Annotated in this window: 103 protein-coding genes and 2 tRNA genes (2 of these 105 cut by a window edge); 48 read left to right on the top strand and 57 right to left on the bottom strand. The window is 71.5% G+C overall.

Annotation, left to right across the window (positions count from 1 at the left end):
* The 12 genes from AMY39116_RS0303740 to AMY39116_RS0303685 all read right to left on the bottom strand — a co-directional run.
* Positions 1–767: the 5' portion of a DUF4328 domain-containing protein gene (locus AMY39116_RS0303740; RefSeq protein WP_020416370.1), read on the bottom strand. Its footprint begins 106 nt before the window's first position; only the first 767 of its 873 coding nucleotides appear in the window; its start codon is at positions 765–767; its stop codon lies beyond the left edge, outside the window.
* A 53-nt stretch (positions 768–820) separates the two neighbouring features.
* A complete protein-coding gene (locus AMY39116_RS0303735) occupies positions 821–1,171 on the bottom strand; it encodes a rhodanese-like domain-containing protein (RefSeq protein ID WP_020416369.1) in 351 nt (116 codons plus the stop codon).
* Positions 1,172–1,259: 88 nt separating this feature from the next.
* A complete protein-coding gene (locus tag AMY39116_RS0303730) occupies positions 1,260–2,870 on the bottom strand; it encodes a cation acetate symporter (RefSeq protein ID WP_020416368.1) in 1,611 nt (536 codons plus the stop codon).
* Positions 2,867–3,217, bottom strand: coding sequence for a DUF485 domain-containing protein (locus AMY39116_RS0303725; RefSeq protein ID WP_020416367.1), 351 nt, complete (start codon positions 3,215–3,217; stop codon positions 2,867–2,869). The genes AMY39116_RS0303730 and AMY39116_RS0303725 overlap by 4 nt, the downstream gene beginning before the upstream one ends.
* Positions 3,218–3,467: 250 nt before the next feature.
* Positions 3,468–5,249, bottom strand: a complete 1,782-nt coding sequence (locus tag AMY39116_RS0303720) for a cation acetate symporter (protein ID WP_020416366.1) — start codon at positions 5,247–5,249, stop codon at positions 3,468–3,470.
* Between the two features lie 43 nt (positions 5,250–5,292).
* Positions 5,293–5,790: a hypothetical protein gene (locus AMY39116_RS0303715; RefSeq protein WP_020416365.1), complete on the bottom strand. Its 498-nt coding sequence runs from the start codon at positions 5,788–5,790 to the stop codon at positions 5,293–5,295.
* Positions 5,787–6,611, bottom strand: coding sequence for a LytTR family DNA-binding domain-containing protein (locus tag AMY39116_RS0303710; RefSeq protein ID WP_051079479.1), 825 nt, complete (start codon positions 6,609–6,611; stop codon positions 5,787–5,789). Before AMY39116_RS0303710 ends, AMY39116_RS0303715 begins: the two co-directional genes overlap by 4 nt.
* A 49-nt stretch (positions 6,612–6,660) precedes the next feature.
* Positions 6,661–7,512, bottom strand: coding sequence for a S49 family peptidase (locus tag AMY39116_RS0303705; RefSeq protein WP_020416364.1), 852 nt, complete (start codon positions 7,510–7,512; stop codon positions 6,661–6,663).
* Positions 7,509–8,792: a sensor histidine kinase gene (locus AMY39116_RS0303700; RefSeq protein ID WP_027935603.1), complete on the bottom strand. Its 1,284-nt coding sequence runs from the start codon at positions 8,790–8,792 to the stop codon at positions 7,509–7,511. The genes AMY39116_RS0303705 and AMY39116_RS0303700 overlap by 4 nt, the downstream gene beginning before the upstream one ends.
* A gap of 78 nt (positions 8,793–8,870) precedes the next feature.
* Positions 8,871–9,722 carry an Fpg/Nei family DNA glycosylase gene (locus AMY39116_RS0303695; RefSeq protein WP_020416362.1) on the bottom strand — a complete coding sequence of 284 codons (852 nt, stop codon included), beginning with the start codon at positions 9,720–9,722 and terminating at the stop codon, positions 8,871–8,873.
* A 2-nt stretch (positions 9,723–9,724) separates the two neighbouring features.
* Positions 9,725–10,165: a hypothetical protein gene (locus AMY39116_RS0303690; protein ID WP_020416361.1), complete on the bottom strand. Its 441-nt coding sequence runs from the start codon at positions 10,163–10,165 to the stop codon at positions 9,725–9,727.
* A gap of 85 nt (positions 10,166–10,250) precedes the next feature.
* Positions 10,251–11,687, bottom strand: coding sequence for a sigma-70 family RNA polymerase sigma factor (locus AMY39116_RS0303685; RefSeq protein WP_020416360.1), 1,437 nt, complete (start codon positions 11,685–11,687; stop codon positions 10,251–10,253).
* A gap of 229 nt (positions 11,688–11,916) precedes the next feature.
* On the opposite strand from AMY39116_RS0303685, the gene AMY39116_RS0303680 reads away from it, so the two are divergent.
* Positions 11,917–11,989 (top strand) — tRNA-Gly (locus AMY39116_RS0303680).
* 402 nt (positions 11,990–12,391) lie between these two features.
* Positions 12,392–13,783, top strand: coding sequence for an alkaline phosphatase family protein (locus tag AMY39116_RS0303675; protein ID WP_235716048.1), 1,392 nt, complete (start codon positions 12,392–12,394; stop codon positions 13,781–13,783).
* 43 nt (positions 13,784–13,826) lie between these two features.
* Here AMY39116_RS0303675 and AMY39116_RS0303670 read toward each other — a convergent pair whose 3' ends face one another.
* From AMY39116_RS0303670 to AMY39116_RS0303645, 6 genes are all read right to left on the bottom strand, one after another.
* On the bottom strand, positions 13,827–16,154 hold the full coding sequence (locus AMY39116_RS0303670; RefSeq protein ID WP_235716047.1) for an oxidoreductase: 2,328 nt from the start codon (positions 16,152–16,154) through the stop codon (positions 13,827–13,829).
* A 79-nt stretch (positions 16,155–16,233) separates the two neighbouring features.
* Entirely contained in the window at positions 16,234–17,487 is a 1,254-nt protein-coding gene (locus AMY39116_RS42155; RefSeq protein ID WP_020416357.1) for a hypothetical protein, read from the bottom strand.
* Between the two features lie 72 nt (positions 17,488–17,559).
* On the bottom strand, positions 17,560–18,318 hold the full coding sequence (locus AMY39116_RS0303660) for an amino acid ABC transporter ATP-binding protein (RefSeq protein ID WP_020416356.1): 759 nt from the start codon (positions 18,316–18,318) through the stop codon (positions 17,560–17,562).
* Positions 18,315–19,124 carry an amino acid ABC transporter permease gene (locus tag AMY39116_RS0303655; RefSeq protein WP_020416355.1) on the bottom strand — a complete coding sequence of 270 codons (810 nt, stop codon included), beginning with the start codon at positions 19,122–19,124 and terminating at the stop codon, positions 18,315–18,317. Before AMY39116_RS0303655 ends, AMY39116_RS0303660 begins: the two co-directional genes overlap by 4 nt.
* Positions 19,125–19,154: 30 nt before the next feature.
* Positions 19,155–19,976, bottom strand: a complete 822-nt coding sequence (locus AMY39116_RS0303650; RefSeq protein WP_020416354.1) for a transporter substrate-binding domain-containing protein — start codon at positions 19,974–19,976, stop codon at positions 19,155–19,157.
* A gap of 393 nt (positions 19,977–20,369) precedes the next feature.
* Positions 20,370–21,797, bottom strand: a complete 1,428-nt coding sequence (locus tag AMY39116_RS0303645; protein ID WP_020416353.1) for a M20/M25/M40 family metallo-hydrolase — start codon at positions 21,795–21,797, stop codon at positions 20,370–20,372.
* 154 nt (positions 21,798–21,951) lie between these two features.
* On the opposite strand from AMY39116_RS0303645, the gene AMY39116_RS0303640 reads away from it, so the two are divergent.
* The 14 genes from AMY39116_RS0303640 to AMY39116_RS44580 all read left to right on the top strand — a co-directional run bounded on the left by AMY39116_RS0303640 (position 21,952) and on the right by AMY39116_RS44580 (position 38,085).
* A complete protein-coding gene (locus tag AMY39116_RS0303640; RefSeq protein ID WP_020416352.1) occupies positions 21,952–22,743 on the top strand; it encodes an ATP-binding cassette domain-containing protein in 792 nt (263 codons plus the stop codon).
* Positions 22,731–23,555, top strand: coding sequence for an ABC transporter ATP-binding protein (locus AMY39116_RS0303635; protein ID WP_020416351.1), 825 nt, complete (start codon positions 22,731–22,733; stop codon positions 23,553–23,555). The genes AMY39116_RS0303640 and AMY39116_RS0303635 overlap by 13 nt, the downstream gene beginning before the upstream one ends.
* Positions 23,552–25,363 carry a long-chain fatty acid--CoA ligase gene (locus AMY39116_RS0303630; protein WP_020416350.1) on the top strand — a complete coding sequence of 604 codons (1,812 nt, stop codon included), beginning with the start codon at positions 23,552–23,554 and terminating at the stop codon, positions 25,361–25,363. The genes AMY39116_RS0303635 and AMY39116_RS0303630 overlap by 4 nt, the downstream gene beginning before the upstream one ends.
* A complete protein-coding gene (locus tag AMY39116_RS0303625; protein ID WP_020416349.1) occupies positions 25,360–26,256 on the top strand; it encodes a branched-chain amino acid ABC transporter permease in 897 nt (298 codons plus the stop codon). The genes AMY39116_RS0303630 and AMY39116_RS0303625 overlap by 4 nt, the downstream gene beginning before the upstream one ends.
* A complete protein-coding gene (locus AMY39116_RS0303620; RefSeq protein ID WP_020416348.1) occupies positions 26,256–27,353 on the top strand; it encodes a branched-chain amino acid ABC transporter permease in 1,098 nt (365 codons plus the stop codon). Before AMY39116_RS0303625 ends, AMY39116_RS0303620 begins: the two co-directional genes overlap by 1 nt.
* 14 nt (positions 27,354–27,367) lie before the next feature.
* The gene (locus AMY39116_RS0303615) at positions 27,368–28,642 is read left to right on the top strand and encodes an ABC transporter substrate-binding protein (protein WP_020416347.1); all 1,275 of its coding nucleotides are present in this window, start codon (positions 27,368–27,370) and stop codon (positions 28,640–28,642) included.
* 357 nt (positions 28,643–28,999) lie between these two features.
* Positions 29,000–30,208: a pyruvate dehydrogenase (acetyl-transferring) E1 component subunit alpha gene (gene pdhA, locus AMY39116_RS0303610; RefSeq protein WP_027935599.1), complete on the top strand. Its 1,209-nt coding sequence runs from the start codon at positions 29,000–29,002 to the stop codon at positions 30,206–30,208.
* Positions 30,208–31,236, top strand: coding sequence for an alpha-ketoacid dehydrogenase subunit beta (locus AMY39116_RS0303605; protein WP_020416345.1), 1,029 nt, complete (start codon positions 30,208–30,210; stop codon positions 31,234–31,236). The genes pdhA and AMY39116_RS0303605 overlap by 1 nt, the downstream gene beginning before the upstream one ends.
* 6 nt (positions 31,237–31,242) lie before the next feature.
* On the top strand, positions 31,243–32,577 hold the full coding sequence (locus AMY39116_RS0303600) for a dihydrolipoamide acetyltransferase family protein (RefSeq protein ID WP_020416344.1): 1,335 nt from the start codon (positions 31,243–31,245) through the stop codon (positions 32,575–32,577).
* Between the two features lie 113 nt (positions 32,578–32,690).
* On the top strand, positions 32,691–33,239 hold the full coding sequence (locus AMY39116_RS0303595) for a TetR/AcrR family transcriptional regulator (protein WP_020416343.1): 549 nt from the start codon (positions 32,691–32,693) through the stop codon (positions 33,237–33,239).
* A complete protein-coding gene (locus AMY39116_RS0303590) occupies positions 33,239–35,194 on the top strand; it encodes an ABC transporter ATP-binding protein (protein WP_020416342.1) in 1,956 nt (651 codons plus the stop codon). Before AMY39116_RS0303595 ends, AMY39116_RS0303590 begins: the two co-directional genes overlap by 1 nt.
* 56 nt (positions 35,195–35,250) lie before the next feature.
* Positions 35,251–35,694, top strand: a complete 444-nt coding sequence (locus AMY39116_RS0303585) for a hypothetical protein (RefSeq protein WP_020416341.1) — start codon at positions 35,251–35,253, stop codon at positions 35,692–35,694.
* Positions 35,691–36,209 carry a hypothetical protein gene (locus tag AMY39116_RS0303580; protein ID WP_020416340.1) on the top strand — a complete coding sequence of 173 codons (519 nt, stop codon included), beginning with the start codon at positions 35,691–35,693 and terminating at the stop codon, positions 36,207–36,209. Before AMY39116_RS0303585 ends, AMY39116_RS0303580 begins: the two co-directional genes overlap by 4 nt.
* 97 nt (positions 36,210–36,306) lie before the next feature.
* On the top strand, positions 36,307–38,085 hold the full coding sequence (locus AMY39116_RS44580) for a hypothetical protein (protein WP_020416339.1): 1,779 nt from the start codon (positions 36,307–36,309) through the stop codon (positions 38,083–38,085).
* Here the strand turns inward: AMY39116_RS44580 and AMY39116_RS0303570 are convergent.
* Positions 38,082–39,716: a hypothetical protein gene (locus AMY39116_RS0303570; RefSeq protein WP_020416338.1), complete on the bottom strand. Its 1,635-nt coding sequence runs from the start codon at positions 39,714–39,716 to the stop codon at positions 38,082–38,084. The genes AMY39116_RS44580 and AMY39116_RS0303570 overlap by 4 nt on opposite strands.
* A gap of 173 nt (positions 39,717–39,889) precedes the next feature.
* On the opposite strand from AMY39116_RS0303570, the gene AMY39116_RS0303565 reads away from it, so the two are divergent.
* Genes AMY39116_RS0303565 through AMY39116_RS0303545 form a run of 5 tightly spaced genes read left to right on the top strand, consistent with a single transcriptional unit; the run spans position 39,890 to position 47,298 of the window.
* On the top strand, positions 39,890–41,065 hold the full coding sequence (locus tag AMY39116_RS0303565; protein WP_020416337.1) for a hypothetical protein: 1,176 nt from the start codon (positions 39,890–39,892) through the stop codon (positions 41,063–41,065).
* A 2-nt stretch (positions 41,066–41,067) separates the two neighbouring features.
* Positions 41,068–43,131, top strand: a complete 2,064-nt coding sequence (locus tag AMY39116_RS0303560; RefSeq protein ID WP_020416336.1) for a class I SAM-dependent methyltransferase — start codon at positions 41,068–41,070, stop codon at positions 43,129–43,131.
* A complete protein-coding gene (locus AMY39116_RS0303555; RefSeq protein WP_027935598.1) occupies positions 43,128–45,011 on the top strand; it encodes a glycosyltransferase family 4 protein in 1,884 nt (627 codons plus the stop codon). Before AMY39116_RS0303560 ends, AMY39116_RS0303555 begins: the two co-directional genes overlap by 4 nt.
* On the top strand, positions 45,008–45,496 hold the full coding sequence (locus AMY39116_RS0303550; protein ID WP_020416335.1) for a hypothetical protein: 489 nt from the start codon (positions 45,008–45,010) through the stop codon (positions 45,494–45,496). Before AMY39116_RS0303555 ends, AMY39116_RS0303550 begins: the two co-directional genes overlap by 4 nt.
* Complete coding sequence (locus AMY39116_RS0303545) at positions 45,493–47,298, top strand: glycosyltransferase (protein WP_020416334.1); 1,806 nt, start codon at positions 45,493–45,495, stop codon at positions 47,296–47,298. The genes AMY39116_RS0303550 and AMY39116_RS0303545 overlap by 4 nt, the downstream gene beginning before the upstream one ends.
* 148 nt (positions 47,299–47,446) lie before the next feature.
* Here the strand turns inward: AMY39116_RS0303545 and AMY39116_RS0303535 are convergent, their stop codons facing one another.
* The 6 genes from AMY39116_RS0303535 to AMY39116_RS0303510 all read right to left on the bottom strand — a co-directional run bounded on the left by AMY39116_RS0303535 (position 47,447) and on the right by AMY39116_RS0303510 (position 55,393).
* Positions 47,447–48,115, bottom strand: a complete 669-nt coding sequence (locus tag AMY39116_RS0303535) for a response regulator transcription factor (protein WP_020416332.1) — start codon at positions 48,113–48,115, stop codon at positions 47,447–47,449.
* Positions 48,112–49,188: a sensor histidine kinase gene (locus tag AMY39116_RS0303530; RefSeq protein ID WP_020416331.1), complete on the bottom strand. Its 1,077-nt coding sequence runs from the start codon at positions 49,186–49,188 to the stop codon at positions 48,112–48,114. The genes AMY39116_RS0303535 and AMY39116_RS0303530 overlap by 4 nt, the downstream gene beginning before the upstream one ends.
* Positions 49,189–49,302: 114 nt before the next feature.
* Positions 49,303–49,800 (bottom strand): hypothetical protein, encoded by a 498-nt coding sequence (locus tag AMY39116_RS0303525; RefSeq protein ID WP_020416330.1) that lies wholly within the window; start codon positions 49,798–49,800, stop codon positions 49,303–49,305.
* The gene (locus AMY39116_RS0303520) at positions 49,787–50,089 is read right to left on the bottom strand and encodes a S1 RNA-binding domain protein (protein WP_020416329.1); all 303 of its coding nucleotides are present in this window, start codon (positions 50,087–50,089) and stop codon (positions 49,787–49,789) included. The genes AMY39116_RS0303525 and AMY39116_RS0303520 overlap by 14 nt, the downstream gene beginning before the upstream one ends.
* Entirely contained in the window at positions 50,086–54,501 is a 4,416-nt protein-coding gene (locus AMY39116_RS42145) for an RHS repeat-associated core domain-containing protein (protein ID WP_051123473.1), read from the bottom strand. Before AMY39116_RS42145 ends, AMY39116_RS0303520 begins: the two co-directional genes overlap by 4 nt.
* Before the next feature lie 58 nt (positions 54,502–54,559).
* A complete protein-coding gene (locus AMY39116_RS0303510) occupies positions 54,560–55,393 on the bottom strand; it encodes a helix-turn-helix transcriptional regulator (RefSeq protein WP_020416328.1) in 834 nt (277 codons plus the stop codon).
* A 100-nt stretch (positions 55,394–55,493) separates the two neighbouring features.
* On the opposite strand from AMY39116_RS0303510, the gene AMY39116_RS0303505 reads away from it, so the two are divergent.
* From AMY39116_RS0303505 to AMY39116_RS0303495, 3 genes are read left to right on the top strand one after another with little or no spacing between them, the layout of a single operon-like run.
* Positions 55,494–56,906, top strand: a complete 1,413-nt coding sequence (locus AMY39116_RS0303505) for an MFS transporter (protein WP_020416327.1) — start codon at positions 55,494–55,496, stop codon at positions 56,904–56,906.
* A gap of 52 nt (positions 56,907–56,958) precedes the next feature.
* Positions 56,959–57,483, top strand: a complete 525-nt coding sequence (locus AMY39116_RS0303500) for an RNA polymerase sigma factor (RefSeq protein ID WP_020416326.1) — start codon at positions 56,959–56,961, stop codon at positions 57,481–57,483.
* Positions 57,476–58,345: a VOC family protein gene (locus AMY39116_RS0303495; RefSeq protein ID WP_020416325.1), complete on the top strand. Its 870-nt coding sequence runs from the start codon at positions 57,476–57,478 to the stop codon at positions 58,343–58,345. The genes AMY39116_RS0303500 and AMY39116_RS0303495 overlap by 8 nt, the downstream gene beginning before the upstream one ends.
* A 154-nt stretch (positions 58,346–58,499) precedes the next feature.
* Here the strand turns inward: AMY39116_RS0303495 and AMY39116_RS0303490 are convergent, their stop codons facing one another.
* A complete protein-coding gene (locus AMY39116_RS0303490) occupies positions 58,500–59,822 on the bottom strand; it encodes a UDP-glucose/GDP-mannose dehydrogenase family protein (RefSeq protein ID WP_084506006.1) in 1,323 nt (440 codons plus the stop codon).
* 158 nt (positions 59,823–59,980) lie between these two features.
* Here AMY39116_RS0303490 and AMY39116_RS0303485 point away from each other — a divergent pair, with 158 nt between their 5' ends.
* Positions 59,981–60,739 (top strand): SDR family NAD(P)-dependent oxidoreductase, encoded by a 759-nt coding sequence (locus AMY39116_RS0303485; RefSeq protein ID WP_020416323.1) that lies wholly within the window; start codon positions 59,981–59,983, stop codon positions 60,737–60,739.
* Here the strand turns inward: AMY39116_RS0303485 and AMY39116_RS0303480 are convergent.
* Positions 60,736–61,875, bottom strand: a complete 1,140-nt coding sequence (locus AMY39116_RS0303480; protein WP_020416322.1) for an erythromycin esterase family protein — start codon at positions 61,873–61,875, stop codon at positions 60,736–60,738. The genes AMY39116_RS0303485 and AMY39116_RS0303480 overlap by 4 nt on opposite strands.
* An 81-nt stretch (positions 61,876–61,956) precedes the next feature.
* Here AMY39116_RS0303480 and AMY39116_RS0303475 point away from each other — a divergent pair, with 81 nt between their 5' ends.
* Entirely contained in the window at positions 61,957–62,661 is a 705-nt protein-coding gene (locus tag AMY39116_RS0303475; RefSeq protein WP_020416321.1) for a TioE family transcriptional regulator, read from the top strand.
* A gap of 648 nt (positions 62,662–63,309) precedes the next feature.
* On the opposite strand, the gene AMY39116_RS0303470 is transcribed toward AMY39116_RS0303475, so the two are convergent.
* Positions 63,310–64,944 carry a TM0106 family RecB-like putative nuclease gene (locus AMY39116_RS0303470; protein WP_020416320.1) on the bottom strand — a complete coding sequence of 545 codons (1,635 nt, stop codon included), beginning with the start codon at positions 64,942–64,944 and terminating at the stop codon, positions 63,310–63,312.
* A 103-nt stretch (positions 64,945–65,047) separates the two neighbouring features.
* On the opposite strand from AMY39116_RS0303470, the gene AMY39116_RS0303465 reads away from it, so the two are divergent.
* Positions 65,048–65,512, top strand: coding sequence for a DUF6474 family protein (locus AMY39116_RS0303465; protein WP_020416319.1), 465 nt, complete (start codon positions 65,048–65,050; stop codon positions 65,510–65,512).
* Here the strand turns inward: AMY39116_RS0303465 and AMY39116_RS0303460 are convergent, their stop codons facing one another.
* From AMY39116_RS0303460 to AMY39116_RS0303445, 4 genes are read right to left on the bottom strand one after another with little or no spacing between them, the layout of a single operon-like run.
* On the bottom strand, positions 65,513–66,472 hold the full coding sequence (locus tag AMY39116_RS0303460; protein WP_020416318.1) for a glycine betaine ABC transporter substrate-binding protein: 960 nt from the start codon (positions 66,470–66,472) through the stop codon (positions 65,513–65,515). It abuts the gene before it with no gap.
* The gene (locus tag AMY39116_RS0303455; RefSeq protein WP_020416317.1) at positions 66,469–67,245 is read right to left on the bottom strand and encodes an ABC transporter permease; all 777 of its coding nucleotides are present in this window, start codon (positions 67,243–67,245) and stop codon (positions 66,469–66,471) included. The genes AMY39116_RS0303460 and AMY39116_RS0303455 overlap by 4 nt, the downstream gene beginning before the upstream one ends.
* Entirely contained in the window at positions 67,242–68,387 is a 1,146-nt protein-coding gene (locus AMY39116_RS0303450; RefSeq protein ID WP_020416316.1) for an ATP-binding cassette domain-containing protein, read from the bottom strand. Before AMY39116_RS0303450 ends, AMY39116_RS0303455 begins: the two co-directional genes overlap by 4 nt.
* Before the next feature lie 37 nt (positions 68,388–68,424).
* Positions 68,425–69,072, bottom strand: coding sequence for an ABC transporter permease (locus AMY39116_RS0303445; protein ID WP_020416315.1), 648 nt, complete (start codon positions 69,070–69,072; stop codon positions 68,425–68,427).
* Positions 69,073–69,260: 188 nt separating this feature from the next.
* Here AMY39116_RS0303445 and AMY39116_RS0303440 point away from each other — a divergent pair, with 188 nt between their 5' ends.
* Genes AMY39116_RS0303440 through AMY39116_RS0303425 form a run of 4 tightly spaced genes read left to right on the top strand, consistent with a single transcriptional unit; the run spans position 69,261 to position 72,130 of the window.
* Positions 69,261–69,815, top strand: coding sequence for a hypothetical protein (locus AMY39116_RS0303440; RefSeq protein WP_369794288.1), 555 nt, complete (start codon positions 69,261–69,263; stop codon positions 69,813–69,815).
* 25 nt (positions 69,816–69,840) lie between these two features.
* On the top strand, positions 69,841–70,575 hold the full coding sequence (locus AMY39116_RS0303435) for a YcnI family protein (RefSeq protein WP_020416313.1): 735 nt from the start codon (positions 69,841–69,843) through the stop codon (positions 70,573–70,575).
* Positions 70,575–71,108, top strand: coding sequence for a copper resistance CopC family protein (locus tag AMY39116_RS0303430; RefSeq protein WP_020416312.1), 534 nt, complete (start codon positions 70,575–70,577; stop codon positions 71,106–71,108). Before AMY39116_RS0303435 ends, AMY39116_RS0303430 begins: the two co-directional genes overlap by 1 nt.
* A complete protein-coding gene (locus AMY39116_RS0303425) occupies positions 71,105–72,130 on the top strand; it encodes a copper resistance D family protein (protein ID WP_020416311.1) in 1,026 nt (341 codons plus the stop codon). Before AMY39116_RS0303430 ends, AMY39116_RS0303425 begins: the two co-directional genes overlap by 4 nt.
* Positions 72,131–72,285: 155 nt before the next feature.
* Here the strand turns inward: AMY39116_RS0303425 and AMY39116_RS0303420 are convergent, their stop codons facing one another.
* Together AMY39116_RS0303420 and AMY39116_RS0303415 are read right to left on the bottom strand one after the other, a co-directional pair.
* On the bottom strand, positions 72,286–73,194 hold the full coding sequence (locus AMY39116_RS0303420; protein ID WP_020416310.1) for a phosphotransferase family protein: 909 nt from the start codon (positions 73,192–73,194) through the stop codon (positions 72,286–72,288).
* A gap of 4 nt (positions 73,195–73,198) precedes the next feature.
* Entirely contained in the window at positions 73,199–74,581 is a 1,383-nt protein-coding gene (locus AMY39116_RS0303415) for a helix-turn-helix transcriptional regulator (RefSeq protein WP_020416309.1), read from the bottom strand.
* Positions 74,582–74,865: 284 nt separating this feature from the next.
* On the opposite strand from AMY39116_RS0303415, the gene AMY39116_RS0303410 reads away from it, so the two are divergent.
* Both AMY39116_RS0303410 and AMY39116_RS0303405 read left to right on the top strand, forming a co-directional pair.
* Positions 74,866–75,192 (top strand): hypothetical protein, encoded by a 327-nt coding sequence (locus tag AMY39116_RS0303410; RefSeq protein WP_020416308.1) that lies wholly within the window; start codon positions 74,866–74,868, stop codon positions 75,190–75,192.
* A gap of 13 nt (positions 75,193–75,205) precedes the next feature.
* Positions 75,206–75,604, top strand: coding sequence for a hypothetical protein (locus AMY39116_RS0303405; RefSeq protein ID WP_020416307.1), 399 nt, complete (start codon positions 75,206–75,208; stop codon positions 75,602–75,604).
* Positions 75,605–75,853: 249 nt separating this feature from the next.
* Here AMY39116_RS0303405 and AMY39116_RS0303400 read toward each other — a convergent pair whose 3' ends face one another.
* Both AMY39116_RS0303400 and AMY39116_RS0303395 read right to left on the bottom strand, forming a co-directional pair.
* Positions 75,854–77,101: an MFS transporter gene (locus tag AMY39116_RS0303400; RefSeq protein ID WP_020416306.1), complete on the bottom strand. Its 1,248-nt coding sequence runs from the start codon at positions 77,099–77,101 to the stop codon at positions 75,854–75,856.
* The gene (locus tag AMY39116_RS0303395) at positions 77,098–78,372 is read right to left on the bottom strand and encodes a GH1 family beta-glucosidase (RefSeq protein WP_020416305.1); all 1,275 of its coding nucleotides are present in this window, start codon (positions 78,370–78,372) and stop codon (positions 77,098–77,100) included. The genes AMY39116_RS0303400 and AMY39116_RS0303395 overlap by 4 nt, the downstream gene beginning before the upstream one ends.
* Before the next feature lie 121 nt (positions 78,373–78,493).
* Here AMY39116_RS0303395 and AMY39116_RS0303390 point away from each other — a divergent pair, with 121 nt between their 5' ends.
* Positions 78,494–79,120, top strand: a complete 627-nt coding sequence (locus AMY39116_RS0303390; RefSeq protein ID WP_020416304.1) for a TetR/AcrR family transcriptional regulator — start codon at positions 78,494–78,496, stop codon at positions 79,118–79,120.
* 1 nt (position 79,121) lies between these two features.
* Here the strand turns inward: AMY39116_RS0303390 and AMY39116_RS0303385 are convergent, their stop codons facing one another.
* Positions 79,122–80,030: an SDR family oxidoreductase gene (locus tag AMY39116_RS0303385; protein ID WP_020416303.1), complete on the bottom strand. Its 909-nt coding sequence runs from the start codon at positions 80,028–80,030 to the stop codon at positions 79,122–79,124.
* Between the two features lie 84 nt (positions 80,031–80,114).
* Here AMY39116_RS0303385 and AMY39116_RS0303380 point away from each other — a divergent pair, with 84 nt between their 5' ends.
* A complete protein-coding gene (locus AMY39116_RS0303380) occupies positions 80,115–80,687 on the top strand; it encodes a TetR/AcrR family transcriptional regulator (protein ID WP_020416302.1) in 573 nt (190 codons plus the stop codon).
* A gap of 32 nt (positions 80,688–80,719) precedes the next feature.
* Here the strand turns inward: AMY39116_RS0303380 and AMY39116_RS0303375 are convergent, their stop codons facing one another.
* A complete protein-coding gene (locus tag AMY39116_RS0303375) occupies positions 80,720–81,907 on the bottom strand; it encodes an amino acid deaminase/aldolase (RefSeq protein WP_020416301.1) in 1,188 nt (395 codons plus the stop codon).
* Positions 81,908–81,992: 85 nt separating this feature from the next.
* Here AMY39116_RS0303375 and AMY39116_RS0303370 point away from each other — a divergent pair, with 85 nt between their 5' ends.
* Positions 81,993–83,300, top strand: coding sequence for a D-arabinono-1,4-lactone oxidase (locus AMY39116_RS0303370; RefSeq protein WP_020416300.1), 1,308 nt, complete (start codon positions 81,993–81,995; stop codon positions 83,298–83,300).
* Positions 83,301–83,308: 8 nt separating this feature from the next.
* On the opposite strand, the gene AMY39116_RS0303365 is transcribed toward AMY39116_RS0303370, so the two are convergent.
* From AMY39116_RS0303365 to AMY39116_RS46550, 4 genes are all read right to left on the bottom strand, one after another.
* The gene (locus tag AMY39116_RS0303365) at positions 83,309–84,649 is read right to left on the bottom strand and encodes an ADP-ribosylglycohydrolase family protein (RefSeq protein ID WP_027935594.1); all 1,341 of its coding nucleotides are present in this window, start codon (positions 84,647–84,649) and stop codon (positions 83,309–83,311) included.
* The gene (locus tag AMY39116_RS0303360; RefSeq protein ID WP_020416299.1) at positions 84,650–85,300 is read right to left on the bottom strand and encodes an SDR family oxidoreductase; all 651 of its coding nucleotides are present in this window, start codon (positions 85,298–85,300) and stop codon (positions 84,650–84,652) included.
* Between the two features lie 21 nt (positions 85,301–85,321).
* Complete coding sequence (locus tag AMY39116_RS0303355; RefSeq protein WP_027935593.1) at positions 85,322–85,957, bottom strand: hypothetical protein; 636 nt, start codon at positions 85,955–85,957, stop codon at positions 85,322–85,324.
* 277 nt (positions 85,958–86,234) lie between these two features.
* Positions 86,235–87,980 carry a serine/threonine-protein kinase gene (locus AMY39116_RS46550; RefSeq protein WP_051123472.1) on the bottom strand — a complete coding sequence of 582 codons (1,746 nt, stop codon included), beginning with the start codon at positions 87,978–87,980 and terminating at the stop codon, positions 86,235–86,237.
* Between the two features lie 98 nt (positions 87,981–88,078).
* Here AMY39116_RS46550 and AMY39116_RS0303345 point away from each other — a divergent pair, with 98 nt between their 5' ends.
* Positions 88,079–89,149, top strand: coding sequence for a CoA ester lyase (locus AMY39116_RS0303345; RefSeq protein WP_020416297.1), 1,071 nt, complete (start codon positions 88,079–88,081; stop codon positions 89,147–89,149).
* The gene (locus tag AMY39116_RS0303340; RefSeq protein ID WP_039791160.1) at positions 89,146–90,015 is read left to right on the top strand and encodes a CoA ester lyase; all 870 of its coding nucleotides are present in this window, start codon (positions 89,146–89,148) and stop codon (positions 90,013–90,015) included. Before AMY39116_RS0303345 ends, AMY39116_RS0303340 begins: the two co-directional genes overlap by 4 nt.
* A 503-nt stretch (positions 90,016–90,518) precedes the next feature.
* On the opposite strand, the gene AMY39116_RS0303335 is transcribed toward AMY39116_RS0303340, so the two are convergent.
* The 9 genes from AMY39116_RS0303335 to AMY39116_RS0303295 are packed head-to-tail and all read right to left on the bottom strand — an operon-like array spanning position 90,519 to position 100,623.
* Entirely contained in the window at positions 90,519–92,234 is a 1,716-nt protein-coding gene (locus AMY39116_RS0303335) for a hypothetical protein (RefSeq protein WP_020416295.1), read from the bottom strand.
* Positions 92,235–92,264: 30 nt separating this feature from the next.
* Complete coding sequence (locus AMY39116_RS0303330; protein ID WP_020416294.1) at positions 92,265–93,641, bottom strand: amidase; 1,377 nt, start codon at positions 93,639–93,641, stop codon at positions 92,265–92,267.
* Positions 93,642–93,651: 10 nt separating this feature from the next.
* Positions 93,652–94,416: an SDR family NAD(P)-dependent oxidoreductase gene (locus tag AMY39116_RS0303325; RefSeq protein ID WP_020416293.1), complete on the bottom strand. Its 765-nt coding sequence runs from the start codon at positions 94,414–94,416 to the stop codon at positions 93,652–93,654.
* Positions 94,413–95,852, bottom strand: coding sequence for an aldehyde dehydrogenase family protein (locus AMY39116_RS0303320; RefSeq protein WP_020416292.1), 1,440 nt, complete (start codon positions 95,850–95,852; stop codon positions 94,413–94,415). The genes AMY39116_RS0303325 and AMY39116_RS0303320 overlap by 4 nt, the downstream gene beginning before the upstream one ends.
* Complete coding sequence (locus AMY39116_RS0303315; RefSeq protein WP_020416291.1) at positions 95,852–96,616, bottom strand: ABC transporter ATP-binding protein; 765 nt, start codon at positions 96,614–96,616, stop codon at positions 95,852–95,854. The genes AMY39116_RS0303320 and AMY39116_RS0303315 overlap by 1 nt, the downstream gene beginning before the upstream one ends.
* Positions 96,613–97,383, bottom strand: coding sequence for an ABC transporter ATP-binding protein (locus AMY39116_RS0303310; protein WP_020416290.1), 771 nt, complete (start codon positions 97,381–97,383; stop codon positions 96,613–96,615). The genes AMY39116_RS0303315 and AMY39116_RS0303310 overlap by 4 nt, the downstream gene beginning before the upstream one ends.
* A complete protein-coding gene (locus AMY39116_RS0303305; protein WP_020416289.1) occupies positions 97,380–98,198 on the bottom strand; it encodes an ABC transporter permease in 819 nt (272 codons plus the stop codon). Before AMY39116_RS0303305 ends, AMY39116_RS0303310 begins: the two co-directional genes overlap by 4 nt.
* The gene (locus tag AMY39116_RS0303300; RefSeq protein ID WP_020416288.1) at positions 98,195–99,142 is read right to left on the bottom strand and encodes an ABC transporter permease; all 948 of its coding nucleotides are present in this window, start codon (positions 99,140–99,142) and stop codon (positions 98,195–98,197) included. Before AMY39116_RS0303300 ends, AMY39116_RS0303305 begins: the two co-directional genes overlap by 4 nt.
* Positions 99,142–100,623, bottom strand: coding sequence for an ABC transporter substrate-binding protein (locus AMY39116_RS0303295; protein ID WP_027935592.1), 1,482 nt, complete (start codon positions 100,621–100,623; stop codon positions 99,142–99,144). The genes AMY39116_RS0303300 and AMY39116_RS0303295 overlap by 1 nt, the downstream gene beginning before the upstream one ends.
* A 74-nt stretch (positions 100,624–100,697) precedes the next feature.
* On the opposite strand from AMY39116_RS0303295, the gene AMY39116_RS0303290 reads away from it, so the two are divergent.
* A complete protein-coding gene (locus tag AMY39116_RS0303290) occupies positions 100,698–101,438 on the top strand; it encodes a FadR/GntR family transcriptional regulator (protein ID WP_020416286.1) in 741 nt (246 codons plus the stop codon).
* A gap of 44 nt (positions 101,439–101,482) precedes the next feature.
* Complete coding sequence (locus AMY39116_RS0303285) at positions 101,483–102,334, top strand: class I SAM-dependent methyltransferase (protein WP_020416285.1); 852 nt, start codon at positions 101,483–101,485, stop codon at positions 102,332–102,334.
* Here AMY39116_RS0303285 and AMY39116_RS0303280 read toward each other — a convergent pair.
* On the bottom strand, positions 102,331–102,819 hold the full coding sequence (locus AMY39116_RS0303280) for an SRPBCC domain-containing protein (protein WP_020416284.1): 489 nt from the start codon (positions 102,817–102,819) through the stop codon (positions 102,331–102,333). The two genes, AMY39116_RS0303285 and AMY39116_RS0303280, sit on opposite strands and share 4 nt — an antisense overlap.
* Complete coding sequence (locus AMY39116_RS0303275; protein WP_020416283.1) at positions 102,816–103,154, bottom strand: helix-turn-helix domain-containing protein; 339 nt, start codon at positions 103,152–103,154, stop codon at positions 102,816–102,818. Before AMY39116_RS0303275 ends, AMY39116_RS0303280 begins: the two co-directional genes overlap by 4 nt.
* A gap of 85 nt (positions 103,155–103,239) precedes the next feature.
* Here AMY39116_RS0303275 and AMY39116_RS0303270 point away from each other — a divergent pair, with 85 nt between their 5' ends.
* Positions 103,240–104,262 carry a patatin-like phospholipase family protein gene (locus AMY39116_RS0303270; protein WP_027935591.1) on the top strand — a complete coding sequence of 341 codons (1,023 nt, stop codon included), beginning with the start codon at positions 103,240–103,242 and terminating at the stop codon, positions 104,260–104,262.
* On the opposite strand, the gene AMY39116_RS0303265 is transcribed toward AMY39116_RS0303270, so the two are convergent.
* Positions 104,259–105,482 (bottom strand): macrolide family glycosyltransferase, encoded by a 1,224-nt coding sequence (locus AMY39116_RS0303265; protein WP_369794293.1) that lies wholly within the window; start codon positions 105,480–105,482, stop codon positions 104,259–104,261. The two genes, AMY39116_RS0303270 and AMY39116_RS0303265, sit on opposite strands and share 4 nt — an antisense overlap.
* 27 nt (positions 105,483–105,509) lie before the next feature.
* On the opposite strand from AMY39116_RS0303265, the gene AMY39116_RS0303260 reads away from it, so the two are divergent.
* On the top strand, positions 105,510–105,932 hold the full coding sequence (locus tag AMY39116_RS0303260) for a PPOX class F420-dependent oxidoreductase (RefSeq protein WP_020416280.1): 423 nt from the start codon (positions 105,510–105,512) through the stop codon (positions 105,930–105,932).
* On the opposite strand, the gene AMY39116_RS0303255 is transcribed toward AMY39116_RS0303260, so the two are convergent.
* Positions 105,917–106,966 carry a PLP-dependent aspartate aminotransferase family protein gene (locus AMY39116_RS0303255; RefSeq protein WP_020416279.1) on the bottom strand — a complete coding sequence of 350 codons (1,050 nt, stop codon included), beginning with the start codon at positions 106,964–106,966 and terminating at the stop codon, positions 105,917–105,919. The two genes, AMY39116_RS0303260 and AMY39116_RS0303255, sit on opposite strands and share 16 nt — an antisense overlap.
* 85 nt (positions 106,967–107,051) lie before the next feature.
* On the opposite strand from AMY39116_RS0303255, the gene AMY39116_RS0303250 reads away from it, so the two are divergent.
* Positions 107,052–107,426 carry an FKBP-type peptidyl-prolyl cis-trans isomerase gene (locus tag AMY39116_RS0303250; RefSeq protein WP_020416278.1) on the top strand — a complete coding sequence of 125 codons (375 nt, stop codon included), beginning with the start codon at positions 107,052–107,054 and terminating at the stop codon, positions 107,424–107,426.
* Here the strand turns inward: AMY39116_RS0303250 and AMY39116_RS0303245 are convergent.
* Positions 107,419–108,300: a LysR family transcriptional regulator gene (locus AMY39116_RS0303245; protein ID WP_020416277.1), complete on the bottom strand. Its 882-nt coding sequence runs from the start codon at positions 108,298–108,300 to the stop codon at positions 107,419–107,421. The genes AMY39116_RS0303250 and AMY39116_RS0303245 overlap by 8 nt on opposite strands.
* 73 nt (positions 108,301–108,373) lie before the next feature.
* Here AMY39116_RS0303245 and AMY39116_RS0303240 point away from each other — a divergent pair, with 73 nt between their 5' ends.
* Entirely contained in the window at positions 108,374–109,273 is a 900-nt protein-coding gene (locus AMY39116_RS0303240) for a serine/threonine dehydratase (protein WP_020416276.1), read from the top strand.
* 279 nt (positions 109,274–109,552) lie between these two features.
* Here the strand turns inward: AMY39116_RS0303240 and AMY39116_RS0303230 are convergent.
* Positions 109,553–109,635: transfer RNA gene (locus AMY39116_RS0303230), tRNA-Leu, on the bottom strand.
* Positions 109,636–109,767: 132 nt separating this feature from the next.
* Here AMY39116_RS0303230 and AMY39116_RS0303225 point away from each other — a divergent pair.
* From AMY39116_RS0303225 to AMY39116_RS0303210, 4 genes are all read left to right on the top strand, one after another.
* Positions 109,768–110,979 carry a DUF3662 and FHA domain-containing protein gene (locus tag AMY39116_RS0303225; protein WP_027935589.1) on the top strand — a complete coding sequence of 404 codons (1,212 nt, stop codon included), beginning with the start codon at positions 109,768–109,770 and terminating at the stop codon, positions 110,977–110,979.
* 124 nt (positions 110,980–111,103) lie between these two features.
* The gene (locus tag AMY39116_RS0303220) at positions 111,104–111,571 is read left to right on the top strand and encodes an FHA domain-containing protein (protein ID WP_026153666.1); all 468 of its coding nucleotides are present in this window, start codon (positions 111,104–111,106) and stop codon (positions 111,569–111,571) included.
* Positions 111,568–112,893 carry a PP2C family serine/threonine-protein phosphatase gene (locus AMY39116_RS0303215; RefSeq protein WP_020416272.1) on the top strand — a complete coding sequence of 442 codons (1,326 nt, stop codon included), beginning with the start codon at positions 111,568–111,570 and terminating at the stop codon, positions 112,891–112,893. Before AMY39116_RS0303220 ends, AMY39116_RS0303215 begins: the two co-directional genes overlap by 4 nt.
* Positions 112,893–112,907 carry the beginning of an FtsW/RodA/SpoVE family cell cycle protein gene (locus AMY39116_RS0303210; RefSeq protein WP_020416271.1) on the top strand. The gene runs 1,482 nt beyond the window's last position, so 15 of the gene's 1,497 nt are visible here — the first part of the coding sequence; its start codon is at positions 112,893–112,895; its stop codon lies off the right edge, out of view. Before AMY39116_RS0303215 ends, AMY39116_RS0303210 begins: the two co-directional genes overlap by 1 nt.

Here is a 112,907-nt window from a genome sequence, read left to right as displayed (position 1 = left end):
AGCAGCGTCGTCAGGCGGTACACCAGCACCGCGGTCAGTCCGGCCAGCACGGCGGCCGCGGTGTTCAGCAGGCCGGTCAGCAGCACGCCGTCCGCCATCGCCTGCACGCCGTCCTTGAAGCGCCACCCGATGACCAGCACCATCAGCACCTCGTTGACCACCCAGGCCGCCCACCAGGCCAGCACCAGCCGCGACGGGCGGGGGCGGCGGTCCGGCTCGCGGCCGAGCACCAGGTGCTCCAGTTCGGCGAGGATGGAGCCCGCCATCACCAGGTTCACCCCCGGCACCAGCACCCCGGCGACCACCTCGCGCGTCGAGCGGGCCGGTTCCTGTCCGGCGGCTTCCGCGGCGGCACTGCGGGCGACCAGCAGCCACCACAGCGTCGCGGCGACGGCGATCAGCCCGAACACCACGGTCAGCAGCGACGCGATGATCTCCAGCGCGTCGGAGAACGCCACGGTCGCCGCGTGCAGGGCCGTCGACCGGCTCATCACCAGCAGCGCGTAACGCCAGAACTCGGCACCCGCCGCGACCGCGGCCAGCCCGGCGAGGAACCACAGGATCGTCACGGCATTGCGGTGCAGCACCCGCACACGCTCGACCGGGCTCGGATAGCCGGACGGGGTGCCGGGCACCGCCGTCGGCACCCGCCACGCCAGGTGCGGAAAACCCCAGCGCGGCGGCACGTGGTACGACGGCGGGCCGTCGTAGCGCTCGGCCGGGCGCGCCGGCCGGGGACGGATCGCACCCGGTGGAGGGTTCGCCACCCAGCTGACACGCGGTCGGGGGCGGTACGGCCTCGGGGTCGGGTGCATGGGACCTACAGGACCTCGGGCGGGCCGTCGTGCTCGCCGACGACCGGGCGGCCCTCGGTCTCCCAGGACTTCATGCCGCCCGCCACGTTGATCGCGTCCCAGCCGCTCGCGTTGAGCCACGCCGCGGCCCGCGCGGAGCGGCCGCCGGTGCGGCACACCACGTAGAGCGGCTGGTCGTCGGGCAGCTGGGCCAGTTCGTCGGTGCGCGCGGGCAGCTCGCCGAGCGGGATGTGGACCGCGCCGGGGGCGTGGCCGGCATCCCACTCGTCCTGTTCGCGCACGTCCAGCAACACCAGCCCGTCCGCGGGCAGTTCGGAGACGGACGCGGTCGGAATGTCACCTGGTTGCACGTTCACATACTGGCACGCGCACCCATCAACTGCACGTGAGCCCGAAAAAGGGCCACCCCCGTCGCGGGAGTGGCCCTTTCCGCCGTCCGTCAGGTCAGTGCGCGGTGGCCTTCTCGGCGTGTGCGCCGGTCAGCGCGCGCACCTCCATCTCGGCGTACTTCTTCTCGTTGCGCTCCTTCGACAGGACCGTGCCGAGGAAGCCCAGCAGGAACGACGCCGGGATGGACACCAGGCCGGGGTTCTCCAGCGGGAACCAGTGGAAGTCCACACCCTTGATCATCGGCTTCGACCCGCCGGACACCGCCGGCGAGAAGACGATCAGCACGATGCAGATGATCAGGCCGCCGTACATGCTCCACAGCGCGCCCTGGGTGTTGAACCGCTTCCAGAACAGCGAGTACAGCAGGGTCGGCAGGTTCGCCGAGGCCGCCACCGCGAACGCCAGCGCGACCAAGAAGGCCACGTTCTGGTTCTTCGCCAGGATGCCGCCGACGATCGCGAGCGCGCCGATCACCAGCGCGGTGATCCGGGCGACCCGCACCTCGACCTGCTTGCTGTCGACCTGGCCCTTCTTGATCACGTTGGCGTACACGTCGTGCGCGAACGACGCCGACGCGGTGATCGTCAGGCCGGCCACCACGGCGAGGATGGTCGCGAAGGCCACCGCGGAGATGAACCCGAGCAGGATCGGCCCGCCCAGTTCGAGCGCGAGCAGCGGCGCCGCCGAGTTGGTCGTGCCCGGCGCCGAGTTGATCGTCTGCGGGCCCACGAGCGCACCGGCGCCGTAGCCCAGCACCAGGGTGAACAGGTAGAAGATGCCGATCAGGACGATCGCCCAGACGACCGACTTCCGCGCGTCCTTCGCGGTGGGCACCGTGTAGAAGCGCATCAGCACGTGCGGCAGGCCCGCGGTGCCCAGCACCAGCGCGATGCCCAGCGACAGGAAGTCCAGCTTGCTGGTCTCGGTCTTGCCGTACTGCTTGCCCGGGTTGAGCAGGGCGTCACCGGTCGCGCCGCCGCGTTCGACCGCACCCTGCAGCAGGTTCGACAGGTTGAAGCCGAACTTGCCCAGCACCCACAGCGTCATCGCCAGCGCGCCGAGGATCAGCAGGACGGCCTTGATGATCTGTACCCAGGTGGTGCCCTTCATGCCGCCGATGAGCACGTAGACGATCATCAGGATGCCGACGATCGCGATGACGGCGTTCTGGCCCCAGTCGCTCTTGATGCCGAGGAGCAGGTTGACCAGGCCGCCGGCACCCGCCATCTGCGCGAGCAGGTAGAAGAACGACACCGCGAGGGTGGACACCGCCGCCGCGGCCCGGATCGGCCGCTGCCGCATCCGGAACGCGACCACGTCGCCGAGCGTGAACTTGCCGGTGTTGCGCAGCAGCTCGGCGACCAGGAGCAGCGCGACCAGCCACGCGACGAGGAACCCGATGGAGTAGAGGAACCCGTCGTAGCCGTTGACCGCGATCGCGCCCGCGATGCCGAGGAACGACGCCGCGGACAGGTAGTCGCCCGAGATCGCGATGCCGTTCTGCGGACCGGTGAACGAGCGGCCCGCCGCGTAGTAGTCGGAGGCGGTCTTCGTGTTGCGGCTGGCGCGGAACACGATCACGAGGGTGATCGCGACGAAGATCGCGAAGATGATGATGTTCAGCGTCGGGTTGCTGCCTTCGACGCCCTGCGCCAGGTTCCTCACTGCGCGTCTCCTTCGATCTCACCGCGGATCTTGTCGGCGATCGGGTCCAGCTTGCGGTTCGCGTACCGCACGTAGAGCCCGGTGATGAGGAACGTCGACACGAACTGCAGCAGGCCGATGAGCAGGCCGACGTTGAAGTTGCCGATCAGCTTCGTCGACATGAAGCCGTGGGCGTAGTCGGCGAGCAGGACGTAGACGAGGTACCAGACGAGGAAGAGGACGGTCATCGGGAAGACGAAGGTCCGCAACCTCTTGCGGAGCTCGGCGAACTCGGGGCTCGCCTGCACCTTCTGCCAGTTGTCACCCGGACCCGTCTCGTCGACGAGGTCCTGGTCGCTGGTGCTCACGGGACAACCTCCCTGTGCATGGTCTCAACCTCTTCCGGTCGTGTGATGCGGGTAGATCTTGCCGCGAAACGTGAGTCTTGTTGTTAATCCTTTCGAGTGAATGATCTTACGGAGAGTTGACGATCTTTCGCCGGTTAGACGTAGGAATGTCCATTTCGCGAATCACCAAACGGGCATGATTTGCCGAAATGTCAACCGACGGTAAACGAAACCGCCAATGGAGTGAACGTCGCCCGGGTGAGAACCGGGGTCACTTGCGGTGTCGGCCGCGTCCCATCCGGGTACGCTCTTCGGCCTGCCCGAACCGCGCGACCGCCCGATCGCGCATGAACCCGAGCCGGTCCGGGGCGTGCAGCCGCAGCATCACGGCGTTCACGTCGGCCGGCTTGCCGTTCGGCGTGGCCAGGCTGACCAGGATCGTCACCGCGAACGCCACCGGCACCGTGATCAACGCGGGCTGGTCGGCGAACCACGGCGCCCAGCCCCCGGTGAACCGGCTGACCAGGTCCACCACCAGCGCACCGAGCACCAGCCCGCCGCCGATGATCATGCCCGCCATCGCGCCCGGCCAGGTCAGGCCGCGCCACCACACGCCGAGCAGCAGCAACGGCGAGAACGTCGACGCGGCCAGCGCGAACGACATCCCGACGCTCAGCGACAGGTCGTTCGGCCGCAGGAGCAGCGCCAGCGCCAGCGGCACCAGCGCGACCACACCCGCGGCGATCCGGAAGTCCAGCACCCGGCCCTTCGACAGGTCCGTCGACACCACGCCCGCCAGGCTCACCAGCAACCCCGACGACGTGGACAGGAACGCCGCGAACGCCCCGGCCAGCACGACCGCGCCCAGCACCTGCCCGGCCACCCCCGGCACCATCGCCGACGGCAGCCGCAGCACCGCGGCGTCCGTCTGGCCCGTCACCAGCAGCTCCGGCACGTACATCCGGGACAGCGCCCCGAGGATCGTCGGGAACAGGTAGAACAGCCCGAGCAGCAACAGGACGTGCACCGTGGTCCGGCGCGCCGCCCGGCCGTCCGGGTTGGTGTAGAAGCGGACCAGCACGTGCGGCAGGCCCATCGTGCCGAGGAACGTCGCGAAGATCAGCGAATACGTCTGCAGCAGGTCCCGCACGCCCTCGGAACCGGGGTGCAGCCAGTCGGAGTTGGTGACCTCCGCGTCGCTCACCGTCGGGACCGGGGTGCCCGCCGCGAACCACACGCGGGTGCCCTGCGGCAGCTCCTGCGTCGAGCCCTGCACCCAGATCTCGTCGTGCGGCGCCGGGTCGCCCGGGTGCTCGATCACGACCTGCGTCAGCGTGCCGACCTCGAAGGCGACGTCGGTGCGGATGTCCACAGTGGTCTGCGCGGCGAACACCGGCGGCGCGGGCGACCCCAGCGAACCGGTTGGCCCCGGCTTGCCGCCTGCCAGGAACACCGCGCACAGCACGAACGCGGGCAGCGCGATCGCGAACAGCTTCAGCCAGTACTGGAACGCCTGCACCACGGTGATCGCGCGCATGCCGCCGGCCATCACGTTCACGCCGACCAGCACGGTGACCGTCACCGCGCCGACCCAGCCCGGCACGTTCAGCACGGTCGTCAGCGCCAGCCCGGCGCCCTGCAGCTGCGGGACCAGGTAGAGGATCCCGATGAACACCACGAACGCGGTGCCGCACCGGCGCAGCGCGACCGACTCCAGACGCGCCTCCAGGAAGTCCGGCAGCGTGTAGGCGCCCGAGCGGCGCAGCGGCGCGGCGACGAACAGCATCAGCGCCAGGTAGCCGGCGGTGAAGCCGATCGGGAACCACAACCCGTCGGCGCCGTCCTTCAGGATGATCCCGGCGATGCCGAGGAACGACGCGGCGGAGAGGTACTCACCGGAGATGGCGGCGGCGTTGCGGCGCGACCGCACCGTGCGGCGTGCGACCAGGAAGTCGTGCGTGGTGTTGGCGAACCGGGACGAGCGGTGACCCAGGTAGAAGGTCAGCACGGCGACGGTCGCGATGCCGCTCAGCGCCCACGGGTTCAGCTGCACGATCCGGATTGTCCCCTGCCCCGGCTCCGGCTCCGCGGGCCGGTCACGACTCGATCATGTCCACGAAGTCCCGCTCGTGCCGCTCGGCCAGCCGGTTGTAGGTCAGGCCCGCGAGCAGCAGCAACGGGAACGGCAACAGCCCCAGCAGCAACCACGCCAGCGGCACGCCGACCACACGCAGCGCGGCGAACCCCGGCCACAGGTAGAAGGCCAGCGGCAGCGCGCCGAGCAGCACCAGCACCAGCGCGCTCAACCCGAGCGCGGTGCGCAGCTGGTGCTTGACCAGGTCGCGGATCAACAGCTCGCCCCAGCTGGTCTGCTGCTCCAGCTCCAGGCGCGCGCGCAGCGTCGGCGTCGTCTTGCGGGAACGCGGATCCGCCAGCACCACCCGCTGCCGCTTCGGCGGTTTCGCCGGCTCCGGCGGCGCCTCGGGCGGCGGCGCGGGCGGGATCGGCTCCACCGACGCCGGCTGGTAGTTCTTGCCCAGCGTCGGGTCCGGCTCACGCACCCCGTCCGCGCGACGGTGGAAGTCCTCGGTCATCGACCACCCGTGAGTCGGTCCTTGAGCTCACGGGTGTGCCGCCGGGAGACCGGGAGCAGCTTCTCCTCGTTGCCGATCACGACCTGGTAGCCGCCCTGCCCCATGCGCAGCTCGGTGATCAGGTTCAACGCGACCAGGAACGACCGGTGGATCCGCACGAACCCGGCCTTCTCCCAGCGCTCCTCGAGCTGGGTCAGTGGGATGCGGACCAGGTGGCTGTTGCCGTCCTTGGTGAACAGGCGGGCGTAGTCGCCCTGCGCCTCGACCCAGCGCACCGACGAGCGCGGCACGAGCTTCGTGGTCCCGGCGAGCTCGACCGGGATCACCTCGTCGTCGTCCGGCGCGGCGGGCGCGGCCGCGCCCGGCCCTGGCGGGGCCACCGTCTTCAGCTTCTCCAGCACCCGCTCGACCGCCCGGTCCAGCCGGTGCTGGTTGCACGGCTTGAGCAGGTAGTCCACCGCGCCCAGGTCGAACGCGTTGACGGCCTCGTGCGCGTGCCCGGTGACGAACACCAGCACCGGCGCGGGGCTCATCGCGGAGAACACGCGCGCCATCTCCATGCCGGACAGGCCGGGCATCTGGAGGTCGGCGAACACCGCGTCGATCGGCGGCAGGCCCCGCTCCTTGCGCTCACGCACCTCCGGGTCCTCCGAGGCCAGCACGCGCAGCGCCTCGGAGGCGTCGACCGCGGTGAACACGCGACCGATGTGCGGGTTGCCCCGCAGCGTGTCGACCAGCAGGTTCAACCCGTGTGGCTCGTCGTCCACGGCAAGGACGAGCAGTCTTCTGGTGTCTTGTTGCGCACTCACAGTGACTCGCATCCTGCCTACTGCAGGTTGTGATGTCCATACCGCGAGCGGGCGAGCGCTTTCAAATCCCGTAGCGTGACCAAGCAACTCGCTGTGCGACCGCGTCCAGGAGCGCCTGGGCGGCTGCCGGCGCGCCGATGCCGAGCCGGGCCAGCAGCGGCTTCTTCGGCTCGGCGATCGTGATCTCGGCGTCCGGCCAGCGCTGCTCGACGACCTCCCGCAGGTTGCCGATGCCGTCGACCAGGCCCAGCTCGACGGCCTTCGCGCCGAGCCAGACGTCACCGGTGAACAGCTCCTCGGTGTCGGCGAGCCGGTCGCCGCGGCGTTCCTTCACCCACTCCACGAACATCTCGTGCAACTGTGCGTGCATCTTCTTCAGCCACTCGACGTCCTCCGGCTTCTCCGGGGCGAACGGGTCGAGCCGCTTCTTGTTCTCACCCGCGGTGTGCACGCGCCGCTCGATGCCGAAGCGCTCCAGCAGACCGGTGAACCCGAACCCGCCGCTGATCACGCCGATGGAGCCGACCATCGACGTGCGGTGCGCGTAGATCTCGTCCGCCGCGCACGCCAGCCAGTAACCACCGGAGGCCGCGACGTCCTCGCAGAACGCGATCACCGGCACACCCGGCTTCTTCGCGGCGAGCTGGCGGATCCGCTCCGCGACCAGCCCGGACTGGGTCGGCGCGCCGCCCGGCGAGTTGATCTGCAACGCGACCGCCTTGAGCCGGTCGTGGTCGAACGCGCGGGTCAGCGCGGACTCGACGGCCGCGAGGTTGATGGTGCCGCGCGCGAGCGGCGAGGGCGTCGGCGTGATCACCCCGTGCAGCTTGACGACGGCCACCACGTCCTTGCGGTCGCCCCGGTCGCCGATGCGCGAAATCCTGCTGCTCAGCCTGTCCGTCACGCTGGTCATGGCGCCAGGTTACGGACTCCGTCCGGTTTGTGCAGACGGCCGTTGCGGGCGGGCTCCGGCGGGGCTTCCGCGTAGTCCGGCAGGTCGGTGCGCACGCCGGGCGCGAACTTCGGCACCCGCAGCGTCACCTTCATCCCGGCGCCCGGCGCGGTCTCGACCATCAGCGCGTACTCGTCGCCGAACAGCTGCCGCATGCGCGCGTTGATGTTGCCCAGCCCGACGTGCGCGCCGGTGCGGTGCGAGTTGCGCAGGTCGGCCAGCCGCGCCGGGTCCATGCCGATGCCGTCGTCCTCGACGCTGATCAGCGCCTCGGTGCCGTAGTCGGAGGCGGTGACGGTGACCATGCCGCCGGTCGGCTTGTTCGCCAGGCCGTGCTGCACCGCGTTCTCCACGAGCGGCTGGATGATCAGGAACGGCACCACGACCGACAGCACCTCGGGCGCGATCTTCAGCCGCACCTCGAGGCGGCCGCCGAACCAGGCCCGTTCGATCGTCAGGTAGCGGTCGATGTTGCGCAGCTCGTCGGCGAGCGTGGTGAACATGCCGGAGGTGCGGAACGAGTAGCGCGTGAAGTCGGCGAACTCCTGCAGCAGCTCGCGCGCCTCCTCCGGGTCGGTCCGGATGAGCGCGGAGATCGTGTTGAGCGCGTTGTAGATGAAGTGCGGCGAGATCTGCGCGCGCAGCGCCTTGATCTCGGCCTGCTGCAACTGGTGCTTGGACTCCTCAAAGCGGGCCAGCTCGAACTGGGTGGTGACGAACTGCGCGACCGCGTCGGCCATCTGGATCAGGCGCTTGCCGGAGCTGCGGCCCACCACGATGAGCGCCGCCTCGACCTCGTCCTCGACGAGCAGCGGCACGATCACCGCGGTCTTCATCTTGCAGGTGCCGCGGTGGTCGCACGGGACGTCGTCGTGCGAGACGACCTCACGACGGGCCTTGCGGATGGACATCATCACGGCGCTGCTGAGGTCGAGGTAGTGGTCGTTGGCCTCGCCGTCCCAGGACACCAGGGTGCCCTCGTTGTCGGTGATGCCGACGGCGACGCACTTGAGCAGTTCGAGCAGCTGCGAGGTGATCCGGTCGGCGCTGGCCTGGTCGAAGCCCTCGCGGAGGTCCGGTGTCGCGCGGGACATGTGGTAGACGGCTTCGAGAACCGCGTCCTCGATCGAGCTGCTCGGCTTGCGGGTCCGCGCCAGCACGACGATCAGGACGATCAGCAGCACACCCGACACGCTCCACGGGATGATTTGCGAGATCGGCAGACCGGACACGGCGTCAATGCTCTGCGCTCGTGACGCAAGGTGCAAGCTCTTCAGCGCACTTTCTGTGCTGACTTCGCCACCCTGCGGGGTGAGGCGCTACTTGAGCAGGCGCGACAGGCGACGGTCCGCGAGCGGCTTGCCGCCCGTCTGGCAGGTCGGGCAGTACTGGAAGGACTTGTCGGCGAAGGAAACCTCACGCACCGTGTCCCCGCACACCGGGCAGGGCAGCCCGGTCCGCGCGTGCACCCGGAGGCCGGACCGCTTCTCGCCCTTGAGGCGAGCCGCGTCCTGGCCCACCGAGCGCTCCACCGCGCTCGTCAGGATCTGGTGCACCGCCTCGGCGAGCCGGTCCAGCGCGTCGTCGGACAGCTTGCCCGCGGTCGCGAACGGGGACAGCCGCGCGGCGTGCAGGATCTCGTCCGAGTAGGCGTTGCCGATGCCGGCGATCAGCGACTGGTCGGTCAGCGCCCACTTGAGCCGCTCGGTCCGCCCTGCCAGCAGCTCGGCCAGCGAATCCCGGTGCAGCGACAGGGCGTCCGGGCCGAGCCGGGCGATGCTGGGCACCTCCTGCGGGTCCCGCACCACCCACACCGCGAGGCCCTTCTTCGTGCCCGCCTCGGTCAGGTCGAAGCCGCGGTCTCCGAAGTGGACGCGCAGCGCGATCGGGCCCTTGCCCGGTTTCGGCGGCGCCGGCGAGAGGTTGTCCGCCCACCGCAGCCAGCCGGCGCGCGCCAGGTGCACCACGAGGTGCAGGCCGTCGCAGTCGAGGTCGAGGTGCTTGCCGAACCGGCCCGCCCCCGTCACCTCGCGCCCGTGCAGGTCGGTGTAGGGCGGGTCGAACGTCTTCAACACCGCCAGCGACGCCACGTCGACGCGGCTGACCAGCCGCCCCACCGCGTGCTCACGCAGGTGGTACGCCAGCGCTTCGACCTCGGGCAACTCCGGCATCGCTACTCCATCGGCCGCAGCGGGCCCTCGAAGTCCGGGCCCGCCTCCCGCTGGATGGTCTTCGCGAGCCTGGTCAGCTCGCTGCGCACGCGGAACATGCCGGAGATGATCCCGACCCAGCGCTCGGGCGGCGGCTCGCCGGTGACGCCGCCGTCGGTCTCCGCGACGACCGTCCACGGCCGGTTCAGCACCCACCGCAGCGGGAAGAACACCGCGATCAGCAGCAGGCCGTAGATCACCCACGGCGGCACCACGACGGTGTCGGGCAGCCAGGCGACGAGGATGACGGCCAGCAGCACGCACACGGCGAGCATCGCGATGCCCGAGGTGTAGCTGCCGGAGATGTCCCGCTCGAAGTCCTCGGCGGTTGCCGGGCGGCGCCATTCCATCTGCGCCCGGACGACCCACTCGCGGCCGTCGCCTCCCCGCACCACGCGGTTCATCTTTCGCTGCCTCCCGCCACGGTCGTTCGCCCGTCCAACCGTAGCGTGGCCGCGGCCCGCCGCGCGAGACGCGGACGGAGATCGACTACTCGGATGACCCCCGGCCGGAGTGCCCGTGATCCCGGTCCCGCCACAGCCACCACGGCGCGGACCACGACGGCGGCCCGTGCGACTCGGCCTGCGTCGGCTTGTCCTTGTCCCGGCCCCAGCCCTTGCCCGGCTTGTCCCGGGTCGGCGAGTCCTCGCTCTCGTACGGCGTGGCGTCCGTGGTCGGCAGGTCGTCGCGCGCACTGCCGCGGGACGACGACTGCGTCGGCTCGACCTGGTCCGACCGCTCGCCACCGGTGCTCGAACCGTCGGTCTGCGGCTGCTGCCGCGCGGGCGGCCCGGCCGGCTCGATCGGCTTCACGGGCGGCTGCGACTTCTCCACGACCGTGCTCGGCAACGGCGCGCCGGGGTAGGGCAGCGTCACCTCGTCGGGCGCGATCAGCACCTGCGGCGGCGAACTCAGCCGCGACTCCGGCTCCGCGATCCGCAACTCGACCCCGCCCTGCTCGGGCAGGCCGATCGGCTGCGAATCGTCGACCATCGCCGGGCCCACCGCGAACCCGACCACACCCGCGGCCGTGGTCGACGCCAGCGCCACGCCGATCTTCAGCTTCGACACCAGCACGGTCTTCAGGGTGGTCAGCACACCCGACGTCGCACCGCCACTGGCGGCCGTGCCCGCGGCGACGGCGGTGGCCGGCACCAGCAACGCCACCGCCCCGGCGTGCGCCCGCAGCGACGAGCAGACGTCCCGCAGCTCCGCGTGCATCGCCCGGCAGGACGCGCACCCCAGCAGGTGACCGCGGATCCGCCGCGCCTCGGCACCGGTGACGCTGCCCGCGGTATAGCCGCCGAGCTTCTCGATCACCCCTCGGCAGCTGACGTCGGAAATCCGGTTCATCGCCAGGTGCGCCTGCAGGTACGCGGCACGCAGGCCCTGCCGGGCCCGCCGCGCCAGCGCCGCCGTCGCGTTCGCGCTCAACCCGAAGTGCGGAGCCACCACCGCCGGCTGCTCACCCTCGACCTCGGTCTGCCACAACACGGTCCGCCAGCGCTCCGGCAGACTCGTGAAAGCGGTGGTGATCAAGCTGTGCTCCGCGGTGCGGGCGTGCGCATCGGCGCCGGCCCCCGCGCGGTGCGTCAGCTCGTCGTCGGTGACCGGCACATCGCGGCGCGCGCCGTGCCACTCCCACGACACCCGGCGCGCCACCGTCAGCAAGTACGCGCGGATGTGCTCCTTCGGGCCGTTCCCGCGGCGCAACGCCTGCAACACGCGGAAGAACGTCTCGGCGGTGATGTCCTCCGCCTCGGACGAATCGGCGGCCAGACTGCGGGCCAGCCTGCGGACGGCGGAAGCGTGCAGCTCGAACAACTCGCGGAACGCGGCATCCTCACCGGAACGCAGCCTGCTCAACAGAGCCTGCTCGTCCTCCGATGCCATGCGCTGTTCCGGCACCGCCGCGTCGTCCGTCATGCGGCCAGCCACCTCCTCCCCCGCGGGACTAACCCGTTCGGTTGAATGGAGACACCATACGGAGCGAAACGCTCGCCGTCACCCCTTGTACTCCCGGAGTGACCGAGTTCCCTCCGACAGGGCGACGCACACCTCGCAGCCACCCAAGATCACCCCAAAATGGCCACCCCGTCAACCCGGCGAATCGCGCCCGTATAGACTGTCCATCGCACCGGTTGACCCGGGGCACGCGGACGTAGCGCAGCTGGTAGCGCATCACCTTGCCAAGGTGAGGGTCGCGGGTTCGAATCCCGTCGTCCGCTCGTAGCTGGCCGACCCCTGCTCGCGCTTTGCGCTTCGCCGGGGCTACTCGCCATTGCATTGGGGGTCGACCCCCAAACCCCCGCCAGGAGGGCTACGCCCCCTGGACCCCCTCCCGGCGCCGGATCGTGCGGATCTCGCCAGTGCCGTCCCCTGAACCCCTTCCCGGCGCCGGATCGGTGCGGTCGTCGCCTTCGCGTGGTTTGAGCTGCGGTTTTTCTTGTTTGTCGGGGTCTTTGTTGGTTTTTTGCCAGTGTTCGGCTGCCGTTCCCAAGATTCACCTGATCGTGTGGCCGCGTGGGGTCAGGGTGGGTGGGGTTTCTCGTCCACTGGAGGTTTTCTTGTCTGGAGTCACTCGGCGGCGGGTCTTGGGGGCTGGGGCTGCGGCGGCGGCCTCGGCGTTGATGCCGCCCAACGTGCAACGGGCGCTGGCCCAGGAAGCGCCGAAACGCGGATCCCTGCGGGACATCGAGCACGTCGTCCTGCTCATGCAGGAGAACCGCTCGTTCGACCACTACTTCGGCACCCTCTCCGGCGTCCGCGGGTTCGACGACCCGGACGCGGTGCGGCTGCCGTCCGGACGGTCGGTGTTCTACCAGCCCGACGCGCAGAACCCGGCGGGCTACGCGCTGCCGTTCCACCTCGACACCCACGCGACCAACGCCCAGAAGATCCCGTCCACCTCACACGCCTGGCAGGTCCAGCACGACTCGCTCAACGGCGGCAAGATGGACAACTGGCTGCCTGCCCACCGCAAGGCCGACGGCAAGAACGGGCCCTACGTCATGGGCTACCACACCCGCGCCGACCTGCCCTTCCAGTTCGCCCTCGCCGAGGCGTTCACCATCTGCGACAGCTACTTCTGCTCCGTGCTCGGCCCCACCTGGCCCAACCGCATGATGTGGATGACCGGCACCATCGACCCCGACGGCGAACACGGCGGGCCGATCCTCGACAACAAGGCCCCGGCTGGCGGCTACACCTGGAAGACCTACGCCGAACGGCTCACCGAAGCCGGCATCAGCTGGAAGGTCTACGAACAGGACGACACCTACGGCTGCAACATGCTGGAGAACTTCGCGGCCTTCAAAAACGCCGCGCCGGACTCCGAACTCGCCGTCAACGGCCTCACCCACCGGCCCGAAGGCCAGTTCGAGTACGACGCGCGCAACGACAAACTGCCGACCGTCTCCTGGATCATCACCACCAGCACCCAGTCCGAGCACCCCGACTACACACCGGCCGACGGCGCCGCGTTCGTCGCCAGCAAGATCGACGCCATCGCAGCCAACCCGGACGTGTGGGCCAAGACCGTGTTCATCCTCAGCTACGACGAGAACGACGGCCTCTTCGACCACGTCGTCCCGCCCATCCCGCCCGCGGGCACCCCCGGCGAGTTCGTCACCGGCACCTCACCCGGCGGCACCAAGGGCAACGGGCTGTGGATCGGCGGCGGCTTCCGCGTGCCGTGCATCATCGTGTCGCCGTGGACCGCGGGCGGCTGGGTGTGCAGCGAGAACTTCGACCACACCTCCCAGCTGCGGCTCCTCGAACGCGTCACCGGCGTCGCGGAACCCAACATCTCCGCGTGGCGGCGGTCCACCTTCGGCGACCTCACCTCCGCGTTCCGGTTCCACGAGGGCGGGACGAAACCGCCGACGCTGCCGGACACCAGCGGGCCGCTGACGCTGTCCCGGTACGAAGCGGCGAACCTGCCCGCCCCGGCGATGCCGCCGACGGTCAGCGAACCGCCCACCCAGGAGAAGGGCCACCGGCCCCGGCTGCCCCGCCACTGAACTCTGCCACTGAACCCGGGCCTGGGGGCCGCTCCGGCGGCCCTCAGGTCTCCCGGCGGATCATGCGGCCGGCGCCGGCCGCGACGGTCGTCGCCAGTACCCAGCCCATCGCGGTGAACCCGTTCGACACCCACTTGTCCAGGTCGTGCATGTACCAGCGGCCCTTGTTGCCGAAGTCGACGATCGGCACCAGCAGGTCCAGCGTGTACAGCACCGGGTTCCACTCCAGGCCCGTCTCCTGCTGGTCGACCGCACACCGCGGGCCGCTCACCATGTACCGCACCGGGTCGTTCACACACGAGTCGGTGCCCGTGCCGAAGTAGACGCTGCCCGCGGCCAGCAGCGCGATCAGCCAGGCCAGCGCCCGCACCGGGCGGTAGCCGTAACCGACCATCCACCGCTGCAGCCAGCTCCACAACCGCACACCCGGGCCGAGCACCCGGTAGCCCTGGGCGAGCGCCTCGTAGCGGTACTGCTGCTTCTTGAACAGCACCGTCGACGCGTGCTCCTCGTTGCCGCTGTTGCGCAGCATCGCGGCGAGCTGGTCGTAGGGGCCCGGCCGGTACCCGGCCATCGCGGTGCGCAGCCGCTCGATGCGGTCCCGCACCGCGGCGTCGTCCTTCATGTCGATCGGGCGCTTGAGGACGTCGTAGCGGAAGTCCTCCAGCTCGATGCCGCCCTCGGCCTGCCAGAAGTTGTCGTTGTCCTCCAGCGTCTGGCAGTGCGCGTGCCGCAGCACGATGCTGCCGGTGGCGGGCTCGGCGAAGTTGAGCAGGAACTCGTCCGCCCCCACGTCGCTGGCGTCCAGCGCGATCGCGTGCTTGTTGTACGAGCCCAGCACCGCGCCGGTGAAGTCGATGCGGCGGCCCGCGGTGGCGCCGTCCATGTTTACGCCGCCCTCGGCGTGGAACGGCTGCTCGCCGGCGCTGGTGAGCGTGATGTCGCGGCCCACCTTCACCGTGCGCAGGTCCACCGAGAAGCTGGTCCGGTTGCGCACCGCCGGCTTGGTGACGTCGGTGCCGTAGAGGTAGACGCTGCCGCCGACCTCGACGCCTTGCAGCCGCAGCGTGCCCTCGATGGTCGCCTCGTGCAGGTGGAAGTTGCCCGCCACTGTCATCCGGCGGGCGGACAGGACGTCGCGTTCCGCGTGCCGCAGGCGCACCCGCCCGGCGAGCAGGTTCCCGCGGACCGTCACGTCGGCCATCCGCAGCTGTCCGGACGGGATCTCCAGGCCGGTCGCCTCCAGATCGCTGCTGATCTGCGAGCCGTCCAGGTGCAGCGCGCGGTCGTAGTACGGCTCGACCGAACCGCGCGGCACCGTGATGCGCGCGCGGGCCAGGCGCAGGGTGCCGCCGATCTTCGCGTTGATCATGCGCAGCGTGCCGACCGCGGACAGCCCGTCGGACAGCTCGACGTTGCCGTCCACCTGCCACCGGTCGCCGACCAGCGCCGGCCACGGGTCGACGTACGGGTCGCTCGACTTCCACGCCTCGACGACGATCCGGCCCTGCTGCTCGCTCTGCAGCTCGGCGGCGCGCAGCACGATGTCGCCGTTGACGCGCATGCTCGGCAGGTGCAGCACACCGTGCGCGGAGAACGGCTGCCGCGTGCTGGCCGCGCCGTAGTTGTCGACCTCGCACAGCAGGCTGCCGCCGATGTGCGCGCCGTTCCCGTCGAGCGCGAAGCCGTCCGGGTTGCGCAGCTTGGCGCCGGAGAAGTTCACGTTGCCGCCGGTGCGCATGCCGGGGAGCCGGACCTCGCCCTCGGTCTGCATGCGGTAGGCCAGCAAGGCGCCGGCGATGATCAGCCGGTCGGCCTGGATCGCGCGGCCCTGCGGGTAGTCGACCGCCGTGCGGGTGAGGACGACCGACCCTTCGACGACGGCGTCGGTCAGGTTGATCGCGGCGTCCGGCACGCCGCGCTCGCGGGTGTCGCCGCGCTGCACCGCGGTCTCGCCGTCGTCGCTGCCCGGCAGGACCTGCACGACGCAGCGGATGAGGCGGACGTCGTTGCGGCTGCGCAGGTTGCGGGCCTTGAGCCCGGGCAGCCAGCAGCGCCGGAAGACCAGCCCGAGGATCTTGGCCTCGCGCACGTCCGGCGGGTGCTCGAAGCGACAGTTCTCGAAGCGGAACAGGCAGTCCAGGTCCGCCCCGCGCAGGTCGAGCCGGCCGGTGATGTAAGCGTTTTCCACGGCGACGATCGGGGCGTTGCTGGTCTGCTTGCGCCAGCGCAGCAGGCCGCCGCTGCCGGGCTCCAGCAACGGTCTGAGCAGCTCCTCCGCGGCGAGGTGGTAACGCCGGTCCGGCACTCCGCGGAAGGGATCCAGGGCAGGCAACTCCCGCTCCGCCTGACCCGGCTGGCCTACCGGCATCCGTGAATCCCCCTCCTTCACCCGCCTGCCCACAAGGCTCCGACGAACAGGCGACGCCGCGGGTTCCCGGGCCGGTGCGCTAGAAGCCTATCGCCACCTTGATGGCCGCGGCAGCAACTCCGGTGCCGATCGCGGTGGCCGCTCCGAGGGCCCACTTGCCCGCCCGCTGCAGACGGCTCAGGGTCTCCGGGCCGTCGCCGCGCTCGGCCGCCTCCGCGGCCGCACCGATCTCGGCCACGACGGCGTCGTGCTCGCGCGTCGTCGCCTGGCGCTTCAGCTCCAACCGGAGGATCTCCAGTTCACCGGCCAGCCGCGGAAGATCCAGGCGGTCACCTTCGCCCTGCCAGACCTGCTGGAACGTCATGTCCTTCGCGCGCGCGTTCCGGCCCACGGCGCCCGTCTGGCCGGAGACCTCGTACTTGTCGCCCATCACAACCTCCATCGCGGTCTCGCGGGTCGTCGAGTCGTAGTCCCCCTCGAGATCGACGAGGAAGGACGCGTAGCGGTCGACCGCGTCCTGGTCGGTCAACTCCAGGAAGTCCTGCTCGAAGAGCTCGAACTCGGTGGCGAGGACTCCGGGCAGCTCCTCCGTCCCGCGCACCAGCCGAGGCTGGTACTCGTCGGGGATCGCCGGGTGGTGACGGTAGCCGGGATCGGCGGTCAGTTCGATCGTCGGCACGCCCGCGGCCGTCGCGAAGCCGGTCAGGTGATCCCGGGGCTGCCCGCTGGACGCGAAGGTGACCAGCACGGAAGCGGACCGGATCTCGTCGAACGGCCGCCACGGCGGTGCGTCGGTCCGCTGGTCCAGGACGCCCACCTCGTACTCCGCGTACTGCGCTATCCAGCGCGCGGTCGCCTCGACCAACGGTTCCGGAGCGGACTGGACGATGAGGCAGGAACGGCGGCGGCCGAGCGGCACGTAACCCCCGGGCGGTGTCGAGGCCAGGTAGGCCTTGAAGAACCTCAACGCCTGGCGGTGCGCCGGGGCCTGGCGCAGGAACGACCGGTAGGAGAACCGTTGCTGCGGAACGTGCGGCGATACCACGTCGTTCGGCAGGGTGTCCTCGATGAAGACGAGCACCGGGAACCCGGCCCGCATCGCCAGCGCGAGTTCGAACAGGATGTGCGGCGACGTGCCGTCCTCGCGGCGGCTCAGCACGGCGATCATCCCGTCACTGGCGTTGAGATGGCGCTGCAGCTTCGCGCCGTTCACCGAGTCCGATGGCGGATCGAGGCTGGGCACCAGACCTTCGCTGCGCATCAGACGGCCGAAGTAGTCCACGATGCGCGCGTCCCGCTCGCGGTAGCTGTGCGCGAAGTACAACACCGGCATCCGGGCACCCTCCCCGCGACGATCGCCCACCTGGCTCGGACGATCGTCGCGGACGAGGGGGGTCCCGCGCTACTACTCGTCGACGTGGGCCGGGTTCAGCACGCGCGACAGGAACGTCTGCGTGCGCTCGTGCTGCGGGTCCGCGATCACCTGGGACGGCGGCCCCTGCTCGACCACTACGCCACCGTCCATGAACAGCACCACGTCGGCCACCTCACGCGCGAACTGCATCTCGTGGGTGACCACCAGCATCGTCATGCCGTCGCGGGCGAGCTGGCGCATCACGGCGAGCACGTCGCCGACCAGCTCCGGGTCCAGGGCGGACGTCGGCTCGTCGAACAGCATCACGTCCGGGTCCATGGACAACGCGCGCGCGATCGCGACGCGCTGCTGCTGGCCGCCGGAGAGCTGCGTGGGCAGCGAGCGCTCCTTGCCGGTCAGCCCGACCTTGCGCAGGTTCTCCATCGCGATCCGCTCGGCCTCGGCCTTGTCCCGCTTGAGGACCTTGCGCTGCGCGATGGTGAGGTTGTCCAGCACCGACAGGTGGCTGAACAGGTTGAACGACTGGAACACCATGCCGATGCCCCGCCGCGCGCGGTCGATGTCGATGTCCGGGTCGGTGATCTCGAACCCGTTCACCACGACCGAGCCCTCGTTGGGCTCCTCCAGCAGGTTCACGCAGCGCAGCAGCGTCGACTTGCCCGAGCCGGACGGCCCGATGATGCAGACCACCTGCCCGCGCCGCACCTCCAGGTCGATGCCCTTGAGCACCTCCAGCCTGCCGAACGCCTTGTGCAGTCCGGACACCTGGACGATCACGTCGCCGGTCACGCTTCGACCTCCAGTCCGCGCTGGCTCTTGCGCCCGGTGCGCCGCTCCAGGTACCGGGACAGGTAGCCCAGTGGGATCGTGATGATCAGGTAGCACAGCCCGGCGAGCAGGATCGGCGTCAGCGACCCGGTCGCGTTCAGGCCCTCGCGGCCGAACTTCGTCAGCTCGTACTCGTCGCGGGCCAGGCCCAGCAGGTAGATCAGCGACGAGTCCTTGGTGAGCAGGATCAGCTCGTTGGTCAGCGGCGGCAGGATGATGCGGAACGCCTGCGGGATGACGATCGAGATCATCGCCCGCCCCTGGGACATGCCCAGCGACCGCGCCGCCTCCCGCTGACCCGCCGGCACCGCCTGGATGCCGGCCCGGATCGTCTCCGCGATGTAGGCGGAGCCGACCAGGCCGAGCGACAGCATCACGGTCGAGTAGATGTCGAACTTCAACCCGAACGCCAGCGGCGCACCGAAGCCCAGCGTGATGAACACCAGCAGCGCCGGGACCCCGCGGAAGAACTCGATGTAGACGGTCGCGATCCAGCGGTACGGCCCGACCGGCGACAGCTTCATCAGGGCCAGCACCAGACCGACGGCCAGCCCGAACGCGAACCCGAGCGCGGTGTAGACGATGGTGTTGACCAGCGCCGTCGTGATGACACCGGGGAACTGCGCGCGGGCCGCGTCGACGTTGAAGAACGCGCGCTGGATCTCGCCCCAGTCGGCCACGAACGCCGCGACCAGGATGACGATCACCAGCAGCGCGTACTGCGCGCCCCGGAACAGCTGGGCGCGTTTACGGCGAGACATCGCCACGGTGGAACTCCTCGCAGAAGTGGCTTCCGGTTACTTGCTTTCCGGCAGCTTGTTGAACCACTTCTGGTAGATGGCGTCGTAGCGGCCGTCCGCCTTGGCGGCGTTGATGACCTCGTTGACCTTCGCGAGCAGCGCGCCGTTGCCCTTGCGCACGGCGACGCCGTACTGGTCACCGGTCTTGAACTCGGTCGTCACCTCGACGTCCGGGTTGGTCTTGAGGAACTCGTAGTGCACCGAGTTGTCGTTGATGCCCGCGTCGACCTGGCCGGTCTTGACCGCGGTCTGCTCCAGCGCGAGGTCCTCGAACTGGACGATCTCGTAGCCGTACTGGGCCTTGTTCGCCTCGGCGTAGTCCTCACCGGTGGTGCCGAGCTGGACGCCGAGCTTCTTGCCGCGCAGCTTCTCCAGGCTGTCGATGCCGGAGCCCTTCTTGACCAGCAGCGCCTGGTTGGCGTCGAAGTAGCCGACCGAGAAGTCCATCACGGCCTGCCGCTCCGGGGTGATCGTCATGGCCGCGGCGGCGACGTCGCACTGGCCGGTGTTGAGCGACTCGCCCGACTCGATGCCCTCGAACGGGGTGTCGAAGATCTTCTGCTGCACCCCGAGGTTCTGCGCGACCATGTCCACGAGGTCCACGTCGAACCCGACGGTCTTGTCACCCTCGGTGAACTGGAACGGCGCGTACGGCAGGTGTGTGCACGTGGTGAGGAAGCCGGTCTCCTTGAGGCTGATCTCACCGCCGGCCTGGGTGTCGCCGCCGGTGTTGACCTCCTGCGCGCAGGCCGTCGCGGTCGCCGCGATGGCGAGCGTGGCCGACAGAACAAGCGCATTGCGTAACGATCGACGCGACACGGTTTACTCCTAGTAGGTCATACTTATCGAGTGCACGCATCCTGCCACTTGTTGACGGTCACGCACAGCATCGAGTGGTTACGGCCGCATTTCGGGTCTACCCGGTAACCAGTCGGTAACACGCGGGTGACCCTGCGTGGCCCGGAGCACAGGCCGGCTGTGGCCGAAACCGCGGCGCCAACGTCGTCACGGTGGCGGCCGCTGCTGTTCATCAAGCGAGTGGCGGGCCGGCGGCTCGCACCGTGGCCTGCTGCGCGACCGACCCACCTACCGCTTCACCGCGGCGCCCGCCGCCAGCGTGTTCGTCCTCGGGGACTGGGGGGCTGTCGGGTGGGCGGCTCCCGGCGCCGGACCAGCAGTCGTCCCTGCTGGTGGTCGGCGCCGGGGTCGCGATCAGCCGCGGGCGTGGGCGTCCAGCATGTGCGCCACCGCCTCGGTGAGCCGCTTCGCCTGGGCCAGGTGCAGCCACTCGTCGGGGACGTGGGCGTTCGAGTCGGGCCCCAGCGCGCCCGTCACCAGGAACTGCGCCTCCGGGTACTTCTCGCCCAGCAGGCCCATGAACGGGATCGACCCGCCGAGCCCGACGCTGCGCCACGGCGCTCCGAAGACCTCGTCGCTGACCCGCTCCAGCGCCGAAGCCAGCCACGGCGACGGGTCGGGCGCGTTCCAGCCGTTCGCGGACTCCAAACCGGACAGTTCGACCACCGCGCCGTAGGGCACGTCCGTGGTCAGCGCCTTCTCCACCGCGTTCAGCGCCGCCGCCGCGTCGGCCGTCGGCGGGAGGCGGAAGCTCAGCGCCAGCGTCGTGTGGTCGCGCAGGACGTTGCCGGCGTTCGCCGGCTCCGGAAAGCCCTCGGCGCCGATCACCGACAGCGTGGGCCGCCACGACTGGTTCAGCAGCAGCTCCAGCTCGTCGTCCGACACCGGGCGCATCCCGGGCATCAGCGGGAACGAACCACTGATCGCACCGGGGGCCACCGCGACCGTCGCGGCCGCCTCTTCACGGCGGTTGGCCGGGATGTCGACGTTCAGCTCCGCCAGCTTGATCTCGCCCGTCTCGGCGTCCTCGATGCGGTCCAGCAGCTGCCGCAGCACCCGGAACGAGCTCGGCACCACGCCGCTGGCCAGCCCGGAGTGCGCCGCCGCCTGGAGCACCCGCACCGTGACGTGCACCTGCGTCATCCCGCGCAGGCTCGTCGTCAGCCACAGCCGCTCGTAGTCGTTGCCGCCGGAGTCCAGGCACACCACGAAACTCACGCGGCCCAGCCGCTCGGACAGGTGCTCCAGGTACCGCGGCAGGTCGGGGCTGCCCGACTCCTCGCCGGTCTCCAGCAGGATCACCGATCGCGCGTGGGCGCCGCCTGCCGCGTGCACGGCTTCCAGCGCGGCCGTCGCCGCGTAGCCGGCGTACCCGTCGTCCGCCGAGCCGCGGCCGTACAGCCTGCCGTCGCGGACCACCGGGGTCCACGGGCCGAGCCCCTCCGCCCAGCCGCCGACCGGGGGCTGCTTGTCGAGGTGGCCGTAGAGCAGCACGGTGCCGCGGTCCTCCGCGCCGGGCGTCGCCGGGACGTCGACGAGCAGCACCGGGCTGCATCCGTCGAGCCGCACCACGTCGAGCGTCGCGCCGGGCAGACCGCGCCCGGCGATCCAGTTCTGCACGTGCCGCACCGCGGCGTCGAGGTGCCCGTTGCCGGCCCAGTCGGGGTCGAAGGCCTGCGACAGGGCGGGGATCTCCACCAGGCCGGACAGGCTCGTCAGCACCTCGCCGTCCCAGAGGCGCTGCACGGTTTCACGCACGGTCGTCTGCTCCACCCGGGCCATTCTGCCAGCCATCGCCAGGTCACAGTTCGGCTCCGCATTGGCCTCCACCCGTGACCGCTAGCCACCTTCCGTATTCAATGTGATCTCAATCACCCACATTGGGGACAAAACGCCCGGTTCGACGAGGAACGGAGGGCACGCCTTGTCACCACCCGTGCTGGCGGTGAACAACCTCGAAGTGGTGTACGACGACGTGGTGCTGGTCCTCCGGGGCCTCAGCCTGGAGGTCCCCGACGGCGCGATCGTCACGCTGCTGGGCGCGAACGGAGCGGGCAAGACGACCCTGCTGCGGGCGATCACCGGCCTGCTCGTGCCACACCGCGGCAAGATCACCAAGGGCACGGTCCGCTTCCGCGACGAGGACATCACCGGCGCCGACCCAGCCGTCGTGGTGCGCAAGGGCATCGCGCAGGTGATGGAGGGCAGGCGGATCTTCGCCGAGATCACCGTCGACGAGAACCTGCGCACCGGCGCCTACACCCGCCGCTCCCGCACCGAGGTCCGCGAGTCTTACGCCAGGGTGATGGACCTGTTCCCGGTACTGAAAGAGCGCCGCCGCTCGATCGCCGGTTACCTCTCCGGCGGCGAGCAGCAGATGCTCGCGATCGGCCGCGCGCTCATGGCGTCGCCGAAGCTCCTGCTGCTCGACGAGCCCTCGCTCGGTCTCGCGCCCAAGCTGGTCGAGCAGGTGCGGGACATCATCGTCGAGATCAACGGCCAGGGCACCAGCGTCCTGCTGGTCGAGCAGAACGCCGTGATGGCGCTGTCGATCGCCGGGTCCGGCTACGTCGTCGAAACCGGGAAGGTCGTCAAGGACGGCCCCGCCGCCGAACTCCTCGCCGACGAGGACATCCGCGAGTTCTACCTCGGCGCCGCCCAGCACGAGGAGCGGCGCAGCTTCGCCGAAGTCAAGAGCTACCGGAGGAAGAAGCGATGGAGCGCGTGACCACCAGCGACCCCGCACCCGCCCGGGAGGACGAAGCCGACACCGATCGACCGATCCTCGAAGTCCGCGACCTGACACTGCGGTTCGGCGGGGTCACGGCGCTGGACGGCGTCAGCTTCGAGGTCGGCCGCGGCGAGCTGTTCGCCGTGATCGGCCCGAACGGCGCGGGCAAGACGTCGATTTTCAACTGCCTCAACGGGGTCTACCGCCCGCAGGAGGGCAGCATCACGCTCGACGGCCAACGGCTGGTCGGCCGCGCGCCCGCCGCCATCGCCGCGATGGGCGTCGCGCGCACGTTCCAGAACCTCGGCCTGTTCGAGCACCTCACGCTCATCGAGAACCTGATGCTCGGCCGCCACCACCTGATGCGCACCGGGTTCGGCACCGGGATGCTCTGGTGGGGCCGCGCGAAGCGGGAGGAGGTCCGGCACCGCGCGGCCGTCGAGGAGATCGTCGAACTGCTCGAACTCGAGCCGTACCGCCGGATGCCCGCCGGGATGCTCCCCTACGGCGTCGCGAAACGCGCCGAGCTGGGCCGCGCGCTGGCGATGGAACCGTCGCTGCTGCTGCTCGACGAGCCGGTCGCCGGCATGAACCTGGAGGAGACCGAGGACACCGCGCGCTACCTGGTCGAGGTCCGGCGGGAGCTGGGCCTGGCGATGATCCTCGTCGAGCACGACATGCGCCTGGTCATGGATCTCGCCGACCGGGTGCTCGCCCTGGACTTCGGCGTCGCGATCGCCACCGGCAAGCCGTCGGAGATCCAGAACCACCCCGCTGTCATCGAGGCCTACCTGGGCGGTGCGCGATGAGCACGGCACTGGCCGCTCCCCCGGACGTGCGGACGCTGCCCGCGCGCTTGCTGGAACACGCCCGCACGCTGGGCGACAAGACCGCGATGCGGGAGAAGCACCGCGGCCGCTGGCGCGAGTGGACCTGGTCCGCCTACGCCGAGCGGGTCGCCAACGTCGCCGCCGGCCTGCGCGAACTCGGCGTCGAGCCGGGCGACCGGGTGGCGATCCACGCCGAGAACCGGCCCGAGTGGGTGGTCGCCGACCTGGCCGTGCAGGGCATCGGCGCGATCAGCATGGGCGTCTACCCGACCTCGCCCGAGACCGAGGTCGAGTACCTGCTGTCGCACTCCGGCGCGAAGGTGCTGATCGCCGAGGACGAGGAGCAGCTGGACAAGGCGCTCGCGGTGCGCGGCAGACTGCCCGACCTGCGGCGTCTGGTGGTGATGGACCCGCGCGGGGTGCGCGTGGAGGCGCTGCCCGACCTGATGACGTTCGAGCAGCTGGAACGCCCGCGGGACAACGCGTTGCGCGACTACCAGGAGTCGGTGTCCCGGCTCGACCCGGACGCCACCGCCATCCTCGTCTACACCTCCGGCACCACCGGACCGCCCAAGGGCGCGATGATCTCGCACGCCAACCTCGTCGCGGCCGGGCGCACCTTCATCGACGCGCTCGGCGGCGGCCCGGACGACGAGGTGCTGTCCTACCTGCCGCTGTGCCACATCGCCGAGCGGCTGACCTCGGTGATCGACTCGGTGTGGGCGGGTTCGGTGGTCAACTTCGGCGAGGGCGGCCCGTCCTTCCTCAACGACCTGCGCGACGTGCAGCCGACGGTGTTCCTCGGCGTGCCGCGAGTGTGGGAGAAGATGCTGGCGGGCACCGAGATCCGGATGGCCGACGCCTCGCGGCTCAAGCGCGGTCTCTACCGGTTCTGGCTCAAGCAGGGCCGCCGGATCGCGCCCCGCCGCATGACCGGGCGGCTGTCCGCGGGCGACCGGTTCCGGCTGTGGCTCGCGGAGTTCCTCGTTTTCCGCGCCCTGCGGGAGAAACTCGGACTGGTCCGGGTCCGCACCGCGTTGTCCGGCGCCGCGCCGATCGCGCCGCAGGTGCTGGAATACCTGTGGGCCATCGGGGTTCCGGTGCGCGAGGGCTACGGCCAGACCGAGAACACCGCGCTGGCCACGCTCACCCCGGACGGCGACGTGCGGCTCGGCGCGGTCGGCAGACCGCTGCCCGGCGTGGAGGTCCGCATCGCCGAGGACGGCGAGATCCTCACCCGCTCGGCCGGGGTGTTCCAGGGCTACTTCCGCAACCCGGAGGCCACCGCGGCGGCGGTGGACGCGGACGGCTGGCTGCACACCGGCGACGTCGGCGAGATCGACGCCGACGGGTTCCTGCGAATCACCGACCGCAAGAAGGACATCATCATCACCGCGGGCGGCAAGAACATCTCGCCGTCGGAGATCGAGAACCGGCTGAAGGTCTCGCCGTTCGTGCGCGAGGCGATCGTGATCGGGGACCGCCGCAAGTACCTCACCGCGTTGATCGGGATCGAGGCGGAGACGGTCGGCAACTGGGCGACCCGCCGCGGCCTCGCGTACACGACCTACGCCGACCTGTCGGCCAAACCCGAGGTGGTGGCGCTGATCCAGCAGGTGGTCGACGAGACCAACCGGGAGTTCTCGCAGGTCGAGCAGATCAAGCGGTTCTCGTTGATCGGCAAGGAACTCGACCACGAGGCCGGCGAGCTGACCGCGACGCAGAAGGTCAAGCGACGGGCCATCGAGCTGCGGTTCGAGCACGAGATCGAGGCGATGTACCGGTGACGACGTTCCTGCAGAACTGCTTCGCCGGACTCGCCCTCGGGTCCACCTACGCCCTGGTGGCGCTGGGTTTCGTGGTCATCTACAAATCGACGGGGGTGATCAACTTCGCGCAGGGCGGGCTGCTCGCGCTCGGCGCCTACCTCGGGTTCACCTTCGCCAACAACCTGGCGATCGCCTTCGGTGTGGCGATCCTGCTGGCGTGCGCGTCGGCGGCCCTGGTGGGCGCCGGGTTCGAGCGGATCGTGTTGCGGCGCATGGTCGGGCAGCCCCCGTTCGCGGTCATCATGATCACCATCGGCCTGCTGTTCGTGCTGGAGCCGCTGATCACGGCGATCTGGGGCTTCGACAACCTGCAGGTCGAGAACCCGTGGAACATCCAGACCGTCGAAGCAGGCGGGATCGTCTTCGGCGTGCGGGACCTGTGGACGATCGGGCTGACCGCGGCGGTCGTCGTCGGGTTCTTCCTGTTCTTCCGCTTCACCTCGCTCGGCCTGGCGATGCGGGCCACCGCGTTCGACCCGGAAGCGGCGCTGGCGCAGGGGATCAGCGCACGCCGGGTGTACGCGGTCTCGTGGGCCATCGCGTCGGCGCTGGCCGCGCTCGCCGGGATCACCATGGCGGCCGGGCCGGGCGGGCTCTCCCCGTCGATCGGGTTCATCGCGCTCGCGGCGTTCCCGGCGATGATCCTCGGCGGCCTCGACTCGCCCGCGGGCGCGGTGCTCGGCGGCATCGTGATCGGGCTCGCCGAGGCGCTCACCCGCGGCTACCAGGACCAGTTGTTCTCCTGGGCGGGCGACAACGTGTCGATCATCGTGCCCTACCTGCTGATGATCGTGATCCTGCTGATCCGGCCGTACGGCCTGCTGGGAACCAAGGACGTACGGAGGATCTGATGCCCAAGCCGCACCGCAACCTCGTCCGGGACTACGCCCAGGACCTGCGCCTGTTCGGCTCGCCGATGTCGAAGTTCGGGCTGGCGCTGATGATCGCGGCGTTCCTGGTGCTGCCGACGGTGCTGCAGGACGACTTCTGGCTGTCCGTGCTGATCTACGCCGGCATCACCGCGGTCGGCGCGATCGGCCTCAACCTGCTCACCGGATACTGCGGGCAAATCTCGCTCGGGCACGCGTTCTTCATCGGCGCGGGCGCGTACGTGACGGCCAAGGTCGGCGGCGACTTCGGCCTGCCGTTCCCGCTGTGGCTGCTCGCGGCCGCCGGGATCGGCGCGTTGCTGGGCGGGCTGATCGGGCCGTTCACGCTGCGGCTGCGCGGCCACTACCTGGCGATCGTCACGCTCGGGCTGGTGTTCGTCGGCGAGCACCTGTGGCGCAACCTCGACGACTTCACCGGCGGCAACTCCGGCACCTCGGTCAACGCCGACGTCGCGATCGGGCCGGTGAACTTCGCCGACCTGTCGATCTTCGGCGAGAGCTACTCGCGCAACCAGGGCTGGTTCTGGCTGGTCTGGGCGCTGGTCGGGCTGGTGGCGCTGCTGGTGAAGAACCTGGCCCGCACCCGCCCCGGCCGCGCGCTGCAGGCGGTGCGGGACCGCGACCAGGCCGCCGAGGTGATCGGCGTGCGGGCGGGCCGGTACAAGATCGGCGCGTTCATGATCTCCAGCGCGATCGCGTCCGTGGCGGGCGCGCTGTTCGGGTCCTACCAGCAGTTCGTCAGCCCCGACGAGTGGAACCTACTGCTGTCCATCCAGTACATCGCGGTGATCATCGTCGGCGGTCTCGGCACGATCTTCGGATCGGTGCTCGGGGCGCTGTTCGTCGGCGCGCTGCCCGCGTTGATCGACCGCTACAGCGACGTCATTCCCGGCGTCCAGACGAGCGTGGGCGATTCGGGGTTCATCAGTGTGTTCGCCCTCAACCAGGCCATCTTCGGGTTGCTGATCGTGCTGTTCCTGGTGCTCGAACCACGCGGGCTCGCGGGCATCTGGCTGCGCGTCAAGACCTATTTCAAGGCCTGGCCGTTTTCCTACTAGTCCTGGAGGCGTCCATGAAGAGAACGCGGATCGCGGCGGCACTGGCCGCGGCGACGCTCGTGCTCGCCGCGTGCGGCGGCGCGGGCGACGACGAAGGCGGTGGCGGCGGGCAGGCCGGCAACCCCGGCGCCACCACCGGCTTCGACGGCACCACGATCAAGCTCGGCGTGCTGTCCCCGCTGTCCGGGCCGGTCGCGGTCATCGGGCAGCCGCTGACCTCGGGCAACAAGGTCTGGTTCGACGCGCTCAACGCCCGCGGCGGCATCGCGGGCAAGTACAAGGTCGAGCTGGTCCAGGAGGACACCCAGTACCGGCCGGAAGTGGCGGTGCAGCAGTACAACAAGGTCAAGGGCGACGTCGTCGCATTCACCCAGCTGCTGGGCACGCCGTCGACGCTGGCCGTGCTGCCGCAGCTGCGCGCGGACAAGATGCTCGCCGCGCCCGCTTCGCTGGACGCGCTGTGGGTGCGTGAGGAGAACCTGCTGCCGGTCGGCGGCCCGTACCAGGTGCAGTCGATCAACGCCATGGACCACTACCTCACCGAGGGCGGCGGCACCAAGGACTCCAGGATCTGCACGATGGTCCAGGACGACGTCTACGGCGAGGCGGGCCAGGCCGGGATCGACTTCGCGGCGAAGAGCTACGGCTTCACCGTGGCGAACACGCAGCGCTTCAAGTCGGGCACGGAGAACTACGCCGGGCAGATCGGCGCGCTCGCCGGCGCGGGCTGCCAGATGGTGTTCCTGACCGCGACCCCGACGGACGCTGCCAAGATCTGGGGCACCGCGGCGCAGGCCCGGTTCGCGCCGAAGTGGTACGGGCAGTCGCCGAGCTACACGTCGGCGTTCGCCAAGTCCGCGATCGCGCCGTACCTGCAGCAGTACGTCACGATCGTCGCCGAGGGCACCGAGTGGGGCGACAACTCCGTGCCCGGCATGGCCGACATGGTCAACCGGAAGAACCAGTTCGCGCCGCAGCAGGAGCCGGACTACTACTTCGCGTTCGGCTACAACCAGGCCCGCGCGATGACCGCGGTGCTGGAGAAGGCCGTCGAGCTGGGCGACCTGTCCCGCGACGGCATCCTCAAGGCGTCCAGCGAGCTGGGCACGGTGTCCTTCGACGGCCTGACCGGCGACTACAAGTACGGCCCGGCCGACACCCGCAACCCGCCGCGGTCGAGCACGCTGTTCAAGGTCGACCCGTCGAAGCCGTTCGGGCTCGCCACCCTCAAGTACAACTTCAGTTCACAGGCGGCACAGCAGTACCAGTTCACCAAGGCCAACCTGTAACCGGGTGGCGTGACGCAGGTCACCAGCACCACCGAGACGGGCCACCTCCCGAGCGCTCTCCGCGACGGAGGTGGCCCGTCCGTCACTTCCGGGCAGGTGAGCGCGCGCCTCCAGGGCCGACTATCGGTGGGTCGTCGGTCGGGCTTCCGAGCGTTTGCCCAGCTCAGGGCGGACTTCCACAGCAACAAATCAGGCGCGGACCTGCACTCGCGGGGCTGGTTCGTGTCAGGATGTTCCCCGTAAGCCGTCACGGCCGACGGCTGCCGAGCGCTTCGGATCCGAACCGTCGGTGGCCGCCGGTCAGCCATCAGCGGCCGCCACAAGCGGCCTCGTGGCAGGACACCGAGGAGAACGCGCATGCCGTCCCCCGAACAGTGGACGCACCCGGAGCCCGGCGAAGGACCGGCCGCACAGGCCGCACAACCATCGCGGGAGCAGGTGATCGCCGGTTTGCGAAACACGGACGCTGGTGGCGCTGAGGTGACTCAGCTGCTCACCCCCGAAGGCGAGCGGATCGCTTCGCCGCAGTTCGACCGCTACATCTCCGACATCGACCCGGAAGCGCTGCGCGGGCTCTACCGCGACATGGTGCTGGTCCGCCGGGCCGACCGGGAAGCCAACGCCATGCAGCGCCAGGGCCAGCTCGGCATCTGGGTCCCGCTGCTCGGCCAGGAAGCCGCGCAGGTCGGCTCCGGCCGCGCGCTCAAGCCGCAGGACATGGCCTTCCCCAGCTACCGGGAACACGGCGTGGCCTACACCCGCGGCGTCGACTTCAAGGAACTGCTGGGCATCTTCCGGTGCACCGACCACGGTGGCTGGGACTTCCAGGCCCACGGCTTCCACCCGTACACCATCGTGATCGGCAACCAGGTCCTCAACGCCGCCGGATACGCGATGGGCCAGAAGTTCGAGGGCAAGGTCGGCGACGACGACGGCGAGGCCACGATCGTCTACTTCGGCGACGGCGCCACCTCGCAGGGCGACGTGCACGAGGGCTTCGTGTGGGCCGCGGTGTACGACGCGCCGCTGGTGTTCTTCTGCCAGAACAACCAGTGGGCGATCTCCGAGCCGACCGAGCGCCAGTCGCGCCTGCCGCTGTACCAGCGCGCGCGTGGGTACGGGTTCCCCGGCATCCGCGTCGACGGCAACGACGTGCTGGCCTGCCTCGCGGTGACCCGGTGGGCGCTCGAAGAGTGCCGCCACGGCAACGGCCCGGTGCTGATCGAGGCGTTCACCTACCGGATGGACGCCCACACCACCACCGACGACCCGACCCGCTACCGGCTCTCCGACGAGCTCGAGGTGTGGAAGCACAAGGACCCCATCGAGCGCGTGCGGGTGCACCTGGCGCGCAGCGGGTTCGCCGACCAGGCGTGGTTCGAGCAGATCCAGGCCGAGGCCGACGCGTTCGCCGCGGACCTGCGCGAGTTCTGCTTCAACATGCCCGAACCGCCGCCGGAACGCGTGTTCGCCAACGTCTACGCCGAACCGTCGCCCGTGCTCGACGCGCAGCGCGACGAGTACCTGTCCTACCTCGCCGGTTTCGTGGAAGCGGGTGAGCGCTGATGGCCGCCCCCGTCAAGTCCCCTGTGGACGGTGCCGTGCCCGCGGTGCAGAAGCTGACCATCGGCAAGGCCCTGAACCTGGGCCTGCGTGCCGCGATGGAGGCCGACGACAAGGTCATCGTCCTCGGTGAGGACGTCGGCAAGCTCGGCGGCGTCTTCCGCATCACCGACGGGCTGCAGAAGGACTTCGGCGAGCAGCGCGTGCTGGACACGCCGCTGGCCGAGTCCGGCATCATCGGCACCGCGGTCGGCCTCGCCGTGCGCGGGTTCCGGCCGGTGTGTGAGATCCAGTTCGAGGGCTTCATCTTCCCCGGCTTCGACCAGATCTCTTCGCAGCTGGCGAAGCTGCACTACCGCACGCAGGGCAAGGTCAAGGTCCCGGTGGTCGTGCGGGTGCCCTTCGGCGGCGGGATCGGCGCGGTCGAGCACCACTCCGAGTCGCCGGAGTCGCTGTTCGCGCACATTCCCGGGCTGAAGGTCGTGTCGTGCTCCAACCCGGCCGACGCATACTGGATGATCCAGCAGGCCATCGACTGCGACGACCCGGTGCTGTTCTTCGAGCCGAAGCGGCTCTACCACAACGGGCAGCTCAAGTCCGAAGTGGACACCAGCACGCCGCCGGGGCCGCTGTTCGCCTCGCGGGTGGTGCGCCAGGGCACCGACTGCACGCTGGTCGCCTACGGGCCGTCGGTCAAGGTGTGCCTGGATGCTGCCGAGGCCGCGGCGGAAGAGGGCCGGTCGCTGGAGGTCATCGACCTGCGCACGATCTCGCCGCTCGACCTCGCGCCGGTGTTCGAGTCGGTGCGCCGCACGGGGCGTCTGGTCGCGGTCAGCGAGGCGTCGTCGGAATCGTCGATCACCTCGGAGATCGCCGCGCGCGTGCAGCAGGAGTGCTTCTACTCGCTGGAGGCGCCGGTGCTGCGGGCCACCGGGTTCGACACCCCGTACCCGCCGTCCAAGCTCGAGGAGCACTTCCTCCCCGACCTGGACCGGGTGCTGCACACCGTCGACCGCGCGATGGGCTGGTGAGGCGGGGTGCCCGAGTACAAGCAGTTCCTGCTCGCCGACACCGCCGAAGGCCTGACCGAAGCCGAGATCCTGAACGTCCGGGTGCAGCCCGGCGACGAGGTGGCGGTCAACCAGATCGTCGTCGAGGTGGAGACCGCGAAGGCCGCCGTCGAGCTGCCCATCCCGTGGGCCGGTGTGATCACCGAGGTCCTGGCCGAGCCCGGCGCGACCGTCGAGGTCGGGGCGCCGCTGCTGACCGTCGACGTCGACCCGGCCGGGTCGTCCGCCGCTCCGGCACAGGCGGTGAACGGCTCGTCCGCGCCGGCGCCTGCCGCCGCCGAGGAGGAGATGAAGCCGCTGGTCGGCTACGGCTCGAAGACGACCGAGGCGCGGCGCCGGCCGCGCCGGGCCGCTCCGTCCGCCGCGCCGCCTGCCGCACCGCCTGCCGCTCCGGCTGCTCCGGCTGCTCCAGCGCCGGCTCCCGCGGCGGCGCGGGGTGGCTACGTGCCGCTGGCCAAGCCGCCGGTGCGCAAGCTCGCCAAGGACCTCGGTGTCGATTTGTCGACCCTGACCGGGTCGGCGGACGGTGGGATCATCACGCGCGAGGACGTCGAGCGGGCGGTCCGTCCGGCTGCTCCCGCTGCGCCTCAGACCGTGGCCGGGTCGCGTGAGCGGCGGGTGCCGGTCAAGGGCGTCCGCAAGGCGACCGCGCAGGCGATGGTGTCCAGCGCGTTCACCGCGCCGCACGTCACCGAGTTCCTGACCATCGACGTCACGCCGATGATGGAACTGCGCGAGCGGCTGAAGAAGCACCCGGACTTCGCCGGGGTGAAGCTGACCCCGCTGGCCTTCGCGGCCAAGGCCGTGTGCATGGCCGTGAAGCGGACGCCGGACGTCAACGCCACCTGGGACGAGGCGGCCGGCGAGATCGTCTACAAGGACTACGTGCACCTGGGCATCGCCGCGGCGACGCCCCGCGGGCTCGTGGTGCCGAAGATCCGGGACGCGGACGCCATGTCGCTGCCCGAGCTGGCGCGGGCGCTGGACCAGCTGACCACGACCGCGCGCGAGGGCAAGACCCCGCCCGCGGACATGGTCAACGGGACGATCACCATCACCAACGTCGGGGTGTTCGGGGTCGACACCGGCACGCCGATCATCAACCCGGGCGAGGCCGCGATCCTGGCGTTCGGCGCGATCAAGGACGCGCCGTGGGTGGTGGACGGGCAGCTCGCCGTGCGGAAGGTGCTGCAGCTGTCGCTGAGCTTCGACCACCGGCTGGTCGACGGGCAGCAGGGCTCGCAGTTCCTCGCCGACGTCGGCGCGCTGCTGGCCGATCCGGCCATGGCGATCACGTACTGACGGTTCGGGGCCGCGTTCCGGCGCGGCCCCGTTCCGTTACCCGCTTGACGGAGTGAGCGCTCACTCCGCACACTGGTGCCATGACCGCTCCTCCCCGCCGGCGCGCGCCCGGCATGAGCGCCGAAGACCGGCGCCGGATGATCGTGCAGGCCGTGCTGCCGCTGGTCGTCGAGCACGGCGCCGCCGTGACGACCGCCCAGATCGCGCGCGCCGCCGGGATCGGCGAGGGCACGATCTTCCGCGCCTTCAAGGACAAGGACGAACTGCTCGACGCGTGCGTCGCCGAGGCGCTCAAACCGGACAGCGCGCTGGCGGTGATCGCCGAGATCCCGCTCGACCAGCCACTGGCGGACCGGCTCACCGAAGCCGCGGAGGCCTTGTCGGCCCACCTGGAGCGGATGGGCGCGCTGATGGGCGCGTTGCACTCCTCCGGCAGGCTCAAGCGCGGCGAGTTCAAGCAGGGCAGGCGGGGCGAGTCGTTCCGCGCGATGCGCGAGTCGCTCGCCGATCTGTTCACCGACGAGGACGCGTTGCGGCTGCCTGCGGACAAGCTGGCGGCGACCTTCCTGTCGCTGCTGCTCGCCCGGCGCCGCGACGACCAGGGCGGGCTCGCCACGGCGGAGCTGATCGACGTGTTCCTGCACGGGGCGGTGGCGGCGTGATGCACGGTGGTGGCCCGTCGATCAGCTTGCGGCGGCAGATGCGGCGGCGCAGCAGTTCGGTCGCCGAGAGCGGCCTGACCGGCCCGGTCGACATCCCGGACCCGGCGCGGGCGGACGAGCCGAAGGACCTGCGGTCCCGGCTGGCCCGGTTGCGGCAGGCGACGAGCGGGACGGTGCGCGGGTTGCCGCGGGTGTTCCGGCTGGCCTGGCAGGCGAGCCCGCTCACCACCGTCCTGATCGCACTGTCCACTGTGGTGAGCGGCTTGATGCCGACGCTGACCGCGTACGTGGCGAAGCTGCTGCTGGACGCGGTGGTCGCGGCGGTGCAGGGGCACGGGACGACCACGCGGATCGTCGAGCTGGCCGCGCTGGAGTTCGGCGTGTTCACGATGACCGCGATCAGCACGGCGCTGACGAACGCGGCGCAGCAGCTGCTGCAGGAGCGGATGACGCTGACCATCCGGCACCGCGTGATGGACCACGCGAGCAGGCTGGACCTGCAGTTCTTCGAGGATTCGGAGTCCTACGACCAGCTGCGGCAGGCGTCGCAGGAGGCGCCGCAGCGGCCGGTGTCGATGCTGACCTCGGCGCTGGGGCTGGGGCGCACCGCGATCACGTTCGGCAGCATGGTGGTGCTGCTGGTGTCGGTGAGCCCGCTGCTGGCGGTCGTCGCGCTGCTCGCACCGGTGCCCGCGTTCATCTCGCAGTCGAAGTACGGGTCGCGGGCGTTCGTGCTGTCGCTGTGGATGTCGCCGATCCGGCGGCGGATGGACTACCTGAACTCGCTGGTCACGACCGATACCTACGCCAAGGAGACCAAGCTGTTCGGGCTCGGGCCGTACCTGGTGGACCGGTTCCGGCGGCTCGGGCAGAACTACTACGCGCGTGAGCGGAAGCTGACGACGCGGCGCAACTTCGTGGGGACGGCGTGGAGCCTGTTGTCCACTTTGGCCGGTTCCGGGATCGCGCTGTACATCGCGCTGGAGGCGGTGGCCGGGCGGCTGACGATCGGGGACCTGGCGTTGTACACGGCGGCCGCGGCGGCGGTGCAGACGTCGGTGCAGGGGTTGTTCAGCGGGTTCTCCGGAATGTACGAGAACAACCTGTACCTGGACACGCTGTACGACTTCCTGGGGACCACGCCGCGGATCACGGCGCCCGCGGTGGCGAAGCCGCTGCCCGAGCCGGTGCGGGGGCACATCGAGTTCGAGAACGTGTCGTTCAGCTACCCGGGCGCCGGGGAGAAGGCGCTGGACGGCGTGTCGTTCGAGATCCGGCCCGGGGAGACGGTGGCGGTCGTCGGGCGGAACGGGGCGGGCAAGTCGACGCTGATCAAGCTGTTGTGCCGGCTGTACGACCCGACCGGGGGCCGGATCCTGCTGGACGGGGTGGACCTGCGGGAGTTCGACCCGGACGAGCTGCGGTCCCGGATTTCGGCGATGTTCCAGGACTACGTGACGTACCAGGGCACGGCGGCGGAGAACATCGGGCTCGGGCAGCTGGGCGCCCTGGACGACCGGCCGCGGATCGAGGACGCGGCGGAGCGGGCCGGGGTCGCTTCGCGGATTTCCCGGCTGCCGCGGGGTTTCGACAGCCCGCTGGGCCGGTGGTTCGACCAGGGGGTGTCGCTGTCCGGCGGGGAGTGGCAGAAGATTGCGCTGGCGAGGGCCTTCATGCGGGACGCGCCGGTGCTGATCCTGGACGAGCCGACATCGGCGCTGGACGCCGCGGCGGAGCATGATTTGTTCGCGAGGCTGCGCGCGCTGTCCGAGGGCCGGACGACGCTGTACATCTCGCACCGGTTCTCGACGGTGCGGCAGGCGGAGAAGATCCTGCTGCTCGACCGGGGCCGCCTGGCGGAGGAAGGAACGCACGAGGAGCTGATGTCCCAGGGCGGCGACTACGCGTCACTGTTCACCCTGCAAGCGGCGGCGTACCTGGAGGAGGCGGCGTAGTCGCTGGCAGCTGGGCAGCCCGGGCGATATCGTGCTGGCCGAGCGAGGGAGGGCTCATGAGCGACAACTCCGGCGACGTGGCCACCCAGGTGGCCAACGTCTTCGGCGGCGAGCAACAACTGAACACGATGAACACCGACGCGAAGCGCATGCTGGCGGACGCGCAAGCCGGCCGGTGGGCGGTGGACGAGGAGACGGGCACACACCTGCGCCGCGCCATCGAGCAGATGAAGGAACGCCTGGACGGTATCCGGCCGAGGATCTACCTGCTCCAGCAAGCGCCCAAATTCGGCAACGACGACTACGCCAAAAAGGCATCCGCCCACTTCCTGACCGCAATGGATTCGGACGACCAGTCGCTCGTCCAGGTTTTCACGGCTGCCGTCGACTTGCTGACCACTCTCCAGCAGGCGGTCGAAATCGCGATCAGCAAGTACCAGGTTGCCGACGACGCGGTGAGCGAGACTCTCAGCACCTTCAAGGACCAGGAACCCCGGTGAGCACAAAGTTCCGCACCATCAACGCTGTGGCCGGCTTCGTGTGCTTCGCGGCCGCGGCGGCAGGATGCACCAGCACCGTGGCCGGCACAGCGTCACCCGCGCCCACGACCGCACCGACAGCGAGCGCGGACGTGTTCAACGGGCTGAACGCTTGCCGGCTCCTGGATCAGCTCAACGCAGGCCAGGGGTTCAACCCGGGGGAAAACAAGAGCGCGCGGAACCAGTGCGTCGCGGTGAAGCCGGGTTGGGGATCGTTCGCGTTGGCCCTGGATCCCGAACAGGGACTCAGTGAATTCGCGACGGCCAACACCGGTGTGGTGAATTCCTCGATCAACGGCCGAAGGGCGATGCAGGCGCAGACCACAACCGGCGGTTGCGCTATCGCACTCGAGGTGACCGAGCACGCACGGGTGTTGGTCATAGCCACGCTGTCCGATACCGCCGACGGCATTCGAGCGTGCCCGGACGCACGGACGTTCGCCGACAAGGTGGAGCCGCTGCTGCCGGCGGGGTAGGCAGGGCAGATCGGACACATCCGCACCCATCGAACCGGTGATCGCGCTATCTTCTCGGTGACGTCCACCGTGCGCAAGTTGACCGAGGAGCCCCGGGATGAGTTGGCAGGACGAGCTGCGCCGTTTGGACGCCGAGCTCGCCAACGGGACCATCACCCAGCACCAGCACCGCAAGATGCGGGACGAGCTGCTCGCCGCCGCGTCGGGCAACGTGGCGCCGGCGTCCGTCGCCTCGCCGCGGGGGCGGGTTGACGGGGCGCCTCAGTGGCAGAGTGCGAATCCGGCCGGTTCGGGGTTCGCTCCACAGCCGGGGCAGGCGCCGTGGCCGCAGACGCCGCAGGGGTGGCCTCAGGAGGGCGCGCCGCAGGGCGGGGGGCCGCAGGGTTTCGCGCCGCAGGGGTGGCCGCAGGGGCAGGTGCCCCCGGGCGAGTACGGGCAGCAGCCGGTGGGTGGGGTGCCGCAGGGGCCCGCCGGGGTGCCGGGGCAGCCGCAGGCTCCGGGTGCGCCGGGGCAGCAGGTGGGGATTCAGCCTCAGGTGGGGCAGGCGCCTGCTGGAGTCGGGCAGCCGCAGGACGGGTACGGGCAGGTTCAGACCGGCGCGACGGGGCAAGCTCCGGCGGGGCAGCCGCAGGCTGGTCCGGCTCAGGTCGAGGCGGGTCAGGTCGGGCAGGGTCAGGGCGGCCAGGTTGAGCCGGGCGCCCAACCGCAGCCCGGGCAAGGCCAGCCCCAGGGTGGGGGCAGCCAGACGGAGCAGGAGCAGCCGCAGGCCGGCCAGCCGCAGGCTGAAGCCGGGCACGCGCAGGTCGCGCAGGGGCAGCCGCACAGCGGCCAGTCTCAGGCTGGGCAGCCGGGCGGGCAGCCGCAGGCTGGGCAGCAGCAAGGCGGCCAGAGCCAGCCGCAGGGCCAGCAGGCCGACCAACCGCAGGGCCAGCAGCAGAATCAGCCGCAAGCCGGCCAATCCCAGAGCCAACCGCAGGGTGAGCAGGCTCCCGAGGTGGGCAGTGCGCTCGCCACGGAGGAAGGGCCCACCCAGAGCATCTCGGCGCAGCTGCTCGCCACCAAGAAGCCCACGAGCGCCCCCAGCCCGGCCGACGAGCGGGCCACCGATTCGATGCGCTTCCCCTCCATCGAGGACGCTCCGACGGTCGTCACGAATCCGGTGCCTCCGCCTGCCCGGCCGTTGCCCAGCATGTCCCCGCCGCCGCCGCTGCACGGGCCCGGTCAGCAGCTTCCCTTCGACGCCGCGCCCGTGTTGCAGGCGCCGCCGAAGCGCAAGCCCACCTGGTTGTTCATCACCCTCGGCGTCGTCGTCGTGCTCGCGATGGTCGCGGCCGGTGTGTGGTTCCTGCGCGGCGACAACACCACCACGACCGCCCAGCCGACCACCTCCGCCGTCAGCTCGCCGGAGGCCGTCGAGGCGCGGTTGCCGACCCTGCCGGGCACCCCGAGCACCAACAACGGCACCCTGACCGTCGAGCAGGGCATCGACCTCAAGCTGTACTCCCGCGAGGAAGGCCAGCTTTTTAAGGACAACGGCGCGAACCAGGTCATCTTCCGCGGCTCCTCCCAGGGCCCGCAGGGCTACCTCGTCCTGGTCGTCCCCGCCAGCTCGCCCGCCGCCGCGGCCTCGATCACCCGCGGCCTCTACGAGCACTCCCTCACCGCCGGCCTGCAGACCGTCCCGTCCGGGTCGACCGACGCGAAGGCCGTCACCGGCAGCAACTCGGCAGGCCAGATGAGCGGCACGTGGTACACCTCCGGCAGCTACGCCGTCGCGATCTGGGTGTCCCAGGGCCTCGACGGCGACCCGAACTCGCTGGCCGAACGCCTCGCCCAGACCAAGACCTCCCTGGCCACGGCCCTCCCGCCGAACTAGGGCACCTGGCCGGGCCGCAGCACGTCACCACACCGCCCGGTCACCGCCGCCGCGCGCGAGGCTTCCACGCGTGGCACGGTGACCCGCGCGTACGCCCGCAGGTTCACCAGGTCGTCGCCGTCGAGCGCGTCCAGTCGCACCCAGTCGCCGTTCTTGCCCGTCCGGTCCAGCACCACCGCCGCGTACTCGACCGCCAGGCGCCCGTCCGACGTCAGCCCCGTCAGGTCGGTCCACGGCACGTGCGTGTGGATGAACGTGGGCTTGACCTCGTCGAACACGTAGTCCCGCAACCCCTGGAAGTCCCCCGTGGACACCAGGTCCGCGATGCGCGCGTCCGCCAGCCCCACCGAGTCCACCACCCGCAACCGGCTGGTCAACGCCGTCCCGCCGACGTCCGGCAGCAGCACCGACCCCTGCCGCAAGCCGATCGTGTCCGCGTACCCGTTGAACAACCGCCCGTACCGGTCCGCGATCTGGCACAGCGGCACCACCGGGCCGCTCGCGAACCCGCGCCCCGAGTCCGCCAGCGCGGGCGCGCTCGGCACCGCCGCGGCCACCAGCACGACCGCCAGCACCGCCCGCCACCGCACCGACAGCGCCCGCATCACCTCGACCACCGCCAGCGCCGCGACCAGCGCCGCCAACGTCCAAAACGGAGTCGCGAACCGGAACTCGCCGCCCGGCTCCGGGTTGAGCACGCAGTACGCCGCCAGCGCGAGCACCATTGGCACCAGCCACGCCACCAACGGCCGCCGCAACGCCGGGACCAGCCAGAACGCCAGCCCCACAGTCACCAGCCCGGCCAGCACCACCGGCCAGCCGAGGTACTCCACCGGCTCCACCACCCGCCCGGCGTTCGACCACGCCGGCGGCTGCTGGTTCTTCGCCACCGCCGTGTTCGGCACCCACCGCCCGAACTCCGCGTGCCGCCACAACAGGTACGCGCCGTACGGCACCGCGAACGCCAGCACCGACACCCCCGCCGGGAGCAGCGTCCGCCACCGCCGCGCGAACACCAGCGCCACCACCGGGTACGCGACCAGGAAGATCGCCCCGTCCGGCCTGGTCAGCGCCGCCACCACCGCCAGCAGACCGGCGGCGAGACCGACCCGCACGGCAGCCACCCGCCCGTCCGCCACCGCGCCGAACAACAGCGCCGCCAGCCAAGCCACCGCCAGCGCGTACAGCGGGTTCTCCAAACCGGACAGCGACCAGATCACGAACGACGGGATCGCGGCCAGCAACCCGCCCGCGAACAACGTCACCAGCCACGCCCACCGCGTGACACGGCTCACCGCGAAGTGGCACGCGGCGAGAACACCGGCGCAGCACAGCAATCCGAGCGCTTTCGGGAACAGGACGTAGTCGGGCACACCGAAGATCGCGCCGGTGTCGAAGAGGCGCAGCACCTTCCCCAGTACCAGCAGGACGAGCCAGGCCGGGTTCGAGAACCCCTCGACGGGTTCGGCACCCGGCTGGAGCACCGGCCCCGCGCCGTCGACGAGGTCCCGCGCGTAGGCGAAGGTGATCGCCGCGTCGTCGTTGATCCAGTTGCCGTAGGACCAGCCGTGCAGGCCGATGAGCGCGGTTCCCCCGGCGACCGCGGCCACGGCGGGCCAGCGTGCCGCCATTTCGCCCCCTCCTCGTCACACCCTAACCAGAACAAGGTCACGAAATGACCCTCACCGGCGATGAGCAGGGTAGGCGTGCACAATGTGCGTCGTCACCGTAGCGCTATCCGGCGGACGCGTTCCGCCTCGTCCAGAGCAGATTAGGGGGCTACCGGGTGTCCTGGCAGGAGGAGTTGCGCAAGCTGGACGAAGAGCTTGCCTCGGGACGTCTCTCCGCGGACGACTACCGCGTCCGCCGGGACCAGGTGCTCTCGTCCGCGGTGTCCTACAGCGACAGCGCGTCCCAGCCACAGCAGCCGGCGCCGCAGCAGCAGGACAACTCCGCGGATTCGACGCAGGTGATCGCGCCGATCAGCCCGCCGCAGGGCACGCCGCAGCCGCCCCAGCAGCAGCCGCAGAACTTCTCCGCGGAGCCGACACAGGCCGTCTCGCCGAACTGGCAGGCCAGGCCGCCGGTGGACCCGGAGCGCACCCAGTACGTCGCCAACCCGCCCGCGCCGCAGTCGCCGCCCGCGGGCTTCCCGGCCTCCCCGCCCGCCGGGTTCCCCCAGTCCGGCCCGCAGCCGGTGCAGCAGCCGTGGAACGCGCCGGAGTCCGACGCGAGCCCGCCGTGGGGCGGCTCCGACTTCCCGCCGATCAGCCCGGTCGCGCAGGGTCCGGAGGCCTTCGACGACAAGCCGGCCAAGGGCAAGGGCAAGGCCGTCTGGATCTCCGTCGCGGTCGTCGTGGTGCTGGTCGCCGCGGGCCTGACGATCTTCCTGACGACCTCCGGCGGTGACGACACCCAGGCCGGCACCACGACCACGCAGGCGCCGCCCACCTCGAGCGCCGCCAGCAACTCGCCCAACCAGGCGCTGCTGGACAAGATCCCGCCGACCGAGGGCACCGCGGACGGCCAGAGCGGGCTGCTGCCGGTCAACCGGCTGGTCGACCTGGGGATCATGGATGAGGGCGAGGCCACGCTGCTGAGCAGCCGCTCGGTGCAGGAGGTCGCCTGGCGCGGTTCGCAGCGCCAGCCGGACGCCAGCGGTCCCGGCAACGAGAAGATCTCGGTGACGGTCATCCCGCTGGACAGCTCCGCCACCGCGACCGCGCTCGCCGGCCAGCTGCGCCAGTACTACGTGCGCAACGGCCTGGTGCTGATCAGCGACCAGCTGCCGAACATCCCGCCGCAGGTGGTGTTCCACAAGCTCGTCGCCTCGCCGATCGTGTACCGGGCCACCTGGGTGTCGGGCGAGAACCTGATCCGCGTCAACGTGACGCAGGGCGACCTGGCCGACGAGGCCGCGTTGTCGGGCGCCTACCAGCGGACCGTCCGCTCGATGTTGCTGCCCTATCCGGTGGGCTGATCGTGAGCGACCTGGTCGCCGAGATCATCCGCAACGCCGCCGACCACACCGCGCTGTCCGACGAGCTGCACTTCGCGGCGCTGGCGCCCGGCGAGCGGGACCAGCTCGACCACGGCCGGGCCAACGCGCTGCGGGCGCTCCGGTTGCCGCCGGACGCGCACGTGCTCGAAGTGGGCGCGGGCCACGGCGCGGTGACGCGGTACCTCGGCGAGCGGGTGGCGCGGGTCGACGCCGTCGAGCCCGACCACGCGGAGGCCGTCCGGGCCCGCACCGCCGATCTGCCCGGCGTGCGCGTGCTGGACGAGGTCCCCGGCGAGCGGTACGACCTGGTCGTCGCGTCCGACGTCGAGCACGCGGACCTGTTGAAGCCCGGCGGGGTGCTGTGCCTGGCGGTGCCGAACCGGCTCGGCGTGGGCAGGCCGGGCGGGCAGTCCCGCCGCCACTGGGAGCGGCGGCTGGCCGAGGCCGGGCTGACCGTCCACAAGGTCCTCGGCTGCCTCCCCGGTCACCGGATCACCCGTGCCGTGATCACCGCCGAACTGCTCGACCGGCACCCGCGGCTGGCGGTGGAGCTGTCCGGCCGCGACGAGCGATGGGCCGAGATGGTCGAGGGCGGTCTCGGCCTGGACACCGTGGACGGCCTGCTGTTCCTCGCCTCGGCAGGCGAACCCGCCGCCCGGCTGTGGCCGGACGGCCTGCTCGCCACCTACTTCAACACCGACCGCGCGGCCCGCTGGTGCACCCGCGCGGACGTGGTCGGCGACGAGATCCGCCGCACTCCCCTGCTGCCGCAGGAACCGGGGCCGGTCGCGGTGCGCGAGTGGACGGACGTCGTGGTCGACGCCCCGACGCTGCCCGAGGTGCTGGCCGAACAGCCGTGGCGGGCCGCGGAGCTGCTGACCGCGTGGGCGGACCTGGTGCGGGCGAACCCGTCGTGGGACCTGATCCCGTCGAACGTGCTGGTCAGCGACCCGCCGCGGGCGATCGACCTGGAGTGGGAGCGCGCCGGAACGACTGCCGGCGAGGTGATCGACCGGGGCCTGCTGCTGCTCGCGGACGAACTCGCCCGCGCGGGCTGGGCGGGCGCCGCGCCCGGCACGACGGTGCGGGACCTGGCCGCCTGGCTCGGTGTCCTGCTCGACCGCCCGACGGCGTTCGTCGACGCGGCCGCCGAGCGGGAGGCGGAGTTCCAGGCCATCCGGCGCTGCGGCGTCACCTCCGGTCCCGGTCTGGACCACGAGCGGGACGCGATGCGACTGGCCTGGCGCCGCCGTCTCGCCGAGGAGACCACGCGGCACACCCCGGCCCCGACCGAACTGGACGCGCAGGTCGCCCGAACCATGGCCCGCGTCGACCGGATCATCGCCTCCGGCGACTCGATGTTCCGCGGCAACACCGAGCACTACTTCGCGGTGGCCGGGCAGGCGCTGCGGGCGTGCCTGCACGGACTGCAGGCCGCCGGCCGTCCCGCGCCGCGGCGGGTGCTCGACTTCGGCTGCGGCTACGGCCGGGTGCTGCGCACGTTCCGGGCCGCCTTCCCGGACGCCGAACTCGTCGCCTCCGACATCGAACTGGACGGCGTGGAGCACTGCGTGCGGTTCTTCGGCGCGATCGGGCTGCCCGCGTCGGTGCGCATCGAGGAGATCCCGCAGGTCAGCGACATCGACCTGATCTGGTCCGGTTCGGTGCTGACCCACCTGGACATCGCGGCGTGGGACGCGCTGCTGGGCTACTTCGAGCGCGCGCTCGCGCCGGGCGGGGTCGCGGTGGTCACCACGCACGGCCGCCGTGTCGCGTGGCGGATGGCCAACGGCGGCGAATACGGCCTGACGGCCGCGGACCACGCCCGGGTGCTGGCGGACTACCGTGACCACGGGTTCGGCTACGCCGACTACCCCGGCCAGCCCGGGTACGGCATCTCGCTGAGCACGCCGGAGTGGGTGACCGGGCACGTCCTCACCCCGCGGCTGCGCCTTGCCGGGTACGTCGAGGCGGGCTGGGACGGCCACCAGGACGTGCTGATCCTGGTCAAGGACGCCGAAGAGACGTTGAAGGCGGGACGATGAACGCAACGGCCGGGTTGGTGCGGCCGGGACGGCCGGTGGGGCACCTGTTCGAGCTGCGCGGGTGGGTCACCGCGGGCGAGACCGTGACCGTCCACATCGGAGGGTCCGAGGCGGAGGTGCGGCGCCACGACACGGGCACCGAACCGCCGGGCACGACCGGTCTGCTGATCCGCACGAAAGACCCGGTGCCGACCGGCAGGCACGAGGTCGTCGTCCGCGCCGCGAACGGCGACGCGCTGACCGGCGCCGTGGTCGAGGTCGGTCGCTTCGGCGACGAGGAACCGCTGCGGCTGTACGAGATCGACACCCCGAAGCACGGCGACAACCCGCAGGGCGATGTCGTGTTCGTGCGTGGCTGGGTGCTGCTCGATTCGCGTGCGCCGTCGCTGGTCGAGGTCCTGGTGGACGGCGGTGAACCGGTCCGCGCCCGCACCCGCCTGCCGCGGCCGGACGTGGCCGACCACCTGCCGGACTTCCCGGACGCCGGGGTCAGCGGGTTCGAGGCGCGGGTGCCGGTCGACCTGCCCGCCGGGGAGGACCGCGCGTTGTCGGTGCGGGTCCGCGTCCGCGGCGAGCTGTCCGGCGAGTGGACCTCCGAGGCGCGCGAGGTGGTGCTGTCCAACCCCGCCGCCGAGGACGCCGACGTCGCGCTGGCCGCCCGGCTCGCCGACCGCACGCGGAAGGCGCTGGCGCGGCCGCGTGGCGGCACGGATCCGCGGCACGTGCTGGTGTTCACGCACAGCCTCGCGGTCGGCGGCGGGCAGTTGTGGTTGCAGGAGCTGCTGGACCGGCTCGCGACCCGGCACGGCTGGCGCATCACGGTCGTCACCCAGCTCGACGGCGAACTGCGCGCGGACTGCGAAGGGCACGGCATCGACGTGCACCTCACCTCGCCGTACCGGGTGCACGACGTCGCCTCCTACGAAGGGCACATCGCCGAGCTCGCCCAGTTCGCGCGTGGCACCGACGCCTCGGTCGCGCTGGTCAACACGCTCGGCGCGTTCCCCGGCGCGGACGCGGCGATCCGGGCCGGGCTGCCGACCGCGTGGGTGCTGCACGAGAGCTTCGACCTCAACGACTTCTCGTACCAGAACTGGGGTCCGGCCGGCCTGCTGCCGCCGGTGCGCGAGCGCTGGGTGAGCACGCTGGGCGAGGCCGACCGGCTGCTGTTCGTCGCCGACGCCACGCGCGAGATGTTCCTGCCGTTCTCGTCCCCGGCGCGCTGCCGCACGATCCGCTACGGCACGCCGATGGTCGCCTACGGCGGCCAGGTGTCCGAACGCGACCGTCGAGCGGCGCGGCGGAAACTCGGCATCCCCGAGGACACCACGCTGCTGCTCAACGTCGGCGTGCTGGAGCCGCGCAAGGGACAGGGCCTGCTGATCAGCGCGATGGACCGGGTCCGGCGGGCGCACCCGGGGATCCGGCTGAGCATCGTCGGCCACCACCCGTCGCCGTACGGGCTCGCGCTGGCCGAGTTCACCGAGCGGACCGGACTGCGGGACTGGGTCGACCTGGTGCCGATCCAGCGCGCCCCGGCGCCGTGGTTCGAGGCGGCGGACCTGTTCGTGAACAGCTCCGACGTGGAGTCGCTGCCGCGCTCGATCCTGGAGGCCGTGTGCTGCGGCCTGCCGGTCGTGGCCAGCGACGTGTTCGGCGCGCGGGAGATGATCGCCGACGGGCACAGCGGCTGGCTGTTCGAGCCCAACGACGCGGACGCGCTCACCGTCGCGCTGCTGCGTGCCCTGGACACCCCGGCGGACCGGCGGCGCGCGATCGCCGCGAACGCCTACGAAAAGCTGCACGGCTGGCTGGACCCGGCGGGCTACGCCGCCGAGTACGCCGACGTGCTCACCGAGCTGGTGAAGGAGCGGGGATGACCGACGAGCTGCCAGGTGCGGTGCGCGCCGAGCTGACCCGGTTGCGGGCCGAGCGGGTCGCGTTCACCGAGGAGCGCGAGCGGTTGCGCACCGAACTGCGCGAGTCGGAACTGCAGATCCGCGAGCTGACCAAGCACCGCGACCAGCTGGTGAAGCAGGTGGAGAAGCTCGCCGGCGTCGCCGAACGCGCCGAGCAGGCCGACGCGCTGGCGCGGGACGTGCTGGTCGCCCGCGCCGAACGCGATTCGCTGCGCGCCGAGCTGGCCGAGACCCGCGGCGAACGCGACCGGCTGCGGCTGCGGCTGCTGGACGCGGAGCTGCAGCTGTCCGGCGCGGCGCCTGCCGAGGCGCCGCTCACCGAGAGCGGAACGCTCGCCGCCGAGCAGCGGGCCGCCGAGCTGGCGCGGGAACTGGACGCGACGCGGGCGACGGTGAGCTGGCGGGTCACCGCGCCGCTGCGGGCCGTGCGGCGGCGGACTTCATGACCGCGCAGCTCTGCTTCGTGTCCGCGACCGGCGGCTCCGGGTTCATGGCGGAGCTGCTGGAGGTGGTCGCCGATTCGGTGCGGCGAGCCGGGTTCCACGCGACCACCGCGACCGGCCGCTACCCGGACGCGGACGCCGACACGGTCTACGTCGTGGTGCCGCACGAGTACTTCGTGGTGACCCCGGAGGCCGACCAGCCGACCGAGGAGCAGCGGCGCCGCACCATCGCCTTCTGCGTCGAGCACCCGGGCACGGCGACCTTCGAGCGCAGCGCGGCCTTGCTGCCGGGGCTGGCAGGCGCGGTGGACATCAACCACGACTCGACCGCCGAACTGCGCCGCCGCGGCATCCCGGTCGAGCACTTCCAGCTGGGGTACTCGCCGCTGTGGGACGCGTGGGGCGGCGACCCGGACAGCGCCCGCGAGATCGACGTGACCTACCTCGGCACCGCGGAACGGCGCCGGTCCAAGCTGCTCGCGTCCTACGCCGGCGACCTCGCCGACCTGCGGGTCCGGCTGCTCACCCCGCCGCACGAGCCGATGGGCCCGCGGCGGGTCGACTTCCTGCCCGGCGAGGCGAAGTTCGCGCACCTGGCGAACTCGCGGTTCCTGCTCAACCTGCACCGCGAGCGGTCGCGGGCGCTGGAGTGGGTGCGGGTGCTGGAGGCGCTGTGCAACGGCTGCGTGGTGCTGACCGAGCCGTCCACTGACCTCGCGCCGCTGGTGTCCGGCACGCACCTGGTCGTGACGCGGCCGGAGTCGCTCGGCGCGGCGGCCGCGGCGCTGGCCGCGGACCCGCAGCGGGAACGCGACCTGCGGCTGGCGGGGTACGAGTTCGTGCGCACCGCGCTGGACCCGCTGGCCTCGGCGAAAACGCTCGTCGAACTGGCTGAACGGGTGCTGACCGCCTCGCCCGGGGTGCCCGCGAGCGCCCCGCTCGCCGAGACCACAGCCGTCGAGGAGCCGCGGCCGCTGGCTATCGACACCCCCTCCTGGGACGTGCGGTTCGCCGGCACCCGGTCGCTGGGGGCGCCGGCCGAGAACCCGCCGCTCGCCACGCGCATGGGCCAGCAGACCGTGGACGCGCGCCGCACGTCCGGCGTGGAGTGGCTGCCCTCGGCGGTGCCCACGGTGTTCCCGGACGCCGACCGGGCCGAGGTGGACGTGCTGCTGGTCCGCCGCCCCGGCGAACCGGATCCGGACCCGCTGGTCCGCGACCTGCTCGCCGGCACCGTGCTGCCGCGCCGGATCCTCGTCGGCGAGGACGGTGTCGCGCCGCGGCCCCGCCCCCGGCCAGCCGACCTGCTGCGGCACGAGCTGCCGCTGGGCCGCGGGTACACGCGCAACCGGCTGCTGGAGCGCTCGTCCGCGCCGTGGCTGCTGGTGCTCGACGGCGGGCTGCGGGCCTCGCGCCGGCTGCTGGAACGGCTGGTCGCCGCCTCCGCCGACGTCGACGTCGTGCACTGCCCGGTCGCCGACCCGGTCGAAGGACTGGTCGCCGCGCTGCCCCCGGAGGAGCGGCGGCTGGCGGAGCTGCCCTACCTGGGTAGTGGGTACCTGGTGCGCCGCGAACTGGCCGAGTCGTTCGGCGGCTGGACCGAGGACCCGCTGGCCGACGGCCTGGAGGACCACGTCTTCTGGCGGCGGCTGGCCACCCGCGGTGTGCCGACCGCGCTGGTCCAGCAGGTCCTGCTGAGCCGGTTGCGGCCCGATCCGGCGCCCCGCCCGGTGGACCTCGATCCGCACCGCGTCTGGTCGCTGACGCGCATCCTCGCAGGTGAGCCGGTCACCCCCAACGGGTGACTTCGGCGTGTCACGCAACCTCCTCCCACTCCCGCGCGCCTACCGAGCAGAGCATCGGGCACGGGAAGGAGGCGCGGATGTGGATCCAGATCGGCCTCGTCGGCCTGATCGCCGTGGTGTTCCTGGTGCGGCTGGTGGCCGTGCTGCGTCACCGTGAGCCGCGCGGCGTGACCAAGCCGGACTCGTAGGCGAGCACGACGAGCTGGGCGCGGTCCCGCGCGCCGAGTTTCGTCATGATGCGGCTGACGTGCGTGCGCGCGGTGGCCGTGGAGATCACCAGCTGGGCGGCGATCTCGTCGTTGGACAGACCGCCCGCGACCAGCGCCAGCACCTCGCGTTCGCGGTCGGTGATCCGCTGCACCGCGGCCGTGTCGATGCGCCGGTTCTCCGGGCGGCCGACGAACTCGCTGATCAGCCGCCGGGTGACGGTCGGCGCGAGCAGGGCCTCGCCGGAGGCGACCACGCGCAGCGCGCGGAGCAGCTCGACCGGGTCGGTGTCCTTCAGCAGGAACCCGCTGGCGCCGGAACGCAGGGCCTGGAACACGTACTCGTCGACGTCGAAGGTGGTCAGGACCAGGACCTTCACCTCGGCCAGGTCCGGGTCGCCGGTGATCTCGCGGGTGGCGGTGAGGCCGTCGACGCCGGGCATGCGGATGTCCATGACGACCACGTCCGGCCGGTGTTCCCGCGCCAGGGCAAGCGCTTGCGCGCCGTCCGCGGCCTCGCCGCAGACCTCGAACCCGTCCTCGGTCTCCAGCAGCACGCGGAACCCGGCGCGCACCAGCGCCTGGTCGTCGGCGAGCACGACCCGGATCATGTCTCCTCCAGGGGTAGTTCCGCGCGGACCTCGAAACCGCCGTCGACCACGCGGGCCTCGGCTTTGCCGCCGAGCGCGGCGGCGCGTTCCTGCATGCCCCGCAGGCCATTGCCGACGGTGGGGGTTTCCGCACCGCGGCCGTCGTCCCGCACCACGAGCCGGAACTGTCCGTCGCGGCGGGCGAAGCGGATGTCGACGGTGCGGGGCTGGTTGGCGTGCCGGACGACGTTGGTGAGCGACTCCTGCAGGATGCGGTAGGCCGCGCCGTCGACCGGGGCGGGCAGCTCGCCGGGCGAGCCGTGGACGCGGACGGTCAGGCCGGTCGCGCGGGTGTGGTCGAGCAGTTCGCCGAGCTGTTTCAGGCTGGGCGCGGGCCCGAGGCCCTGGCCGGAGCGCAGCACGGCGACGGTGGCGCGCAGGTCGGCGAGCGCGGTCGCGCTGGCCTCCTTGATCGCCTGCAACGCGGCGACGGCCTGGTCCGGCCGCCGGTCCGCGACGTGCACCGCGACACCGGCCTGGACGTTGATCATGGCGAGGCTGTGGGCGACGACGTCGTGCACCTCGCGGGCGATGCGGAGCCGCTCCTGCTCGGCGAGCCGGGACTGCCGTTCGGCGGCCTCCTGCTCGGCGGCGAGCCTGGCCGCGACGCGGTTGCGGACGGCGGTGCCGATGCCGAGGACGGCGACCAGCCAGACGACGAACAACCCGGCGCGGGCGTCGAGCACGAGTTCACCGCCGCGGGCGAAGTAGACGACCAGCCCGGCCAGGATGACGGCCGACCCGGCGATGCCCGCGACGAGCGGCCCGCGGGCGCGGGTGAGCACGAACAGCGCGATGGTCGGCACCACGACCGCGGGCCCGCCCGGGTGGTCCGTGCTGTAGTAGGCCCAGGTCAGCGCGGCGGTGACGACGAAGACCGGCAACGGCACCCGCCGCACGGCGAACAACGGCAACGCGGCCGCGGTGAGCCACAGGTAGCCGGACAGGTCGAGCGGATGCTGCTGCGCCCGGCCCGCCACGGTGGTCGTCACGAGGACGAACCCCAGCGGGACGAGGGTGAGCACCACGTCCACGAGAGCCGGCCACCGGCGGGGGTCACGCACGCCCCCGAAGCTACGGCAGACGGCCGCCCCGCGCGTCCGTCGAAGAGCGGCTCTTGGATTACGACTCGGGCGGTACGCGCGAGGTCAGGGCAGGCGCGGCAGCACCGCGCGCCACTCCTCCAGCTCCCGGCGCAGCTCCTCGCTCGCCACCCGGTCGCTCAGCTCGACCGCGGGCACGACGACGTTGCGGACCCGGCGCAGCGTGCGCATCTTGCCGACGTCCTCGGCGCGCAGGGACCACTCCACCGCCGCCGCCTCGGCCGGGGTCATCCCGGCCAGGGCCAGGCACGCGGCCGCCACGTCGTCGGGCCGCAGCCCGGCGGCGACCGGGTCGTCGAGGTTGCGGGCAAGGTTGGCTTCCCGCGGCCGGACTTCCCGATCCGCGAGGGCGCCCGTCTCCCGGGCGACCTCGAGCGCCGCCACCGCGAGACGAGCCCACGACTCACGGCTTTCGCCGGGGGTGGTGGCGTAGAGGGTCGCGGTCTGGATGAGACCGAGCCAGTTGCCGCCGCCCTCGGTCGCGCGCAAGCGGGCGCGCTGCTCCTCGGGTGGCAGGCGCCGCAGCTCGTCAGGAACGGTCACTCCCGGTCTTCTCCCACACGGGCGGCCCCACGCGGACCTGGATCTGCCGGTTGCGGTCCCGGTGGTCGGCGATCGTGCCGTGCACCGGTTCGCCGACCGCAGGCCACTTCGAATGGTCGAACACGTCTTCGCCGCCGGGCCGGTAGCTGATGGCGTCGATCAACGCGGGCACCTCCCCGGGCAGGGTCACGATCATGCCGAACGGCAGGTGCTCCGCGACCACGGCCTCCACCACCGAGCCGATCGGGAAGCGTTCCTTCGCGGCCGCCCATTCCGCGTCGTTCATCATCGATGCCACTTTCTCGGGTACTGGTTGAGTTCTTCCACACGAGACGCGGGAATCTCGACTTCGGTCAGCGGCCCTCCCTGGTACGGCTGTTCGAACCGGGCGAACCGATCCGCGTACTCCGAAGCCGGGACCTGGATCTCGATGACCCCCTCACCGTAGTGGCCCGCATAGGTGTCCGCGAGCTCGCGATCACGCGCGAAGAACGCTCCCGCCTCCCACGGTCCCGTCCCCCCGTAATCGTCCGCGCGGTAGCCGTGCTCGTACTGCTGCTGCCCGAGGCCGCGCTGCGGCGCCTTGTAGAGCGGCACGTACTCGTCTTCGCCGTCGGGCGTGTCCGGGCCGCATCCGTCCGCGGCCGTGAGCCCCAGCGGGTCGATCCAGCTGACCGGGTTGGGGACGTAGGCCTGCGGGTTGAACCCGCCCTCGAGCCCGAGTGGATCGTTGCTCGCGAAGCGCCCCGACTCCGGGTCGTAGTAACGCTGGAAGTTGTAGTGCAGACCGGTTTCGGGGTCGAAGTACTGACCGGCGAACCTCAGCGGTGTCCCGGCCCGGTTCTCCAGGCGCGCCAGTGCCTTGCCCCACAGCGTCCGGCGCCCCTGCCATACGACGGCGCCGGACCCGTCGACGAGTTCGGTCGGCGTTCCGGCCAGGTCGGTGACGATCGCGTAGAAGGCGCGGTCGAACCACTGCTGCGAACCGTCCCCGCGGAACACGCGCTCGACCTGAGCCAGGGGACGCCGTCCGCTCGGCTCGTGCTCCCAGGAGATCGCGGTGGCATCACTGCTGATCTGCTCGACGAGCACGGACCCGTCCCAGAAGAAGTCCGTGCGTTCCGCGACCGTGACCCCGTCCGCGGCGAGGCGCAGCTTCGCGATGCGGCGCCCGAGCGCGTCGTAGAGGTAGCGCCACCGCGTGCCGTCCGGCGTGACCACCGAGGTCAGCCGGTCCTCGGAGTTCCAGGTGTAGTGCCAGGTGTCGGGTTTCGCCGACAGCCGCTTCTTCTGCCGCAACGTGATCCGGCCCTGACGGTCGTAGCCGTACCGCACGCGACCCGCCGAGACCACGAGCGCGCCCTGGTAGTCGCGCCGTCCCTGGCCGTCCGTGTCGGTGTCCGGCCACTCCGCGGTCCGGATGTTGCCCGCCGGATCGTAGGAGTACCGCTCGTAGCCGTCCGGACTGCCGACCTGTTCCACCCGGCCGTTCGCGTCGAGCTCATAGCGCCGGACTCCGGCGATGTCGTCCTCGATCGCGTTCACGACACCATCGGGCCGGTAGTGGTAGCGGCGTTCGTAGAGGTGCCGCATGGTTCCGTTCGCCCGGTCGGCGACGCCGGCCACGGTCTGCGAACCCAGCCGGTGCGTGGGCGTCCACGTCTGCGCCAGCGCCGTTCCACTGTCGAGCAACCGCTCGATCTCCCGGCCCGCGGCATCGAACCCGAAGGTGAACGTCCGCCCGCCGGTACGCAGTGAAGCGGGCCGGTGGCTCGAGCCGTAGTCCCAGAAACTCTCCGTGCCCGAGGGTGTGCGACGGTACGTCCGGCGGCCCAGAGCGTCGTAGGCGAAAACGGTGGAACGGCCGTTGATCGTCTCGGCGAGCACCCGGCCCGCCGCGTCCCGTTCGAAACGAACGTCGGCATCCGCGTTGCGAGCGCGGACAAGCCGCCCCGCCGGGTCGTATTCGAACGTCGCGACACCGTCACGGGACCTGCGCTCGACGACGTTGCCGAGGGCGTCGCGCACGAAGACCGTGGTCTCGCCCGCACCGTTGGTCCGGGACACCAGCTGCCCCGCCGCGTCGCGCTCGTAGGAGATGGCGCGACCGGTGAAGTCCGTCTCGGCGATCAGGCGGCCGGCCGCGTCGTACTCGTACCGCCATTCGTCGCCGAGCGGGTCGCGAACCGCGCGGAGCTTCATCTCACTGTCGTAGACGAAGTCGAACCGGGCACCGTCCGGGCCCGTCTGCGAGGCGAAGAAGTCGAAGTGCGTCATCTCGACGCGTGTCACGTTGCCGTTCGCGTCGACCCGCTCGACCTCGTTGCCCTCGCCGTCGTACCTCCAGTGCTCGGTTGTGCCGTCCGGCAACGTGCGGGACAACAGCTTGCCCTCGACCGTCCAGCGGAGGTGCGTCTCGCCGCCGACCGGGTCCTGGACGAGGATCACCCGGCCGAACTGGTCCCGCCGGTAACGCGTCACGCCGCCGTCGGGGTCCGTCAGGGCGGTGAGCAGGCCTGCGGAGTCGGTCTCACGGCGGACCACGTTGCCGAAGTGGTCGGTGATCGTCGCAAGGTGCCCCGACTCGTTGTAGCCGTACCGGGTCACCGCGCCCGTCGGATCCACGACGAGCGTGCGGTTGCCCGCATCGTCGTACTCGTACCGCCACACCGACCCGTCGGGGTCGACCGCGGTCGCGGGCAGGCCCTGTGCGTTGTACTCGATCAGCGCCCGCGTACCGTCCGGGCGCGTCACCTCGGTGAGGCTGCCCCGGTCGTCGTACCGGTAGCGGGTGGTGCGGCCCAGCTGGTCGGTGTGCGCGAGCAGCCGGTGGTAACGGTCCCAGTCGAACCGCGTCTCGTGGCCCAGCGGGTCGATCTCCCGCACCAGCTGGTTGAACTCGTTGAAGTGGTACCGCCGGACGTGGCCCAGCGAGTTGGTCTCGGTCGTCACCCGGTTCTCGAGGTCGTACTCGAGCGTGCCGGCGAGCGCGTCGCCCGAGCCCTCCGTGCGGACGCAGCGACCGCGGTGGTCGTAGGTGTAGGCGTACCACTCGCCGTTGCGGTCGTCCCAGCGGATGATCCGGCCGGCCTGGTCGTAGGCGAAGCGCAGCGGACGGCCGGACGAGTTGACGACCTCTACGAGGTTGCCACCGTCGTAGCCGTACCGCACCAGGGAAATCCCGCCGGACGGCGGATCGTGCAGGCTGAGTTCCGTGACGCGCCCATCGGAGGTCCGGACGTCGACCCGATACCCACCGGAGTGCCGGACCGCGACGGGCATCCCGGAGGGGTCACGGTCGAAGTCGATCCGGTCGGTGCGTTCCTCGATCGCGGTGAGTTCCGCGGTACCACCCCGAGCGGGCGCGAACCGCAGCACGCGGCCGCTCTGCGGCTGGCGGATCGTGTACCCGCCATCGGCCGCCCGCGCCAACGGCCATCGGGCGCCCGCCTCCGCGAAGACCTCGCCCTCCGCGGGCGGGTGCGGATACACGAGGATCACCCCGTCGGGACCGGCGTAGCACACACCGCGCTCGTCCAGCTCCAATCGTTGGTCCAATGTGGACGCCCAGGACGGGCCGAAGAGGCGGCCGGAGCGGTAGGACGACACGTGGACGCGCTGCAGCACCAGCGGGAGCAGGCCGGGGAGCTGGACGTCCTTCTGCACCAGGTACATCTCGCCGGTCGCCATGTCGATCGGCTCGCGGCGGCCGCACCGCCCGACCGGTTCCTGGGAACGGAGGTCGGGATCTTCGGCGTCCCGCCGGAGCGCGCTCCCGGAACCGTCGCCGGGGCGGCTGGCGCCTGGCGTGCCCGGGGTGCCGTCGACGCCGTCCGGGCTGTTCGGTGTGTCCGGGCTCGTGGGGCCGTCGAGGTCCGGCGTGTCGACCTTCCCGCCGCCGCCGTGCGCGGCCGACGGGGTGGTGCCCTCACCGCCCAGCTTGCGGCCCAGCTTGCTCAACTGCTGAATGATCTCGTCCAGCTTGCCGATCACCCGGCTGATCCGCGGCGACACGTTCCCGATCGTCTTGACCAGCTTCCGGATGAAATCCGCGATCCGCGTCACCGCCGACGAGATCGCCGCCGTGGCCTGCGCGGCGATCAACGGCGTCGCGAAACCCAACGTGCACGCCGCCTCCAGCGCCCACGTGATCAGCTTCCCCACCAGCTCGGCCACGATGTCGCGCACCATCTCGCGCACGAACCCCACCACCGTGCCCATGATCATCACACCGGAGGAAATCCCCTCCGCCAGCGACGCCGCCCCCGCCAGCGCCTCCGCCTGCGCCGCCCCGTTCTCCCGATAGGTGTCCGCCCCCTGACCGGTCCACCCCGCCGTGCCGCCGTCGACCTCGTTCTTGAGGTCACCCGCGACGGCACCGACCTCCCTGGCCACGTTCGCCCACGTGTCGGAAAACGACTGGATCACCGGCGGATCCCTCGCCAGCCAATCCAGCGCCTCCTTCAACGGCCGCACATGCTCGATCAGCCACGCCACCCCGTACTGCGCCAACGTGCCCAGCGGATCGATCACCATCGACAGGACCTCGAGACCCGTGCCCAGCGCCCCCAACCCGCCCTCGACCCACGACCCGTCCTTGATCCCGTTGGACAGGTCCCGCGCCGACTCCAGGATCCCGATCCCCGTCACCCCGGTCGTCGTCGACACCGGCGCCGCGACCAGCGGGTTGCCCTCGGTCATCCGTCCCCCAATCTGCCCGGGGTACGACGCAACCAGCCCCTGGGCCGGTTCCGCAAGATCAGCGGGCGACGAGTTTCGCGGCCGTCTCGCTGTCGGCGGGGGTGTAGGTCGTCAGGCGGACCTCGGAGCGGCGGCCGAACCACAGGTGCGTGTAGTCGAAGCTCAGCAGGCCCGCCTCGGGGTGCACGAAGCACTTCGTGAGGTTGCGCATCGGCTGGACGTCGTGCTGGTTCCAGATCGCCTCGAACTCCGGGGACTCCCGTCGCAGGCGTTTGACCAGCGCCTTCCAGCCCGGCTCTGCGACGTGCTCGGCCATCGACGCGCGGAACTGCGCCACCGAGCGCGGCAGGCCGTCCTCCCAGTCCCGCAGCCTCGCCCGCCACCGCGGGTTCGTGAAGGCCAGCAGCATCGAGTTGCGCTCCTCGACCGGCACGCTCCCGACGTCCATCAGCCAGTCGTAGGTGCGGTTGTAGGCGAGGATGTCGGTGCGCGCGTTCTGCACCGCCGCGGGGAAGGGCTCCAGCTGGTCGAGGATCGCCCGGATCTGCGGCGTGACGACCTTGCAGTCCTTCTCCATCGGCGGCTCGGGCGCGCCGGCGAGGGTGAACAGGTGGCTGCGCTCGTGCTGGTCGAGCTGCAGGGTCCGCGCGACCGCGGTGAGCACCTGCTCGGACGCGTGGATGTCGCGGCCCTGCTCCAGCCACGTGTACCAGGTGACCCCCACCCCGGCGAGCTGCGCGACCTCCTCGCGCCGCAGCCCGGGCGTGCGGCGGCGGCCGCCCGCGGGCAGGCCGACCTGCTCGGGCGAGATCCGTTCCCGGCGGCTGCGCAGGAACGCGGCCAGCTCGGCGCGGCGGATCTCGTCGGCGGACATGCGCACGGCGGTGGTCATGCTGCCAGCCTGGCACGCCACCGATCCTGTTACCAGGTAGTCCCGATACCTGGATCAACGCTATCTGGTACCAGGCTCCGCGAGAGCCCACGGTGGAACCATGACGACAACCCTGGCGCCGGCCGAGACCCGGCAGGCACTCACCCGCGGTGGGCTCGCCACCGTGCTCCTGGGGGCGGCGCTGGCGCCCATCGACCTGTACATCGTCAACGTCGCACTGCCCACCATCAATGCCGACCTGCACACGACCGCCGCCACGCTGGAGTGGATCGTCGCCGGTTACGGCCTCGCGTTCGCGCTCCTGCTGGTCGTCGGCGGGCGGCTGGGCGACGCGTTCGGCCACCGCCGCGTGTTCTCCCTCGGCCTGGCCGCGTTCACCCTGACCTCGCTGGTCTGCGGGCTCGCCCCGAACGCGGGCGTGCTGGTCGCGGCCCGTGTCGCCCAGGGCGCGGCGGCCGCGCTGGTGGTGCCGCAGGTGCTCTCGATCATCCAGGCCACCACCTCCGGCGAGCGGCGCTCCCGCACCATCGGCTACTACGGCGCCACCGGCGGCATCTCGATGGTCGTCGGCCAGCTGCTCGGCGGGGTCCTGGTGTCGGTCGACCTCGCGGGCGGCGGCTGGCGGCCGATCTTCCTGGTCAACGTGCCGATCGGGCTGCTCGGCCTGGTGCTGGCCCGCCGTCTGCTGCCGGACACCAGGGCGAACCACCCGCTGGGCGTGGACCTGCGGGGCACCGCCCTGCTCGGCCTGACCCTGCTCGCGCTGCTCGTGCCGCTGCTGGAGGGCCAGGCGCTCGGCTGGCCGGCGTGGTGCTGGGCGCTGCTCGTCGCGGTCCCGTTCGGCGCGGCCGCGTTCGTCACCGTGGAACGCCGGCTCGAAGCGCGGGGCGCGACGCCGCTGCTGCCGCCGTCGCTGGCGCGGATGCCGAGCATGCGCCGCGGGCTGGCGGTCGGCGTGCCGTTCTTCGCCGGGTTCGGCGGGTTCCTGTTCGTCTACGCGCTCGTGCTGCAGGACGGCCTGCACCTCGGCCCGCTCGCGTCGGGTCTCGCGCTCACCCCGATGGCCGTCGCGTTCCTGGTGTTCTCGCTGCTCAGCAGCCAGTTCGTGGCCCGGCTCGGGCGTCGCGTCATCGTGCTCGGCACGGCCGTGCAGGTGCTCGGGCTGCTCACCCTGATCGGCACCGTGCTGCTGGCCTGGCCGGACGTCACCGTCCTCGCCCTCGTCCCCGGCATGCTGGTGACCGGCGCCGGGCAGGGACTGGCCGGGCCGACGCTCTTCCGGGTCGTCCTGTCGCGGGTCCCGGCGGACAGCGCGGGCGCAGGCAGCGGGATGCTCACCACGACCCAGCAGAGCGCGCTCGCGCTGGGCGTCGCGACCATGGGCACGCTGTACGTCGCGCTGGCCGGGACGTGGGGCGCGCAGGACGCGTTGCTGCTGGTCACCGCCCTGCAGGCGACCGTGATGGCCGTCGCCGCGGTCGCCGCGCGGCGGTTGCCGGACCCGCGCGGCTGAAAATCCGCGCGAAGGGCGTCGGAGAACCGCTCTCCCGGGCGACGATGGGGGTGTGAGCGAACCGCGGGTACGACCGGACCCGGCCTTCGCGCTGCTCGACCTCTACGAGACGGCGCTGCCGGAGGTGTACGGCTACCTGCTCGCGCGCTGCGGTGACCGGGGCGTGGCCGAGGAGCTGACCTCGGAGACGTTCCTCGGCGCCGTCAGCGCGTGCCGGAACCCGGGAGCGCCGCCGGTGAGCACGCCGTGGCTCATCGGGGTGGCCCGGCACAAGCTGATCGACCACTGGCGGCGGCGGGAGCGCGAGGAACGCGGGCTGCGCGTGGTGCACGAGTCCGAGGCCGATTCGGTGGACCCGTGGGACGCCGAACTGGACGCCCTGCTGGCCCGCGAGGTGCTGGAGTCGCTGGGCGCGCACCACCGCGCCGCGCTGACGCTGCGGTACCTGGACGGTCTGCCGGTGCCGGAGGTCGCCCGCCTGCTGGGCCGGACCGTGCACGCCACCGAAGCACTGCTGGTCCGGGCGCGATCCGCGTTCCGGGCCACCTACCGGGAGAAGGAGGTGCGTGATGACTGACCCATTCGACGCACTCCGCGCCCCGGTCCAGCCGGTCGCCCCCGATCCGCGGTTCGCCGACGAACTGCGCGAGCGCCTGCGTCGCGCTGTGTTGAACGGAGGAGAGATGACCAGCACGGAAGCACCCGCACGGGCGGAACTGCACTCGCTGACCCCGTACCTCGCCGTGTCCGACGCGCGGCGGGCGCTGGACTTCTACGTCGAAGCGTTCGGCGCGCAACGCCGCGGCGACCCCATCGTGATGCCGGACGGCCGCATCGGGCACGCCGAACTGGCGATCGGCGACAGCGTCCTGATGCTGGCCGAGGAGTTCCCGGAGATCGGGCACGTCACGGCCGCGGGCGGGGCGAGCATCCGGATCGAGCTGTCCGATGTGGACGCCGCGGTGGCGCGCGCCGTCGAGCTGGGCGCGCAGGTGCTCGACCCGGTGTCCGACCGCGGGCACGGCCGGTCCGGCTCGATCCGCGACCCGTTCGGCCAGCGGTGGCTGCTGTCCCAGGCGCCGGTCCGCGCGAGCGGCCAGGACACCGCGCGGCACGGCCAGGCCATGTACTTCACCTTCCAGGTCCCCGACGACGAGGCCGCGAAGGCGTTCTACGGCAGCGTTCTCGGGTGGCAGTTCTCCCGCGGATCCGTCGAACACGCCTGGGGTTTCGAGGGGCCGGGTCTGGAAGGCGGCCTGTGGGGCGGGCCGCGGCAGGTCGGCTGGAAGCTGATGTACGCGGTCGACGACGTGCACGCCGCGGTGGAGCGCGTGCGTGCGGCGGGCGGTCAGGTGACCGAAGTGGACCGCAAGCCGTATGGGCTCACGGCCGATTGCATCGACAACCAGGGCATCGAGTTCTGGCTCTGGCAGCCATGATCGGACTGACGATGGGCCGCCTTTCGTAGCGGTGCGGGTGGCGGAACCTCAGACGCCCCCTCGCTGTGGGATCGCCTCCTCATGAACGCCAGTTCACCACGTCGGCGCTGTCCTCGCGAGGGGACGTCTGAGAACCCGCGGCGGCGCAAGCTGCTCAGCCGGCAACACCCGACGGACTCGGCAGGGCGACGCGGGCCGGGCGGGGGCGGCCGAGGCCCACATAGGACAGTCCGGCGTCCGTGATGGTCCGCGGCTCCAGCAGGTTCCGCGTGTCCACCACCCCGTCGCCCTGCATCAGGTCCGCCACGTAGCCCCAGTCCAGCTTGGTGAACTCGGCCCACTCGGTGAGCACGACGATCGCGTCCGCGTCCTTGGCCACCTGGTACGGGTCGTCGACCACGGTCATACCGGGCAGCGCCTCGCGCACCGCCGGGTCGTGGGCCGTCACCTCGGCGCCGTGCGCGGCGAGCATCGAGGTGACCGACAGGGCGGGCGAGTCGCGCAGGTCGTTGGTGCCCGCCTTGAACGCCAGGCCCAGCACGCCGATCCGGGCGGCGGCCAGGCTGCCGCCCACGGCGCCGGCGATCTTCGCGACGATCCGGTCCCGCTGCGCGATGTTCTCCACGATCGCCGCGGTGAGCAGCGAGAAGTCGAACCCGACGGACTCGGCGACCTGCACCAGCGCGTGCGTGTCCTTGGGCAGGCAGGAGCCGCCCCAGCCGGGGCCGGGCTTGAGGAACGACCGGCCGATGCGGCGGTCGTGGCCCATCCCCTCGGTCACCGACACGATGTCCGCGCCGAGCCGCTCGCACAGTTCGGCGATCGCGTTGACGTAGGACAGCTTCATCGCGAGGAAGCAGTTGGCCGCGTACTTGACCAGCTCCGCGCTGGCGGCGTCGGTGATGACGTTCGGCGCGGACAGGTCGCGGTATAGGTCGGCGATGCGGCGCGCGGCGGCCTCGTCGTCGGAGCCGACGACGATCCGGTCCGGGTGCATGAAGTCGGCGACCGCGGTGCCCTCGCGCAGGAACTCGGGGTTCGCCACCACCGGCAGGTCGTCGCGGCCGAGCAGGGCGCGGATGCGCTGGGCGGTGCCGACCGGGACGGTCGACTTGGTGACCACCGCGCACCCGGCCGGCAGGACGTCGGCGATCTCGGCGATCACCGCTTCGACGGCGCGGAGGTCGGCGGCGCCGCCCGCGCCCATCGGGGTCGGCACGCACAGGTAGACCGCGTCCGCTCCGGCGACCGCGGCGCGCGACCCGACCACGAACCGCAGCCTTCTCGCGGCGAGCCCGCGCGTGACCAGTTCCTCCAGGCCGGGCTCCAGGATGTCCACTCGTCCCGCGGCGAGCCGGGCCACCTTGACGTCGTCCACGTCCACGCAGGTCACCTGGTGTCCGAGGGCGGCGAGGCAGGCCCCGGTGGTCAGTCCGACGTATCCGGTGCCGATCACGACGATGCGAGCTCCGCTCATGCTGCCGACGGTGACAGCCGCAGTTGACCGCAGTCCTAACGGAAGTCGTCCGCCCCGGGTACGTCGCGCGACGGGTGAGGAGGGCCACGCCAGGCCGGGGAAAACGAGCGTTAACCTCGTGTGCAGAGCAGAGTGGCCGGCCACGGAAGGAACCGTTCATGCAGATCAAGGACACCGCCGCGATCGTCACAGGTGGTGCGTCGGGACTCGGTGGCGCGACGGCGAAGGCGCTCGCCGAGCGGGGCGCGCACGTGTTCGCGCTGGACCTCGCCGCCGGGATCGAGAAGGCGGAGAAGGTCGAGGGCATCACCTACGTCGAGGCCGATGTCACCGACGGTGACCAGGTCGCGGCCGCGGTGGAGCAGGCCGCGGGCGGGTCGGTGCCGCTGCGGGTCGTGGTGAACTGCGCCGGCATCGGGCCGTCCGCGCGGATCCTGTCCAAGAAGGGCAGGCACGACCTGAACCTGTTCCGCAAGGTCGTCGAGGTCAACCTGATCGGCACCTTCAACGTGACGACCCTGGCCGCCGAGGCGATCGCCAAGACCGAGCCCGTCGAGGACGGCGCCCGCGGCGTCGTCATCAACACCGCGTCGGTCGCCGCCTTCGACGGGCAGATCGGGCAGGTCGCCTACTCGGCGTCGAAGGGCGGTGTGGCCGGGATGACGCTGCCCGCGGCGCGCGACCTGGCTTCGCACGGCATCCGGGTCATGACGATCGCGCCGGGCATCATCGACACCCCGATGCTGGCCACGGTCTCCGACGAGTTCCGGGCCGGCCTGGCGGCGGGAGTGCCGTTCCCGAAGCGCCTCGGCCGGCCCGACGAGTACGCCCAGCTCGCGGTGAACATCGTGGAGCACGACTACCTCAACGGCGAGGTCATCCGCATGGACGGCTCGCTGCGGATGGCGCCGCGCTAGGCACGCAGCACCAGGGCCTGGGTGTCGGTCCCGGCGCTGACGTGCAGGATCGCGTCGGCGCCGTCGACCGTGGCCTGGTCCAGCGGGAAGTAGCCCTGCATGGGGTTGGTGTCGGTGCGCGTCTCCGCGGCAGCGAGTTCGCGCGCCGGCACCAGGCCCCACTCGTCGACGCGGCTCTGCAACCGGCCCTCGAACGTCTCCGGCGCGGGCTCGCCGAGGTCGATCGCCTTGCTGCTGCCCAGGCTGCCGACGATCAGCCGGTACCGCTCGCCCACCAGCGACGAGACGATGGCGCCCGCGCTGGACCAGTTCATGTCCATCGGGCCCAGCCGCATGTGGCTCTCGTTGCGCTGCAGGTGCCGGTTCTGGCCGAACACCAGGACCGGGCCGCGCTCGGCGTCCCGGATGTCGAGCAGGTTCTGGGCCATCATCGCGTCGCGGAACGCGCTCATCCGGGTCCAGCGGGCGCTGTCGTCGACCGGTTCCGCGGCCTGGCGGTGGTACCGCAGCAGGCCGAGGCCCGCGGTGAGGTGGATCCGCGCCCGGTCCCACTGCGCGCGAGAGGTCGCCGCGATCAGCATCGGCGCGCTGGCGTAAAGGGTGACCAGCATGTCGTCGGCGATCACGCGGAGCCGGTCCGCCTCGGGCGTGGCGCCGGGTGATTCGGCCGCCTTCAGCACCGCTTCCGTGCGGTTCCACCGCTCGTCGTCGCCGGTGAGGGCCGCGATGTCGTGGTCGAGGCCAAGGTAGTCCCGCGCGTGCTCCAGGTAGGTGCGCGGGCTGGGCGCGTTCATCATCTCGGTGGAGACGTCGAAGCCGTGGAAGGCGAGCGGCCGCTCGGCGGTCTCGTTGTACTCACGCATCCAGGTGATCAGCCGCCGGTTGTTGTCGAGCTCGCCGAAGCGGTGCGAGAAGCCCTCGCGCATCACCGTGTCCAGGTTGCCGGCGCCGTGCTGGACGTAGTCGTTCACCGCGAGCGCGGCGACGCGGTCGGTCTCCAGCGCGATCGCGGTGACCGCACCGGCGAGCTCGGCGAACAGTTCGTTGCGGATCAGGGCGAAGGCCGATTCCAGATGGGCGGGCTCGCCGAAGGCCAGGAAATCGACGTCCGGGGCGAGCAGTTCTCGAATGTCCATGAGCCTCAATCGTATCGTTGAAAGAACCGTTGAGACTTTTGTTCATTTGGCCTGGGTAGAGTGCGCTAAAGTCTCCAACCGGTGGTCACCTTGAAACCGGCGGATCTCGCGCGCGAGCACGGCATCTCGACGCAGGCGGTGCGCAACTACGAGCGCGACGGCTTCCTCCCGCGCGCCGACCGCACGCCCAGCGGGTACCGGGTCTACACGGAGGTGCACGCCGCGGCGCTGCGGGCGTTCCTCGCTCTCGTCCGGGCTTACGGGCACGCGATCGCCGGGCAGATCATGAATGCGCTCAACGAGGGCAGGCTCGACCACGCGCTGACGCTCGTGGACCGCGGGCACGCCCAGTTGCTGCGCGACCGCGAGACGCTGGACTCGGTGCGCAAGGCTGTCGGCCACCTGACCGAAGCCCCGCCCGTGCCGGAAGGGCCGGCGCGGACGATCGGCGAACTCGCGCGGAGGCTGCGCGTCACGCCCGCGACGCTGCGCAAGTGGGAGGAGGCGGGCATCGTCGTGCCCACCCGCGACCCGGCGACCGGCTACCGCCTCTACCAGCCCACCGACGTCCGCGACGCGGAACTCGCGCACCTGCTCCGCCGCGGCGGCTACCTGCTGGAGCACATCGCGGAGGTGGTGCGGCAGATCCGGGCCGCGGGTGGCACGGAGGCGCTGGCCGGCGCTTTGACGGCGTGGCAGGGGAAGCTGACCGCGCAGGGAGTGGCGATGTTGGAGGCCGCCACGCAGCTGAGCGCCTACCTCCGCGTGGCCGAGGCTTCGGGCTGACGGGCGCGCGGTGGGGATGGGCAGCGTGGGTAGGCAGGCCGCCGCCCGGGGCAGGCCGGTAGGCGAAGGCCAGGATGGCGCGGCCAGGCAGGCCCGTGAGCCGAGACCCGGGCGGCACAGCCGGACAGGGCCCGCGAGCCGAGGCCGGAATCGCGCGGTGGGGATGGCGAAGCGCGGGTAGGTAGGACGCCGCAAGCCCAGCCGACGGCCGCGGGGCAGGCCCGTGGGCGAAGGCCAGGATGGCGCGGCCCGGCAGGCAAGCCCCCAAGCGGAGGCCCGGATGGCGCGGCCCCACAGGCCCGCGAACGGAGACCGGGACGGCGCAGCCCGGCAAACAGACCCGCGAGCCGAGACCCGGGCAGCACAGCCCAGACCGGGCCCACGAGCCGAAACCCGGATCGCACGGCGGGGACGGCGCAGCCCAGGCAAACAGACCCGCGAGCCGAGACCCGGGCAGCACAGCCCAGACCTGGCCCGCGAGCCGAGGCCGGGATCGCGCGGTGGGGAGGGCGCAGCCGGGGCAGGCAGGGCCGCCATGCCGAGCCAACGGCCTCCCGGCAGTGCGCGGTCAGTGGCGCCCCAGCGTCCGCAGGCGGGCCACCACCAGGGAAAGCGCCACCAGGCGGCGCCTACCGGCCGCCCAATGACCTACAAATCGCCCATGAACGGGATGCCGTTCGCTGTCGTGGTCATCCACTCGCGCAGGGCGTGCGTGGCTCGTACGTCGTCCTCGTTGTAGCGCAGCAGTCGGTCGCGCTGGGTCAGGTCCGGCTCGCCGCCGTCCATGCCTACCGCTTGGCGGTACCAGCGCATCGACGCCTCGCCGCCTGCTTCCGGGTCGCGCCAGGTGAAGCCGGCCACCGGGGCCACCACCTTCAGCCCCTTGCCGCGCGAGCACAGGAACTGGTCGGACACGCTGCGGAACAGGTCCACCCACTCGTCCGAGTCCACAAAGGACTGGATCTCCGCCTTGGCAGGCATGCCGGGGTGGTCGCCGAACCGCTCGACCGACCCGAAGAGCCAGCGGTTCTCGGCCATCGCGTTGTAGCAGTAGGCCCGGAAGGTCAGGCCCGCGGCGAGGGTCCGTTCCCGGACCTCCCGCAGCCAGGTCCAGAACTCCGTGAACGACCGCGCCTCGTCCCCGGTCGGCAGCGGCTGCCAGGTCACGAACGCGCGGTAGCCCTGCTCGATCCCGATGTCCGCGCCGCTGAGCAGGCAGCCCCACAGGTAGGCGCCGGACTCGCCGAAGGACTCCATGTCGATGTCGACCTCGACGTCCGCCCGCGCCACCTCGACCTCGCGGACGCGGCGCACCATCGTCAGGTCCGCCAGCCACGCCCTCGCCAGCGCGACCGCGTCGGCGAACGGACCGGACGTCCAGATGATCGGCGGCTCGTCGTCCGGGTCCAGCGCGGCGAGCTTGTCCACTGTGGAAACCCCGGCGCGGCGCAGCTCCATCGCGTCCTCACCGCGCACGACCAGGCTCACGTCCCGCATCGCGGTCAGCTCCGCCTCGCACGTCGGCCACCACGGGCACGTGCGGCACTCCAGCACGCGAGACGGCTCCGCCAGCGCGGGGCCACCGCTGCGGGCCGCCTCGGCGATCGCCAGCCGGTCGGCGAAGCGCGTGTCGTACTCGGTCAGCGCCGTGCGGCCGTTCGGCCAGGTCGCGGCGGACAGGTCGTGCCACAGCACCACGTCGGCGTCCAGGCCGATGACACCGCCGACCAGCCGGGCGGACGCCACGCCATGCGCCTCCAGCATGCGGCGCAGGTGGGCCAGCCGCATCTGGTCGCGCGGGTGCGAGCGGACCCGGCGCGCCGGGTCGGGGATCGCGTGCCGCGGGTCGAGGTCGTGCGGCGGCGTGGTGACCGCGCCCGCGCCCGGGTCGGTGATGCGGTGGCGCACCACCAGCACCGGCAGGTACCCGCCCTCGGCGCGGACCAGCAGCTCGGACCCGCCGCGGCGGTGGCCGGCCCGGTCGGCGGGCAGCAGCGCGCCCCAGATGTAGTCGGCGCCCTGCGCCATCGCCTGCTGGGTCGCGGCGGCCCGCTCCGGCGGCGGCAGCTCACGGTCGACGACCACCCAGCTCGCGCCCTGGTTGGCCGCGATCAGCCGGTCGCGGATCTCGGCGCGGTGCGCGGCCGCGTCGGCGATGCGCTGCTCGGCCGATGGGTCCGGCGGGGCCAGCGGCACCTCGCGCATCGCCGGGTCGTGTTCGAGGTGCACGCGACGACGGCAGCGGCTCACCGCGCCGGCCTCGAGCAGCACCTCAGGTTCCATGACACCTACTTTAGAGAGGACCACCGACAGTTCCGCGCCGAGTGTGACCGGCGCATTACGTGTCGGACATGCTCCGGCTTGTGCGTGCCGCTACATTCAGCCCATGGCTCGCAAGAAGACCAAGACGCCGGCCGAGACGGGCATCACGCCGAAGAAGGCCAAGAACGCGGTCGCCGTGGCGAAGATCGTGGTGCCCGCGGTGGCACCAGCGCTGGCACCGCTCGCGGTCAAGGCGGCAAGCGCGGTCCGCGACGCCTACGACCACTACCAGGCGCGGCGCCTCGGCGTGCCGATCGACCGGCTGTCGGAGTTCACCGGCCGCGGCGCGCACCTGCTGGCGCGCATCGCCGGCACGTCCGAGGCGCTGGCCGAGGTGCGCAAGGCCGAACGCGCGAGCGACGACGACGTCCGCTTCGCGAAGGACTCGCAGGCGACGCTCGAACAGCTGACCGCCGCGGTACGGGCCGCCGAGCGGATGCCCGGCACGCGCCGCAAGGCCGCGCACCAGGCGGTGACGGCCGAGCTGGAGCGGATCGAGGGCCAGCTGCTCAAGCGCCTCGGCGTCTAGCTACTGGATGAAGCCCTTCGCGACCATCCAGTCGCGGGCGACCTCACCGGCGTCGCGGCCGTCGACGTCGACCTGCTTGCACAACTCGATCATCTGCTGGTTGTCCAGCGCCTTCGCGACGGGTTCCAGCACCCCGCGCACCGCCGGGTGCGCGTCCAGGAACTCCTTCTTCATCGTGACCGCCGCGTTGTACTGCGGGAAGAACCGCTTGTCGTCGGCCAGGACGCGGAGGTTCAGGCCGGCGATGCGGCCGTCGGTCGTGAAGATCTCGCCGAAGTTGCAGGTGCCGCTGGCCACCGCGGAGTAGATCGCGCCGGTGCCGAACGTCTTCACCTCCGTGGTCGGGAAGCCGTAGGTCCGCTGCACGCCCGGCATCCCGTCCTGGCGGCTCGCGAACTCCGTCTCCACGCAGAAGATCGCCTGTTCCGGGTGCTGCTTCAGGAACTCCGTCATGTCCGAATTGGACCGCAGGTTGTGCTGCCGCGCGTAGGCCTCCGTGGTGGCGAACGCGTAGGTGTCGTTCACCGGCGAGTAGTCCAGCCAGGTGATGCCGAACTGCGCCTCGTCGGCCGCCTTCGCCGCGTCGAACTGGGCCTTCTCGTCCGGGATCGGCTCGGTGTTGCCCTGGTAGGAGATCCACGCGGTGCCGGTGTACTCCCACGAGATGTCGATCTGCCCGTTGATCAGCGCCTGCCGCGCGGAGTTCGACCCGCTGATGTTCGTCAGGTCGGTGATGTCCGCACCGGCCGCCGACAACGCCAGCTCGGCCATGTAACCCAGGATGATGTTCTCGGTGAAGTCCTTCGACCCCACCGCGATGTCCACGCCCTCCAGGCTCGGCACCGGCCGGATCGACCCGGGCTTCACGTCGTACGGCAGCGCCGCGTTGACGTCCAAGCCGCACGCGGTGAGCGAGGTCGTCAGCAGCGCCGCGCCGAGAATCGCCTTGAACCGCTTCACGCCAGCCCCCTCGGTCCGAAGACGCGTTCCATGACCGCGCCCAGCCAGTCGATCAGCAGCGCGAGGCCGACCGCCAGGATCGCGCCGGTGACCAGCACGGGAACGCGGTTGAGCTTGTACCCGGTGTCGATCAGCTCGCCGAGCCCGCCGCCGTTCACGAAGAACGCCAGCGTCGCCGTGCCGACCGCGAGCACCAGCGACGTCCGCAGCCCGGCCAGGATCAGCGGCACCGCCAGCGGCAGCTCGATCCGGAACAGCACCGCGCGGCCGGACATGCCGATGCCGCGGCCGGCGTCGATCAGCGCCGGGTCGACCGAGTTGATGCCGACGATCGTGTTCCGCAGCACCGGGAGCAGCGAGTAGAACGCGATCGGCAGCACCGCGACCCAGAACCCGTCCCACTGCGTCCACAGGAAGAACAACACGATCACGCCGAGCGCGGGCGCGGCCTGCCCGATGTTCGCGATCGTCAGGAACACCGGCGCGACCGGCCGCGCCCAGGAGCGGGTGAGCACCGCGCCGAGCGGCACCGCGACGCCGACCACGATGACCGCGACCGCGACCGTGATCAGCAGGTGCTGCCACGTCGCCTCCAGCAGCCGGGCGGCGTTCAGGTTCTGCGCCTCGATGGCGTCGTTGTCCCGCAGCAGCGCCCAGGCCACGACCGCGGCGACGACCACCACGACCACCGCGGGCTGCACCAGCAGCCGCGCCCGTTCCGCGCGGCGCGAGCCGGATTCGGTGGTGAACCCCTTGTCGACGGCTGTGGTCACGCCGGTCCCCCGTCGTCCGAGTGCTCCTCGCGCAGCCGCTGGATCGTGCCCATCACGGTGTCCAGCTCGATCATCCCGGCGTACTCGCCACGCGCCCCGGTGACCGGCACGCCGCCACCCTCGACGAGCATCGCCTCCAGCGCGTCCTGCAGCGTCGACTGCAGGCTCACGTAGTCGCCGATCGGCTTGCCGACCCCCTCCAGCGAGGTCGCGCTGCCCAGGTCGCGGACGTGCACCCAGCGGACCGGGCGGCGGCGGTGGTCCAGCACCAGCGCGTACGTGCGGCGCTGCTCGGTCATCTGCCGCCGCAGCTCGGCGGGCGAATCGCCGATCGTCGCGGTCACCGTGTCCTGCTTCAGCTCGACGTCGCGCACCCGCAGCAGGGTGAGCTGCTTGAGCGAGGCGCCCGCGCCGACGAACCCGGCGACCGTGTCGTCGGCCGGGTTGGCCAGGATCGCGTCCGGGGTGTCGTACTGCAGGATCTTCGACTGGTTGCCGAGCACCGCGATCTTGTCGCCGAGCTTCACGGCCTCGTCGAAGTCGTGGGTCACGAACACGATCGTCTTGCCCAGTTCGGACTGCAGCCGCAGCAGCTCGTCCTGCAGGTTGCCGCGGGTGATGGGGTCGACCGCGCCGAACGGCTCGTCCATCAGCAGCACCGGCGGGTCGGCGGCGAGCGCGCGGGCCACGCCGACGCGCTGCTGCTGGCCGCCGGAGAGCTGGCGCGGGAACCGGTCGTGGAACTGGGCCGGGTCGAGCCCGACCAGGTCGAGCATCTCGTCCACGCGGTCGGCGATCTTCCTCTTGTCCCAGCCGAGCAGCCCGGGCACGACCGCGACGTTCTCCGCCACCGTGAAGTGCGGGAACAGCCCGGCCTGCTGGATCGCGTAGCCGACCTTGCGGCGCAGGCGGTCCGGGTTGAGGCTCAGCGCGTCCTCACCGCCGATGGTGATCCGGCCGGACGTCGGCTCGATCAGCCGGTTGATCATCCGCATCGTGGTCGTCTTGCCGCAGCCGGACGGGCCGACCAGGATCACGATCTTCCCAGCCGGGATCGTCATGGTGACGTCGTCGACCGCGGGCTGGCGCGAGCCGGGGTAGCGCTTGGTGACGTGCTCCAGCTGGATCTCGACGCCGGACACCGCGCCGGATTCGGCCTGTGCGGGAGATTCGATGGTTTCAGACACGGACACCCCTGGGAACGGTGAAGCGGGAGATCAGGACGTAGATGCCGTCGAGGATCAGCGCGAGGACCACCACGCCGATCGTGCCGGTGAGGGCCTGGCTCATGGAGTTGGTGCTGCCGGCGTTGGTCAGGCCGGCGAACACCTCGGACCCCAGCCCCGGCCCCTTGGCGTAGGCGGCGATCACCGCGATGCCCATCAGCATCTGGGTCGCCACGCGCATGCCGGCCAGGATCGCGGGCCAGGCCAGGCGCAGCTCGACGCGCGTGAGCACGCCGAACCGGCTCATCCCGATGCCCTTGGCCGCGTCGGTGACCGCGGGGTCGACCCCGCTCAGCCCGACGATGGTGTTGCGCACGATCGGCAGCAGCGCGTACAGCACGAGCGGGATCACGCTGGGCGCGACGCCGAGCCCGACGACCGGGATCAGCAGCCCGATCAGCGCGAACGACGGGATGGTGAGGACCGTGCTGGCCAGCGCGGTGGCCAGGGCCGATCCGATGGGGCTGCGGTAGACCGCGACGCCGATCAGCACCCCGATGACGGCGGCGATGATCGTGCACTGCACCACGGCGCTCACGTGGAGCCAGGCCTGCAGCCCGAGCCTGCTCCACCGATCGGCCACGTATTCGAACAGGTTCATCCCCGGTGGCCGCCTCCTCCCGGTTCGTCGTTCACTCGTCCGGCCTACCCACCGTTGCCGAAAAACGTGAAAGTCTCAACTACCGACACCGGGTGACGGTCCATTGAGCACCGATTTCCGGACCGCTCCCAGCGTTCACCACCCGGGACGCCGTCGCATGATCATTCCCGGTCTCCTACCCTGGATCGGTGAGCAAGCGACCCCAGCGACACGGAGCGTCACGCACCGTGCGCGGCGTCCTGCTCGCGCTCACCTCCGGCGGCCTGGCCGTCAGCGCGCACGCGCTCGCCCACGGCGGCCTGCCGGACACCGCGCTGACGCTGCTGCTCGTCCTGCTCGTCGGCTGGACCGGCACCGCGCTGGCCGACCGCACCCGCGGCCCGGTCGGCGTGCTCGCCGTCCTCGGCGCGGCCCAGCTGCTGATGCACGTCGTGCTCGACGAGCTGATGCCGCACGCCGGCGACATGCCCGGCGCGATGTTCGCCGCCCACGCGGGCGCGACCGTCGTGACCGGACTGCTGCTGGCGCACGCCGAAGCGCTGCTGGACGTCGCCGCCGCGCGGTTGTCGCTGCTGCTCCCGGTCCTGTTCGGACCGCTCCCGCCGCCGGTCCCGCCGCCCGTCGCGCCCGCTCCGGCGCCGGGCGTGCCGCAGGTGCGGGTGCTGTTGAGCCGGATGCACGCGAGGCGAGGCCCGCCCGCGCGCCCGGCGCACCACACCCTTCACCTCAGCGCAGCGCGCTGACCCACTCACTTCTTTCAGGAGCATCATGACGAACAACGCCGTCATCCGGCGCGGGCTCGTGCTGGCCGGCACCGTCGGGATCGCGGGCCTGCTGGGCGCGGGCGTCGCGTCCGCGCACGTCACCGCGAACGTCCTCGGCTCGGAGCCGCAGCAGGGCGGGTACGGGGCGATCACGTTCCGCGTGCCGAACGAGGAGGAGAACGCCGCCACTGTCAAGGTGGAGATCGACTTCAAGCCGGAGTACGCGATCAGCTCGGTGCGGTACCAGCCGATCCCCGGCTGGACCGCGGAGGTCACCAAGACCCCGCTGCCGGCGCCGGTCAAGAACGGCAAGGGCCTCGACGTCACCGAGGCGGTCACGAAGGTCGTCTTCACCGCTCAGCCGGGCACCAAGATCGGCCCCGGCGAGACCCAGTACCAGGACTTCGGCATCACCGCGGGCTCGCTGCCCGCGGTCGACGAACTGGTGCTGCCCGCGATCCAGACCTACGACAACGGCGCGGTCGTGGCGTGGGACCAGGTCCAGGCAGCCGGCGCGGAGGAGCCGGAGCACCCGGCGCCCACCGTGTCGCTGGCCGCGGCTTCGGCCTCGGGCGACTCGCACCACGCTAAGACCGCCGCCGCGCAGGCCGCCGCGGAGGAGTCCGCCTCCACCGACGACACGGCCCGCTGGCTCGGCGGCGCCGGACTGGTCGTCGGCGCGCTCGGCCTCGGTGTCGGCGCCGGCGCGGTCCTGCGGTCCCGGAAGGCGTCGAAGTAATGCGCCGCCTGCTCGTCACGGTCGCCACCGCACTGGTCGCGCTGGTCGTCACCGCCACCCCGGCGCTGGCGCACAACGTGCTCGTCTCGTCCGACCCGGCCAAGGACGCCACGCTCGCGACCGGGCCGTCGAAGATCACGCTGACCTTCGACGCGCCCGTGCAGGGCGGCAACGTCAACCAGGTCTCGGTCACCGGCCCCGGCGGCACCCAGTGGGCGGAGGGCGACGTGCAGATCAACAGCAACGTCGTCACCGTCGGCGTGCGGCCGCTCGGCCCCGCCGGGCAGTACACCGTCGGGTTCCGGATCCTGTCCGCCGACGGGCACCCGGTGACCGGCGAGGTGCCGTTCACCCTCACCACGGCCGGCAACGGCACCCCGGCCACGGCCAGCGCCGCGACCGGGGCCGACACGGCCGCACCCGCCGAGCAGTCCGGCGGCGGGGTTCCGGTGTGGGTGTGGATCGTCGGCGCGGTGGTCCTGCTGGCCATCGGGCTGACGCTGGCTCTCCGGATGGGCAGGGAGAAGGCGTGACCACGGCGGCCGGGGCCACCTCGCAAGTCCGTTACCAGGCGATCGTCGCGATCGTCACCGCCGCGCTGGCCGGCGCGCTGATCGGCGTCGCGCTGACGGCGACCGCGCCGGTGCCCGGGGTGGCGGAGGTCAGCGAGGTGGTCTCGGTCGCCATCCCGATCGTCCGCGTGCTGCTCGACCTGGCCGCGGTGACGACGATCGGGATCGCCCTGCTGTCCGTGCTGGTCGGGTACGACCGGCCGAAGCTCACCGAGCCGATCATGCGCCGCGCCCGTCCGATCGCGCTGGCCGCGTCGCTGGTCTGGACGACGACCGCGCTGGTCACGCTCGTGCTGCAGACCGCCGAGTACCGGCCGCAGGTGCCGACGGTGAGCTTCGCCGACATCTGGGACTACGTCGTGCAGGTTGGGGCGGGCAAGGCGCTGCTCGTCGTCGCCGTGCTGGCGCTGGTCCAGGTCGGGCTCGGGGTGCTGACGCTGCGGCACGGCGAGAAGGTGCCCGCCGAGGTGCGCGTCGGGCTCGGCCTGTTCGCCCTGCTGCCGCTGCCGGTGACCGGGCACGCGGCGAACTGGGACTACCACGACTACACGATGATCTCGATGGAGCTGCACGTCATGGGCGCGGTCGCGTGGACCGGCGGCCTCGGCGCGATGGTCGTGCTGCTCGCCGCCAACCGGACGCTGCTCGCGCACGCGCTGCCGCGGTTTTCCAAGCTGGCCACGCTGTGCCTGGTCCTGGTGTCGGCGACCGGGCTGTTCAACGCGGTCGTGGAGATCCTGCTCAACCCGACGATCGGCCTGTTCACCGCGCTGTTCACCACGCCGTACGGGCAGCTCGTGGTGCTCAAGCTGGTGTGCGCGGCCGGGATCGCGGTGCTCGGGGCGATGGTCCGGTGGAAGCTGATGCCGCGGATCGTCCGGCACGAGCGGACCGCGCTCGCGACGTGGGCGACGCTGGAGCTGACCGTCATGGGGCTCGCGTTCGGGTTCGCGGTGGTGCTCACCCGGGCCCCGGTCAGCTAACCGTCAGTAGCTGCAAGTTGCACGCGTGGGGGACGGATTAATCCACCCAGGGTGACTAGCCGGACCGAATTTCCCACCGCGCGCACAGGGATCCGGACATACGACGAGCGGTCTCCTGCGGTCGGTAAATGTCCCCGTTTTTCCCACGATGTGGACTAGCGGTAGCGGGCCCACTCCGTGCCGGCGCGGCCCGCGCGCAGGTCGCCCAGCCGTCGCCGCAGCTCACCGCGCACGTGCGGGTGGCTGCGCAGGATCGGCAGCACGCTGGTCACGAGCTTGAGCTCGCGGGCGGCCCGCAGCACGGCGAACCCGTCCCACGTGGTGACGTCGAAGCCGTACACGTCGGCGAGCATGCGGTACCGGCCCGCCGGGTCCCCGAACCGCTCGCGGCCGACGGCCAGCGGCGTGAGGTCCCACTCCGGCGGGCCGAAGCACGCGGAGTCGAAGTCGCACAGCACCGGCCCGTCCGGGCCGACGATCACGTTGCCCGGGTGCGCGTCGCCGTGGATCAGGCTCCGGTCCAGGGGGAACTCCAGCTCGCCGAGCGCGGCTTCGACCTCGGCGCTGCGGCGCAGCAGGAACCGGCGGTCGTCCGGGTCGAGCTCCTCGGCGTCGGCCACGCGGGCGCGCACGTCGGCCAGCGGCGCCCACTCGCCGACGCCGTCCGGGGCGGGCAGGGCGTGCACCCGGCGCAGCAGTCTGCCCAGGTCGGCGGCGTTCGCGCGGCGCTCGCCCGGCGGCACCCGGACCCACGCGGTGACGACGTGCTCGCCGACGTGGATCGGCTGGCCGACGCCGGGCAGCAGCCGGATCGCCGGCACGTCGTTGGCCTCGAAGTGCCGCGCGACCTCGACGACCTTGGCGACCCGGTGCCGCAGCGCGCGCGACCCGACGATGCGCATCACGACCGGCGCGCCGGCCAGCTCGTAGACGGCGTTGTTCGTGAACCGCAGCAGCCGGGCGCCGCGGTGGTCCAGACCCAGGAGGGCGCACGCCTCGGCCAGCACGGCGGCCAGTTTCTCCTTGGTGAACCGGCCGTCCAGCTCGTCCGCGACGGTGCGCATCTTCCTACGCGGCGAAGAACGAACTGATGCGTTCGTCCAGGTCGCGGGCGTCGGGGTTGTTGCGGCGCTTGGCCGCTTCCTCCTGCATCGGCATCATGCGGTCCTTCACGCGGGCCGACTTGAGGCCGTCCGCCGACTCCAGCGCCAGGCGGCCGATGCGGGCGCCGTGGTCGATGTCGCCCTCGATGAGGTGGTTGGTGGCCAGCGCGGCCTGGTTGAACACCTTGCTGCGCTGCATGTCCTCGCCGTAGGCCTCGATCGCCCTGGTCAGCGCCGGGATCGCGTACTGCGTGTGCTTCGTGTCGACGCCGCGCGCCAGTACCGTGTGGACAGTGCCGATCATGGCGTAGACGTCGGTCTCGTTGAAGAACTTCACCCAGTCCTCGGCCTCGGCCACGTTCGCGCGGGCGAACTCGTCCTTGGCCAGGCCGAGCAGCTTCAGCGACTGGTCCTCGTTGCCCATCATCGCGTAGGCCCACGCCTGGTTGGCCGCGAGCACGGAGATCGCCAGCTCGGAGCCGGATTCCTGCGCCGCGATCTGCCCCAGCTGGAACAGCTTGAGCGCGTCGTTGGGCGCTTCCTGGTGCAGGTAGACCCGGCCCATCCGGTACAGGATGTTGGCCACCAGGTGGTCGTTGTTGCCCTGCTTGGCCAGCTCCAGCGCGTTGGCGAAGTGCCCCCGCGCGGAGTCCATCAGTCCACTGTCGAACGACGTCCAACCGGCCAGGCTGTGCAGGTCGGCCAGCGCCACGAACAGGCGCGAGCGGACCGGGGTGGCCGCGGAGGAGTCGAGCATCTGCTGCCCCCAGGACAGCTGAGCGACCACGGCGTCGCGGCAGAAGCCGCCGCCGTACTGGTAGTCGAGCGCGCGCAGCGCTCTGGTCGCAGCCTCGACCTGGCGCACGTCGGTCATCCCGATGTGGCCGGGTGCCGGCGTCCTCGCGGGGCTCGCCGCCCATGCCCTCGGCGACGATCCCAGGATGGCCGCCCCCATCGTGACCTGGGCGGCGTGCGCGAGGAAGTTCCGCCGCTTCACGGACTCGTCCTCCTCAGCCTGCTGCTCGTCGGCTGCGCCGACGACCTGAATCTCGGTGGCCTCGTCGTAGGCGAGGCCCATGTATCCACGGGGGACACCCAAGCCGTCGGCGATCCGGGCGAGCACGTCGTAGGCCATCACCTGGCGGCCCTTGAGGATCTCCGAGACCTCCGACTGGGACTGGCCGGTGAGTGCGGCGATCTGGCGCTGGGAGATGCCCTCCTTGCACAGGTTCCGGTACACGGCACTGATGTTGCGGGCGGCCAGGGCCTCCCTCATCTCCCGCTTCTCCCAGGCATCCGAGCTGATCGGGTGTCCCTGGCGGGCATCAGTGTTGTCACCGGCGTCCATTGCGCCCCCTCACCGTCCTGTCGGGCGTCGATTCGCAGCGTAGGCACACCCATTGAACCCTGGGAAACGTCGTTGCGGGAGCCCTGATCGGTCGGGGTGAACTCCGGCGACCGTTCACCGGCTCGCCCGCGCCGGTCGCCGCTGTGACCGCGGTTCGCCTTCTCTTCGGCTGCGGTTCATCGCAATCTAGTTCTCGGGTTCGGCGTGACCGAGCGGATACGCCCCGCGATCACGCAGAGCTACGACGAACACGGACAGCAAGCCCGAAGCAGAGCGGAGACACGGTGGAGTTCATGAACTCGATCTCGGCACCACGCGCCCAGGTCCACCGGCGGTCCTTCGCCCCGGCCGGTGCGCCCGTCGCGAGCCGGTCGGCGATGCCGGCGCCGGACCCGCGTGCCGCGCAGCTGCGCCGCTACGAGGGTGGTCAGCTGGTGTGGCGGGTGCAGTGCGGCGACATGATCAACCGCGACCGCTGCGTCACCGTGCTCGTCCAGGACGACCAGGTGGTCCTCGTCGGACCGCCCGGGGAAACGGCCCGCCTCACCGCGGGTCAGCTCGGCCAGCTCCAGGCGGCGCTGAACGAAGCCGCCAAACTGGCGGAAAGGTGACGGTGAGAATTCCGTGGATCAGATCCTTGGGCAGGTCCTCCGCAACGCGGTTTGGGAGCGCCTCGACATGCTCGCCGATCTCGCCACCAGGGCGGACGCGCAGTCCCTCGTCTCAGTGGCCCGGTCGGAACTGCCGCGGCTGACCGAGGGCTGGCGCGCGATGCTGACCGCTCACGAGCCCGACGAGCGGGGCGACTGCCCCACCTGCTCCACCCGGTGGCACCGCTGCAAGGCGCCGTGCTCGGTGTGGCAGGTCGCGCACGAGCACCTCGTCGCCGGCGGTCTCGCCCCCCAGCAGGACCTGCGCCGCCCGTCGCGCCGCAAGCCGAAGGTCCCGGCACAGACCCGCGGTACGACGCCGGGTGAGACAACCGGTCGTCACGCGCTGATACCGCAGGTCGCGAACCGCTGACCACTCGGCGATTAATCGAAAAAACTCGGTAACAACCTCTAGCGGAACACCCCCGTCACCGCTATGTTGTCGATCATGGTCGAGGACGCGAAGTTGCAGATCGCACCTTGACCGCCCCGCCCTCGTGGCCCCGAGAACTCCGCGGACCGGTGCCGTTGCACTCCCCTCCCCCGACCGGCACCGGCCCGCGGGCCCAAAGGTACGGAGCTGAAGGGCTCCTCCGAACCCCGGAGGAGCCCTTCAGTGATTTCAGCGCACCGAGCGGACGCCGAGGACGAACGCCCCGGCCGCCATCGTCGCGACCGCCGACGCGGCGAACAGTCCCGGGTAGCCGCCGAGTTCGGCCAGGATGACGGTCGCGGCGACCGGCGCGATCACCTGCGGCAGCGCGTTGGCGATGTTGATGACGCCCAGGTCCTTGGCGCGGTCCTGCGCGGCGGGCAGCACCTCGGTGAGGATGGCCAGCGCCACCGCCCAGTACGCGCCGAACCCGATCCCGAGCAGCGGGGACGCCGCCAGTGCCGCGGGCCAGGTCTGCCACAGCACCAGCACGATCGCCGCCGCGGCCATCACCACGACCGCGCCCAGCACGAACGGCTTGCGGCGGCCGGTCCGGTCGGACAGCGGGCCGACCACGAGGCCGCCGATCACCAGCGCGACACCGTAGAGGCCCATCATGATCAGCAGCCCGGTGTCCGGGTCCGGGTGGTGCACCGCGTCCTTCAGGAAGAACAGCAGGAAGAACGTGCCCAGCGAGTTGCCCAGGTTGATCAGGAAGTGGCAGCCCCAGGCCCACGCGAAGTCCGGGTGCCGCCGCGGCGAAACCCACAGCTCGCGCAGGACCGCGCGGAACCCGGTCGCCGGGCGCCAGTCCCGCGGCAGGGCGATGTCCCGCGTGCGCAGCACGAACGCGGCCGCGCCGAGCACCACGACCGCGGCGCAGGCGAGGTAGCCGCCGGGCAGGCTGGTGACCAGGACCGTCACCAGCACGGCGCCGAGGACCGTGCCGAGCATCTGGCTGATGCCGACGAGGCCGCCGATCCGCGCCCGCTGGCCGACCGGGACCCGGTCCGGCACCGCCGAGGTGAGCGTCGCGAGCATGCCGCCGAGCCCGGCCTGCACCAGGCACCAGCCGACGACCATGACCGCCACGTTCGGCGCGACCGCCAGCACCACCAGGCCGAGCGCGCCGCACAACGCGCCCGCGAGCGTCCACGGGTGCCGCCGCCCGAACCGGGAGCGCGTGCGGTCCGAGGCCAGCCCGACCAGCGGGTTGGTGAGCAGCGCGACCACCGCGCCGATGCCGGTGACGATGCCGAACACCAGCTCCTTGTCCGCGGCGTCCAGGTGTTCGGCCTGCTCCGGCAGCAGCAGCTGGATCGGGGCGTAGACGCCTATCCACAGCCCGATGTTCGCCCCGAAGAGCAGGCCGATCCAGCCGGCCCGGACCGGGACCTCGGGTTCGGCGAGCGCGTCGGGCGTCCGCGTTCCGGTCATGCGCGCACCAGCTTCCGGTACCAGGAGAAGGAGTCCTTGGGAGTCCGGCGCTGCGTTTCGTAGTCGACGTGCACCAGTCCGAACCGCGGCGCGTACCCCTTCGACCATTCGAAATTGTCGAGCAGCGACCAAACGAAATACCCGCGGACTTCAACTCCCGCTGTTATCGCGGCGGCGACGGACCGCAGGTGCGCGTCCAGGAAGTCGATGCGCTCCTGATCGTGAACGCCGTCGAAGCTCGCGCCGTTCTCGGTCAGGTAGACCGGCGGCAGCTTCTCCCCGTACCGGTCGCGCAGGCCGGCCAGCAGCTCGAGCAGCGCGGCCGGCACGATCGGGGAGTCGTTGGTGGTGCGCGGAAAACCCTCGATCGGGCGAAGTTCGAACGGCAGCGGATTGCCCTCGCCGGGCGCCGCCGCGCCGTGCGGCTCGTAATAGTTGACGCCGTAGAAATCCAGCGGTTGAGCGATGTTCACCAGGTCATCGGCGTATCCGGCGGGAAGGTGCGGTTCGATTTCCGCGGGATAACTGCCGAGTAGCACCGGGTCCGAAAAGGTCCGGTTGAGCAACGCGTCCAGCCAGTGCGCGGCATCATGATCAGCTCGGGAGTTTGAAGTAGGCCAAACTGGACAATGATGGTTGGCGGTGCCGATGTTCGACGCACCCGCGGCCCGCAGAGCCTGGACCGCGAGGCCGTGGGCGAGGTGTTGGTGGTGTGCGGTGGGGAGGGCGTCCAGCAGCAGTGTCCGTCCGGGCGCGTACTCGCCGATCGCGTACCCGAACACCGTCGTCACCATCGGCTCGTTGAGGGGGATCCACATCCGCACGCGATCAGCGAAGCGCTCGCCGAGGACCGAGGCGTACTCGGCGAACCGGTACGCCGTCTCCGGGTTCAGCCAGCCGCCCGCGTCCTCCAGCGGTTGCGGGGTGTCCCAGTGGTAGACCGTCGCCACCGGCGCGATGTCCGCTTCGCAGAGCGCGTCGATCAGCCGGTCGTAGAAGGCCAGGCCCGCTTCGTTCGGCGCGCCGGACCCCGCCGGCTGGATCCGCGGCCAGGCGAAGGAGAAGCGGTAGGCGCCGACACCCAGCTCGGTCAGCAACGCGACGTCCTCCGGCCAGCGGTGGTAGTGGTCGCACGCGACGTCGGCCTGCCCCGGGGCGAAGGTGTCCCACACCGACGGCCCGCGACCGTCTTCGCTGGTCGCGCCCTCGATCTGGAAGGCCGAAGTGGACACGCCCCACAGGAAGCCGGGCGGGAAGGCGAGGTTCTCCACGAGCGACGTCCCTTCATCGGGGCTAACGTGAAAAGTTCTCAAATGCTAGCCCTTCCCTCGACCGGGGGGAAGCGGTCCGGCGCGCTAAAGTCCCTGTTCAGAGCACCAGAAGGAGCACAACGTGTCGGAGACCCAGGCGACGACGACCCCGCTTCGCCGGCAGCCCGTCCAGCAGCGCAGCGCGAAGCGGGTCGAGCAGATGCTGGACGCGAGCGCCGAGCTCATCGACGAGGTCGGTTATGACGCGTTGACCACCACCCTGATCGCGAAGCGCGCCGGGGTCGCCGTCGGTTCGCTGTACCAGTTCTTCCCCGACAAGCGGGCGGTCGTGCGGGCGCTGACCCAACGCAACCTGGACCGGTTCGTGCAGGCGGTGAGCGAGCGGCTGAGCCGCGAGGACCCGCGGCACTGGTGGGACGTCGTCGACTCGGTGCTGGACATCTACCTGGAGATGCACCGGACCGTGCCGGGCTTTTCGAAGGTCCACTTCGGCGACGTCGTGGACCGGCAGCTGCTCGACGACAGCCGGGACAACAACCGGGTAATCGCGGACTCGCTCGCCGACCTCGTCGGGAAGTACATCGACCTGAACACGCCGCGCCTGTCGCTGGCGATGACGGTCGCGATCGAGGCCGCGGACGGGCTGCTGAAGCTGGCCTTCCACCGCGACCCGCAGGGCGACGCGGAAATCGTGGGCGAGACCAAGCACCTCATCAAGCAGTACCTGGCCTCGCGCCTCGGGGAATAGCTCAATCCTTCTCGAAGTAGTGGCCCGCGTCGAGGTCGGCGAGCAGGCCGGGGTGCTCCGGCTTCCAGTCCAGCAGCCGCTGCGTGCGCTCGCTGGACGTCAGGTTGTCCATCGCCGCGAAGCGGGCCAGGAAGCCGAAGTACGCCTCGGCCTGCTCGGCGGGGATGCTCTCCGTCGGCAACCCCAGGTGGCGGCCGATGGCCTCGGCGATCTGCCGGAGCGGGACGCCCTCGTCCCCCACGGCGTGCAGCCGCGAACCGGCCGGCGCCTTCTCCAGCGCCAGGCGGTAGAGCCGCGCGGCGTCCAGCGTGTGCCCGGCGGGCCAGCGGTTGGCGCCGTCGCCGAGGTAGCCGGACCGGCCCGCCTTGCGCGCGGCCGCGATCAGGACCGGGACGAAGCCGTGCTTGTCGAGTGAGCTGTGCACGATCGGCGGGAGCCGGACGACCGAGGTCCGGATCCCGCGGTCGGCGAACCCGGCGAGCTCGTTCTCCGAGTCGACCCGGTAGCCGCCCGGCATCACGTCCTCCTCGGTGGCGGCGCGGTCCAGCCCGAGCCCCGCGACCATCGCGGTGCCCGAGGTCCCGACCAGCGGCTTGCCCGTGCCGGCCAGCACCTCGCCGAACGCCCGCACGACGGCCAGGTCGGTGTCGCCCGCGGCCGCGAAGTCCCCGGCGGTCATGGCTTCGTGGTCGAAGGCGAGGTGGATGACGCCATCCGCTTCGGCTGCCGCCTCCCGCAAGCCGTCCAGGTCCCGCAGGTCGCCCCGCCGCACCTGCGCGCCGGCGGCCGCCAGCTTCGCGGCCGAGGCCTCCGACCGCGCCAGGCCGACCACCTCGTGACCGGCCGAAAGCAGCTCCGGGACGACCGCCGAACCGATGTGCCCGGACGCGCCCGTGACGAAAACACGCATGGAATCCTCCTCAGTGATGTCACTTGGTGACATCAACAACGGTAGCACCGCATGACACCTGGTGTCATCACCTAGACTGAGCGAATGGTCCGGTGGGAGCCCAACGCGCCTGAGCGGCTGTCGCGCGCCGCGCTAGAGCTGTTCACCGAGCGGGGGTACGACAACACCACGGTCGCGGAGATCGCGGAGCGGACCGGGCTGACGAAGCGGACCTTCTTCCGGCACTTCGCCGACAAGCGTGAGGTGCTGTTCGGCGGTCAGGACGCGCTGGGCGAGGTCCTCACCGAAGCGATCACCGGCGCACCCGCCACGGCCACGCCGTTGGCGGCGATCGGCACGGCTCTCGAAGCCACCGCGGTGTTCTTCGGGCCGGAGCGGCTGCAGTGGGCGCAGCAGCGCCAGGCCGTCATCGACGCCAACCCCGAGCTGCAGGAGCGTGAGCTGCTCAAGCTCGCCACGCTCACCACCGCGTTCCGGGACGCCCTGCGCGAACGCGGCACGCCGGAACCCGACGCGAGCCTCACGGCCGAGATCGGGAACCTCGCCTTCCGGCTCGCGTTCACCCGCTGGATCGACCCGGCCAACCAGCTGGACTTCGCCGAACTGACCCGGCGGACGCTCGACGAACTGCGCGAGGCGGCGGCGACGCTGGCCTGAGTTGTCCACAGGGTTGTGGACATGTGGACAACTCAGCCGAAGTTCTGGCGTTCGCCCCGGTAGGTGGGCACCGTGCGCTCCACCCGGCCGTCCACCACGATGTGGTACGCGTCGAACCGCTCGGCGAGTTCGCCCGCCTTGGCGTGCCGCATCCACACCCGGTCGCCGACGCGCAGGTCGCGTGCCGCCTTGCCGGTCACGGGCGTCTGCACCTCACCGGCGCCCTCGAACGGCAGCAGCCGCAGCCCCGCAGGCAGGTGCGGGGACGGCAGACGGCTCGCCGAAGCCGGGCCGGAGGCGACGAAACCGCCGGAGTAGAGCGTGGCGATGTGACGCGCCGGCTTGTGGACGACCGGGAGCGCGAACAACACCGCGGGCTTCGGGTGGAAGCGGGTGTAGCCGTCGAACAGGGTCGAGCCGATCAGCCCGGACCCGGCCGCGACCTCGGTGACCACCCGGTCGGCCCGGGTCAGCTCGATGCTGCCGCTGCCGCCGCCGTTGACGAACTCCAGGTCGGCGACCTCCCGCACCGCGTGCACCGCGGCCGTCCGGCGGCGGGACAGCTCGGCCGACGACCGGCGCTGCATCCAGCGCACGGCGAGGTCGTTGAGGCGGCTGCCGGTGGCGTCGCCCAGCCCGGCGATCTGGCCCTCGTAGGCCATCACCCCGGTCAGGCGGAAGCCTTGGCGCGCCACGATCTTCCGCGCCAGCGCCGCGGCCTGCTTCGCGGTGAAGACCGGCGAGCGGCGGGTTCCGACGTGCAGGAACGGCAGCGGGCGCCAGGACGCGTCGAGTTCCAGGCACACCCGGATCTCGGGGTGGTCGTGGCCCAGCGCGGCGTCCACGAGGTCCAGGTGCTCGGCCGAGTCGACCACGATCGTGATCGCGGCGCGGGCTCGCTCGTCGGCCGCGAGTGCGCGCAGGGCGCCGAAATCGGCTGTCGGGTAGGCGACCAGGATGTCGTCGCTCGTGCCGAGGCCGGCGTGCCAGAGCGCCTCGGCCAGCGAGTAGCACATCAGCCCGGCGAACCCGGGCGTCGCGAGCGCGCGCTCGATCAGGTAGCGGCAGCGCACGGACTTGCTGACCAGGCGGATCGGCAGGCCCGCGGCGCGCTTGACCAGATCGGCGGCGTTGGCGTCGAACGCGGCCAGGTCGACGACGGCGAGCGGCGGATCAAGATCCTTCGTCGCCGTGTCGTACGTGGTCGCGGAGGTCGTCATGCTAGGACCGTACGTCAGAACGACTTGAAACGCGAATACCTTTCACTTACGGTTTCGTCACTCGACACGGACGGGTGAGCACTTCATGAGCCGGTGGCACAACTGGGCGGGAACCGCGAGCGCGGACCCGCAGCGCATCCACACCCCGCGCAGCGCGGCCGAGATCGCCGAGGTCGTCACCGGCGTCGCGGTGAACGGCCGCCGCGTCCGCGCGTGGGGCAGCGGGCACTCGTTCACCCCGATCGCGGTGGCCGACTCCGACGCGATCGACCTGCGCGGCTGGACCGGGATCGCCGCGGTCGACGCCGGGAACCACCGCGTCACCGTGCGGTCGGGCACCACGATCCGGCAGCTCAACGCCGAGCTGGACGGGCTCGGCCTGGCGCTGACCAACCTCGGGGACATCGACGCGCAGACGATCGCGGGCGCGGTGTCGACCGGCACGCACGGCACCGGCGCGCGGCTCGGCGGGCTGGCCACGCAGATCGTGCAGCTGGAACTGGTCCTCGCCGACGGTTCGGTGGTCACGTGCTCGGCCGACCGGCAGCCGGACCTGTTCGCCGCCGCCCGCGTGGGGCTCGGCGCGCTCGGCGTGATCACGCACGTGACGCTGCAGTGCGAGCCGGCGTTCGCGCTCGCCGCGCAGGAACGGCCGGAGCCGCTGGAGCAGGTGCTGGAGGGGTTCGACACCTTCGCCGCCGAGAACGACCACTTCGAGTTCTACTGGTTCCCGTACGGGAAGAACGCGCTGGTCAAGCGCAACAACCGGCTGCCTGCGGGGGAGGTGCCGCGCCCGTTGAGCCGGGCCCGCGAGTTCCTCGACTACGAGATCATGGAGAACGTCGCGTTCGGCACGCTGTGCCGCATCGGCCGCGCGGTGCCACGACTGGTCCAGCCGCTCGGCCGGTTCGCGTCGGCGGCGCTGTCGGCGCGGGCGTACTCGGACACCTCGCACCGGGTCTTCGTGACCCACCGCGGGGTGCGGTTCGTGGAGTCGGAGTACGCCGTTCCACGTGAATCACTGCACGAGGTCCTGCGCGAGCTGCGGGCACTGGTGCCGCGGCTGGAGAACCCGGTGGCGTTCCCGGTGGAGGTCCGCGTCGCGGCGGCGGACGACATCTGGCTGTCCACGGCGCACGGCCGCGACTCCGCCTACATCGCCATCCACCAGTTCGTGGGCATGCCCTACCGCGAGTACTTCGCCGGCTTCGAGTCGATCGTCGGAGCCGTCGGCGGACGCCCGCACTGGGGCAAGATGCACACCCTGGACGCCACCGCGCTGCGCGAGCGCTACCCGCACTTCGACGACTTCGTGAAGGTGGCACGACGCTGCGACCCGGCCGGGGTGTTCCGGAACTCCTATGTGGACCGTGTGCTTGGCCCGTTGCCCTAGGCAGCGCGTCAGTCGTGCCAGTAACGGCGGATCCACAGTGGATCAGTCGGCGGTTGCGGCCCGAACTCGGCGAGCAGGTCGCGGGTGAGCACCTCGATGACCTGGTACAGGTCCAGCGGCGCGAGCAGGCCGCGCGGCACGGTCTCGATGCCCCACCGGGCACCGGCGAGCGCGCCGGCCAGCATGCCGGTCGCTGCGGTGTCGCCGTCGTGGTTCGTCGCGAGGGACAGGGTTTCCCGCACGTAGTCGGTGACGACGACCGCGTAGACGGCGGCTCCGAGCGCCTGCGCACCGGTGGTGATGCCGCCGAAGGTGGCGGTCAGCTGCTGCGGTGAAGCCGGCGCCTCGACTGTGCGGGCGAGTTCGACCGCGGCGTCGATGGCCTGGACCACCGGGGCGGCTTCCGGCTGGTTCAGCAGCCGGGCCGCGGCGATCGCCGCCGGCAGCGGTTGCCCGCGCAGGAGTTGTTGCAGCAGAACGACGAACGCGCCCGCGGCCAAGTGGTCCTCCGGCCTGGGGTGGGTGAGGCGGGCGCTGTCGACGCCGATCTTGAAGCCGAGCGCGGGGTCGTCCGTCCACAGTGCCAGCGGCACGGCGCGCGCGACGCATCCGGGCCCCTCGCAGCGCCCGAAGTCCCGCTCCTCGCGCGCGTGCCGGATGAGCAACGTAGCGAGGGTGTCGTCGGCGGAGCGCCGGTCGAACATGTCCCGGTGCCGCACGAGCCAGCCGGTGTTGCGGTACTCCTGCGGCAGCGGGCCGAACACATCGTCGGGCGGGAATCCCTGCGTGACCGCCCAGCGCCGGTACCCGAACGTCACGTGCATCGCCGGGTTGGTCGTCAACGGCGGTCCGGGGATGGCCCGGTCCGCCGCGTGCGGTCCGATCATCGACTCGGCGGTGAACAGCATGAGCTGGGTGTTCGGCGAGACCGGCGCGACGCCGTTGGGGAACGCGGGCTCGGTGAACCACCGCTCGTTCTGGCGCCGCAACGCTTCGGCGCCCACCGCCGCGACCCGGTACCCCATGGCGTCCCCGAGCGCGGCCGAGAAGACCGCGCCGAGGAACCGGCTCTCGATGCCCGGCTGCCCGCGGCGCCGCTGGCCCGTCCCGTGGTCGGCCAGCATGATCTCCCGCTGGCGCTGCAGGTACTCCGCCTCCGCGTCCGCGGGCGGGTCGACCTCGAGGTGGTGCAGGTTGTAGTCGGACCCCTCCGGCCGCTGCTCCATGCCGAACGGGGCGCGGTCCACGTGCCGCATCGTCCACTCGTAGTGCCAGTCCGACATCTTGCGCGACCGGCGGCGGGCCTCGTCCGCAGGCCAGCCCGCGATCTCGATGCTGTCTGGTGTCATTTACAAGCGGGTGATCGCCTCGTCGACGGGTGTGTTGCCGGTCACCAGTTCCAGCGTGCGGCGGAACGAGCGGGGCTCCTCGAAGAGCGCGATCAGCACCGCGGCGACGTCCTCGCGTGGGATCTCGCCGTAGTCGACCTTTTCGGCCAGGTGGACCTCGCCGATCGCGGGCTCGTCGGTGAGGCGTCCGGGGCGCAGGATGGTCCAGTCCAGGTCCCGGGCGCGCAGGTCGTCCTCGGCGGCCTTCTTCGCGCGCAGGTACGCCGCGAACACCTCGTCGGTGCCGGGGCGGGCCGGGCGGTCGACGCCGATCGAGCCGATCTGGATGTGCCGCCGGACGCCGGCGCGCTCGGCGGCGTCGGCGAACAGCCGCGCGGCGCCGAGGTCCACCGTCTCCTTGCGGGCCGCGCCGCTGCCGGGGCCCGCGCCCGCGGCGAACACCGCGACGTCCGCGCCCTTCAGCACGTCGGCGACCTCGTCGACCGCGGCGGACTCCAGGTCGAGCACGACCGGCTCGGCGCTGAGGTCGCGCAGGGCGGGGGCCTGCTCGACGTTGCGGATGATGCCAACGGCCTCGTCCCCGGTGCCGGCCAGCAGCCGCTCCAGGTGACGCGCGATCTTCCCGTGCCCTCCGGCGATGACGACTCGCATGGGACCGACTCTAGGCCGGGGTCAGGCCACCGGCAGGTCGTAGGAGGCGAGCAGCTGCTCGTAGACCATCTCGTTGATCCAGCGGGACACCGCGTCCTCGGGGAGGAGGATGCGCTCGCGGCGCACGTCGATGTCCAGGTCGACCCGGGCGTCCTCGTCGGCGGTGACCACGCCCACGCCGTAGGAACGGGCGCGCGGCAGGCAGTTGTCCAGGTAATCGCGGCTCAGCACGGCCGACGTGGGCAGCACCACGGCCGCCTCGCCGTAGCGGCTGAACGGCACGGCGGAGGCCATCGCGGTGCGCCAGTGGCGGGCGACGGCGAGGACGCCGACGATCTCGGCGGCCGGGGCCGGGGCGGTCGGCGCGAACTCCGGCCACGTCCAGGTGGCGACGGTCGCGCGGTCGGTCACCGGGGCGACGCCCATCGCGATCCGCTCGGCGTGGGTGTCGGTGCGCAGCTTGGCCACGACGCACACGCGGCGGCCGAGCATCGTGACCTCGGGGAGGACGACGCCGTGCCAGCCCAGCTGGGCGGCGGCGTCGCGGGCCAGCACGCTGACGCTGGCGGGCAACTCGACGGGCGGCACCACGCGGGTGGGGAACGATCGTCCGCCGGCCACCACCGAGTTTCCGGTGTGCCCTGGTGTAACCGCCACGATCCGCCTCCTCTTACCGCTGATTCCCTACCCGCACCTCGTGAAAAGAGGCACATGGAAAGAGGTACCAGGGGTGGGCCGGTTGATCTGTGGACAACGGGAGCGCCTGCGATCGGCGGCGCTCAACGGTCGGTGACCGGTCGATGAGCGGTATCGGGACTTCAGCCCGACACTGCTTCCGAATGGGTGACGGACCGCTGAACGACCCGACGCCCAGCGTCTCCGTACCGCCGAACGGAGCAATTCCATTCGCGTTCCACTGTGGACAACGAACGGATCAGGGCAGGAGTTCCCGGCCCAGCGGGGTCATCAGGTCGGCGACCTCCGAGTAGGGAACCACGACCTCGTGGTACCCGCATGCCATCGGGTAGTTCCGCGCGTCCGTGGCGAGCCAGAACACCACTCCGTCGGGCCGGAATCCCAGCTGGAGCGCGGGCGCGTCGAGGATCCCCCACGGCCGCAGGTCCCCCGGCGCGAGCGGGGTGCGCTCGCCGAACGGCTCGCTGCCGTCGCAGTAGCCGCCGGGTGAGCGGGCGAGGATCCGCGCCTCCAGCGCGCTCATCGCGTTCTGGTCGGCCGCGATGCCGTCGAAGACGTCCCCCGCGGTGATCACCTGCCCGGTCGACAGGTCGACGTTGAGCCACAGGACGGCGTAACCCCCGTGGTTGCCGAACTGGCTCGACTGCACCGCCAGGTCGTAACGCACGGACACGATCCGCTGGTCCTGCCGCCCGATGGTGACCTTGTTCTCGATCACCGGGTCCTCCGTCGGGTCGAGGATCCCGGACTGGACGTAACCGGTGAAGTCGTCGAGCGGTTTCGCGAGCGCGGCGTTGACCCGGTCCTGCAGCGCGGGGTCCCGCATCCCGCTCACCGCGGCGTACTGGGCGTCGACGTGGAAACCGGCGCCCGGTTCGGTGCGGGTCAGCAGGTTCACCTGCACCGCCGCCTGCTGCTCGGCGGGTGGCGCGGCGGCGACCGGCGGCAGGGTTTCGCCGTTGCCGATCACCGCGATCGTGCCGATCACCGCGCCGACGCCGACCGCGACGGCCACCAGCGTGGCGCCGATCTTCGCGCCGAGGCCGATGCCGGTGCCGACCGCTGCCAGCCCGCCCGCCGCTGCTCCCGGCGCGGCCGCGGTCCCGGCGCCGAGCAGCGCCAGCGGCGACAACGCCAGCAACGCCCCGGCCCGCTGCGCCAGCCTGCCCAGCCCGCGCTGCTCCCAGTCCGGGCCGTACCCGGCGACCGCGGCGGTCTCCAGTTCGGCGACGAACTCGGCCGCCGCGGACGGCCGCCGGTCCGCCTCCTTCGCCATGCCCCGCGCGATCAGCTCGCGCACCGGCCCCGGCACCGCGTCGAGCGGCACCGGCGCGTTCTCGTGCTGGTCGCGGAGCTCGTCGGTGGTCGCGCCCTCGTACGGCTGCCGCCCGGCGATGCTCTGGAAGAACACGCAGGTCGCGGCGTACACGTCGGTCGCCGGGGTGGCGGGCCCGCCGCGCCACTGCTCCGGCGCCATGTACGCCGGGGTGCCCGCCGGCACGCCGGGCCGCCCGGCCAGCACGGCGATGCCGAAGTCGACCAGCTTGCTCTCCCGGCCCGGCCCGACCAGCACGTTCGCCGGTTTGTAGTCGCGGTGCACGACACCCGCCTGGTGCGCGTCGGCCAGCCCGAGCAGCGAGCCCTTCAGCACCGCGAGCGCCGACTCGGGCGGCAGCGCGCCGTCGTGACCGAGGACCTCGCGCAGGGAGACGCCGTGGATGGCCTCCATCACGATCGCCGCGCCGTGCGGGCTCTCGTGGAACTCGTAGAGCCGGGCGACGTGCGGCGACTGGATTCGGCTCAGCAACTGCGCCTCGTGCCGGAACGCGGTCAGCCGCGCCGGGTCGCCGAGGTGCTTCCCGAACAGGTACTTGATCGCCACCGGGGTTCCGGAGGTGTCGTGCCTGGCCAGCACCACCTCGCCGAACCCGCCCTCGCCCAGCAACCCGACCTCGGTGAACCCCGGCACCGCCCAGTTCCGCATCCGCACCTCACTCCGAGGTGAGCTTCGCCGCAGCGGTTCCCCTGGTTTCGTGGTTAGGGTTACTCGTCGGTTACCACGGCCGTGCCAAGGGAGGACGGATGCGCTCGCCGAAGGACTTCTTCGCGCCCCTCGCCGTGGGGGCGCCCGACCCCGTTCGCGAGATCCCCGCGCTGCCGTCGCGGATGATCCACTTCTTCGACCCCAGCAACGCGAAGATGGCGGCGAAGGTCCCCGACCTTGCCAAGAAGGTCGACGTGCTGCTCGGCAACCTCGAGGACGCGGTGCGCGCGGACCGCAAGGAGGCCGCGCGCCAGGGCCTGGTGGAGATCGCGAAGGCCACCGACTTCGGCTCGACGCAGCTGTGGACGCGGATCAACAGCCTCGACTCGCCGTGGGTGCTGGACGACCTGATCACGCTGGTCACCGAGATCGGCGACAAGCTCGACGTGATCATGGTGCCGAAGGTCGAGGGCGCGCAGGACATCCACTACGTCGACCGGCTGCTGGCCCAGCTGGAAGCGCGGGCGGGTCTGCGCAGGCCGCTGCTGGTGCACGCGATCCTGGAGACCGCGAGCGGGGTCGCGAACGTCGAGGAGATCGCCGGCGCGAGCCCGCGCATGCAGGGCATCTCGCTCGGCCCGGCGGACCTCGCCGCGAGCCGCCGCATGAAGACGACGCGCGTCGGCGGCGGGCACCCCGGCTACCTGGTGCGGACCGACCCGGTCGGCGAGGACCTGCACGAAGGCCGCACGACCTTCCAGCAGGACCTGTGGCACTACACGGTCGCGCGGATGGTCGACGCGTGCGCGATGCACGGGATCCTGCCGTACTACGGGCCGTTCGGGGACATCCGGGACGTGGTGGCCTGCGAGGACCAGTTCCGCAACGCGTTCCTGCTCGGCTGCGTCGGCACCTGGACGTTGCACCCGGTGCAGGTGGACATCGCGAAGCGGGTGTTCTCGCCGGAGCCGAAGGACGTCGCCTGGGCGCGGAAGGTGATCGCGGCGATGGGCGACGGCACCGGCGCGGTCATGATCGACGGGAAGATGCAGGACGACGCCTCGGTCAAGCAGTGCCGGGTGGTCGCGGAGCTGGCGGACAAGCTGGCCGAGCGCGACCCGGAGCTGAAGCAGGCGTACGACGAGGCGACGAAGGAAGCGCTGGCATGAGTGGAGTGAAGCCGCGGCGTTCGGTGCTGTACATGCCGGGCGCGAACGAGCGGGCGCTGGAGAAGGCGAAGACGCTGCCCGCGGACGCGCTGATCCTGGACCTGGAGGACGCGGTCGCCCCGGACGCGAAGGAGGCGGCGCGGGAACGGGTGTGCGCGGCGGCGGCGTCCGGCGACTACGGCAGTCGCGAGGTGACCATCCGGGTCAACGGACTGGACACCGAGTGGCACGACGCGGACCTGCGGGCGGCGGCCCAGGCGGGCCCGGCCGCGGTGGTCGTGCCGAAGGTCAACTCGGCGGCCGAGGTGCACAACATCGAGCGCGCGCTGGAACTCGGCGGCGCCCCCGATGCGACGAAGATCTGGGCGATGGTCGAAACCCCGGTCGCGATGCTGCACGCGGAGGAGATCGCGGCGGCGAGCGAGCGCTTGACGGTGCTGGTGATGGGCACCAACGACCTGGCCAAGGAGCTGCACGCCGAGTTCGTCCCCGGCCGCGCCCCGCTGCTCGGTGGCTTGTCGCTGTGCCTGCTCGCCGCACGGGCGACGGGCAAGGTCATCCTGGACGGCGTCTACAACGACGTGAGGGACCTGGCCGGTTTCGAGGCGGAGTGCCTGCAGGGACGGCAGTTCGGGTTCGACGGCAAGACACTGATCCACCCGGGACAGATCGAGCCGTGCAACCGGGTGTTCGCGCCGTCGGACGACGAGGTCGCCCAGGCGCGGAAGATCATCGCCGCGTTCGAGGAGGCCAAGGCCGAGGGACGCGGCGTGGTGACCGTGGACGGGCGGATGATCGAGAACCTGCACGTGGAGAACGCGCAGCGAATCCTGGCACTGGCAGAAGCAATCGCCGGAAAGAACTAGCCAACACAAGAAAACCGGCACCCGGCAACGCAAAGCAGCCGACTACCCCAACCAGACCTCCCCCGCCCCCGATCCACAGCCGATCTTTAGTCGCCGATCAGCGGGGTCAAGGCACGCTTTCCCGCCTTGACGCCGTTGCTCGGCGACTAAAACACAATCAGGGAGAGGGGGCGGGGGTGGTCGGAAGGTGACCTTTCGAGCGCCGTGAGGCGCATCCGCCCGCAGGGCGGACTCCCCGCCGCGCGAAGGCGCGGCTCTAAAGATCAAAAGAGTCCTCGCCGGACGGGCAGGCTCCGGGATGACAGAAAGCCCTCTCGGCTCACCTCAGGTGGGTGGCTGGGTGGTCATCCCGTCGCCTTCCGGTTTGTGCATATCACCTTGAGCCAGGGCCGCAAGGTTGGCATGTCCGGCCGCCGGTGAGCACGGAGGTTGCGGCCCTGGCTCAAGGTGATCGTCCAGTTTCAGGCGACGGGATGACCACCCAGCTACCTTGGTTCGTTCGTTCAGAACGGTTCGTCGTGCAGCCAGTCCAGTGCCTTGCGCGCCGCATTGGACACGGCGCGGTCGGGGTGTGCCACGACGACCGATTCGAGCACTTCGCGTGCGCTCGGGTGGCCGCAGATCGTCGCTCCGGCCAGGAACAGCAGTTGGTCCGGCCGGGGTTGTGAGGCGAAGTCGGCGAGGGCCTTTTCCCGGCCTTCCGTCCGGATGTCCGCCGCCAGGAGGTCCACCTTGCTGTACGTGCGCTCGCGGCCGGCGACCTCGCTGCGGTCGATCAGGCCGGCGTCGAACAGCCACGTCGTCGCGGCTGGGCCTGCTGCCGAGTGGTCCCGCAGGGCGGCGATCGCCGCGACGCCGTCGCCGCCGAGGCGCGCCAGCAGCCGGAACGTCAGCATCAGGTGTTCGAAGTCGTCCGTGCGGCGGGCCAGCGCCGACAGCTCGGCGATCGCTCGTTCGGGGTCCCGGGCGCGCAGCCACGTCGCCGAGCCCTCGTCGAGCACCTGCGCGTCCAGCGGCGCCAGGCGCGCGAACAGGACCTCCGCCGTTTCGGTCGCGAGGTCGTCCACCGTCAGCACCGGCTCGCCCTCGGCGACCCGCAGTTCGTAGGCCGCCTGCACGCCGAGCGGCAGCAGTTGCACGACCTGCCGCTCCTCTTCGGGCACCTCGTCGAGGTAGTCGACCCCGGCGAAGTCCAGCAGGTCCTCGACGTGCTCCTCGCCCGCCGGGAAGATCTCCACCAGCCCGTACTCGGCCAGCCGGTGCACCACGCGCAGGATCGTGCCGCCGTCGCCGCCCAGCATCTCCACCAGCATCGGGATCGTGGCAGGCTCCGAAGCCAGTTCGGTGACCATCTCGGCCGCGACCGGGTTGCCCAGGACCGACGCCACCGCCGCCCGCCACAGCTCGACCGGGTCGGCCAGCCGCCGCGCCGCCTTCTTCACCGGCACCAGCCGACCGCGGTAGACGCGCACCACCCCGGCCCGCTTGGCCATCGCGACGAACTCGGCAGGCGCGCTGATCTCCGCCAGGTCCCGGCCGTCGCCGACCCACTCGACGAACCGGCGCAGCTGCGGCACCACCGCCGTGACCTCGGCCTCCGCCGCCAGCCGGTCGGGCGACGCGAGCGGGAACACCGGGGACGGCGCGGCCGCCTCCGCGTCCGGGTCGCCCTGGTAGTGGCGGTACGCCAGGTCGTGCAGCAGCGTCTGGTCGACCTCGACCTCACCCCGCCGCACCCGGTCGATGAACGCCTGCGCGGCCACCTCGTTCAGCGGGTCGATGCCGTGCTCGGCCATCGCGACGGCCCAGAACTTGGCCAGCCCGAAGTTCGACGGCTCGTTCATCGCCGTGTCGAACCGGTCGGCGATCGCGGTCAGGTAAGTGCGCAGCACGGCCGGCTGCTCGCTGCGCTCGTCCAGCAGGTCGGCGTCGTCGAAGAAGTCCATCAGCGCCTCGACCGTGGACAGCACGGCCGAGGAGTGCGGGTCGAGCAGCACGACCTTGCGCGGGAACCACACCAGCAGCGCGTTGCGGAGGATGTCACGCGTCCAGCGGCCGAGCAGGCCGTCCCGTTCGAAGCGGAAGTCCAGCATCGCCCCGGCGACCACCGGGTCCACCACCCGTTGCCGCATCTGCGACCAGGCGTCCAGCTCGACGAGCAGCCGCTGCCGGGCGTCGATGAACTCTTCCTCGTCCGCTCCGGTGTACACCATCCGCATGAGTCCGATCGTCCCCCAGATGGCGCGTCTTCACACCCCCGGCGACCGTTGCGGGCCGCGAATTCCTTCGAACGCCGCAGCCAGCTGCAGCACACCGAGGTCGTCGAAGCGCCGTCCGGCGATCTGCAGCCCGACCGGCTGTCCCCCACTCGTATAACCGCAGTTCAACGACACCGCGGGCTGGCCGGACATGTTGTAGGGCACGGTGAACGCGATGTGCTCGAACGGCCGCTCCGGGTCGTTCGTCGGCGACGCCCACTCCGCGGGCGGGGCGGAAACCGGGCAGGTCGGCGACAGGACGAAGTCGTACGGCTCACCGGCGCGCAGCGCGGCGACGCTGATCGCGTCCATCTGGGCGAACCCGCGGTACGCCGCGACACCGGAGACCTCCGCGCCGCCCTGCGCCCAGGCGGCGATGTACGGCAGCACCAGCGCCTGCCGTTCCGGTGGCAGCGCGCTGATGTCGCACCACGCCCGCACGCGCCAGAAGTCGTCGAGCCCGTCCAGCATTTCCCTGGTCAGGAAGGGTTCGACCGGTTCGACGATCGCGCCGGCCGCCTCGAACCGGCTCGCCGCGTCGAGCACCGCGGCCCGCACGTCGTCCTCCACCGGCAGCCCGACCCCGGCGTCCAGCTGCAGGCCCAGGCGCAGTCCGGTGACGTCGAGTTCCAATTGTGACCAGGCGATTTCCGCCGGCGGCAGGCTCAGGTGGTCCCGGCTGTCCGGCGCGGACACCACACCCATCAGCAACGCCGCGTCCGCCACCGTGCGCGTCATGGGCCCGGCGACCCGCCCGGCGAACGGCGGGTGCACCGGCACCCGCCCGAAGCTCGGCTTCAGGCCGACCAGCCCGCACCACCCGGCGGGCAGCCGGATCGAACCGCCGATGTCGGTGCCGACGTGCAGCGGCCCGTACCCGGCGGCGGCCGCGGCGGCGGCGCCCGCGCTCGACCCGCCGGGCGTCCGCGAGAGGTCCCACGGGTTGCGGCTCGCGGTGTGGAAGCTGGACAACCCCGAGGTCAGCATCCCGTAGTCGGGCATCGTGGTCTTGCCGAGCAGCACCGCACCGGCCTCGCGGACGCGGGCGGCGGCGGGCGCGTCGGCCGGGGCCGGGACCAGTTCGGTGGCCGCGGTGCCCAGCGGCACCGGCGTGCCCTTGGTCGCGATGTTCTCCTTCAGCGTGAGCGGCACGCCGTCGAGCGGCCCCGCCTCCCCCGCGACCCACCGCTGCTCGGACGCCTTGGCCGCGTCCCGCGCCTGCGACGGGTCGTAGGCGTAGAGCGCGTGCAGGGACGGTTCGAGTGCGTCGATGCGGGTCAGCACCGCCTCGGTGACCTCGACCGGGGACAACGTCCCGGCGCGGTAGGCGGCGAGCAGTTCGGTCGCGGTCAGATCGGTCGGCTCCACGGGTCCCTCCTCATTCCGGCGGTGTGTAGCGGCCGTCCACCGCGGTCCAGCCGCCGTCGACGGCCAGCACCGCCCCGGTGACGAAGCTCGCGGCGTCGGAGGCCAGGTAGACGACGGCCCCGGCCAGCTCGGACGCCTTGGCCCAGCGGCCGAGCGCGCTCTTGCCCGCGTACGCGGCGTACCAGTCGGGGCTGGCCTTGATCTGTTCGGTCAGCGGCGTCTCGACCACGCCGGGCGCGATCGCGTTGACCCGCACGCCGGACGGCCCGAACTCGGCGGCCGCGGTGCGGAACAGCTGCACGAGCCCCGCCTTCGTCGCCGCGTACGGCCCCTGACCCGGTTCGACGGTGGTGCCGCGGATCGAGGAGAACCCGATGATGCTGCCGCGCCCACGCTCGACCATGCCCGCCCCGAAGGCCCGGACGACGTCGAAGGTCGCGCCGAGGTTGAGCGCGACGACCCGGTCGAACTCCTCGCGCCGGTAGTCGAGCAGGCGTTTGCGCACGTTCGTCGCCGCGGTCAGCACGACGACGTCCAGCACACCGAGCTCGCCCGCCGCCCGCTCGACGGCAGACGAGTCCAGCACGTCGATCTCGTAGGAGTCGCCGCGGATCTCGCACGCGGTCTCCGCCGCGGCGGCGGCGTTGCGGTCCGCGCAGATCACCTCCGCGCCGTGCGCGGCGAGCGCGAGCGCCGACTCGCGGCCGATGCCGCTGCCCGCGCCGAGCACCACGGCACGCTTCCCGTCGAGCCGGAACAGCTTCTCGTAGTTCACGCCCTGATCACCGCCATCCGCGTCACGGTCAGCTCGTCGATCGCGAACCGCGGCCCCTCGCGCCCGATGCCGGAGTCCTTCACGCCGCCGTAGGGCATGGTGTCCGACCGGAACCCGGGCACCTCGTTCACCACGACACCACCGACCTCCAGCTCGTCGAGCGCCCGCATCGCGGTGCGCAGCGAGCGGGTGAACACGCTCGCGTGCAGCCCGTACCGCGAGTCGTTGACCTGCGCGAACGCCGTGTCCACGTCGGGCACGCGGCGCAGGCAGACCACCGGCCCGAAGATCTCCTCGTCCCAGCAGTCCACGCCGTCGGGCACGTCCGTCAGCACGGTCGGCCGGATGATCCCGTCCACCGCCTCGCCGCCCGCGGCCACCTTCGCGCCCGCGGCGACCGCCGCCGAGATCCAGTCCAGCACGCGACGGGTGGACCGTTCGTCGATCAACGCGGACACCCGGGTCTTCTCGTCCCGCGGGTCGCCGGTGACGACCTCGGGCAGCCGGGCCAGCAGGCGTTCGGTGAACTCGTCCGCCACCGCGTCGACGACGAGCAGCCGCTGCACGGAGATGCACGCCTGCCCGGACGCGTAGAACCCGCCGCGCAGCACCGCGTCCACGGCCGCGTCGAGGTCGGCGTCCTGGGCGACCACCAGTGCCGAGTTCGAACCCAGTTCCAGCAGGGTCTTCCGCGGCGCCGCGTCCTTCGCGATCCGGTGCCCGACGGCAGCCGAGCCGGTGAACGACACCGCGCCGATCCGCGGGTCGGTGACCAGCGCGGATCCGACCTCGGCATCACCGGTGACCAGCTGGACCATCGGCAGCGGTGCGCCGACGGCAGCCGCCGCCTCGCGCACGAGGTGCACCAGCCACAACGTCGACAGTGGCGTCTGCGGCGCCGGCTTCACGATCACCGGGCACCCCGCCGCGATGGCGGGCGCGATCTTGTGCGAGGCGAGCAGCAGCGGGTAGTTGAACCCGGCGACGCCGACGACCACGCCGATCGGCTTGCGCACCCAGAACCCGGTGAGCCCCTCGCCGGCGGGCAGCAGGTCCAGCGGCACGGTCTCGCCGTGCAGCCGGGCGACCTCCTCGGCCGCGGCCTGCCACGTCACCATGGTGCGGGCGACCTCGACGCGGCAGTCGACGAGCGGCTTGCCGGTCTCCACGACCAGCAGTCCCTCCAGCTCGTCCCGCCACTCCACCAGCGACCGGTGCACGCCCAGCAGCACCTCGCGGCGCACGTGCGAGGGCAGCTTCGCCACCTCACGCGCGACGAGCACCGCCTCGTTGACCGCGAGGTGCGCCAGGTCGGGCGTGCCGACCGGCGCCCGCGCGACCACGCAGCCGTCGTAGGGGAACCTGATCTCCGTCGTGTCCGGTGTGGACACCCAGTCGGACCCGATCGGCAGTCCGTCGGGATAGGGGTCGAACATCATCGTCCTCCCTGCAGCCTGGCCAGTTCCGCACGCAGGTTCGGGGCCGCCGCGACGAGCTCCCTCGTGTAGGGATGTCGCGGATCGCCGTAGACCTGTTCCACCGCGCCCAGCTCGACGAGCTCCCCGGAGCGCATCACGGCGACCGTGTCGCAGACCCGGCGTACCACGGCGAGGTCGTGCGAAACGAACACCAGCGTCAGCTCGAAGCGCTCGGTCAGCTCGGCGAGGAGGTCGAGGATCTGCTTGCGCACCGACACGTCCAGCGCGCTGACCGGCTCGTCCGCGATCAGCACCCGCGGGCGCGGCGCGAGCGCGCGGGCGATCGAAATCCGCTGCCGCTGGCCGCCGGAGAACTGGTGCGGGTACCGGCTCGCCGCGTCCGGCGGCAACCCGACCGCGGTCAGCAGCTCCGCGACGCGGTCCGGATCGCGGCGGCCCAGTGGTTCGGAAATGATGTCCCGCACGCGCATCCGCGGGTCGAGCGAGCCCATCGGGTCCTGGAACACCACCTGCAACGCGTTGCGCAGGAACCCCAGCTTCCGCTCGGGCAGGCCGTCGATGCGCCTGCCGTCGAAGGAGATCTCGCCGGAGGTGGGCCGGTCCAGCCCGGCCAGCAGGCGCACCAGGGTGGACTTGCCGGAGCCGGATTCGCCGACGATGCCGAAGCGCTGCCCTGCCGCGACGGTGAACGACACCCCGCGCAGCGCGTGCACCTCGCGTGGCCGCCGGTAGTGGCGGTGGACGTCCCGCAGTTCGATCACGCCGCCTCCAGGTCCGACGCGGCCAGCAGCTTCTTCGTGTAGTCGTGCCGCGGCCGGGTGAGAACGTCCGAAGTGGACCCTTCCTCGACGATCCGGCCCTCGAACATGACGAGCACCCGCGTGCACACCCGCGCCACCACCGCGAGGTCGTGCGTGATGAACAGCAGGGCCGTCTCCCGCTCCGCCACCCCGGTCAAGATCAGGTCGAGCACCTGCGCCTGCACCGTGACGTCCAGCGCCGTCGTCGGCTCGTCGCAGATCAGCAGCGCCGGATCGTTGGCCAGGGCGATCGCGAGCACCACCCGCTGCCGCTGACCGCCGGAGAGCTGGTGCGGGTAGGCGCGGGCGAGCTGCTCCGGATCGGGCAGCTTCACCGCGTCCAGCAACGCCACCGCGGCCTCGTGGGCGGCTCGCCGCGACTTGCGGGTGTGCAGCCGGATCGCCTCGGCGACCTGGCGGCCGACGCGCATCAGCGGGTTCAGCGCGGTCATCGGCTCCTGGAACACCATCGCCAGGTCCCGTCCCCGCCGACGCGACAGCTCTCGTTCGGACGCGCCCAGCAGCTCGGTGCCGGTCAGCTTCGCCGAACCGCTCGCCCGCAACCCCTCCGGCAGCAGGCCCATCACCGCGGACGCGGTCAGCGACTTGCCGGACCCGGACTCGCCGATCAGCCCGACCCGCTCACCGGCGCCGACCGCGAACGACACCTCGCGCACCAGCGGGTGCGCGCCGGCGTGCACGGACAACTCCGAAACTTCGAGGGTCATCGCCGCTCCAGCCGGGGGTCGAGTCGGTCGCGCAGACCGTCGCCGAGCAGGTTGAACCCGAGCACCGCGATCGCGATCGCGAGACCCGGCACCAGCGCGAGCCGCGGCTGCACCGTCAGCAGCTCCTGGGACTCCTGCAGCATGCGTCCCCAGGACGGCGTCGGCGGCCGCGTGCCGAACCCGAGGAACGACAGCGCCGCCTCGGCCAGCACCGCGATGCCGAACGACACCGAGCACTGCACGATCACCAGCCCGCCGATGTTCGGCAGCACGTGCCGCCGCGCGATGAAGAACCGCGACCGGCCCGCCGAGCGCGCCGCCAGCACGTACTCCGTGCTCATCACCTGCAACGTGCCGGAGCGGGCCACCCGCGCGAACGACGGGATGGTCGCGACTCCGATCGCGATCATCGCGGTGACCGTGCTCGCGCCGTAGACCGCACCGAGCATGATCGCCAGCAGCAGCGCCGGGAACGCGAGCACCAGGTCGTTGACCCGCATGACGAACTCGCCGAGCCACCGCTTCGACATCCCGGCCAGGATCCCCAGCGGCGTCCCGACCAGCGCGGCGACGCCGACCGCGATCACGCCGACGTACAGCGTCGTGCGCGCGCCGACGAGGATCTGGCTGAACACGTCCCGGCCGAACTTGTCGGTGCCGAACCAGTGCTCACCGGTCGGCCCGAGCAGCCGGGCGGTCGATTCGACCTTCAGCGGATCGTGCGGCGTCCACACGAACGACACCAGCGCCGCCAGCACCACGAGCCCGACCAGTACCGCCCCGGCGATCAACGCCGGCGATGTCCGCCCCTTCACCGCGCCGTCCTCAGCCGGGGGTCGATCACCACGTACAGCAGATCGACCACGAAGTTGACCACCAGCACCGCGACCACCAGCACGAGCACGATGCCCTGCACCGACAGCAGGTCACGCGCCGACACCGAGTCCAGCAGCATGCTGCCCAGGCCGGGCAGCACGAACACCCGCTCCACCACGACCGCGCCGACCAGCAGCGTGGTCAGCTGGAGCCCGAGCACGGTCACCACCGGGACGGCGGCGTTGCGCATGCCGTGCCGCATCAGCGCCGGGTACGGGCGCAGGCCCTTCGAGCGGGCGGTGCGCAGGTAGTCCTGGCCGAGCGTGTCCAGCACCGCCGAGCGCACATACCGGGTGAGCACCGCGCCCTGCACGAGCCCGAGCGACAACGCGGGCAGGATCAGCCCGCGCAGGAACTCGCCGGTGTCGACGTTCGGCGGCGTCCACCCGCCCGACGGCAGCCACCGCAGCTGCACCGCGAACACCTGCACCAGCAGGATCCCGGCGAGGAACGCCGGCACCGCCACCCCGAGCTGCGACAGGCCGGAGATGGCCGTGCCACCGAAGCGCCGGTGCCACACCGCGGCCAGCGCGCCGAACGGCACCGCGAGCACGACCGCGACCAGCATCCCCGCGCCCACCAGCCACAACGTCACGCCGAGCCGGTCCACCAGCTGCGGCCCGATCGCCTCGCCGGTGACGTAGGAGCGGCCGAAGTCGCCCTGCAGCACCCCGCCCATCCAGCTCAGGTACTGCTCCACCAGCGGCCGGTCGAGGCCGAAGTCGGCGCGCGTCCTGGCGAGCAGCTCCGGGGTGGCGTTGATGCCGAGCGCGACCTGCGCCGGATCGCCGGGCAGCACCGCCATGAACGCGAACACCACGATGGAGGCGACCAGCACGCTGACCACCAGGATCGCCACGCGGCGCAGGATCGCGGCGGTCATCAGCCCAGCCCCGTCAGGTCGAAGGACTCGCTGACCTGGTTGGCGGCGAGCCCGGTCACCTTCTTCTTCGCCACCACCACGTTCGGGTACAGGAACAGCCAGTCGGCGGCCGCGTCCGCGGTGATGGTGCGGGCGGCCTCGCGCATGTCCGCGACCTGCTGCTCCGGCGTGCCCGCGTCCGCGTCCGAGATGAGCTGCTTCACCCGCGGGTTGTCGTAGCCCCAGTAGTACTTGGGGTTGCCGAAGGTGGTGATGTCGCGTGCTTCGACGTGCTGGACGATCGAGGCGTCGAAGTCGTGGTCGGTGAAGACCTGCTTGAGCCACACGGCCGGGAAGTCCAGCGGCTCGATCGTGACTTGCACGCCGATGTCGGCCAGATCCGAGGCGACCACCTGCGCGGCGGCCGTCGCGTACGGCAGGTTCGCGACGCGCAGCCGGATCGACAGGTTCGTCTGCCCCGCCTCGGCCAGCAGCGTCTTCGCCTGCACCGGGTCGTGCGGGTAGTAGCCGGCGAGGTCCTCGTACCACGGGTCGGTGGGCGGGACCATGCTGCCGAGCACCGTGCCGCGTCCGGCCCACGCGGTGTCCAGCAACGCCTTGCGGTCGATGGCCAGGGTGAGCGCGCGGCGGACGCGCACGTCGTTGAAGGGTGCTTTCGCGCCGTTGAAGGAGAGCACGACCTCGCCGTTCGTGGTGCCCTGCAGGACGGTGAACCGGTTGTCGTTCTCGAACTGCGGGATCGAGTCCGGCGCGGTGATCTGCGCGATGACGTCGATGCCGTTGCTGAGCAGCGCGTTGTTCAACGCGGTCGGATCCTTGATGTACTTCAGGATCACGGTCCGGTAAGCCGGTTTCCGGCCCCAGTAGCCGGGGTTGGCGGCCAGGACGATCGAATCGCCGCGCCGCCGGGACTGCACCTCGTACGGCCCGGTGCCGACGGGCTTGCCCGCCAGGTCGGCGACCCCGGTGGGGCTGAACATCGCGCCGACGCGGCCGGTCATGTCGAACAGCCAGCCGTTGCTGGGCTTCTTCAGCACCACGCGGGCGTGCAGCGGGTCGACCACCTCGACGTGGTCCACGACGTCCATCTTGGACTTGATGGAGATCGTCCAGTCGGTCTTGACGCGGTCGATGGAGAACTTCACGTCGTCGGCGGTGAACGGCGCGCCGTTGCTGAACGTCACGCCGGGCTGGAGCTGGAAGTCGTAGGTGCGCCTGTCCTCGCTCACGGTCCAGGACCTGGCGAGCAGCGGCACGATCTTGCCGCTGCTGTCCAGCTTCACCAGGCCCTCGTAGACGTTGTAGAGCAGGGCCTGCGGGATGGCGGTGCCGTCGGTGCGGGTGAAGTCGAAGTTCGCCGGCTCGGCGGTGAACCCGACCGCGAGCGTGTCCGGGCCGGAGCCGACCGTCGCCGTGGATCCGGCGGAGCAGGCCGAAACCACCAGCAGGAGTGCCAGTGCCGCGGAAATTCGGACTTTCATCCTCACCCCGAGTCAGTATGCTGGTCCGACCAGTAGCCTAGGTTTGCACCACACGGGGTGAAGGTCAAGACACGATGGAATTCGAGCCGGTCAGCCCGGTCCGCGCCTACGAGCGGATCGTGGAACAGATCGAGCAGGCCGTGCTCACCGGCCGGCTCCGGCCGGGCGAGCGGCTGCCCGGCGAACGCGAGCTGATGGCCCAGTTCGGGGTCAGCCGCTCCACGATCCGCGAGGCGCTGCGGGTCCTGCAGGCCGGCGAGGTGATCCGCTCGCGTCCGGGTGATCCGCGTGGGCCGGAGGTCCTGCCCGCGTCCCCGGCGAGCCTGCAGAAGTCGCTGGACCGGCTGGCGCGCGCGGAAACGCTCGGGCTGGCCGAGCTGCTGCAGTTCCGGATGATCCTGGAGGGCTCGGCGTACCGGCTGGCCGCCGAGCTGCGGACCGAAGAGGACCTGTCGGAGCTGCGCGCGGCGCTGGCGGCGATGACGGAGAGCCTGGACGACTACGCGACCTTCAGCCGCGCGGACGTCGCGTTCCACGACGTGGTCGCGCGGGCCGGGCGGAACACGCTGATCGTGGTGTGCGGCAAGGTCGTGCGCGGGGTGGTGCTGGACCTGATCGCGGGCAAGCTGGAGAACTCGACGGACCGGCAGTCGCTGATGGCGGCGTCGGTCGCGCACCACAAGGAAGTGCTGCGCGCGGTGGAGGACGGCGACGGCCCGCTGGCGGCCCGGCTGGCGCGGCGCGCCCTGTTCGACTACTACGCCGAGTACGTCGGCGCGGACGAGCGGGTCGTGCTGGAACACCTGCTGGACTGAAAATTCCGTGGTGCCGCGCCGTGGATGATCGCTACCGTCCGGGCGTGGCGTACGAACACCCGCTGGCCTACGTCCTCGGCCTGGAAGGCCTGGCGCTGCTGCGATCCTTCCGCGGCGAGCACGACCGCGCGTTCGTCGCGGAACGCCTCGCCGAGATCCGTCGGCTGCTGGCGGATTCCCCGGACGGCGTGGAGGTCGCGCACGTCGACCCGGTCGAGGGCTACGACCTGTGGGCGCCGACCTACGACTCCCCGAACCCGGCGTTCGACTTCGACGAGCCGTTCGTGCGCGAGGTCGCCGGCCGGCTGTCCCCGGGGGTGGCATTGGACGCGGCCTGCGGAACCGGCCGGGTGACGGCGGTGCTCGCGGAGTGCGGCCACCGGGTGGTGGGCGTCGACTCCTCGCCCGGGATGCTCGAACTGGCCCGGAAACGCTTGCCGGACGGCGAATTCCACGTCGGGAGTCTCACCGCGCTGCCATCCGGGCCGGTCGACCTGGTGACCTGCGCGCTCGCGCTGACGCACGTGCCGGACCTGGGCCCGGTGTTCGCGGGGTTCGCGCGCGTGTTGCGTCCCGGCGGGCGCGTGGTGATCGCCGACGTGCACCCGGAGCAGGTGGCGCGTGGTCACGTCCCGGCAGTGCGCCGCGCGGACGGTGCGCCCGGCCGGGTCCTTTCGCACTGCCACCGCACCGGCGACTACCTGCGGGCCGCGCTCGCCGCCGGGCTGGAACCGGTGCGGTGCGAGGAACCGGTGGCGCCGGCGCGGGAGATCCCGGCGTCCGAGCCCGGCCCGTGGGAGACGTGGCCGTGGTCGCTGGCCGGACTGGCGCCGGCGGCCGCGCAGGCCGCCGGCGCCGGTGTCCCGTCGATGATCCTCTGGGAGTTCCGGAACTAGTCCTCGGCCAGTAGCGCGTCGATCTGGCCCTCGGCGAGCTTCATGCCCTCCTCCATGCCCATCTCGATCAGCTTTTCCAGCTGCTCCAGGCTCTCGAAGGAGTTCACGGTGGTCATCCGTGTGCCGCTGCCGTTCGCCTCGATGGTGACCGCGCAGTGGATGACCGGCATCTCCGTGTTCCGCTCGCCCTTGTCGTCGGCGAAACCGTCGTCGAACTCCAGCCGGTGCGGGGCCTCGACCGCGGTGATCTCCCACCAGCCGTGGGACTTCGTGCCGTCCGGCCCGGTCATGAAGTAGCTGGAGCGGCCGCCTGCCTTGAAGTCGTGCTGCTCGAACGTGGCGGGCCAGGTCGGCGGGCCCCACCACCGCTCGAGCTTGCGCGGGTCCTCCCACACCCGCCACACCCGCTCCGGCGCGGCGTCGTACTCCGCGACGATGGTGAGGGTGAGGGCCTCGGTGTCCTTGTGCGAGCTGATGACCGTCATTCGTCCTCCTCGGACAGGATGTCGCCGATCGCGTCGGCGCGGTGGCGCCAGATCTGTTCGTATTCGTCGAGCAGGCGGGCCGCCTTGCGCAGGACCTCGGGATTGCCGTGCACGAGCTGCTCCCTTCCGCTCCGCTGTTTGACGACCAGCGACGCCCGCGCGAGCACCGCCACGTGCTTCTGCACGGCGGCGAAACTCATGTCGTACCTGCGGGCGAGCTGCGAGATCGACTCCTCCTGGCGGAGCACCCTGGTGACGATGTCGCGCCGGGTGGTGTCCGCGAGTGCGTGGAAGATGCGGTCGATCTCCGCGTCGTCGAGTTGACTTACAACCACATGGTTGTAAGTTAGTGGCCGCGGAACCGTCTGGCAAGAGGTGACTCCTTGCTCCCGGCGGGACACCCGTAGTACACCCGTCCGTATGACTGGGGTCGGGCTTTGCCTGTCCGGTGGCGGCTATCGCGCGATGCTGTTCCACCTGGGCGCGTTGTGGCGCATCAACGAACTGGGCTGGCTACCCGAGCTGACGCGGATCTCCAGCGTCTCCGGCGGCTCGATCACCGCAGGCGCGCTCGCCGTCGCGTGGCCGCGGCTGGAGTTCACCGGCGGGGTGGCGGCCAACTTCACCGACGAGGTCGTGCGGCCGGTGCGCGCGCTCGCCGGGCGGACGCTCGACGTGCCGGTGATCCTGCGCGGCTTGGTGACGCCCGGCCGCAGCACCGGGGAGTTTCTCGCGGCAGCGTACCGGAAGCACCTGTTCGGCGACCTCCTGCTGCCGGACCTGCCCGCGCACGGCCCGCACTTCGTGTTCACGGCGACCGACCTGCAGGACGGCGACCAGTGGTGGTTCTACCGGAAACGGCAGCAGGACCCGCCGGTCCAGCTCGCGACCGCGGTCGCGGCGTCGTCGGCGTTCCCGCCGTTCCTGTCGCCGGTCGTGCTGACCACGCCGGTCCCGGGCGAGGACCGGCGCATCGAGCTGAGCGACGCCGGCGTGTTCGACAACCTCGGCCTGGACCCGGTGATCGGGCACTGCGACACGGTGCTCGTCAGCGACGCGGGCAAGCGGATGGACAAGCTGCGGTCGGTGTCCCGGAACTGGCCGGGCCAGCTGCTGCGCACGCTCGACATCATGGACAACCAGGTCCGCACCCTGCGCACGTCGTCGCTGATCAAGTCCTATGTGGACGGCACGTTCGCGGGCGCCTACTGGGGCAGCTACAGCGACATCGACAACTTCGAGGTCGACGACGCGCTGCCCGCGCCGCTCAGCCGGACCCGCACACTCGCCGAGTCACCCACCCGGCTGCGGCGCACCCCGGCCGCGGCGCAGGAGCGGCTGATCAACTGGGGCTACGCCATCTGCGACGCCGGAATGCGCCGGTGGGTCGACCCGAAGGCCAAGCCACCGGTGGACTTCCCCTACCCCGCCGCGGGGGTTTAGCGAAGCAGCTCCTCCAGGAGGTCGGCCGCCCGCGTGGAGCCGCCCTCGGCGCGGGTCTCCTCGCGCAGCCGGGCGGACCTGCGGGCGACCTCGGGGTCGGCGACGAGTTCCAGCAGGGTGCTCCGCAGCAAGTCGGCCGTCGCGTCCGGGGTGTCGATCCGCCGCGCCACGCCGAGTTCGACCAGGCGGTCGGCGTTCATGAACTGCTCGGCGGCCTGCGGTACCGCGATCATCGGCACGCCAGCGTGCAGTCCTTCCGCGCTGCTGCCCATGCCGGCGTGCGTGACGAACGCGTCGGCCTGGGCCAGGATCGCCGGCTGCGGCACCCAGGACCGGACCTCGACGTTGGCCGGGACCTCCCCCAGCTCGGCCGGGTCGACGTACTTGCCGATCTGCAGCACCACGTGCCAGCCGGGCAGGTTCCCGAACGCGGCGAGGCATTCCCGGTAGAACGCGGCCTGGCGCGTGTAGGCCGAGCCGAGCGAGACCAGCAGGACCTTCCCGGCGTCCGCGGGTCGCGTCCACCCGCCCGCGTCCGCGCGGTCGCCGAGGCACGGCCCGACGAAGGTCACCCCGTCGTCCACCCGGTCGGCGTTCGGCTGCATCGCGCGGGGGATCAACGCCAGCGCGCGCGGCGGCCGGCCGGAGAACGCGTCGCTGTCCAAAGTGGTCGCCCCGGACGAGGCGAGCCAGTCGGCGAACTTCGCCCGGTGCGCATCGGCACCGGGCAGCGCCCACAACTGCGCCGCGACCTCTTCCTCGTAACCCTTCCAGGCCACGAACGTCGGCGACAACTGCACCAACGGGCGCCCCTGCGATTCGGCGAGGACGCGCGCGCCGTACGCGCCGATGTCGTAGAGGTAGAGGTCCGCCGGATCCGCGTCGTAGACGGCACGCAACTGCGGGAGCGCCTGGATCGCGTCGTCGAGGAACAGGTCCATCGCCGCGATCGGGTCGGCGGGCCAGTCGTTGTCGGCTACCGGCAGCGTCGAGGTGCACGGCACCAGCTCGGCGCCGGTCGGCTCGATCAGGTGGGCCACGGCCGGGTCGTTGGCGTAGGTCACGCGGTGGCCGCGGGCGACCAGCTCGCGGATCACTTCGAGGCTGGGCAGGACGTGGCTGACGGCCGGGACCCCGACCATGGCGATGTGCTTGCTCATGTCAGCGGCGACCCTAGCGTGATCACGCCGGGCGGGCATCCGGATTTCCTTGACCTCCAGTTATCTGGAGGTTCTAGCGTGAATCCCATGATCTTCACCGAACGCGAGCGCGCGTACCTGGCCGGCCAGCGGCTCGGCCGCATGGGCACCGTCGACGCCAAGGGGCGCCCGCAGGTCCGGCCGCTGAGCTTCCGGCTCAACGACGACGGCACCATCGACATCGGCGGACCCGCGCTCAGCAAGAGCCAGAAGTGGCGCAACCTCGAACGCAACCCCGAGGTGTCGTTCGTCGTCGACGACATCACCCCGGACGAGCCGGGCGCCGTCAAGCCCGGCTGGGGGCGCGGCGTCGAGGTCCGCGGCACCGCCGAACTGATCACCGGCGTCGAGCCGCCGGAGTTCGGCCGCGGCTTCTTCAGCGACGAGCTGATCCGGATCCACCCGCGCGTCGTGCACGCCTGGCACCTGGACCCGGACCAGCTGACGCGGCGGGCTCAGGTCAGCGCCTGAGCCAGGTCCCGCCAGAGGTCCTCGGGGTCCTCCAGGCCGACGCTGAACCGCACCAGGCCGGCGGGCACGTGCGCGTCGCCCGGCCACATAGCGCGGCGCTCGACGATGCTCTCCACCCCGCCGAGGCTGGTGGCGTGCCGGATCAGCCGCAGCGACGCGCACAGGCGGTCGGCGGCGTCCGCGTCGGCGAGGTCGAAGGCGATCATCGTGCCCTGGCCGGGGTAGCGCACCTTCGTCACCGCCGGGTGCGCGCCGAGCCGCTCCGCGAGCAGCGCCGCGGTGCGGGACTGTTCGGCCAGCCGGACCGGAAGCGTCCGCAACCCGCGCAACGCGAGCCACGCCTCCAGCGCGCCGGGGGTGGCGCCGTTGCGGGTGCGGGCGTCGCGCAGCTCCGCGGCCACGCCCTCGTCCGCGGCGATCGTCAGCCCGAGCAGCAGGTCGCTGTGCCCGCCGATCAGCTTGGTCGCGCTGTGCACGACGATGTCCGCGCCCAGCGACAACGGCTGCTGGGCCAGCGGCGTGGCGAACGTGTTGTCCACGACGACCCGCGCGCGCTGCCCCGTCAGCGCGGCGATGTCGATCAGGTCGAGGGTCGGGTTGGTCGGCGACTCGACCCACACGATGTCGGCCTCGCGGGCGGCGGCCAGCCAGCCCTCCCGGTCGGACGGCTTGATGCGGCGCACCTTCAGCCGCCCCTTGGCCGCGGCGTGGTCGAGCAGCCCGCGGGTGCCCGCGTAGCTGTAGACCGGCACGGCGACCTCGGCGCCGACGTCCAGCAGGTCCAGCACCGCGGCCGCGGTCGCGATGCCGGAGGCGAACGCCGTCGCGTGCCCGCCTTCGAGCGCTCCCACGGCTTCTTCGAGCGCGGCCCAGGTCGGCGTGCCGTCCTCCCGCGCGTACCGGAAGCCCGCGCCGGCGAGGTAGGTGCTCGCCGGAACCAGCGGGGTGTTCAGCGGCTCACCGGCTTCGTCCGGTCGTCCGGCGGCCACCGCACGGCTGCGCGGCGTGAGGTCGTCGAGGTTCACGCTGCTCATTACAACAGCCGACCACGAGCTGGGCGTGCGGCCCCCGGAGCCGCTGGGTACCGTGCAGCGACCGCAAACACAGGGAGGAACACGCATGGCACTCGAACGCCCCGAGGTCGACAAGCCGACCGGGCCGCCCCCGGCCGAGCTGGAGGTCACCGACCTCACCGTCGGCGACGGTCCCGAAGCCGCCGCGGGCAACGTCGTGTCCGTGCACTACGTCGGCGTCTCGCACTCGACCGGCGCGGAGTTCGACGCGTCCTGGAACCGGGGTGAGCCGCTGCGCTTCCCGCTCGGCGCCGGGCACGTCATCCCGGGCTGGGACCAGGGCGTGCAGGGCATGAAGGTCGGCGGCCGCCGCCGTCTGGTCATCCCGCCGCACCTGGCCTACGGTGACCGCGGCGCGGGCGGCGTCATCAAGCCGGGCGAGACCCTCGTCTTCGTGGTGGACCTGGTCGACGTCAGCTGAGCCGGGACGCCACCCGCGCCAGCAGGCCGGCCACGGCCTCGACGTGCGCGGCCGGCCGGGGGCGGTGCACCGCGTACACCTCGCGGTCCAGCGCGCTCCCGGCCAGGTCGCGCACCACGATCCCGTCGACGCCGCGCACCACGCTCGCCGGCACCAGAGCCGCGCCCAGCCCGGCCCGGACCAGCGCGAGGATCGCCGCGTAGTCCCGGGTCTCGTAGGCGATCCGCGGCTCCACCCCGTCCTTCGCGGCCAGCAGGTCCAGGCACTGGCGGTCGGCCGAGATCCAGTCGTCGTCGGCGAGGTCGATCAGCTTCACCTCGGGCTTGCGCGCGGCCGGGTGGTGGGCGGGCAGCACCAGCCGCAGCCGATCGGCGAGCAGCGGCACCCGCGTCAGCCCGCGTGACGGCGGCAGCTGCCGCCCCGGGTAGCGGTGGGTGATCAGCAGGTCCAGCTCGCCCGAGACCACCAGGTCGTAGCCCCCCGGCGGCTCCAGGTCCACCAGCCGCAGCCGGGTCGACGGGTACGCGCGCCGGAACTCCCCCACGACCTGCGGCAACAGCACCTGCCCCGCAGTCGCGAAGGTGCCCACCGTCAACGCGGCGGGCGGCTGGTCGCGCAGGGCCGCAAGCGTTTGCTCCGCCTCCCGCAGCTCCCCCGCGATCGCCTCCCCGTGCCGGACCAGCAGCCGTCCGGCCTCGGTGAGCACCGTCCCGGTCGCGCGGCGCTCCAGCAGCGCGCAGCCCGCCTCGCGTTCGAGCCGGGCCAGCTGCTGGGACAGCGCGGAGGCGGTGAAGCCCATGCTCCGCGCCGCGGTGGCGATGGACCCGGCGTGGGCGACCTCGACCAGGACGCGCAGCCGTTCGGCGACGAGCATGCCGTAAGTATCGCTAATGTCGGGCAACGGGAAAGCGCTGGCGGCTTACGGCCGTCCTGCGCACAGTGGACTCATGACAAGCACGGTCGTCCCCGACGTCACCGCCGCCGCGGAGCGCATCCGCCCGTACGTCCGCCACACCCCGGTGCTGCGCGCCGAAGTCGACGGTCGCCCGCTCGTCCTGAAGCTCGAGCACCTGCAGCGCACCGGCTCGTTCAAGCTGCGTGGCGCGCTGAACGCCCTGCTCGCCGGGGAGCGGCCGGAGCAGGTCGTCACCGCGTCCGGCGGCAACCACGGCATCGGCGTGGCAACGGCCGCGGCGATCCTCGGCCTGCCCGCGACCGTGTTCGTGCCGGACGGCGTCCCGGCCGGCAAGGCACGCCGGATCGAGGCGGCCGGCGCGCGGCTGGTGCGGGCGGGCGCGCGGTACGCCGACGCGGCGGCGGCAGCCCACGAAGCCGCACAGGCGCCGGGCGCGCGGTACGTCGAGGCCTACAACGACCCGGTCGTGATCGCCGGCCAGGGCACGGTGGCGGCGGAGATCGTCGCCGACGCGCCCGAGGTGGATGCGATCGCGGTGGCCGTCGGCGGCGGCGGGCTCGCGGCCGGGGTGGCGCTCGGCTCCGGCGGTCGGCTGACGGTCGCGGTCGAGCCGGAGCGGTGCTCCTGCCTGCACCAGGCGCTCGCGGCCGGGCGCCCGGTAGACGCGGAGGTGGACTCGGTCGCCGCGTCGGCGCTGGGCGCGACCCGCGTCGGAGAGGTCCCGTTCGAGGTGCTGTCCGGGCCGGGCGTGCGGTCGCTGGTGGTCAGCGAGGCGGAAATCCTCGCGGCGCGGGACCGGCTGTGGGACGAGTTCCGGCTGGCCGTCGAACCGGCGGCCGCGGTGCCGTTCGCCGCGTGGCTGGCCGGCGCCGTGCCCGGCGAAGTGCCGTGCGTCCTGCTCTGCGGCGCCAACGCCGACTGGACGCCGTGACCACCACGGGGCCGGGCCGGAACCGATCCTGGTGAGCATCGCCACCGCCGCCGCTACGCCTGAGGCGCCGGAGACCGTCGAGGTCCTCGCCGATCTCGTCCAACCGCCCCGCCGCGGCCACGTTCAGGTTGTCCCGTCGACGCGGTCACGCATGTGACAGTCCCCGTCGTTGTGCATCAGAACTCTCACCACCTCGCGGGAGCGCTCCGCACCGCGGCCGGGTGAGATACGTGGAACGAAAAAACCCGGGCTCTGGGATCCAGAGCCCGGGTCATCGGGTGGGCGAGGAGGGAGTTGAACCCTCACGTCCTTTCGGACACACGGACCTGAACCGTGCGCGTCTGCCATTCCGCCACTCGCCCGAGTTGCCTGCGACAGCGAAGAGAACTCTAGCAGGCCGTTTCGGGGCCCTTCACCGGGGGTCGTGTCGAAGGGCGCGGATCCCGATAGGATCGATGCGAAAGCACATGGTGCGAAGGAGGGTGAGGGGTTCCGTGGGTCGCGTTGAGCGCTTCGATCGACGCCTGGAATCCCTGGTGGGAAACACCTTCGCACGCATGTTCGGCGGCAACGTCGTCACGCAAGAAGTGGCGCAGGCCCTGGAACGCGAAGGCGAGGACAACGTTCGTGAGCTGGCCGGTGGCAGGCTGCTCGCCCCCAACCACTACATCGTGTCACTGGGGCCGACTGACTACGACCGGATGGCCGGCGATGAGTTGCGCGTCACCAGGGTGCTCACGGAAGCCGTCAAGGAGCACCTCGCCGAACACGGTTGGGACACCTATGGTGACGTCGTAGTTTCGCTCGAGCGCAACGACGCGCTGCATACTGGACAATTCAAGACCCGTTCATCCGTCGACCCCGACGTCAGCGCGCGTAACGTCGCGGGTGCAGGACGGTCAGCACGACCCAGCAACGCAGGAGACCCAGCAATGAGCCAGCCCCCCGGCTACGGCCAAGGCCAATACGACCAGGGTGACCCGTACGGCCAGCAGGGCCAGTACGGCTACGGACAGCAGGGACAGCCCGGTTATGACCAGGGTGGCTATGGCCAGCCGGGTTACGACCAGGGTTACGGCCAGCAGCCCGGGTACGACCAGGGCTATGGCCAGCAGCCCGGGTACGACCAGGGCGCCGGCTACGGCGGCCAGCCGGGTTACGACCAGGGTTACGGGCAGCAGCAGCCCGGCTACGACCAGGGCTACGGCCAGCCGCAGGGCGGCTACGACCAGGGTTACGGCCAGCAGCCCGGCTACGACCAGGGCTACGGCCAGCAGCCCGGTTACGACCAGGGCTACGGGCAGCAGCCCGGCTACGGCACCCCGCCGGGTGGCTACGGCCCGCCGCAGGGCGCTCCGGACCCGTACGCGCAGCAGGGCTACGCTCCGCCGCCCGCCGCGCCGGGCGCGGGCCGCCAGCTGCAGGCCGTCCTCCAGCTCGACGACGGCTCGAACCGGAACTACACCCTCAAGCAGGGCGGCAACGTCATCGGCCGCGGCCAGGACGCCGACTTCCGCCTGCCCGACACCGGTGTCTCCCGCCGCCACCTGGAGATCACCTGGGACGGCCAGAGCGCGACGCTCGCCGACATCGGCTCCACGAACGGCACCACGGTCAACGGCACGCCGGTGCAGACGTGGCAGCTCGCGGACGGCGACGTGATCCGGGTCGGCCACTCCTCGCTGGTGTTCCGCACGCAGGGCTGACACGCGCGCCGGTAACCTGCGCCTGACCGGGTTCGCACCCGAAATCCCGTGTCCCGCAGAATGACCCCTGCGGGACGCCGCGGCGCACGCGTGCCACGGTCGGGAGAACAGAAGGCGGAGACACGTGCCGGAGCTGGTCGTTCAACTCACCAGAGTGGGCTTTCTCGTGCTGCTCTGGCTGTTCGTGCTGGCTGCCCTTCGGGTGGTGCGCTCGGACCTGTACGCGGCGTCGGGCCTGAAGGTCGCGATGCCCGGGTTGCGCCGCGCCAAGGAGCAGAAGAAGCCGCGGGGCAACGCCAAGACGCCCCGCCAGCTGCTCGTCACCCACGGGGCGCTGGCCGGCACGCGGATCACCCTCGACGGCAGGCCGATCACGCTCGGCCGGGCCGACGACTCCACCCTGGTGCTGGACGACGACTACGCCTCGACCCGGCACGCCCGGCTGTCGCTGCGCGGCACGGACTGGTACGTGGAAGATCTGGGATCGACCAACGGGACTTATCTGGACCGGGCTAAGGTCACTGCACCCCTCCGAGTTCCACTCGGTGTCCCCATCCGGATCGGCAAGACGGTGATCGAGCTTCGCCCATGACACTCGTTCTTCGCTACGCGGCCCGCAGCGACCGTGGCCTGGTGCGGTCCAGCAACCAGGACTCGGTGTACGCGGGCCCCCGCCTGCTCGCACTCGCCGACGGCATGGGTGGCCATGCCGCGGGTGAGGTGGCCAGCAAGGTCGTGATCGCCTCGCTCGCCCCGCTCGACGACGACGAGCCCGGCGACGACCTGCTGACCATGCTGAGAGACGCGGTGGCCGGCGGCAACGCGGCCATCAGCGAACTGGTGGCGAACGACCCGGACCTCGACGGGATGGGCACCACGCTCACCGCGATGCTGTTCTCCGGTTCGCGCCTCGGCATGGTGCACGTCGGCGACTCGCGCGCCTACCTGTTCCGCAACGGGCAGCTCACCCAGATCACGCGCGACGACAGCTTCGTCAACGAGCTGCTCGAACAGGGCCGCATCACCGCGGACCAGGCCGCGACCCACCCGCAGCGCTCGCTGCTGCTCAAGGCGCTCACCGGGCACGAGGTGGAGCCGAGCCTGACCGTGCGCGAGGCCCGCGCGGGTGACCGGTACCTGCTGTGCTCGGACGGCCTGTCCGGCATGGTCAGCGACGAAACGCTGGCCGAGGCGATCCGCATCCCGGACCCGCAGGACTGCGCCGACCGGATGATCGAGCTCGCGCTCAAGGGCGGCGGCACCGACAACGTGACGGTCATCGTCGCGGACGTGGTGGACGTCGACTACGGCGAAAACGCCCCGATCGTGGGCGGCGCGGCCGGCGACGGCAGCGACCAGTACGACCACCAGGGCGACTCCCCCGCGGCCAGGGCACGCGCGCTGACCCAGCCGCCGCCTCCGCCGCCGCAGATGATCGCGCCGCCGGAGGAGCCGAAGAAGCGCCGCAAGTGGCGCTGGATCGTGGGCGTCCTGCTGGTGCTGGTGGTGCTGGGCGCGGGCGCGATCGCGACCCGCTACTTCGTGCTCAGCCAGTACTACGTCGGCGAGGGCGCCAATTCGGAGGTCGCGATCTTCCGCGGCGTGCCCGGCAGCATCCTCGGCATCCCGCTGCACCAGCAGGCCGAGGGCTCGTGCCCGTCCGGTGACCAGGTGTGCGACGAGCTGACCGTGCCGCAGCTGCAGCAGGACGCGCAGGCCGCGGTGCGCAACGGCGTGAAGAAGGACAGCCTGGCCGACGCGCGCGACTACATCGACAACTTCCTGCGCTACAAGACGCTGCGGGACTGCACCCAGACCACCATTCCCGGCGTGCCGACGCTGCCGAGCGAATCGACGAGCCAGCAGGCGGGGAGGGACTGCGCGACGACGACGGTGCCAGGTGGCGGTGGCTGATGAGCCAGCCACCG

The organism is Amycolatopsis sp. ATCC 39116, assembly GCF_000231075.2.
In the GTDB taxonomy this organism is placed as follows: domain Bacteria; phylum Actinomycetota; class Actinomycetes; order Mycobacteriales; family Pseudonocardiaceae; genus Amycolatopsis_E; species Amycolatopsis_E tucumanensis.
Note: the sequence above shows the minus strand (reverse complement) of the source record. Positions and strands in the feature narration are given on the sequence as shown.

What these genes read in the sequence shown, in the direction of transcription:
- AMY39116_RS0303310 (WP_020416290.1), bottom strand. Translation starts at nt 97,383, where the DNA reads ATGACCCTCGAAGTTTCGGAGTTGTCCGTGCACGCCGGCGCGCACCCG.
- AMY39116_RS0303635 (WP_020416351.1), top strand. Translation starts at nt 22,731, where the DNA reads ATGGAGCGCGTGACCACCAGCGACCCCGCACCCGCCCGGGAGGACGAA.
- AMY39116_RS0303430 (WP_020416312.1), top strand. Translation starts at nt 70,575, where the DNA reads ATGCGCCGCCTGCTCGTCACGGTCGCCACCGCACTGGTCGCGCTGGTC.
- AMY39116_RS0303505 (WP_020416327.1), top strand. Translation starts at nt 55,494, where the DNA reads ATGACGACAACCCTGGCGCCGGCCGAGACCCGGCAGGCACTCACCCGC.
- AMY39116_RS0303445 (WP_020416315.1), bottom strand. Translation starts at nt 69,072, where the DNA reads ATGAACCTGTTCGAATACGTGGCCGATCGGTGGAGCAGGCTCGGGCTG.
- AMY39116_RS0303415 (WP_020416309.1), bottom strand. Translation starts at nt 74,581, where the DNA reads ATGGACGCCGGTGACAACACTGATGCCCGCCAGGGACACCCGATCAGC.
- AMY39116_RS0303555 (WP_027935598.1), top strand. Translation starts at nt 43,128, where the DNA reads ATGAACGCAACGGCCGGGTTGGTGCGGCCGGGACGGCCGGTGGGGCAC.
- AMY39116_RS0303435 (WP_020416313.1), top strand. Translation starts at nt 69,841, where the DNA reads ATGACGAACAACGCCGTCATCCGGCGCGGGCTCGTGCTGGCCGGCACC.
- AMY39116_RS0303545 (WP_020416334.1), top strand. Translation starts at nt 45,493, where the DNA reads ATGACCGCGCAGCTCTGCTTCGTGTCCGCGACCGGCGGCTCCGGGTTC.
- AMY39116_RS0303375 (WP_020416301.1), bottom strand. Translation starts at nt 81,907, where the DNA reads ATGACGACCTCCGCGACCACGTACGACACGGCGACGAAGGATCTTGAT.
- AMY39116_RS0303605 (WP_020416345.1), top strand. Translation starts at nt 30,208, where the DNA reads ATGGCCGCCCCCGTCAAGTCCCCTGTGGACGGTGCCGTGCCCGCGGTG.
- AMY39116_RS0303670 (WP_235716047.1), bottom strand. Translation starts at nt 16,154, where the DNA reads ATGCCGGTAGGCCAGCCGGGTCAGGCGGAGCGGGAGTTGCCTGCCCTG.
- pdhA (WP_027935599.1), top strand. Translation starts at nt 29,000, where the DNA reads ATGCCGTCCCCCGAACAGTGGACGCACCCGGAGCCCGGCGAAGGACCG.
- AMY39116_RS0303585 (WP_020416341.1), top strand. Translation starts at nt 35,251, where the DNA reads ATGAGCGACAACTCCGGCGACGTGGCCACCCAGGTGGCCAACGTCTTC.
- AMY39116_RS0303260 (WP_020416280.1), top strand. Translation starts at nt 105,510, where the DNA reads ATGATCTTCACCGAACGCGAGCGCGCGTACCTGGCCGGCCAGCGGCTC.
- AMY39116_RS0303320 (WP_020416292.1), bottom strand. Translation starts at nt 95,852, where the DNA reads ATGTTCGACCCCTATCCCGACGGACTGCCGATCGGGTCCGACTGGGTG.
- AMY39116_RS0303380 (WP_020416302.1), top strand. Translation starts at nt 80,115, where the DNA reads ATGGTCCGGTGGGAGCCCAACGCGCCTGAGCGGCTGTCGCGCGCCGCG.
- AMY39116_RS0303685 (WP_020416360.1), bottom strand. Translation starts at nt 11,687, where the DNA reads ATGACGGACGACGCGGCGGTGCCGGAACAGCGCATGGCATCGGAGGAC.
- AMY39116_RS0303400 (WP_020416306.1), bottom strand. Translation starts at nt 77,101, where the DNA reads ATGACCGGAACGCGGACGCCCGACGCGCTCGCCGAACCCGAGGTCCCG.
- AMY39116_RS0303495 (WP_020416325.1), top strand. Translation starts at nt 57,476, where the DNA reads ATGACTGACCCATTCGACGCACTCCGCGCCCCGGTCCAGCCGGTCGCC.
- AMY39116_RS0303340 (WP_039791160.1), top strand. Translation starts at nt 89,146, where the DNA reads ATGAGTGGAGTGAAGCCGCGGCGTTCGGTGCTGTACATGCCGGGCGCG.
- AMY39116_RS0303595 (WP_020416343.1), top strand. Translation starts at nt 32,691, where the DNA reads ATGAGCGCCGAAGACCGGCGCCGGATGATCGTGCAGGCCGTGCTGCCG.
- AMY39116_RS44580 (WP_020416339.1), top strand. Translation starts at nt 36,307, where the DNA reads ATGAGTTGGCAGGACGAGCTGCGCCGTTTGGACGCCGAGCTCGCCAAC.
- AMY39116_RS0303480 (WP_020416322.1), bottom strand. Translation starts at nt 61,875, where the DNA reads ATGGACATTCGAGAACTGCTCGCCCCGGACGTCGATTTCCTGGCCTTC.
- AMY39116_RS42155 (WP_020416357.1), bottom strand. Translation starts at nt 17,487, where the DNA reads ATGCCGGTGTTGTACTTCGCGCACAGCTACCGCGAGCGGGACGCGCGC.
- AMY39116_RS0303470 (WP_020416320.1), bottom strand. Translation starts at nt 64,944, where the DNA reads ATGGAACCTGAGGTGCTGCTCGAGGCCGGCGCGGTGAGCCGCTGCCGT.
- AMY39116_RS0303630 (WP_020416350.1), top strand. Translation starts at nt 23,552, where the DNA reads ATGAGCACGGCACTGGCCGCTCCCCCGGACGTGCGGACGCTGCCCGCG.
- AMY39116_RS0303345 (WP_020416297.1), top strand. Translation starts at nt 88,079, where the DNA reads ATGCGCTCGCCGAAGGACTTCTTCGCGCCCCTCGCCGTGGGGGCGCCC.
- AMY39116_RS0303615 (WP_020416347.1), top strand. Translation starts at nt 27,368, where the DNA reads ATGAAGAGAACGCGGATCGCGGCGGCACTGGCCGCGGCGACGCTCGTG.
- AMY39116_RS0303550 (WP_020416335.1), top strand. Translation starts at nt 45,008, where the DNA reads ATGACCGACGAGCTGCCAGGTGCGGTGCGCGCCGAGCTGACCCGGTTG.
- AMY39116_RS0303485 (WP_020416323.1), top strand. Translation starts at nt 59,981, where the DNA reads ATGCAGATCAAGGACACCGCCGCGATCGTCACAGGTGGTGCGTCGGGA.
- AMY39116_RS0303290 (WP_020416286.1), top strand. Translation starts at nt 100,698, where the DNA reads ATGGAATTCGAGCCGGTCAGCCCGGTCCGCGCCTACGAGCGGATCGTG.
- AMY39116_RS0303245 (WP_020416277.1), bottom strand. Translation starts at nt 108,300, where the DNA reads ATGCTCGTCGCCGAACGGCTGCGCGTCCTGGTCGAGGTCGCCCACGCC.
- AMY39116_RS0303295 (WP_027935592.1), bottom strand. Translation starts at nt 100,623, where the DNA reads ATGAAAGTCCGAATTTCCGCGGCACTGGCACTCCTGCTGGTGGTTTCG.
- AMY39116_RS0303570 (WP_020416338.1), bottom strand. Translation starts at nt 39,716, where the DNA reads ATGGCGGCACGCTGGCCCGCCGTGGCCGCGGTCGCCGGGGGAACCGCG.
- AMY39116_RS0303250 (WP_020416278.1), top strand. Translation starts at nt 107,052, where the DNA reads ATGGCACTCGAACGCCCCGAGGTCGACAAGCCGACCGGGCCGCCCCCG.
- AMY39116_RS0303695 (WP_020416362.1), bottom strand. Translation starts at nt 9,722, where the DNA reads ATGCCGGAGTTGCCCGAGGTCGAAGCGCTGGCGTACCACCTGCGTGAG.
- AMY39116_RS0303360 (WP_020416299.1), bottom strand. Translation starts at nt 85,300, where the DNA reads ATGCGAGTCGTCATCGCCGGAGGGCACGGGAAGATCGCGCGTCACCTG.
- AMY39116_RS0303510 (WP_020416328.1), bottom strand. Translation starts at nt 55,393, where the DNA reads ATGACCACCGCCGTGCGCATGTCCGCCGACGAGATCCGCCGCGCCGAG.
- AMY39116_RS0303490 (WP_084506006.1), bottom strand. Translation starts at nt 59,822, where the DNA reads ATGAGCGGAGCTCGCATCGTCGTGATCGGCACCGGATACGTCGGACTG.
- AMY39116_RS0303675 (WP_235716048.1), top strand. Translation starts at nt 12,392, where the DNA reads ATGCCGCCCAACGTGCAACGGGCGCTGGCCCAGGAAGCGCCGAAACGC.
- AMY39116_RS0303420 (WP_020416310.1), bottom strand. Translation starts at nt 73,194, where the DNA reads ATGCGCACCGTCGCGGACGAGCTGGACGGCCGGTTCACCAAGGAGAAA.
- AMY39116_RS0303240 (WP_020416276.1), top strand. Translation starts at nt 108,374, where the DNA reads ATGACAAGCACGGTCGTCCCCGACGTCACCGCCGCCGCGGAGCGCATC.
- AMY39116_RS0303590 (WP_020416342.1), top strand. Translation starts at nt 33,239, where the DNA reads ATGCACGGTGGTGGCCCGTCGATCAGCTTGCGGCGGCAGATGCGGCGG.
- AMY39116_RS0303365 (WP_027935594.1), bottom strand. Translation starts at nt 84,649, where the DNA reads ATGACACCAGACAGCATCGAGATCGCGGGCTGGCCTGCGGACGAGGCC.
- AMY39116_RS0303535 (WP_020416332.1), bottom strand. Translation starts at nt 48,115, where the DNA reads ATGATCCGGGTCGTGCTCGCCGACGACCAGGCGCTGGTGCGCGCCGGG.
- AMY39116_RS0303335 (WP_020416295.1), bottom strand. Translation starts at nt 92,234, where the DNA reads ATGCGGATGGTGTACACCGGAGCGGACGAGGAAGAGTTCATCGACGCC.
- AMY39116_RS0303370 (WP_020416300.1), top strand. Translation starts at nt 81,993, where the DNA reads ATGAGCCGGTGGCACAACTGGGCGGGAACCGCGAGCGCGGACCCGCAG.
- AMY39116_RS0303385 (WP_020416303.1), bottom strand. Translation starts at nt 80,030, where the DNA reads ATGCGTGTTTTCGTCACGGGCGCGTCCGGGCACATCGGTTCGGCGGTC.
- AMY39116_RS0303255 (WP_020416279.1), bottom strand. Translation starts at nt 106,966, where the DNA reads ATGAGCAGCGTGAACCTCGACGACCTCACGCCGCGCAGCCGTGCGGTG.
- AMY39116_RS0303270 (WP_027935591.1), top strand. Translation starts at nt 103,240, where the DNA reads ATGACTGGGGTCGGGCTTTGCCTGTCCGGTGGCGGCTATCGCGCGATG.
- AMY39116_RS0303620 (WP_020416348.1), top strand. Translation starts at nt 26,256, where the DNA reads ATGCCCAAGCCGCACCGCAACCTCGTCCGGGACTACGCCCAGGACCTG.
- AMY39116_RS42145 (WP_051123473.1), bottom strand. Translation starts at nt 54,501, where the DNA reads ATGACCGAGGGCAACCCGCTGGTCGCGGCGCCGGTGTCGACGACGACC.
- AMY39116_RS0303280 (WP_020416284.1), bottom strand. Translation starts at nt 102,819, where the DNA reads ATGACGGTCATCAGCTCGCACAAGGACACCGAGGCCCTCACCCTCACC.
- AMY39116_RS0303520 (WP_020416329.1), bottom strand. Translation starts at nt 50,089, where the DNA reads ATGATGAACGACGCGGAATGGGCGGCCGCGAAGGAACGCTTCCCGATC.
- AMY39116_RS0303715 (WP_020416365.1), bottom strand. Translation starts at nt 5,790, where the DNA reads ATGACCGAGGACTTCCACCGTCGCGCGGACGGGGTGCGTGAGCCGGAC.
- AMY39116_RS0303645 (WP_020416353.1), bottom strand. Translation starts at nt 21,797, where the DNA reads ATGGCCCGGGTGGAGCAGACGACCGTGCGTGAAACCGTGCAGCGCCTC.
- AMY39116_RS0303710 (WP_051079479.1), bottom strand. Translation starts at nt 6,611, where the DNA reads ATGCGAGTCACTGTGAGTGCGCAACAAGACACCAGAAGACTGCTCGTC.
- AMY39116_RS0303215 (WP_020416272.1), top strand. Translation starts at nt 111,568, where the DNA reads ATGACACTCGTTCTTCGCTACGCGGCCCGCAGCGACCGTGGCCTGGTG.
- AMY39116_RS0303465 (WP_020416319.1), top strand. Translation starts at nt 65,048, where the DNA reads ATGGCTCGCAAGAAGACCAAGACGCCGGCCGAGACGGGCATCACGCCG.
- AMY39116_RS46550 (WP_051123472.1), bottom strand. Translation starts at nt 87,980, where the DNA reads ATGCGGAACTGGGCGGTGCCGGGGTTCACCGAGGTCGGGTTGCTGGGC.
- AMY39116_RS0303690 (WP_020416361.1), bottom strand. Translation starts at nt 10,165, where the DNA reads ATGAACCGCGTGGTGCGGGGAGGCGACGGCCGCGAGTGGGTCGTCCGG.
- AMY39116_RS0303300 (WP_020416288.1), bottom strand. Translation starts at nt 99,142, where the DNA reads ATGACCGCCGCGATCCTGCGCCGCGTGGCGATCCTGGTGGTCAGCGTG.
- AMY39116_RS0303705 (WP_020416364.1), bottom strand. Translation starts at nt 7,512, where the DNA reads ATGACCAGCGTGACGGACAGGCTGAGCAGCAGGATTTCGCGCATCGGC.